99 protein-coding genes and 3 tRNA genes are annotated in these 87,687 nt (G+C 39.6%); 52 read left to right on the top strand and 50 right to left on the bottom strand.

What is annotated here, in order from left to right; genetic code table 11:
- Positions 1 to 72 precede the first annotated feature (72 nt).
- The 4 genes from xerA to DPC56_RS03390 are packed head-to-tail and all read right to left on the bottom strand — an operon-like array spanning position 73 to position 4,143.
- The gene (gene xerA, locus DPC56_RS03375) at positions 73 to 969 is read right to left on the bottom strand and encodes a site-specific tyrosine recombinase/integron integrase (protein ID WP_112093652.1); all 897 of its coding nucleotides are present in this window, start codon (positions 967 to 969) and stop codon (positions 73 to 75) included.
- Positions 970 to 1,009: 40 nt separating this feature from the next.
- A complete protein-coding gene (locus DPC56_RS03380) occupies positions 1,010 to 2,515 on the bottom strand; it encodes an ATP-binding protein (RefSeq protein WP_112093653.1) in 1,506 nt (501 codons plus the stop codon).
- A gap of 10 nt (positions 2,516 to 2,525) precedes the next feature.
- Positions 2,526 to 3,668, bottom strand: a complete 1,143-nt coding sequence (dnaG, locus tag DPC56_RS03385; RefSeq protein WP_112093654.1) for a DNA primase DnaG — start codon at positions 3,666 to 3,668, stop codon at positions 2,526 to 2,528.
- 28 nt (positions 3,669 to 3,696) lie between these two features.
- The gene (locus tag DPC56_RS03390) at positions 3,697 to 4,143 is read right to left on the bottom strand and encodes a toprim domain-containing protein (protein WP_245923859.1); all 447 of its coding nucleotides are present in this window, start codon (positions 4,141 to 4,143) and stop codon (positions 3,697 to 3,699) included.
- A gap of 158 nt (positions 4,144 to 4,301) precedes the next feature.
- Between DPC56_RS03390 and DPC56_RS03395 the strand changes: the two genes are divergently transcribed.
- From DPC56_RS03395 to DPC56_RS03415, 5 genes are all read left to right on the top strand, one after another.
- Complete coding sequence (locus DPC56_RS03395) at positions 4,302 to 4,592, top strand: DUF211 domain-containing protein (protein ID WP_112093656.1); 291 nt, start codon at positions 4,302 to 4,304, stop codon at positions 4,590 to 4,592.
- Between the two features lie 4 nt (positions 4,593 to 4,596).
- Positions 4,597 to 5,250, top strand: coding sequence for an RraA family protein (locus DPC56_RS03400; RefSeq protein WP_112093657.1), 654 nt, complete (start codon positions 4,597 to 4,599; stop codon positions 5,248 to 5,250).
- A 21-nt stretch (positions 5,251 to 5,271) separates the two neighbouring features.
- Entirely contained in the window at positions 5,272 to 6,336 is a 1,065-nt protein-coding gene (locus DPC56_RS03405) for a UPF0104 family protein (protein WP_112093658.1), read from the top strand.
- A gap of 99 nt (positions 6,337 to 6,435) precedes the next feature.
- Positions 6,436 to 6,705 (top strand): Gar1/Naf1 family protein, encoded by a 270-nt coding sequence (locus DPC56_RS03410; RefSeq protein WP_112093659.1) that lies wholly within the window; start codon positions 6,436 to 6,438, stop codon positions 6,703 to 6,705.
- Positions 6,702 to 7,640, top strand: a complete 939-nt coding sequence (locus tag DPC56_RS03415; protein ID WP_181454371.1) for a transcription initiation factor IIB — start codon at positions 6,702 to 6,704, stop codon at positions 7,638 to 7,640. Before DPC56_RS03410 ends, DPC56_RS03415 begins: the two co-directional genes overlap by 4 nt.
- Positions 7,641 to 7,647: 7 nt before the next feature.
- On the opposite strand, the gene DPC56_RS03420 is transcribed toward DPC56_RS03415, so the two are convergent.
- Both DPC56_RS03420 and DPC56_RS03425 read right to left on the bottom strand, forming a co-directional pair.
- Positions 7,648 to 9,402, bottom strand: coding sequence for an MJ1255/VC2487 family glycosyltransferase (locus DPC56_RS03420; protein ID WP_112093661.1), 1,755 nt, complete (start codon positions 9,400 to 9,402; stop codon positions 7,648 to 7,650).
- 5 nt (positions 9,403 to 9,407) lie between these two features.
- Entirely contained in the window at positions 9,408 to 10,364 is a 957-nt protein-coding gene (locus tag DPC56_RS03425) for a hypothetical protein (RefSeq protein ID WP_112093662.1), read from the bottom strand.
- A gap of 114 nt (positions 10,365 to 10,478) precedes the next feature.
- Here DPC56_RS03425 and DPC56_RS03430 point away from each other — a divergent pair, with 114 nt between their 5' ends.
- Positions 10,479 to 10,958, top strand: coding sequence for a DUF308 domain-containing protein (locus tag DPC56_RS03430; protein WP_181454372.1), 480 nt, complete (start codon positions 10,479 to 10,481; stop codon positions 10,956 to 10,958).
- On the opposite strand, the gene DPC56_RS03435 is transcribed toward DPC56_RS03430, so the two are convergent.
- Together DPC56_RS03435 and pyrH are read right to left on the bottom strand one after the other, a co-directional pair.
- The gene (locus DPC56_RS03435) at positions 10,947 to 11,138 is read right to left on the bottom strand and encodes a DUF2116 family Zn-ribbon domain-containing protein (RefSeq protein WP_245923861.1); all 192 of its coding nucleotides are present in this window, start codon (positions 11,136 to 11,138) and stop codon (positions 10,947 to 10,949) included. The two genes, DPC56_RS03430 and DPC56_RS03435, sit on opposite strands and share 12 nt — an antisense overlap.
- A gap of 18 nt (positions 11,139 to 11,156) precedes the next feature.
- Positions 11,157 to 11,831: a UMP kinase gene (gene pyrH / locus DPC56_RS03440; RefSeq protein ID WP_112093664.1), complete on the bottom strand. Its 675-nt coding sequence runs from the start codon at positions 11,829 to 11,831 to the stop codon at positions 11,157 to 11,159.
- Between the two features lie 104 nt (positions 11,832 to 11,935).
- Here pyrH and prf1 point away from each other — a divergent pair, with 104 nt between their 5' ends.
- Positions 11,936 to 13,156, top strand: coding sequence for a peptide chain release factor aRF-1 (gene prf1, locus DPC56_RS03445; RefSeq protein ID WP_112093665.1), 1,221 nt, complete (start codon positions 11,936 to 11,938; stop codon positions 13,154 to 13,156).
- A 94-nt stretch (positions 13,157 to 13,250) separates the two neighbouring features.
- Here the strand turns inward: prf1 and DPC56_RS03450 are convergent, their stop codons facing one another.
- From DPC56_RS03450 to DPC56_RS03475, 7 genes are read right to left on the bottom strand one after another with little or no spacing between them, the layout of a single operon-like run.
- Positions 13,251 to 13,856, bottom strand: coding sequence for an orotate phosphoribosyltransferase-like protein (locus DPC56_RS03450; RefSeq protein ID WP_112093666.1), 606 nt, complete (start codon positions 13,854 to 13,856; stop codon positions 13,251 to 13,253).
- A gap of 12 nt (positions 13,857 to 13,868) precedes the next feature.
- Positions 13,869 to 14,825 (bottom strand): Gfo/Idh/MocA family protein, encoded by a 957-nt coding sequence (locus tag DPC56_RS03455; RefSeq protein WP_112093667.1) that lies wholly within the window; start codon positions 14,823 to 14,825, stop codon positions 13,869 to 13,871.
- Positions 14,822 to 15,691, bottom strand: coding sequence for a hydroxymethylbilane synthase (gene hemC, locus DPC56_RS03460; protein ID WP_112093668.1), 870 nt, complete (start codon positions 15,689 to 15,691; stop codon positions 14,822 to 14,824). Before hemC ends, DPC56_RS03455 begins: the two co-directional genes overlap by 4 nt.
- 27 nt (positions 15,692 to 15,718) lie before the next feature.
- Positions 15,719 to 17,032, bottom strand: coding sequence for a coenzyme F430 synthase (cfbE, locus tag DPC56_RS03465; protein WP_112093669.1), 1,314 nt, complete (start codon positions 17,030 to 17,032; stop codon positions 15,719 to 15,721).
- A 12-nt stretch (positions 17,033 to 17,044) separates the two neighbouring features.
- Complete coding sequence (locus DPC56_RS08175; protein WP_181454373.1) at positions 17,045 to 17,893, bottom strand: NAD(+) kinase; 849 nt, start codon at positions 17,891 to 17,893, stop codon at positions 17,045 to 17,047.
- Entirely contained in the window at positions 17,893 to 18,753 is an 861-nt protein-coding gene (locus DPC56_RS08180) for a bifunctional fructose-bisphosphatase/inositol-phosphate phosphatase (protein ID WP_348638832.1), read from the bottom strand. Before DPC56_RS08180 ends, DPC56_RS08175 begins: the two co-directional genes overlap by 1 nt.
- A 12-nt stretch (positions 18,754 to 18,765) precedes the next feature.
- On the bottom strand, positions 18,766 to 19,206 hold the full coding sequence (locus DPC56_RS03475; RefSeq protein WP_112093670.1) for a pyruvoyl-dependent arginine decarboxylase: 441 nt from the start codon (positions 19,204 to 19,206) through the stop codon (positions 18,766 to 18,768).
- Positions 19,207 to 19,329: 123 nt separating this feature from the next.
- Between DPC56_RS03475 and DPC56_RS03480 the strand changes: the two genes are divergently transcribed.
- From DPC56_RS03480 to ade, 4 genes are all read left to right on the top strand, one after another.
- A complete protein-coding gene (locus DPC56_RS03480; protein WP_112093671.1) occupies positions 19,330 to 19,719 on the top strand; it encodes a translation initiation factor IF-5A in 390 nt (129 codons plus the stop codon).
- Positions 19,720 to 19,819: 100 nt separating this feature from the next.
- On the top strand, positions 19,820 to 20,602 hold the full coding sequence (speB, locus tag DPC56_RS03485; RefSeq protein ID WP_245923862.1) for an agmatinase: 783 nt from the start codon (positions 19,820 to 19,822) through the stop codon (positions 20,600 to 20,602).
- A 15-nt stretch (positions 20,603 to 20,617) separates the two neighbouring features.
- A complete protein-coding gene (locus DPC56_RS03490) occupies positions 20,618 to 21,841 on the top strand; it encodes an ornithine cyclodeaminase, nickel-pincer nucleotide-dependent (RefSeq protein WP_112093673.1) in 1,224 nt (407 codons plus the stop codon).
- Positions 21,838 to 23,466: an adenine deaminase gene (ade, locus tag DPC56_RS03495; RefSeq protein WP_348638833.1), complete on the top strand. Its 1,629-nt coding sequence runs from the start codon at positions 21,838 to 21,840 to the stop codon at positions 23,464 to 23,466. The genes DPC56_RS03490 and ade overlap by 4 nt, the downstream gene beginning before the upstream one ends.
- Here ade and DPC56_RS03500 read toward each other — a convergent pair.
- Both DPC56_RS03500 and DPC56_RS03505 read right to left on the bottom strand, forming a co-directional pair.
- On the bottom strand, positions 23,423 to 24,091 hold the full coding sequence (locus DPC56_RS03500; protein ID WP_245923869.1) for a DUF447 domain-containing protein: 669 nt from the start codon (positions 24,089 to 24,091) through the stop codon (positions 23,423 to 23,425). The two genes, ade and DPC56_RS03500, sit on opposite strands and share 44 nt — an antisense overlap.
- Positions 24,092 to 24,102: 11 nt before the next feature.
- Entirely contained in the window at positions 24,103 to 24,564 is a 462-nt protein-coding gene (locus tag DPC56_RS03505) for a DUF2124 domain-containing protein (RefSeq protein WP_245923863.1), read from the bottom strand.
- 79 nt (positions 24,565 to 24,643) lie between these two features.
- On the opposite strand from DPC56_RS03505, the gene DPC56_RS03510 reads away from it, so the two are divergent.
- Positions 24,644 to 25,192, top strand: a complete 549-nt coding sequence (locus DPC56_RS03510) for a thiamine-phosphate synthase family protein (protein WP_112093675.1) — start codon at positions 24,644 to 24,646, stop codon at positions 25,190 to 25,192.
- The gene (locus DPC56_RS03515) at positions 25,189 to 26,193 is read left to right on the top strand and encodes an SIS domain-containing protein (RefSeq protein ID WP_112093676.1); all 1,005 of its coding nucleotides are present in this window, start codon (positions 25,189 to 25,191) and stop codon (positions 26,191 to 26,193) included. Before DPC56_RS03510 ends, DPC56_RS03515 begins: the two co-directional genes overlap by 4 nt.
- A 28-nt stretch (positions 26,194 to 26,221) precedes the next feature.
- On the opposite strand, the gene DPC56_RS03520 is transcribed toward DPC56_RS03515, so the two are convergent.
- From DPC56_RS03520 to DPC56_RS03535, 4 genes are read right to left on the bottom strand one after another with little or no spacing between them, the layout of a single operon-like run.
- Positions 26,222 to 26,689: an Hsp20/alpha crystallin family protein gene (locus DPC56_RS03520; protein WP_245923864.1), complete on the bottom strand. Its 468-nt coding sequence runs from the start codon at positions 26,687 to 26,689 to the stop codon at positions 26,222 to 26,224.
- Entirely contained in the window at positions 26,631 to 27,662 is a 1,032-nt protein-coding gene (locus DPC56_RS03525; protein WP_112093677.1) for an NOG1 family protein, read from the bottom strand. The genes DPC56_RS03520 and DPC56_RS03525 overlap by 59 nt, the downstream gene beginning before the upstream one ends.
- 11 nt (positions 27,663 to 27,673) lie before the next feature.
- Positions 27,674 to 28,237, bottom strand: a complete 564-nt coding sequence (locus tag DPC56_RS03530; protein WP_112093678.1) for a TIGR00296 family protein — start codon at positions 28,235 to 28,237, stop codon at positions 27,674 to 27,676.
- A gap of 21 nt (positions 28,238 to 28,258) precedes the next feature.
- A complete protein-coding gene (locus DPC56_RS03535; RefSeq protein WP_112093758.1) occupies positions 28,259 to 29,626 on the bottom strand; it encodes a TldD/PmbA family protein in 1,368 nt (455 codons plus the stop codon).
- Positions 29,627 to 29,861: 235 nt separating this feature from the next.
- Here DPC56_RS03535 and DPC56_RS03540 point away from each other — a divergent pair, with 235 nt between their 5' ends.
- From DPC56_RS03540 to DPC56_RS03555, 4 genes are read left to right on the top strand one after another with little or no spacing between them, the layout of a single operon-like run.
- On the top strand, positions 29,862 to 31,412 hold the full coding sequence (locus tag DPC56_RS03540) for a homocysteine biosynthesis protein (protein WP_112093679.1): 1,551 nt from the start codon (positions 29,862 to 29,864) through the stop codon (positions 31,410 to 31,412).
- A complete protein-coding gene (locus DPC56_RS03545) occupies positions 31,409 to 31,795 on the top strand; it encodes a 4Fe-4S binding protein (RefSeq protein WP_112093680.1) in 387 nt (128 codons plus the stop codon). Before DPC56_RS03540 ends, DPC56_RS03545 begins: the two co-directional genes overlap by 4 nt.
- A 9-nt stretch (positions 31,796 to 31,804) precedes the next feature.
- On the top strand, positions 31,805 to 32,995 hold the full coding sequence (locus DPC56_RS03550) for an FAD-dependent oxidoreductase (protein ID WP_112093681.1): 1,191 nt from the start codon (positions 31,805 to 31,807) through the stop codon (positions 32,993 to 32,995).
- A gap of 6 nt (positions 32,996 to 33,001) precedes the next feature.
- Positions 33,002 to 34,210 (top strand): pseudomurein-binding repeat-containing protein, encoded by a 1,209-nt coding sequence (locus DPC56_RS03555; RefSeq protein WP_112093682.1) that lies wholly within the window; start codon positions 33,002 to 33,004, stop codon positions 34,208 to 34,210.
- On the opposite strand, the gene pyrI is transcribed toward DPC56_RS03555, so the two are convergent.
- From pyrI to DPC56_RS03600, 9 genes are all read right to left on the bottom strand, one after another.
- A complete protein-coding gene (pyrI, locus tag DPC56_RS03560) occupies positions 34,207 to 34,671 on the bottom strand; it encodes an aspartate carbamoyltransferase regulatory subunit (RefSeq protein WP_112093683.1) in 465 nt (154 codons plus the stop codon). The two genes, DPC56_RS03555 and pyrI, sit on opposite strands and share 4 nt — an antisense overlap.
- Before the next feature lie 10 nt (positions 34,672 to 34,681).
- Entirely contained in the window at positions 34,682 to 35,884 is a 1,203-nt protein-coding gene (locus DPC56_RS03565) for a SecDF P1 head subdomain-containing protein (protein ID WP_112093684.1), read from the bottom strand.
- Complete coding sequence (locus tag DPC56_RS03570) at positions 35,881 to 36,717, bottom strand: protein translocase subunit SecF (protein ID WP_394339521.1); 837 nt, start codon at positions 36,715 to 36,717, stop codon at positions 35,881 to 35,883. Before DPC56_RS03570 ends, DPC56_RS03565 begins: the two co-directional genes overlap by 4 nt.
- Before the next feature lie 11 nt (positions 36,718 to 36,728).
- The gene (locus tag DPC56_RS03575) at positions 36,729 to 37,229 is read right to left on the bottom strand and encodes a flavodoxin family protein (protein ID WP_112093686.1); all 501 of its coding nucleotides are present in this window, start codon (positions 37,227 to 37,229) and stop codon (positions 36,729 to 36,731) included.
- A 30-nt stretch (positions 37,230 to 37,259) separates the two neighbouring features.
- Positions 37,260 to 38,270 carry an N-acetyl-gamma-glutamyl-phosphate reductase gene (argC, locus tag DPC56_RS03580; protein ID WP_112093687.1) on the bottom strand — a complete coding sequence of 337 codons (1,011 nt, stop codon included), beginning with the start codon at positions 38,268 to 38,270 and terminating at the stop codon, positions 37,260 to 37,262.
- A gap of 12 nt (positions 38,271 to 38,282) precedes the next feature.
- A complete protein-coding gene (locus DPC56_RS03585; protein WP_181454374.1) occupies positions 38,283 to 38,738 on the bottom strand; it encodes an FAD synthase family protein in 456 nt (151 codons plus the stop codon).
- Positions 38,739 to 38,753: 15 nt separating this feature from the next.
- Complete coding sequence (gene hisA, locus DPC56_RS03590; RefSeq protein ID WP_112093688.1) at positions 38,754 to 39,470, bottom strand: 1-(5-phosphoribosyl)-5-[(5-phosphoribosylamino)methylideneamino]imidazole-4-carboxamide isomerase; 717 nt, start codon at positions 39,468 to 39,470, stop codon at positions 38,754 to 38,756.
- Positions 39,471 to 39,492: 22 nt separating this feature from the next.
- Positions 39,493 to 40,824: a PIG-L deacetylase family protein gene (locus DPC56_RS03595; protein ID WP_112093689.1), complete on the bottom strand. Its 1,332-nt coding sequence runs from the start codon at positions 40,822 to 40,824 to the stop codon at positions 39,493 to 39,495.
- 448 nt (positions 40,825 to 41,272) lie between these two features.
- On the bottom strand, positions 41,273 to 42,178 hold the full coding sequence (locus DPC56_RS03600) for a DMT family transporter (RefSeq protein WP_112093690.1): 906 nt from the start codon (positions 42,176 to 42,178) through the stop codon (positions 41,273 to 41,275).
- 89 nt (positions 42,179 to 42,267) lie between these two features.
- Between DPC56_RS03600 and truA the strand changes: the two genes are divergently transcribed.
- From truA to DPC56_RS03630, 6 genes are all read left to right on the top strand, one after another.
- Positions 42,268 to 43,077, top strand: a complete 810-nt coding sequence (gene truA, locus DPC56_RS03605; protein WP_112093691.1) for a tRNA pseudouridine(38-40) synthase TruA — start codon at positions 42,268 to 42,270, stop codon at positions 43,075 to 43,077.
- A 67-nt stretch (positions 43,078 to 43,144) separates the two neighbouring features.
- On the top strand, positions 43,145 to 44,473 hold the full coding sequence (locus DPC56_RS03610; RefSeq protein WP_112093692.1) for a DUF460 domain-containing protein: 1,329 nt from the start codon (positions 43,145 to 43,147) through the stop codon (positions 44,471 to 44,473).
- A gap of 15 nt (positions 44,474 to 44,488) precedes the next feature.
- Entirely contained in the window at positions 44,489 to 45,793 is a 1,305-nt protein-coding gene (gene wecB, locus DPC56_RS03615) for a non-hydrolyzing UDP-N-acetylglucosamine 2-epimerase (RefSeq protein ID WP_112093693.1), read from the top strand.
- Between the two features lie 12 nt (positions 45,794 to 45,805).
- The gene (locus DPC56_RS03620) at positions 45,806 to 47,095 is read left to right on the top strand and encodes a nucleotide sugar dehydrogenase (RefSeq protein WP_112093694.1); all 1,290 of its coding nucleotides are present in this window, start codon (positions 45,806 to 45,808) and stop codon (positions 47,093 to 47,095) included.
- Positions 47,092 to 48,060 (top strand): ATP-grasp domain-containing protein, encoded by a 969-nt coding sequence (locus tag DPC56_RS03625; protein WP_112093695.1) that lies wholly within the window; start codon positions 47,092 to 47,094, stop codon positions 48,058 to 48,060. The genes DPC56_RS03620 and DPC56_RS03625 overlap by 4 nt, the downstream gene beginning before the upstream one ends.
- A gap of 5 nt (positions 48,061 to 48,065) precedes the next feature.
- On the top strand, positions 48,066 to 49,091 hold the full coding sequence (locus DPC56_RS03630) for a hydantoinase/oxoprolinase family protein (RefSeq protein ID WP_112093696.1): 1,026 nt from the start codon (positions 48,066 to 48,068) through the stop codon (positions 49,089 to 49,091).
- Here the strand turns inward: DPC56_RS03630 and DPC56_RS03635 are convergent.
- Positions 49,088 to 49,603 (bottom strand): CDP-2,3-bis-(O-geranylgeranyl)-sn-glycerol synthase, encoded by a 516-nt coding sequence (locus tag DPC56_RS03635; RefSeq protein ID WP_112093697.1) that lies wholly within the window; start codon positions 49,601 to 49,603, stop codon positions 49,088 to 49,090. The genes DPC56_RS03630 and DPC56_RS03635 overlap by 4 nt on opposite strands.
- Positions 49,604 to 49,741: 138 nt before the next feature.
- Here DPC56_RS03635 and tes point away from each other — a divergent pair, with 138 nt between their 5' ends.
- From tes to DPC56_RS03665, 6 genes are read left to right on the top strand one after another with little or no spacing between them, the layout of a single operon-like run.
- Positions 49,742 to 51,226, top strand: coding sequence for a tetraether lipid synthase Tes (gene tes, locus DPC56_RS03640; RefSeq protein ID WP_112093698.1), 1,485 nt, complete (start codon positions 49,742 to 49,744; stop codon positions 51,224 to 51,226).
- A gap of 11 nt (positions 51,227 to 51,237) precedes the next feature.
- Positions 51,238 to 52,227: a beta-ribofuranosylaminobenzene 5'-phosphate synthase gene (locus DPC56_RS03645; protein ID WP_112093699.1), complete on the top strand. Its 990-nt coding sequence runs from the start codon at positions 51,238 to 51,240 to the stop codon at positions 52,225 to 52,227.
- Complete coding sequence (gene hacB, locus DPC56_RS03650) at positions 52,220 to 52,711, top strand: homoaconitase small subunit (RefSeq protein WP_112093760.1); 492 nt, start codon at positions 52,220 to 52,222, stop codon at positions 52,709 to 52,711. The genes DPC56_RS03645 and hacB overlap by 8 nt, the downstream gene beginning before the upstream one ends.
- Before the next feature lie 18 nt (positions 52,712 to 52,729).
- On the top strand, positions 52,730 to 53,350 hold the full coding sequence (locus DPC56_RS03655; protein ID WP_112093700.1) for an HVO_0476 family zinc finger protein: 621 nt from the start codon (positions 52,730 to 52,732) through the stop codon (positions 53,348 to 53,350).
- Positions 53,350 to 53,994: a protein-L-isoaspartate O-methyltransferase gene (locus DPC56_RS03660; protein WP_112093701.1), complete on the top strand. Its 645-nt coding sequence runs from the start codon at positions 53,350 to 53,352 to the stop codon at positions 53,992 to 53,994. Before DPC56_RS03655 ends, DPC56_RS03660 begins: the two co-directional genes overlap by 1 nt.
- Positions 53,995 to 54,054: 60 nt before the next feature.
- A complete protein-coding gene (locus DPC56_RS03665) occupies positions 54,055 to 55,332 on the top strand; it encodes a tRNA (N(6)-L-threonylcarbamoyladenosine(37)-C(2))-methylthiotransferase (protein WP_112093702.1) in 1,278 nt (425 codons plus the stop codon).
- Between the two features lie 8 nt (positions 55,333 to 55,340).
- On the opposite strand, the gene DPC56_RS03670 is transcribed toward DPC56_RS03665, so the two are convergent.
- Both DPC56_RS03670 and DPC56_RS03675 read right to left on the bottom strand, forming a co-directional pair.
- A tRNA-Phe gene (locus DPC56_RS03670) sits at positions 55,341 to 55,413 on the bottom strand.
- Between the two features lie 2 nt (positions 55,414 to 55,415).
- A tRNA-Val gene (locus DPC56_RS03675) sits at positions 55,416 to 55,490 on the bottom strand.
- Between the two features lie 388 nt (positions 55,491 to 55,878).
- Between DPC56_RS03675 and DPC56_RS03680 the strand changes: the two genes are divergently transcribed.
- The gene (locus DPC56_RS03680) at positions 55,879 to 56,193 is read left to right on the top strand and encodes a hypothetical protein (RefSeq protein ID WP_112093703.1); all 315 of its coding nucleotides are present in this window, start codon (positions 55,879 to 55,881) and stop codon (positions 56,191 to 56,193) included.
- The gene (locus DPC56_RS03685) at positions 56,194 to 56,784 is read left to right on the top strand and encodes a hypothetical protein (RefSeq protein ID WP_112093704.1); all 591 of its coding nucleotides are present in this window, start codon (positions 56,194 to 56,196) and stop codon (positions 56,782 to 56,784) included. It begins immediately after the preceding gene.
- Positions 56,785 to 56,787: 3 nt separating this feature from the next.
- On the opposite strand, the gene DPC56_RS03690 is transcribed toward DPC56_RS03685, so the two are convergent.
- Genes DPC56_RS03690 through hypE form a run of 3 tightly spaced genes read right to left on the bottom strand, consistent with a single transcriptional unit; the run spans position 56,788 to position 58,805 of the window.
- A complete protein-coding gene (locus DPC56_RS03690; RefSeq protein WP_112093705.1) occupies positions 56,788 to 57,387 on the bottom strand; it encodes a 5-formyltetrahydrofolate cyclo-ligase in 600 nt (199 codons plus the stop codon).
- Positions 57,384 to 57,776 carry an RDD family protein gene (locus tag DPC56_RS03695; RefSeq protein WP_112093706.1) on the bottom strand — a complete coding sequence of 131 codons (393 nt, stop codon included), beginning with the start codon at positions 57,774 to 57,776 and terminating at the stop codon, positions 57,384 to 57,386. Before DPC56_RS03695 ends, DPC56_RS03690 begins: the two co-directional genes overlap by 4 nt.
- Before the next feature lie 18 nt (positions 57,777 to 57,794).
- Entirely contained in the window at positions 57,795 to 58,805 is a 1,011-nt protein-coding gene (hypE, locus tag DPC56_RS03700; RefSeq protein WP_112093707.1) for a hydrogenase expression/formation protein HypE, read from the bottom strand.
- Between the two features lie 263 nt (positions 58,806 to 59,068).
- On the opposite strand from hypE, the gene DPC56_RS03705 reads away from it, so the two are divergent.
- From DPC56_RS03705 to DPC56_RS03730, 5 genes are all read left to right on the top strand, one after another.
- Positions 59,069 to 59,452, top strand: a complete 384-nt coding sequence (locus tag DPC56_RS03705; RefSeq protein ID WP_112093708.1) for a 30S ribosomal protein S8e — start codon at positions 59,069 to 59,071, stop codon at positions 59,450 to 59,452.
- A 12-nt stretch (positions 59,453 to 59,464) separates the two neighbouring features.
- Complete coding sequence (locus DPC56_RS03710; protein WP_112093709.1) at positions 59,465 to 60,127, top strand: DNA polymerase domain-containing protein; 663 nt, start codon at positions 59,465 to 59,467, stop codon at positions 60,125 to 60,127.
- A gap of 14 nt (positions 60,128 to 60,141) precedes the next feature.
- A complete protein-coding gene (locus tag DPC56_RS03715) occupies positions 60,142 to 60,822 on the top strand; it encodes a TIGR02253 family HAD-type hydrolase (RefSeq protein ID WP_112093710.1) in 681 nt (226 codons plus the stop codon).
- A 13-nt stretch (positions 60,823 to 60,835) separates the two neighbouring features.
- The gene (locus DPC56_RS03720) at positions 60,836 to 62,587 is read left to right on the top strand and encodes an ATP-binding protein (protein ID WP_112093711.1); all 1,752 of its coding nucleotides are present in this window, start codon (positions 60,836 to 60,838) and stop codon (positions 62,585 to 62,587) included.
- Positions 62,588 to 62,685: 98 nt separating this feature from the next.
- Positions 62,686 to 63,405: a hypothetical protein gene (locus tag DPC56_RS03730; protein ID WP_146737606.1), complete on the top strand. Its 720-nt coding sequence runs from the start codon at positions 62,686 to 62,688 to the stop codon at positions 63,403 to 63,405.
- On the opposite strand, the gene DPC56_RS03735 is transcribed toward DPC56_RS03730, so the two are convergent.
- Positions 63,391 to 64,128: a metal-dependent transcriptional regulator gene (locus DPC56_RS03735; RefSeq protein ID WP_245923865.1), complete on the bottom strand. Its 738-nt coding sequence runs from the start codon at positions 64,126 to 64,128 to the stop codon at positions 63,391 to 63,393. The two genes, DPC56_RS03730 and DPC56_RS03735, sit on opposite strands and share 15 nt — an antisense overlap.
- Before the next feature lie 224 nt (positions 64,129 to 64,352).
- On the opposite strand from DPC56_RS03735, the gene DPC56_RS03740 reads away from it, so the two are divergent.
- Both DPC56_RS03740 and DPC56_RS03745 read left to right on the top strand, forming a co-directional pair.
- Positions 64,353 to 64,426, top strand: a tRNA-Lys gene (locus DPC56_RS03740).
- Between the two features lie 13 nt (positions 64,427 to 64,439).
- Positions 64,440 to 65,858, top strand: a complete 1,419-nt coding sequence (locus tag DPC56_RS03745; RefSeq protein ID WP_146737607.1) for a sensor histidine kinase — start codon at positions 64,440 to 64,442, stop codon at positions 65,856 to 65,858.
- A 1-nt stretch (position 65,859) separates the two neighbouring features.
- Here the strand turns inward: DPC56_RS03745 and DPC56_RS03750 are convergent, their stop codons facing one another.
- On the bottom strand, positions 65,860 to 66,351 hold the full coding sequence (locus DPC56_RS03750; RefSeq protein ID WP_112093716.1) for a rubrerythrin family protein: 492 nt from the start codon (positions 66,349 to 66,351) through the stop codon (positions 65,860 to 65,862).
- A gap of 85 nt (positions 66,352 to 66,436) precedes the next feature.
- A complete protein-coding gene (locus tag DPC56_RS03755; RefSeq protein WP_112093717.1) occupies positions 66,437 to 66,646 on the bottom strand; it encodes a histone family protein in 210 nt (69 codons plus the stop codon).
- A gap of 290 nt (positions 66,647 to 66,936) precedes the next feature.
- On the opposite strand from DPC56_RS03755, the gene cofH reads away from it, so the two are divergent.
- Positions 66,937 to 68,067, top strand: a complete 1,131-nt coding sequence (cofH, locus tag DPC56_RS03760) for a 5-amino-6-(D-ribitylamino)uracil--L-tyrosine 4-hydroxyphenyl transferase CofH (protein ID WP_112093718.1) — start codon at positions 66,937 to 66,939, stop codon at positions 68,065 to 68,067.
- Here the strand turns inward: cofH and DPC56_RS03765 are convergent.
- From DPC56_RS03765 to DPC56_RS03780, 4 genes are all read right to left on the bottom strand, one after another.
- Positions 68,048 to 68,401 carry a cyclophilin-like fold protein gene (locus tag DPC56_RS03765; RefSeq protein ID WP_112093719.1) on the bottom strand — a complete coding sequence of 118 codons (354 nt, stop codon included), beginning with the start codon at positions 68,399 to 68,401 and terminating at the stop codon, positions 68,048 to 68,050. The genes cofH and DPC56_RS03765 overlap by 20 nt on opposite strands.
- A 174-nt stretch (positions 68,402 to 68,575) precedes the next feature.
- Positions 68,576 to 69,259 carry a deoxyribose-phosphate aldolase gene (deoC, locus tag DPC56_RS03770; protein ID WP_112093720.1) on the bottom strand — a complete coding sequence of 228 codons (684 nt, stop codon included), beginning with the start codon at positions 69,257 to 69,259 and terminating at the stop codon, positions 68,576 to 68,578.
- 9 nt (positions 69,260 to 69,268) lie between these two features.
- Positions 69,269 to 70,882 (bottom strand): tRNA uridine(34) 5-carboxymethylaminomethyl modification radical SAM/GNAT enzyme Elp3, encoded by a 1,614-nt coding sequence (locus DPC56_RS03775; protein ID WP_112093721.1) that lies wholly within the window; start codon positions 70,880 to 70,882, stop codon positions 69,269 to 69,271.
- Positions 70,883 to 70,899: 17 nt separating this feature from the next.
- The gene (locus tag DPC56_RS03780; protein WP_112093722.1) at positions 70,900 to 71,931 is read right to left on the bottom strand and encodes a CBS domain-containing protein; all 1,032 of its coding nucleotides are present in this window, start codon (positions 71,929 to 71,931) and stop codon (positions 70,900 to 70,902) included.
- Between the two features lie 78 nt (positions 71,932 to 72,009).
- Between DPC56_RS03780 and DPC56_RS03785 the strand changes: the two genes are divergently transcribed.
- The 3 genes from DPC56_RS03785 to DPC56_RS03795 all read left to right on the top strand — a co-directional run bounded on the left by DPC56_RS03785 (position 72,010) and on the right by DPC56_RS03795 (position 72,881).
- The gene (locus DPC56_RS03785; RefSeq protein ID WP_112093723.1) at positions 72,010 to 72,285 is read left to right on the top strand and encodes a PRC-barrel domain-containing protein; all 276 of its coding nucleotides are present in this window, start codon (positions 72,010 to 72,012) and stop codon (positions 72,283 to 72,285) included.
- 15 nt (positions 72,286 to 72,300) lie between these two features.
- Entirely contained in the window at positions 72,301 to 72,606 is a 306-nt protein-coding gene (locus DPC56_RS03790; protein ID WP_112093724.1) for a DUF2098 domain-containing protein, read from the top strand.
- An 89-nt stretch (positions 72,607 to 72,695) separates the two neighbouring features.
- Positions 72,696 to 72,881: a hypothetical protein gene (locus DPC56_RS03795; RefSeq protein ID WP_112093725.1), complete on the top strand. Its 186-nt coding sequence runs from the start codon at positions 72,696 to 72,698 to the stop codon at positions 72,879 to 72,881.
- On the opposite strand, the gene DPC56_RS03800 is transcribed toward DPC56_RS03795, so the two are convergent.
- The 6 genes from DPC56_RS03800 to DPC56_RS03830 form a co-directional block, all read right to left on the bottom strand.
- On the bottom strand, positions 72,874 to 73,404 hold the full coding sequence (locus DPC56_RS03800) for a DUF2115 domain-containing protein (RefSeq protein WP_112093726.1): 531 nt from the start codon (positions 73,402 to 73,404) through the stop codon (positions 72,874 to 72,876). The genes DPC56_RS03795 and DPC56_RS03800 overlap by 8 nt on opposite strands.
- A gap of 382 nt (positions 73,405 to 73,786) precedes the next feature.
- Positions 73,787 to 75,868, bottom strand: coding sequence for a DEAD/DEAH box helicase (locus DPC56_RS03810; protein ID WP_112093728.1), 2,082 nt, complete (start codon positions 75,866 to 75,868; stop codon positions 73,787 to 73,789).
- Positions 75,865 to 76,338 carry a cyclic pyranopterin monophosphate synthase MoaC gene (gene moaC / locus DPC56_RS03815; RefSeq protein ID WP_220084810.1) on the bottom strand — a complete coding sequence of 158 codons (474 nt, stop codon included), beginning with the start codon at positions 76,336 to 76,338 and terminating at the stop codon, positions 75,865 to 75,867. The genes DPC56_RS03810 and moaC overlap by 4 nt, the downstream gene beginning before the upstream one ends.
- Before the next feature lie 5 nt (positions 76,339 to 76,343).
- A complete protein-coding gene (locus tag DPC56_RS03820; protein ID WP_245923866.1) occupies positions 76,344 to 77,405 on the bottom strand; it encodes a glycosyltransferase in 1,062 nt (353 codons plus the stop codon).
- An 11-nt stretch (positions 77,406 to 77,416) separates the two neighbouring features.
- The gene (cbiD, locus tag DPC56_RS03825; protein WP_112093730.1) at positions 77,417 to 78,508 is read right to left on the bottom strand and encodes a cobalt-precorrin-5B (C(1))-methyltransferase CbiD; all 1,092 of its coding nucleotides are present in this window, start codon (positions 78,506 to 78,508) and stop codon (positions 77,417 to 77,419) included.
- A 7-nt stretch (positions 78,509 to 78,515) separates the two neighbouring features.
- Positions 78,516 to 78,785: an MJ0307 family thioredoxin gene (locus DPC56_RS03830; RefSeq protein ID WP_112093762.1), complete on the bottom strand. Its 270-nt coding sequence runs from the start codon at positions 78,783 to 78,785 to the stop codon at positions 78,516 to 78,518.
- A 462-nt stretch (positions 78,786 to 79,247) separates the two neighbouring features.
- Here DPC56_RS03830 and DPC56_RS03835 point away from each other — a divergent pair, with 462 nt between their 5' ends.
- Genes DPC56_RS03835 through DPC56_RS03875 form a run of 9 tightly spaced genes read left to right on the top strand, consistent with a single transcriptional unit; the run spans position 79,248 to position 85,726 of the window.
- Positions 79,248 to 80,105 carry a shikimate kinase gene (locus DPC56_RS03835; protein ID WP_112093731.1) on the top strand — a complete coding sequence of 286 codons (858 nt, stop codon included), beginning with the start codon at positions 79,248 to 79,250 and terminating at the stop codon, positions 80,103 to 80,105.
- A gap of 6 nt (positions 80,106 to 80,111) precedes the next feature.
- Positions 80,112 to 80,408 (top strand): chorismate mutase, encoded by a 297-nt coding sequence (locus DPC56_RS03840; RefSeq protein ID WP_181454376.1) that lies wholly within the window; start codon positions 80,112 to 80,114, stop codon positions 80,406 to 80,408.
- A gap of 2 nt (positions 80,409 to 80,410) precedes the next feature.
- Positions 80,411 to 80,602 (top strand): 30S ribosomal protein S17e, encoded by a 192-nt coding sequence (locus DPC56_RS03845; protein WP_112093732.1) that lies wholly within the window; start codon positions 80,411 to 80,413, stop codon positions 80,600 to 80,602.
- 14 nt (positions 80,603 to 80,616) lie between these two features.
- Complete coding sequence (locus tag DPC56_RS03850; protein ID WP_112093733.1) at positions 80,617 to 81,837, top strand: aspartate kinase; 1,221 nt, start codon at positions 80,617 to 80,619, stop codon at positions 81,835 to 81,837.
- Positions 81,834 to 82,727 (top strand): 4-hydroxy-tetrahydrodipicolinate synthase, encoded by an 894-nt coding sequence (gene dapA / locus DPC56_RS03855; protein ID WP_112093734.1) that lies wholly within the window; start codon positions 81,834 to 81,836, stop codon positions 82,725 to 82,727. The genes DPC56_RS03850 and dapA overlap by 4 nt, the downstream gene beginning before the upstream one ends.
- Before the next feature lie 13 nt (positions 82,728 to 82,740).
- The gene (dapB, locus tag DPC56_RS03860; protein ID WP_112093735.1) at positions 82,741 to 83,562 is read left to right on the top strand and encodes a 4-hydroxy-tetrahydrodipicolinate reductase; all 822 of its coding nucleotides are present in this window, start codon (positions 82,741 to 82,743) and stop codon (positions 83,560 to 83,562) included.
- A gap of 5 nt (positions 83,563 to 83,567) precedes the next feature.
- Positions 83,568 to 84,614 (top strand): aspartate-semialdehyde dehydrogenase, encoded by a 1,047-nt coding sequence (gene asd / locus DPC56_RS03865; RefSeq protein ID WP_112093736.1) that lies wholly within the window; start codon positions 83,568 to 83,570, stop codon positions 84,612 to 84,614.
- Positions 84,615 to 84,617: 3 nt separating this feature from the next.
- The gene (locus tag DPC56_RS03870) at positions 84,618 to 85,181 is read left to right on the top strand and encodes a phosphatase PAP2 family protein (protein ID WP_112093737.1); all 564 of its coding nucleotides are present in this window, start codon (positions 84,618 to 84,620) and stop codon (positions 85,179 to 85,181) included.
- A 26-nt stretch (positions 85,182 to 85,207) separates the two neighbouring features.
- Positions 85,208 to 85,726 (top strand): hypothetical protein, encoded by a 519-nt coding sequence (locus tag DPC56_RS03875; protein WP_112093738.1) that lies wholly within the window; start codon positions 85,208 to 85,210, stop codon positions 85,724 to 85,726.
- Position 85,727: 1 nt separating this feature from the next.
- On the opposite strand, the gene DPC56_RS03880 is transcribed toward DPC56_RS03875, so the two are convergent.
- Entirely contained in the window at positions 85,728 to 86,306 is a 579-nt protein-coding gene (locus DPC56_RS03880) for a flavodoxin family protein (RefSeq protein ID WP_112093739.1), read from the bottom strand.
- Between the two features lie 145 nt (positions 86,307 to 86,451).
- On the opposite strand from DPC56_RS03880, the gene thsA reads away from it, so the two are divergent.
- A partial coding sequence (gene thsA, locus DPC56_RS03885; protein WP_112093740.1) for a thermosome subunit alpha occupies positions 86,452 to 87,687 on the top strand: 1,236 nt, incomplete at its 3' end.

Raw genomic sequence — 87,687 nt, forward strand, 5'->3', positions numbered from 1 at the left:
TTACTATATTATAGTATATAAAACTTATCCCCTAACTGGAAGATTAATTTTTTTACAGTGGAAGTATGGTTTTTATAGGAGTTTGGCCTTGTCATAAAGGTTTTTTAGTGTTACCATGTCTACGCTTGTATAGATTTGTGTTGTTGACAGGTTGGAGTGTCCGAGGAGTTGTTGTATGGCTCTTATGTCAACACCGTTTTTTAGGAGGTGTGTTGCGAATGAATGTCTTAGTATGTGCGGTGTCACTTTTTTCTTGATCCCTGCCTTTTTCGCATAATTTTTTATGGTTATCTGGACATAGCGTGCTGTTAGTGGTTTGCCGAAGCGGTTTATGAATAGGTATTCGCTTTCATGGATTCTCTCATTGAGGTAGTCTTTGATTAGTTTTTTTGTTTTTTGGTCGAATAGTACTATGCGGTCTTTGTTACCTTTACCCCTTATGCGTATTGTCCTATCTTTAAGGTCTATGTCATTTACTTTGAGGGATACAAGTTCCGAGACTCTTAATCCTGAAGAATAAAGTAGTGAGAGTATGAGTTTGTCTCGTGTTTTTGTAAATTTTTGCTGTTTTGAGTCGCTTATGGCCTGCACAGCATCTATTAGTTTTTTCACTTCATCTTCGTTCAGTGATTTTGGGAGTGATTTTGCCCTTTTTGGGGTTTTAATATCTTTTAGGTGCTCCATTTTGTGGAATTCGAAGAATTTTTTAACAACTATAGTTACAAGGTATATGTAATTTTGGGATACTTTTTTCTCCCTTTTCAGATATCTTATATATTTCTTGAATGATCTTAGAATGTTTTTATCCGACCCTTCTTCAATTAAGAACCTGTAAAAATTGTCTATGATGGATTTATAAGTTTTTATGGTGTTTGGGGAATAATTTCTAATTTCTAGGTCGATTAGATAGTCTTCTATCATTTCAGGGAAGTCTTTGAGGATATTTTGTGGGCCACTTCTAGTTTCCATATTCAAGTTCCCCTTTATCTGTGTGGACCCAGTTTAGAAATTACATGTAGCTTCTGTCTATGTTTTCATGGTGTTCTGGGAATTTGCGTATGTGTTGGGAACTTGTGAGATCTTTTTGGAGTGCGTTCTCATAGCTTTTGTATTTTTTTATTATCTGTTCTTCTACTGGGATGGCTTTTTTTATGGCGGCTTGTACATGTTTGCTTGTTATGTATTCGCTTCCTTCCATTACTGCAAGGTCTCCTGCCATTCTCACAACTCCCCCAAGGTCTCTGAGTCTGAGTGTTAATGAATCTTCCATGTCGTCAATGACCCTTGCACGTTTCCTTGCTTCCTCTATTATGAGCTCTATTGCGTCTACTTTTGCAGGGGGTATTTTGCCATCTATTTCTATTTCTTGTGCTACGAATTGTGCTAGTTTTGCCCTGTTCTCTGGGGTGTCTGGCATTGTTGTGTTCATGAGTATCTCATAGCCTTCACCTTGTATCCTTGACCTGAGGGGTGGTAATATGTATTGTAAGTCTATGATGTTGCATGCACCTATAAATATGAAGTCGCATGGGACATTTTCAACTCTAACGGAGCTCCCGGCACTTTGGGGGTTTCTTCCGATGATTGGGAATGTCTTGTCTTGCATTGCACTTAATATGTATCTTTGTAGGCTTGCAATGTGGACTATTTCGTCTATGAATAGTACTCCTTCGTGTGCTTCATGTATTGCTCCTGGTACTACCCTCTCGTAGGGTTGTGATCCAAGGTCTGGGTGTCCCCCGTAGGGGTCGTGTCTCACATCTCCTAGGAGTTCTGTTTCACTGGCTCCTGTTGCTTGGATGAATGTTTTCCGCTCTAATGGGACTATTACGTTTCTTGGCTTTTCTTCCACCATCTGTCTTCTCTTTTCTAATGCTCTTTGGTCGAGCACCTTTATTTCGTCTCCGCCCACTCTTTCGTAGATGACTACTTCTTCTACACCATTTATTATCCTTGTTGTTGTAACTCTCTTTTGGGGGACTTTGAGGTTGTTGGAATTCATCTCGAACATTCCCAGCAAATCCCCGAGGTGTTTTCGTCTAGCGTTGATGTGGGCGAATTTTTCCCCTCCACACTTGGGGCATATGCTGGTATATGCGCTACTATATTCGCCACAGTGGACGCACTTGAACCCAAGCCTCTCAGCCACAGCATCTGGAGCGCTTTGAGGGTCTATTAACTCCCCTTCGGCCATTTCCATTTCTAATAGTTCGTTTTCTATCTCTTTCCGGGTTTTAATTTCTACGAATGGTCTTTCGGGTTGTTCTGGGTTGTGTACGACTATTATCTCCTCAGATGGTTTGGGTAGATGGTATGAGATTGCCTGTGCAAGGAGTGATTTACCTATGCCCGGGGGGCCGACGAGTAATAGGTTTCTTTTCTGTTTCGCGGCAATTTTAATCATTGGCATTATATTGTCGTGGCCTATAACTCTCTCTAGGGGATCTTCTGGTATTTTTATATCCTCTGTACTTTCAATATCATCTAGGGTTTCCTTCCGCATGTCAACATACATTTTAAATCCTTCAATTATTTGTTATTATCTTGATGTTTTGGGGTTTTTTCGCGACTTCGCCACTTCTTATGGCTACTAAATATTTTACTCCCTTCTCATATGATATGTCAACTAAACGTTGTGTTACCACACCATCAAATACTATTGCATATGGGTGGTTGTTGACATTCTTTAATTCGTCGTAAAGGTTTTCGACTCTAACTTCTTTTAGGATGTTAAGGGCGTCATCTAGGATTTCAGCGTTACCTGAGCCTTCTAGTTCTTCGAGGATGTTTTTTAATAATACCATTTTGTCTTCTGTTTTTTTGCTTTTCGCTGGCATGCCTAGTTCGTGGTAGATTTGTTCTACTGGGACCTTGTTTCTGAGGGCGACCATTATTTCGTCTTTTCCGAGTTCTTCTACTTCTTTTCCTTTGGGGGCTCTTGTAACATAGTCTATGTCTGCTACTTGTAGGAGTTCTTTTAGGATGAGTTCTCCGCCCCTGTCACCATCTACGAAGGCCGTTGCTGTTTTTTTGCGGGTGAGTTCTGCGACAGTCTTGGGTATGTTCACGCCTTCGACTGCGATTGCATTTTTTATACCATGTTTTAGGAGGTTTAGGACGTCTGATCTTCCTTCCACGACTAGGATTGCATCTGATGTGGCTACATTGGGGCCTGCGGGCAGTTTCTCCTCACCGTATTCTGTTATTTCATGGACTCTCATGGCCTCTTTGACTTCTTCTATCATCTTGATACTTTCTGGCGCCACTTCTTCCATCATACTGGCATATATTTCCTTTGCACGTTCAACTACTTTTTTTCTTTTCACTGCTCTTACATCTTCGACCTTTGTAACTTGTATGTAGGCTTCGCATGGTCCTACTCTGTTTATGGTTTCTAGTGATGCTGCTAGTATGGCTGTTTCGACTCTGTCTAGGCTTGATGGTATTATTATTTCTCCTTTTGATTTACCGCCTCTTGATGTTATGTTGACTTTGATTCTTCCTATTCTTCCTGTTTTTTGCAATTCTCTAAGGTCTAGGTCGTTGCTTAGTAATCCTTCTGTTTGTCCGAATATTGCGCCTACTACGTCTGGTTTTTCAACAATCCCGTTAGCGTTAATTTGAGCGTGAATAAGGTATTTAGTTGTGCTTATTTCCTCTTTTCCCATAATAATCCTCCCATGAGTTTGTTGGTTGTTAGTAGATGGAGGTTTGGAAATGGTATGGGGAGATCTCCATCTCTAGTCTTTGTATGTATTTGGGAAGACTTTGTATGTCTTTTATGTATTTTCTTGTCATCCCCATTATCCTTCTGCGTATCTGTAAATTCGGGTAACAGCCTAGGCTCTCTAATTCTCTCCGGAGTCTCTTTGCCAGTTGGTTACCCTTCCTATCAAAATCCGTGAGAATTATCACCATTGATGATGATCTGGCAACCGAATCTGCAATTTCGGATAAATTTGATGATGACCCTGAAACTTTTACGAATTTGCCATGAATTCCAAGTTCTTGAAGAGCTTCTTCGTCTCTTTTCCCTTCTATCAGAATTGGTATCCCTTGTTTACTGCAATATCTAAGTTCCTCTAGTTCTTCGTTCAAGCGCTGTAATCTTCCCAGTGTCATGTTAAAACCTTTAATAACCATTAGTATCTATATTATATGATATACTAATATATAAATCTAAATAAATCTAAAGAATAGGCGAGCGCCAATTCCATAGTGGGACTATAAACTTTAAATATCTCCTCAGTTAATAGAGAAAATTAAGGAAAAGGTAATAAAATTTTTTGGAGGAAAATAAGGTGGCGAAAGGGCTTATTAGGATCGTGTTGGACATACTAAAACCCCATGATCCTATAATCCCATATTATGCAATATATTTGAGCAAGCTTAAGGGTGTTGAGGGCGTTAATATAACCCTTATGGAAATTGACAAGGAAACAGAGAACATTAAGGTAACCATACAAGGAAACGACCTAGATTTTGAGGAGATAACAGAGGCCATTGAAAAGTATGGTGGATCAATACACAGTGTAGATGAGGTCGTGGCTGGTAAAGTCATGGTGGAAGAGGTTACAACACCACAGGATTGATCTTATGAAGATAGAGGGTAAAATATCACCTAGGAAACTTCTTGAAAATTTTACTGGTGAAAAAGCTCCCTTTTTTAGATTTTCAACACCCCAAATTTCTGATGCTCTCCATAAGATTTCTGGTTATAATGGTGCTATACATTCCTTGAGACCATTGAATAAGAGGAAAATCTTCGGACCTATAGTAACGGCGAAGACGAAAGATTATGATTGGGGGACGTCAGTTAAAGCCATTGATTGTGCAAGTGAATCAGATGTTATATTTATAATGGCCGAAGGGGATGATAATGCAGTGTGGGGTGAATTAACATCTAAAACCGCTAAGAAAAAAAAGATTGCTGGTACTATCATATATGGGGCTTGTAGGGACCTTGATGCTATTGGCAAATTGGATTTTCCTGTTTTTTCGAAGAAGGTTGTACCAAATGCGGGAAAACCTCTGGCCTTGGGTGAAGTGAATATTGAATTGGAATGTGAAGGTGTGAAGGTCAGGCCTGGGGATTATGTTTTTGGTGATGATTCTGGTATAGTGATAGTCCCCCGAGAACTCCTAGATATTGTAATGGAAGAGGCTTTAAGGATAAAGGATAAGGAATCTGATATAAGAAGGCAAATAGAGGATGGTATCCCACTTTCAAGGATTCTTGGTTTAAAATAACCCTCATGGGAAGTTTAGAGGATGGAAGAGGGTCAAGGCATTTTTGATTATATAAGAGAGCATAAAAAGACTATTATATTATCATTCTTGGTTGTTGCAATTTTAATATTCATTCTAGGTTTATTCGCTGGTTTTAATAAGATACTTTTAGCACTGGAGGGGGTTGATCCGTCTTTTTTGGTTTTGAATTTTGTGTTTGAGGGTATGATACTTGTTTTGTGGACTTTTCGTTGGCGGTTGATACTTAACCTTGTAGATGAGTCTCCTAAGTTTTCTTCTTTATTTTTCATGTTACTTGCAAGCATTTTTGGGAATAATATAACCCCAGGGGCTGCTGGGGGGGAACCTTTGAGGGCTTATCTTCTCTTTGAACTTAGGGGAACGCCCTTTGAGATAGGTTTCGCATCCTCAACCGCGGATAGAGTGTTTGAATTCATACCCTTTGCTATAATATCTTTACTTTCAGCTATTCTCATCATGACATGGGAAGTTTCTATTTGGACTCGTTTCATAGTGAGTTTCCTTATAATATTTACCATAATAGTTTTTTCAGTGGCGATCTATGCTGGAACTAGGCGGGATGTAGCCCAGAGGATAGTTTTGAGTATAATGAAGTCTGTTTTACCTTTCATTAGGAATATAACTCGTAGAAGATTTGAATTTGGAAATTTGAAGGATAGAATAATCTTTTATGTTAATAGGTTTAGTAGTGGATTTTCAATGGCATTAACTGACAGAAGGGTGTTAGTAATAGGTTTTTTACTTTCCTTGATTATGTGGTTTCTTGATTTAACTCGTATTTATATTTGTTTTCAGGCTATCGGCGTGGAGCCTCCGATAGCTCCATTGATTATAATCTATACTGTGGGGATTTTAATATCACTTTTACCATTACTTCCAGGTTCTCTTGGATTGAGGGAGGGTATACTTGTCGCCCTTTTTGCGGTTACTGGTATATCGGCGGATTATGTGATGGCAGCGAGTGTTATTGATAGGTTAGCCAGTTACATAACCCCGACTTTTTTCGGTTTTATCGCTGCAGTATATTATGGGAGAATTATCATAAGAAATCATCAAAGAATTTGAATAGGAGTTTTTTTAGGCGTGGCCACTATTCAAAAATTACCGAAAAATTTATATATAACCACTTTAAGATTATAATATATAAAATTTTCGGTTATAATTATGAGAGTGCTTGGGAAAATTTCACACGTTTCTAAACGAGGTAATATCATAGCACGTTCAAGGAGCACACCACCCTTCAGAGCCAAGGTCTTCACATCAGAAGGCCAACTGCTTGGTAAAGTCCACGATGTCTTCGGCCCGACAAAAATGCCATATATTCTAATAAAACCAGTTCGTGCAATAAATTCGAAAAAAATTGAGAAACGAGTTGGAGAAAATTTATATATAGAAAGAGAATGGGGGCGAAAAAAACGAAAAAGGAAAAAATGAAAACGAAAAGGGAGATTTCAAGGATTGAAAAGGAAACAAGATGCCCAGAATGCGGATCCGAAGACCTTAGAGGAGACTATGAAAGAGCCGAGATAGTATGCGGAAAATGTGGATTAGTCATAGACGATAACCTCCTAGACATGGGCCCAGAATGGAGAGCATTCGACCATGAACAACGCGACAAACGCACGAGAGTAGGAGCACCTCTAACCTATACAATACACGATAAGGGCCTGTCAACAATGATAGATTGGAGAAACAAGGACATTTATGGTAGAGACATACCAGCAAGGAACAGGGCTCAATGGTACAGGCTAAGAAAATGGCAGAGAAAAATCAGAATCTCTGGCGCTACAGAGAGAAACTTAGCATATGCTCTGAGCGAATTGGATCGTGATTCTTCAAATCTTGGACTTCCAAGGAGCGTGAGGGAAGCTGCATCAATGATATATAGGAAGGCGGTTGAAAACAAACTTATAAGGGGTAGAAGTATCGAAGGAGTGGTTGCAGCATCACTTTATGCCGCATGTAGAAGATGCAATGTTCCAAGGACGCTCGACGAGATCGCGGAGATTTCAAGAGTGAGTAAAAAGGAAGTCGGCCGCACTTACAGGTTCCTAACACGTGAATTAAACATTAAATTGCCTCCAACATCACCTGTAGATTATGTGCCAAGATTCGCAACAGAATTAGGATTATCAGGGGAAGTCCAATCAAAGGCCATTGAAATAATCGAAAAGGCCATGGAAAAGGGTCTGACATCTGGTAGAGGCCCAACTGGGGTTGCTGCAGCAGCACTTTACATAGCATCAGTACTCCTTGGTGAAAGGAAAACACAGAGGGATGTTGCAGAAGTTGCAGGTGTAACCGAGGTAACAATAAGAAACAGGTATAAAGAATTGACAGAACAATTGGATATGGGTGTGACCTTGTAAAATATTTTTATGAGAGTTCTTCAATAGTCCTTTTAAGTTCTTTTATGAGGGCCATGTTATCCCCGCCTTCATATTTTTCTAAATTTTTTCTATACATTGGGAGTTTTTTTAGGAATGTTTCAATTGATTTTTTATCTGCTTCCTCGTGGAATTCGCCATAGCCTAGTTTTTCAAGGTAGAGTGCGTTAAGGATTTGTTCAAACTGTCCTTTAACAGGGACGCTATAAATTGGTTTTTTAAGGTAGAGGGCTTCGCTTATAAGTGTGAATCCTCCATTGGTGATCACTGCAGCGGCTGATTTAAGGTCGTTGAAGAACTCATTCTCATTGAATTTTCTGAAATATAAATTATCTTCGGTTTTATCCTTGTCGAAACCATATATGATAAATTTCTTATTGATTTTTTTGAGAGTTTTTAATAATCTAATATTGGATTTGCTTGTCTGGTAGACGAATATATGGTCTCCATAGTATGGTTTCAGATTCATTATCTCTTTTCTTAGGATTGGGGGGAACATAACGACCTTTTCAGGGTTTTTGATCTTGGGGAAGAAATAGCTCGTTATAATATAACGTTTTGGTCTTATTATAAACGATCTTATAACGGCTTCGGCTTTCAGCTTGTCCTTTTTGTATTTTTTTGGATATTCTATGTTGCATTGGGTTATTACATGCATGTTATCCACGCTTATGAGGGGTATCCTTAATATGTTGCTTATGAGACTTGCATAGAATTCAAAATCTGATATTACAACATCTGGTTTGAAATCCCGGGCCGTTTTGTATAATAGGCTTAGGTTTTCTTTAAGGTCTCTTGGGAATGTTTTCATAGCTTTTAGAAAAGTTTTAAGGTCTTTAACTTCATTATTTTCATATACTGTGTTGAAACCGTATATTTCGTGGACATTTTCGAATTTTTCTTTGAGGTATTTGTATGCTCGGTCACTTGCGAATATTAACACGTCATAGTCTTTGACAAGTTCTTCTAGTATCACACCACTTCTGATGGCATGGCCCATCCCTTCTCCACATACTGAGTATAGGATCCTTTTTCGTTTTTTTGTGGAATGTCCGAAGGTATAGTTTAATTCCGAAGCGCTTAACCTTTTACCTAAAAAATCGCAGATCGTACTCTTGGTGTATTTGAATGCTAGGTTTTTTAATCCTTCTTTTTCAAGTCTTCTTATGGATACTAGTAAGCGGGGTTTTCTCAGGACTTTGAATTTGCTTATCCTTCCTATTCTTTCTATGTAATCCGTGTCCTCACCGAAGTCTAGTGATTCATCGAAACCTCCAACTTTATCGTGAAGTTTTTTACGTGTTAGTATACCACAGCAGCCGGCTCCATGGGGTTTTATAGACTCTGTGAGTATCATGAACCTATTCGCGAACTCGTGGAGTATTTTATCCCTTTTTCTGGTTGATAGTGGTATCATTTGGGTTATGGCTATGCCAAGGTTTTCGTTTTCAAATTCTCTGATGGCCTCCTTAAGATAATCTTCAGTTAGGACAACATCAGCATCGAGGAATAATAGGAGCTCCCCTTGGGCTTCTTTAGCACCGTTATTCCTACCCTCCGCGGGCAAACCTCCCTCAACGATCTTACAACCGTACATTTTGGCTATTTCCCTGGTCTTGTCCGTTGAATTGGCATCAGCGACTATGATCTCATAATCCTTGAAGTCTTGATTTTTTATGCTTTCAAGAAGCTTTGGAAGGTATTCTTCTTCATTATATGTGGGTATGATTATAGTGAGTTTCATCCCCATCACCTGAAGAAGGAGTAGAAGTTCCATGTGATGAAGAAACCTTGGCACTTACCATTAAGGGCGATTATAAGCCTGTTTATTAGGTTAATTTCATTGTAGTCTGCTGATAATCTTATTATCATCTTATCATCCACTTTTTCACTTGAAAGTACTTTGAAGTTTTCCAAGTCTATATTTTCCCTTGGTTGGAGTAGGGTTACTTCATAGTATTCTGGTGTTGATAACATTAGACCTATTATTATCCTTAGGATTATAAGTGAGGCTATGATTATAGAAGGGTTTATAAGGTTCCTTGGGGAGAATGGGACCTTCAAAGCTCTCATACCTAGCATGCCTGAAAGGCCTACCATTGCGGGTGTGGAGAAAAGACCACCATCTATTATACCTATTATAGTTGTGGTTATCGCGAATATGAGTATAATCTTATGGAAGTCTCGGCGGTCTCCCAGGGAGAGAAGGCCGAGAACGTAAATGAGGGGTAGATTTATAAGCAGCCATGGGAGGAGAAATGGTGGAGTATATTCTGTGAGGGATGATGCGGTGTGTATGTGGGTGGGGGCTATTAGTTTTGTGAGGGGGCTTAGGGCTGCTTTGGGGAGGTGACTGTGTGTTATGCTTGTTGTAGTTGCCGGGTTAAATGTTACGAATGTTGTGTATGGGTTTATGCCTATTTTGGCCCTTATTAGGAATTCCATCATGATTATTAGGAGGTAGGTTGAAATGGTTAATATTATAGTAATGGATAGGTAAAAATTTTTATTCTTTCCGTGGTTGATATAGGGGCTTAGAATTAACATGCTCCCCATTATGAAGAATAGTATGATGTCTTTTCCCTCTGAGGATCCCATGAGGAATATATGGGTAAAAGGGGTTATGATAGGGTCTATGATGTCACTTATAAGTAATGTTATCCCTATTATCATGAATATTATGCCTGTGATCCTTAAACGGTTCATATTAACATGCTCATATAAGTTGCGGATGATAATACTACCTCCTCATATGAATCTGTATGGGGGGGGATAAGATTTATGAATCATTGGGGAAATATAAATAATGTGGTGTATCAGATGGTATCCAAGAAATGGGCAGGTTTGATATCCCTTATTTTAGGTATTATTTTCCTCATATCCCCAGTGGGGGGTGTGAAGGCTATTAGCATGTTTTCAGGTATAATCTTGGCTTTGATCGGGGTTTGGATGATTCTAAACGCGTTAAAGGAAAGATATTATAGGAGACTTTCTCTTTTCTGGTTCATCTTCGCGATTTTATTAATCCTTGTAGGAGCCTTGTTAGCGTTCCAGATAATCCTCATAAGCACCTTTGCAGGTTTCTGGTTATATGTCACAGGTTTGCTTTTCATCATAGCCGGTTTTATAGTTGTTTTATCCGCATGGGATGCGCATGTTACAAGAACCCTTGGGGTTATGGGTATACTCGTGGGATTAATATATTTTGTCGTGGGCATACTAGCCTTCAACCCAGTATTCCTAGGGGTGATTATAGGTATAATCCTGATTATTTATGGTCTTGTCATCCTATTTTCTTAATACTACAAAGAGCCAGACTACAATGAATATTACTAGTACAATATAGAATATGAGTCTTGTTCTCATGATCCTTTGCTGGTTTTTTAAAAGAACCTCTGCACATTTTTTGGAACAGGCCCTCTCATCTAATGGTATGGGGTTTCCACAGACTGGACAATGTTTATGTGGTTCTACCATCATCTAATCCTCCATTTTTCCCTATTCTGGGATTATCTTTGTGCCGACCTCACCCTTCAATGCTCTTATAAGGTTCATAGGATCCTTCCCATTTGTTATTATACTTTTGATATTTGATCTTCTTATAATATGGATTGCTGTTAAGTCAAGGAACTCATAAGTTCCTGCTTTCCAATCTTTATCCTTGAAAAGATTAAGCATCTTGGTAGCTGTTATCTCCTTATAGAAGCGGGCATCAGGATACTTGTGAGGATCCTTATCATAAAATCCATCCACCGAGGTTAAGTTGATGAGTATATCAGCGTCCACAAGTTCGGCGAGTATGGCACCAACTGCATCTGTACTATGGGCGGGTTCTGTCCCACCCATAACGATAATTTTACCTGTTGCAGAATATTCAAGTGCTTCATTAAAATTGTGAGGTACCATAGGATAGGCTTTCTCACCAAGGGCCGTTATAAGCATCTTTGCATTGAGTCGTGTGACCTCTATCCCAATATTGTCGCATTGAGCTTCGTTGGCTCCAAGCTCCCTTGCTAATCTTATATAATCTCTTGCAGGTTGGCCCCCACCTATAACTATGAATATCTTGTTATCATCTTGTAGTGATGTTAAGATCCTAGCATATTCCTTGAAGATTTTTGGATTGAAATTTTCCATTATAATAGATCCGCCTATTGTAATCACTATCTTCATGGTGTCCACCGTAAATTTTTATAAAAAATTTTCTACTAGATTATATTATTTGTTGTGGATAATCTATTATAGGATTAAAATTTTTTTAGAAAGGAGTGATCTGTTTGGGTAAAGTATCATCAAAGAAACTTTATGAATTTCGAAGGACTTTAGAGGAGCTTGCGAAAAAGAAGGGTAGGGGCACTGAACTCGTATCAGTATATATACCCCCTGATAGGCAGATAAGCGACGTGGCTAAGCATATGAGAGAAGAATTAAGTCAAAGTGCTAATATTAAGAGTAAACAGACGAGAAAGAATGTTCAATCAGCTATAGAGGTTATAATGCAACGTTTAAAATTGTTCCCACGCCCGCCAAAGAATGGTCTTGTAATGTTCGTTGGTATGATACCCCGTGGAGGGCCGGGCACAGAAAAGATGGAAACATATGTTTTCGAACCACCAGAACCTATAAAAACTTATATATATCATTGTAATTCCGAATTTTACCTCGAACCCTTGAAGGAGATGTTAGAAGAGAAAGAAATCTATGGTTTAGCTGTTCTCGACCGTAAAGAGGCTACGATAGCGCTTTTAAAGGGTAAGCGGATTGAAATTTTGAAAACCCTTACAAGTGGTGTTCCAGGAAAGCACAAGGCTGGAGGTCAGTCACAGCGAAGGTTCGATCGTCTGATAGAACTGGCAGCACATGAATTCCTCAAAAGGATAGGAGAGCATATGAACGAGGCTTTCTTATCAATCCCTGACCTTAAAGGGATTATCATAGGGGGTCCGGGTCATACAAAGGAGGATTTTGTAAAAGGGGATTACTTACACCATGAGGTTAAGAAGAAGATTATAACAACAGTTGACACGTCCTATACTGGTGAATTTGGTATAAGGGAAGTTATAGACAAATCAATGGATGTTTTAACAGAGATTGATGTGATGAGGGAGAAAAAATTAGTTCAGAGGTTTCTCAGCGAACTCATAAGTGAAGATGGACTGGCAGCCTATGGTGAAGATGAAGTGAGGAATTATCTCCAAATGGGGGCTGTGGAAGTGCTTTTATTATCAGAGGATCTCAGAGCAAAGAGAGCCACTTACCAGTGTCCATCCTGCAATTATAAAATGGATTTAACAATAAAAAGGGAGGAAACTATTGACTGTCCCAAGTGTAATGATCAAATGAAAATAGTTGATTCCAAGGATCTTATTGATGATCTTGTGGAAATTGCCGAGACAGTAGGCTCTGAAGTGGAAATAATATCGACCGAGACAGAGGAAGGAGTCCAACTTTTAAAGGCCTTTGGTGGTATGGGGGCGATTTTAAGGTACAGACCATGATTTGAGGGAAACCCTACCCAACATTACAATAAAAAGGATATAAAGTTGGCTTTTTAGAATCTGCTGATGCTTGTTGTGTGATCTCTCGTAGTGTTTATCCAAGTCTTTTAACTTTTATAAGTGATGTGACAGGGACTCCATCGACCTTTGAAATACCCTTTTTATCTATAAGTACTGTCACTACAACTGGGGTTGCCTTTTGCCCTTTTAATACTTTCACAGCTTCTTTTATGGTCTTGCCACTTGTTATTACATCATCTACTATTAGCACTCTCTTATTTTTAACCTTCGCGAAATTGCTGCTTATAGCCCCTTCAGCATTTTTACCTTTCCTATGTTTTATAGGGTGGAAAACAGCCAGTGATATGTCCTTTTTCAACTTTAATACCATTTCATCAGCCATGAGAGTGGCGAAGGGGATGCCACTGATCGCTATTCCAACCACTACATCTATTTCCCCATATTCTAGGGCCATGTCTGCCATGGCGGCTGAAACGTGTCTCATGCGCGTGGAACTTCCACCAAGGCTCTCCCAGTTTATGGCGAAATCTAACGGAGCTTCTTTTATAGATTTCACGCTCGTTTGGAGTGTTAACCATCTTGCAGTGTCTTTTGAAACGTTTAATTCATCTGCAATTTCCCCAGTGGTGAACCCCCTTTTTCGGAGTTCTTGGGCTTTTTTTATGAGTTTTTCTGTCATTTCACACACCTTTTATAGGTCCCCGTTTAATGTTATGGGTCGATGTTCCCTTGCGGACTTTATAGCTGCAAGGGCCGTTTTAAGGGCGTATATTCCATCTTCTCCTGTTATTTCAGGTTCTTCGTCATTTATGATTGACATGAGGAAGGATTTGATCTCGTTTTTTAATGGTTCTTCGTGTTCTATTTGAACGTCCTGGGCGAATTTACCATAAACGTCTATACTTTGATCTATGTAATCTATATTTATTATCCCATCAGTGCCTGTGATGGCTAATTTCCTTCTCTTATATGGGGTTAACCAGTTAACTTCTAACATGCCTGTTATCCCACTTTCGAATTTTGCCATTATCTCTGCATGATCCTCAAATTTGCATTTTTCGAGTATGCTCCCCATTGTTGCATATATTTCAGTTATTGGTTCGCTGAAGAGGTAGTGCATCACATCTAGATCATGGATTGCAAGGTCTATTGTCACGCCAACGTCTTTTATCCTCGGAGGGAATGGTCCAACCCTCTTCGCTGATGCTGATACTACTTCACCGATAACATCATTTTCTATGAGTTCCTTTGCTTTTTTCACAGCTGGGTTGAATCTTTCAACATGTCCTGTGGCGAGTTTCACTCCCTTTTTCCGCGCACTTTTAACCATATCTTCAGCTTCTTTTAAGGTGAATGCGATGGGTTTTTCGACAAGTACGTGTTTTCCATGCTCTATTGCGTCCATGGTTACTTGGTAGTGGTGGGTTGTTGGCACGCAGATGCTCACAGCTTCTATCTCAGGTATCTTGAGGAGGTTCTCATAATCTAGGTAACCGAGGGCATCATACTTTTTTGAAGCTTTTTGCAATGCTTGTTCCATTATATCAGCTACTGCTATGAGATTAGCTGTCTTAAGGCGGTGGTAAACTCTTGCATGGTTGTAACCCATTGCTCCTACACCGATTACTCCTACATTTACCTTTCTCAAAGATAATCCTCCATTTCATTTGCAGCTCTTTCACCCAACTCTTGGGCTTTGTTAATTGGACCTTCCAATGTTACCTGGGATAATATATCACCTTCTCTTGATAAAAGGATAGCATATAGGTATAGTTTTTTATTTCGTGCTTGGGCTATCACGCCAAGGGGCCATTGGCAACCGACTCCTAATCCTTTTAAAACGCTCTTTTCTGCTTTAACTTCCTGTAGGGACCTATAATGGTTTAGTTTTTTTATTAGGTCGAGTTTTGGGTTGTCTTTCCTTGTTATAACTGCTAGGGCTCCTTGTCCAGCGGCTGGGGTTATGTATTTGAGTGGGAATCTCCTCTTGATATTCTCTTCTAATCCTAGGCGTTTTAGCCCAGCTTCTGCCATTATTGTCGCGTCTATTTCTCCTTCCATGACTTTTCTTATCCTTGTGTCTATGTTCCCACGTAGAGGTTCTAGTTTGAATTCTTTTTTGTAATGTTTGCAGAAGGCTTCTCTTCGGAGGCTGCTGGTACCTATTCTTGAATTGGCTGGTAGTTCGTCCCAGTCTAACCTTGATACTAGTACTTCGTGGGGTGGTTCCCTTTCTGGTACTGCTGCTATTGTCAAGTCCTCGTCTATTTCCGTTGGGACGTCCTTTAGACTGTGGACTGCGAAATCCACTCTCTCCTCTAACACGGCATTATCCAGTTCCTTTGTAAATATGCCTTTTCTGTCTATTTTATATAATTGTGAATCTTTTATCTTGTCACCGCTTGTTTTCACTATGACTTTTTCTATCCTATCTGGGATTATTCTTGAAAGTTTGGCTATTATATCTTCTGTTTGTTTGAGTGCGAGGCGACTTCCTCTTGTCCCTACTTTCAAGGTGATGATCCCTCCCGTTGGGGGGGTTTATCTTTCTTGGAGTTTGGAATATTCCGAACGATAGATTAATATTATATGCTTATTAGTGGTTGAAAGTGCATATTTCAGCGCATTTTCTCTCTTTTCTATGTAGGGGATTTTCCTATGGAGTTTTTTTTGGATGTTTTTACCCATTTCTCCTGTTAGTATAATCTTTTCTGTGGAATCTTCGATTATATTGGCGGTTTTATCTTCATCTATTTCTTCACAGGCAATCCCATAATCTCCGCCTAATATTATGATGGGGGCCTTGAGATTTTGGGCCATCTTTAGGGTATATTTTATAGCTTCTGAATTTATACCAGGGTTTATCTCTTCTATTATTATCTTCTCACCAAACCTGCGCCTGGAACTCCTACCCTTAATGCCTTTAAATTTTCTGAGACCTTTCTGTATCTGCTTTATACTGATATCAAGGGTTAGTGCACCTGATACTGCTGCCAGTAGATTGAGGAGGTAGTGTGGGCCTGGGGCGAAAGTTTCAATTGGGAATCTGGTATTATATTCTTTACCTGTTATTGTTTTAAGGCCCTTTACATGTACTTCTAGTCGGGTTTTTTCAAGGCCATAATTTATATTTTTAGGGTAGATGTTGGCGTCATTTTCTGTTATGGAGAATGTGTTCACATTTTTAAATTGATTATAATATTTTTTGTAGGCTGTGTGTTCACAGCATGTTATTTTGCTCTTGAATATCTGGGCTTTGGCTTTGCTAGCTTTTTCTTTTCCTCCTTGGATGGGGTAGTCTTCTACTATGTTGGTTAGTATTCCCACATCTGCGAGGCCTGTTCCTCCTAGGGATGATTCGAATATGCATGCTTGGTAATCTAGTCCCTTGGCGAGTTCTACTGTTTCTATGATGCTTGCTGGTGTTATGCTGATGTTCTCTTTGAGTTTTTTTCCGGATAAGAAGGCTCCTATGCTGCTGAGTATGAGGGGGTTTTTTTCTCGTAGGATTTCCTTGAGCATCCATACGACGCTCGTTTTGCCTTTGACTCCTGTGACTTCTATTATTGGGGTCCTGGCGAGTTTTTCATCATTTGATAGGAGGAATTTCACTATTTCATGGTGTGTGTAGTCGACTTTTAGGTTGAGGGGGCAGTGTATGGGTGCTATTATTTTCAGATTATCTGATTTTGGGATTTTGTTGACGAGTTTTATCCCATTTTTTATGAGGATTTTTTTACTTTTTTGGTTTAGGGTATTGTAGATGTCCCATGCGAATACTTCCTTAAAGTGTTTTTTTAGTGCGAGTGCTATTGTGATGCCGCCGTGGGTGAGATCTACTACGAGTGCCTTCATTATTATACGACCCTATTCTTTGGTGGGTGTTATACCCCCTTCGATTAGTTTTTCTCTGACCTTTTTGTAGAAGTTTTTGCTTAACCTTACGAAGTAGGCTTTGTTTTTAGATTTTTGAAAGATTAGTTCTTCCATATAATTTACTTCTTCTTTGAATTGTCCATCGACCACTGCTATGGCCTTTTTACCTTTTTTTAATAATTTTATTCTGATTTTGCTTTCATCTGATACTACTAGGGGTCTTGCGCTTAATTTGAAGGGGCATATTGGGACTATTATGAATGCTTCTACTCTTGGGTCGACGATAGGACCCCCGGCTGACATGGAGTATGCTGTGGAACCGCTTGGAGTTGCTACTATTATCCCATCGGCCCTTAGCTCCTCAACAACTTCATCATCGACTAATATTTGGATGTGTAACATTTTTGCCGGTTCTCTTGTCATCATAACAACTTCGTTGAGGGCTGATGGTAATTTGCCGTGATGGTAGACGTCTAGTTGTGTTCGCTCTTCTATTATATAATGTCCCTTGAGGACTTCCTTGAGTTCTTGGAATACATTTTTAGGGTCGATTTCTGTTAAAAACCCTACTGTCCCCATGTTCACTCCAATTAATGGTATTTTCTTCCCTTCTATGAAGCTTTGGGTGCGTAGTATTGTTCCGTCACCTCCAACGGTTAGGATGATGTCAACATCCATTTCCTTTAGTTCTTTTGCCAATTTTTTGAATTCTGGGATTTTGTCCGCTAGTGAGGTGTCAATGGAGACTTCAACGTCATTTTCTATTAAAAATTCAATAATTTTTTTTGCTAATGTAATGGCCTTGGGAATGTCTAGGCGCGCCACAACACCCATACGCATTAGATAACCTCCAATGCTTTCATTATCTCTTGGTGTAATTGCCTGTTCCCAGCTGCTATAAGTGAAGTACGCTCTTTAACGTTTAATAAACCGTTTAAAGGCTCTCCTTTTTCTGTGGTGACTATACCCCCAGCTTCTTCGACTATTAACTTTGAAGCGGCTATGTCAACCACTCTCAGATTTCCTCGCAGGTCCATGAAAGCATCATATGCACCGTTGGCAACATATGAAAGTTCTAATGCTACTGAGCCTAATATTCTCATTCTACGGATAATACGACATATATTATCGATTTTGGGGAATTTGGTACCGTAGATGAAAGCACCCATTGAAGATTCTTCAAGGGATTCTTGTCTGGATGGTTTTATCCTTTCGCCATTTAAGTATGCTCCGTGTCCTCTTAGGGCCTCGTAAATGTCGTTAGTGGCGAAATTTTTAACAAAGCCCATCTTCACATCATTCAATGATGGTAGAACATCGGTGGAATCGTATTCTGCAATTGCGATGGATATGCCATAGAATGGTATGCTTTTGATGGCGTTTGTGGTTCCATCGAGGGGATCTACAACGAATATTATCTTGTGCTCTGAATCTTCCTTTTCGCCTATTTTAAGGTATCCTATCTCTTCGCTGATTAATGTAACTGGTCTCCCAGTATTTTCCAAGACATTTATGGTTTCATCTTCGGCTACAAGATCTATTAATTTTGTCGGCGTCCCGTCAGCGCCCATCTTTATTATTTCACCAGCTTCTTCTTTACCCACGAGGGGTGCTATGGCCTTTTGCACTTTTTCAGCCATTTCGATCGCTATACTCCTCCAATAATAAATTTCAGATTTTTCCATTCCAACAACACCCAATAGGATCCCTCATTATAAGTATACTAGGGCTGCTACTACAGCACCACATTCTTTGACTTTATGGTTTATTTCTTCTACTATTAAGTTCTTTATCTTTTCACCCCTCCTTTTCATCATATATTCAACCATAGAAATGGCATCCTCCCGTATAATCTCAGGATCCTTGTTTATCCCACTATTCTCAGCCACACAACCTATATTATCAGATAGTGCGACTGCTATAGCGGCTGATATAAGATCCCCCCTACTATCGGAGATGCTATGGGATAGTACGCAATTAACGGTCGAACCTATCTCGAGAGCTGGTAATCTAACTACTCGAGCATTGGCAGGGATTATACTTGAAACTTTTATAAGGTTCACATTACCTATCCCAGCATCTAAAAGAGCATTATCAAAGGCATTTAACTTCGTTGGCCCTTCACTCTTTCCTGATGTAATTGAAACCTTCATATTCATCACTAACCTAAAATGTTGGGATTAAGCGGTAGGTTTTATATAGAGGATTGGTAACACTAATATTATAAAATCCTTTATCAGTTTTCCATTATTATCAGTATTGGGAGGTATAATGCAATGTCAAAGAAGGTAGTGGAAGTCAAAAGTTTGAAAGTTGGAAAATATGTGATCATAGATGACGAACCATCAAAGATCATGAACATATCAACGTCATCACCAGGAAAACATGGCTCTGCAAAGGCCCGTATTGAAGCGATAGGCATATTTGACAATCAAAAGAGGAGCATAGTAAAACCTGTTGATGCTAAGATAGAAATACCAATAATCGATAAGAGAACAGCCCAAGTATTGGCTATTATGGGTGATGACGTCCAATTAATGGACCTTGAAACCTATGAAACATTTGAGACACCCATCCCCGAGGATTTAAAGGACAAAATTGCTGAGGGGAGCGAAGTAGAGTACATTACCACAATGGGTAAAAATAAACTTATGAGAGTTAAATGATATGTTCTTATACTTGGAGGATTCCTCAAAATTTGCTTTTTCAAGGAGAGAATCCTTTCTAGAATTTTTATCATCCCACAAAAATGGGGATGCTTTTGGCATGCTTGGCATCCCCTTCGATTCCACAGCAACTTATATGCCAGGGGCTAGATTTGGTCCATCAGCCATTAGAGAGGCATCATATAATTTTGAAAAGTATAATCTAACCTTTAACAGGGAGCTTAATGTGCCCGTTTTTGATTTGGGTGACGTTATAGTTGCAGCAGGGGATTTCAAAGAAACATCGAAGAGGATAATGGACACACTAACTAGACTATTATCCCATGATCTTAAACCCTTAATACTCGGAGGGGAGCATACAATAACCTACCCCATTGTAAAAGTCCTACAATCCAAGCAAAATCCTATTATTATCCATTTTGATGCGCACATGGACATGAAAGATCATTATAATGGAAAATTTTCACATGCAACAGTAATGAGGAGAATATATGAACTCGAACCTCCAAGTATAATCATGATAGGTGTCAGATCCGCGTCCAAAGAGGAAATAGAATTTGTCCAAGAACATGAAATTGAATATTACACTTCACAGATGATTCGAAATGACATGGAAGAAGTGACACGTAAACTCAAAGCTATTAGCGGCCCAGTATATGTAACGGTTGACCTCGATGTCTTGGACCCATCTTATGCCCCCATGGTAGGTAATCCAACCCCTTGTGGACTTACACCATTCCACATGGAAAAGTTCATCGAAATTATAAGCAGAAAAGATATAATGGGCTTCGATATAGTGGAGGTCACATCCCATGTGAAGGGTGATCAGACCGGACTCAATGCTGCTAAGATTCTACACGATTTACTCTCCCTAAAGTCATGAGAGGTGCACTCAAATATGAACGCTAGAGAAGTTGAACTTTCAGGTCATATAATTGACAGTTTAATCCTCCCAAAGGTCTTGGATGTTATAATGGATATGGGTGGAGATTTCAAGATACTCGAATTTGAGATCGGTAAAAGGAAGACTGATCCAAGCTATGCTAGAATACTCGTATCAGCCGAGACACCATCACATTTAAACGAAATACTCGATGAATTAAGCGAGATAGGCGCGTCAATAGCAGAGATAAAAGAAGTGGAGCTCCGAGCAGCTGAAAAAGATAAAGTGTTACCTGATGGTTTTTATTCCACGACAAATCATCCAACTTTCATCTTCTATGAAGGAGAATGGAGGCAAGTCCAGGATATTGAAATGGACTGTATGATAGTAGTAGACCCCAAGACAAAAACCGCAAAATGTAAACCAATAGGGGAAATAAAAAAAGGGGACCTAGTAGTTGTTGGAAGAGAGGGTATAAGAGTATCCCCACCAGAGAGACCACGTGGAAAAAAGGGAATCTTCGAATTCATGGGGAGCGCCGTATCATCTGAGAAACCTCTCATCACAACCATCAAGAGGATAGCATCCGAGATCATAACAGTGAAGAATAATGGTGGTAAAATCGCCCTCGTAGCGGGTCCAGCTGTTGTGCACACAGGATCAGCTCCCATTGTTGCCAAGATGATACGTGAAGGTTTCATTGACGTACTATTCGCGGGTAATGCCCTTGCAACCCATGATATCGAAAACGCCCTTTATGGCACATCTTTAGGTATTTGCGTCAAAACCGGCGAATCAGTAAGCAGAGGCCACCATCATCATATTTATGCCATAAATGAGATTAACAAGGCTGGTTCCATAAAAGCAGCAGTTGAAAAAGGTATATTAAATGAGGGTATAATGTATGAATGTGTGAAGAATAACATCCCATTTGTACTTGCGGGTTCCATAAGGGATGATGGACCGCTTCCAGATGTTATAACGGATGTTGTGAAAGCTCAGAATGAAATGCGACGCTATATTAGGGAAGTTGATATGGTACTGATGATAGCTACTATGCTCCATTCAATAGCCGTGGGAAATCTCTTACCATCCCATGTTAAGAGCATATGTGTGGATATAAACCCCGCAGCAGTTACTAAACTTGCTGATCGTGGCAGCTCCCAGGTTGTGGGTGTTGTAACAGATGTGGGGGCGTTCTTACCCATCCTCTGGGATGAAATCAAAAAGAACAAGTGATAATATTGCTAAAGGGGAACATATTAAATGTCTTCACAGGTGACATATACCCTGCTGAGATAATCATAGAAGATGGTATGATAAAAATTGTGAGAAAAATAGAAGGAGATTTTGATGGAATCCTACTCCCAGGTTTCATAGATTCACATACACACATTGAAAGCTCACTGATGACACCATCATCCTTTGCAGAAGCCACCATACCACATGGGACCACAGCAGTGATAAGCGACCCCCATGAGATAGCAAATGTAATGGGTCTTGAGGGAATCGATTTCATGATAGAAGATTCAAAGAGAGTCCCCTTAAAATTCTTTTTCACAGCACCATCATGTGTACCCCCAACAGAATTCGAGACAGCAGGTGCTAATATAGGAGTCAATGAAATAAGAGCCCTTCTTGAAAGGGATGAAATAGTAGCCTTGGGGGAGATGATGGATTTCCCAGGTGTCATATCAGAAGACCCCCAAGTCATCGATAAGATAAAAGCCGCGAAAAAGGCGCGCAAGCCTATAGATGGACATGCACCACTCCTATCAGGGGATGATCTTTGCAAATATGTGGAGAAGGGGATATCAACCGATCACGAGTCAGTATACGCGGAAGAAGCCCAGGAAAAAATAGAATTAGGAATGAAGATTATGATAAGGGAGGGTTCATCAGCAAAGAACCTCCAAGAGCTTGCAAAAGTCGGTGGAGACTTCCTAGTATCTGATGATGTGGAACCAGGAGACCTCATCGAAGGCCATATGGACATGATCCTTAGAAAAGCCGTGGAATATGGCATTGATGAAGTAGAAGCTGTTCGAATGGTCACGATAAACCCTGCGGATCACTACTCACTAGATTCTGGTGCAATAGCCCCTGGGAGACCTGCTGATATCGTATTAGTTGACAATTTGAAAAATTTCACAGTCAAAAAAGTATTTATTAACGGTGAACTCGTTGCAAAGGACGGTGAAAAACTATTTAAAGTCAAAGGAAATGGGAAAACACCACCCCAGGGGAAAATTAGGATAAAAGACCTTAAATCATCTAGGTTGGAGATTCGGGCTTCTGGTAGCAAGGCACGAGTAAGAGTTATTAAAGTGTTTGAAGAGCAAATTATAACCTCAGAATCTACACATGAACTTCCAATCAAAGATGGGATAGTACAACCACTCCCAGAGGACGACATACTGAAAGTATCAGTAATAGACAGGTACGGCCATGGGAACATAGGTAATGGTTTTGTTGAAGGTTTCGGCATACGAGAGGGCGCCCTCGCATCCACAGTAGCCCATGATTCACATAATCTAATAGTTGTAGGCACTTCCACTGATTATATGATGAGGGCAGTTGAGATTCTTAGAAGGAGTGGTGGTGGACTTGTCGCGGTAGCCCCTAATGAATCCGTGCATCTTAGATTACCAGTTGCAGGTCTAATGTCACATGAGAGTGTGAACATTCTCGCATGTAAAGCTAGACAACTTAACGATTTTGTAGCGGATATGGGATCAAGCTTATCCAATCCTTTCATGACAATGTCATTCTTGTCACTCCTTGTAATCCCACAGTTGCGCTTGAGTGATAGAGGATTGTTTAATGTTGAAGAACGTCGCTTTGTTGATCCAATTTTATCTTAACGGAATCTATTATCCGTTTCATAGCCATTTTTTCCCTGGGCCCTCCTACCTTATCAACCACCCTTTTCATTTCTAATATCCGATTTATAATATCTTCCTTATTTTCCGCACGATTTATACGAGTATAATTTATCAGGGATTCTATAATCGCGTATATGCTCCTGTTTAATGGTTCTTTGAAACTTTTACCCTTCCATATCCTTTTAACAGCCGCTGTTATAATGAATAATTCAGATTCCCCGTACCGGTCCCTTTTTTTGATGCTCTTCACTTTTTTTGTAGTTGCTGTGAAGAATGATGAAGCACCCTTCAAAATCAAATAATCAGAATATGGGGTGAAATAGTCATCTTCAAGATCCCCTAGTGTGGCTTCTGTGAACAATATGGGATCATCTGTGATATTAACTGTGAAATTACCAGTAGCCAGTATATTGGAGAGGGTATGGCTCCCTTCATAGAGGTATAATATGATCTCCCTTGGACTTTTACATATTACACCAATGGGTGCTGCGTTACCTTCACCATCAGGATTTAATGTTGTTACTATGGTCTCGTATAATAGGCCCTTTTCCATTTTGAGTGATTTGAGGCTTTCCACTTCTTTGTAATCTTTTATAGGTTTCACCTCCAAACTTGTTATTTTAAAACGAATCCTTCGATGTCAGCGTTTATGACACAGTCAAAGTCTATTTTTTCATACCAACCCGCTTTTTTGAACATGTCCATGAAACAGGCGCCGATAACCTTTCCACCTTCCTTTAGGGCCTCGTCTATCAATTTTTTAACATCTTCGATCTTGGCGCCTATCTTTGGCATTGAAAGGCCTCCTAAAAGTATTAGTGCATCCACCTTATATGGGTTTACGTCCCCTAGTTCGACACCATACTCAGTTAATATGAGCTCCCTAGCCTTCTTAAAGTCTGTGTTCGGTATGAATATGCTACTTTTGTCTCTTGCAGCGTATGCGAAAAGTTCTGCGAATGGTGTGCACACTCCAGGGACGCCAGCATATCCAATTGTCTCAACATCTGCAACTTCTTCCCTGAAAGCTGTTAAATTGCCTTTTATACCCTTAAACTCCTTAACCTTCTCCATCATAACCAACCTCCATTGCAATTTTATATCATCACAATTATATAAGGATATTATAGATAACGTTTTAGGGAGTAAATTGTTTATGTTAGAGATTGAAAATTTAAAAAAAGCCCTTGAAATGATAACCTCCTCAAGGGGTTTTTATAGGCTCATCCCAGAAGTGAGAACGAATATAGTGATGGCGAAAGAAAATGCTAGGACAATTAATGACGTGGCCGGGATCCCAGGGAGGATCACAGTCCATAAAAAGGAGGTCTTCGCGTGCAGAGAACCTGAATATGGAGCTTCTTCACATTTAGCACGTCTCATATTAGAGATAAGAAAACATGACCCCACCCGAAGGAGTGCTATTAATATAAGATATGATAAGGCCATCATAGAATTTTGTGAAATGATAGGCCTTAAAGTTTCATATTATGATAGGAGAAAAGAGCCAAGGGAGATCAAAGGGAAAGAAGGCGCAACTATACCATGGGGTGTTAAAGTCGCCATTAGAAGGATAGGTGAAGTACCCGATGTAATATATCATAAGGGAGATTGGGGAAAAGAGCCCATGATAGTATTATTGGCATCTGATGCTATTGAAGCTGCTAGAATGGCCATAAAAATAGGGGAGGAAGTTAGGATATGAAGTATGATATGTATGATGAAATCCTTCAACAACCACGGTCGCTGATGGAAACATTAAAAAAAGAAAAATCTCATATGGATGAAATCTCCAATGAACTGTGTGAATATGATAAAATATACCTTATAGGATGTGGAAGCTCCCTTTCAACATGCTATTCAGTGCGTGATGCCATTAATATCTGTTATGACATGGATATAGGTATATTCACAGGCTACGAATTTCTTTACCATAAAAAAATCCAAGATAAGAATTCTATCATCATATTAACTTCACAGTCTGGTGAAACAGCTGATACCCTCGCAGCATTGCGGAAAGCAAAGAAATATAATCTGAAAACCATAACAATAACCAATGAGGCTGCCAGTACCATGGCTAGGGAATCAGATGATGTAATATTGACACATTGCCAGCGGGAGAATGCAATAGTAGCGACAAAAACATATATAAACCAGTTACTCTGCCTATATTACACCCTCTTCGGAGTCTATGATGATGAATTTTCAAAAAATATACTCAAAGACCTTGAGAAGTTACCAAAGGTCACTGATGAGCTTGTAAATGAGACAGAAGAGGAGAGCAAGCTCCTTGCATTTGAATTCAAGGATGATGACATGTTTTATTGTATGGGGAGCGGTCCAAATTATGGTCTCGCCTATAAACTTGCAATGACCATGTTCATGGAAGGAGCGCTTAAACATGCTTGTCCACTTTATTCAGGAGAATTTAGACACGGATTGATCGAAAAAGTTGAAGAGGGCGTCCCAATAGTATTCTTAGAAGCCGATCTTCCGGGTGATGTTCTAACGAGGAAATCCATCGAATTCTGTGAAAAAATTAATGCAAAGAGTATAATTTTTTCAATGAAGGACTACAGTAACCTTAACAGGCTTTTATCACCTTTTATATTGGTCATACCACTTGAATGGTTCATATATTATCTCGCATCTTATAATAACAAGGATCCTGGGAGCACAAGACATATTGGGAAGGTGAGATACTAAAAGGCATAAAAATAGGAAAAATTGGGTTTTATTCTACTTTAAGAGTGTGTTTCTTTTTAACTTCCACTTTTGGAAGTTCTACTGTTAGAACACCATCCTCAAATGTTGCCTTAGCCTCATCCACTTTTATCTTAGCTGGTAATTTCAATTCTCTCCTTGCTTCACCATATCGGCGCTCTTTTTTCACGTAATTGGCTTCCTCCACTTCTATTTCTTCCTTGAAATCTGCTGTTATGGTAATACTGTCCTCTGTTAACTCTATATTTATATCCTCCTTTTTAACCCCTGGAAGATCTGTTTTTATGATCAGTTTCTCATCGGTTTCTATAAGGTCAAGGGTTGGTTTTTCTGGGAGAGCTTCTGTATACTCTGATATTTTCTTTTCAAATTCCTTTTGCATTTCTCTCATATTCTTTATCATATCTTCTATCATCTTCTCAGCCATTAATCTTCTTTTTTCCAGCATGCTGAAAGGTTTTTCTAGCTTTTTTCTCATGCAGACCCTCCAATCTTTTTATTAATCTAGAGACCCCCTCATCTTCTAATGCAGAGATAAGTATAGGATCCTCAACCTTTATAGTATATTTTTTGATATACTTAATATTTTCTATGAGATCAATTTTGTTAAACACACAAATGAACGGTATCCTGAATATCCTTTTCAAGTCCTTAAAGAGGTTATATTGGCTTTCCATAGGATAACCGCAAGTTTCAGAGGCGTCAAAAATGAATAGTATGATGTCGGCCAAATTTTCCAATGCAACCATAGCCTTTAATTCTATGTTGTTCATTTCATCGATTGGACGATCTAGGAGTCCTGGAGTATCTATGACTTGGATTTTGTTCCATTTCATTTCAAGGTAGCCTATTTGGATCCCCTTTGTGGTGAAAGGATATTCTGCAACCTTTGGCTTGGCACCTGTCAATCTTCGCAATATTGTTGATTTTCCAACATTCGGAAATCCTGCGATAACAACAGTGAAGGCATCAAAATCTACTGTAGGCATGTTTTTTAACTTGTTCCTTGTAAAATCCAAGAAATCTAGGTCATCCCCAATTTTTTTTATAACAGATGATATCCTACCATATGCTTCTTTCCTGATAGATGATGCTAATGAGGGTCTTGATTTAGTTATACGCCTCCTGTATTCCCTTTCAAGTTGGCTGATTATGCCAGCGGCCCAGTTAATAGCCCCTAATGATTTTTTCAATGGGTCTATCCCTACTGTTACATCGATGTAATCTTGGTAGAATTCTGGCAAGCTTTCAATGTCTGGTGTGCGTTCTATTATCAATTTTAATTTGTCCTTGATGATGTTACAAGCTGTTTGGATCCTTATAATCTCTATTGTTTTAGCCTTTTTTTGACTTGGGATTCTTGACGTGCGAGCGGCTGAAGCGGCTTTCCGCGCCCTACTAAATGCCTTGTTTAAGAGTTCTTCACTCGTTGGGATTGGTGGTAATCTCATGGTTTTTCACTCTAGTTTTTTTCTTGGAATATTTGGGCTTGGAATTTGTAGACTTTTGTATCCTGTTCATACCAACAGTCTGGTGGCAAACCCGCCTTTAGGCATGTATTGCAGAGGAATTCTTCTTCGTCAAAACCCCACTCGACAGCAACTTGTGGTAATAATAGGCCTTTATAGGGTCCTTTTTCGATGATGAGTCCGTCCACTCCTACTTTTATCCTCTTGGGGTATTCTCTTGGATCCTCTACTTTTATGAGTTCTGGTTTTGTGAGTACGCTCACTTCTATTTGAATTTTCTCGAGTTCTTCCACTGTTACTGGGGGGAATCTTGGATCTGACGTTGCTGATGCCACCGCAGCTTCTATAACACCCTCTATTAGGGGTTTTATAGGCTCTGGGAACCCTATACATCCTCTGAGATCTCCATTTTTATTTAATGTTACGAACACTCCCATCTTCTCTTTTAAATGGGATGGGATCCTTGGAGGATCTATTATTCTACCCTTTTCTAGGTATGTTTTTATGGCTTTTCTGGCAACTTTTATAAGGAGCTTGCCATCTTCCTTTGAAAGCATTTATTATCACCTAAGATTTTTTTATCCGCTCCCACCCACCATGACTTCCCTAACTCTTAGATGGGGTCCGCCATCACCTACAGGTACTGTTTGTCCTGCTTTCCCACAGAATCCAATATTCATTTTGAAATCTGATCCTATGGCATCGACTCTCTTAAGGGTTTCTGTGATATTCCCTGATAATGAAACGTCCCTGAGGGGTTCTTTTATTTCACCATCTTCTATTAGGAAGGATTCAGCTGCATTGAACTGAAATATGCCCTTGCCTGTGTCCACTTGCCCACCTCTCGAACCTTTAAGGTATATTCCATATTCAATGTCTTCGATCATCTCCTCAAAGTTCCAGTCACCAGGTTCTAGGTAAGTGTTGCTCATTCTTACAATAGGGTTTTCGCTTACTATTGAACGTGCGTTACCTGTTGGTTCAAGGCCTAGTCTTTGGGCTGTTTCCCTTGATGTTAAATAAGATTTTAGGATACCATCCTCCACGAGGGTTGTGGGTGATGCTTTCACGCCTTCTGCATCATAATGGTAGTGGCCAAATGCGTCCATGGTTGGATCATCTACTATTTTAACATTCTTTGATCCTATCCTTTCACCGATACGATCTTTAAGTATTGAATCGTCTTGGAGTACAAGGTCTGCCTCTGTCGCATGCCCCAATGCTTCATGTATAAAAACTCCTGTAAGCTTAGGATCTGCTAAGATGGTGAATTTGCCTGAGGGTGGACTGTGGGCTGATAATAGCCTAACAGCTTTTTCGCTGGTTTCTCTACTTATCATTTCAAGGTCTTCTCTTTCAAGTATCTCGAAACCGTGGCAACCCCCAATATTATCATGTCCCATTTGGATTTGTAAGCCATCAGAAGCTACTGTATTTAAGAATAGGGCTACTCTCACTTCCTCTGATTCTATAAATGATCCCTCAGAATTGAAGAAAATAGTTTTTGTTTCACTGTCCACATAATTTATAGTGGTACTTATAATTTTGTCTATGGAGGCTGCGTCATGTACTTCTAGAAGTGTTCTCTTCTTATCCTCGACTGGCACAGTAGAGGGTGGTATTCTAGCCTCAGAGCCTGTTCTGTCAACTATCGAAGGATATGGTGCCATCTCAACATCCCCACCCACTCTCTCAGATAATTTAAAGGCTTTTTCGGCTATTTCATCAATCTTTGATGGGTTAGAAGTATAAGTTAAGCCCCATGAACCATTATTAAGGACCCTGACACGTATACCAGTGTCATGGCCTGTTTTAATCTCTTGTATCTTACCATCCTTCATGAGAAGGGAATTGCTCAGTGATTCTCCCATCCTTATATCGGCATAATCGGCTTTCTCTGCAAGCCAATGAATTGTCTTTTCAAAGGCGCCAACGTCCAACTTTATCAACCTCTCAAATATTCTTTTATTCTCCCAGGGGTGACTGGGACAGTGAGACAATCTTGGGGGGCTGTCAAATCCTACAATCCTGAAACAAAACATCTACCGGATTCTTGGAAGTTTTGTTATTTGTATGGGGAGCTCCCCAGTTGCTTATTAGAGTAGATAGGTGGATAATTTTTATAGGACTAATTATATAATTACACAGACATAAACCCTAGCTTTTGGGGGATGTGATATTTTGAAGACTATCAACGAGATAAATCAGAAGATCAAGGATGGAGATGCTGTTGTAGTCACAGCATCTGAAATGACAGAGATAGTGGCTGAAAGCGGGCCTAAGGAGGCTGCCCGTGAAGTAGATGTCGTAACAACCGGTACATTCGGTGCTATGTGTTCATCGGGGGCTTTTTTAAATTTTGGCCATTCTGATCCTCCTATTAAGATGGCTAGAACTTATCTCAATGGCGTTGAACTTTATTCAGGTCTTGCGGCAGTGGACGCATATATAGGCGCGGCACAGCCTAACAAGGACCCAGAACTTGGACTGGATTATGGTGGAGCCCATGTCATAGAAGATCTCATAAAAGGTAAGGAAATAGAATTGGTCGCTGAGGCATATGGGACAGACTGTTACCCCCTAAAGCATGTTGAAACCTTAATAACCTTGGATAAGCTCAACCAGGCTATAATGGTTAATCCACGTAATTGTTATCAAAATTATGCTGTTGCAGTTAATTCTACTGATGAAACACTATACACTTATATGGGCACACTTTTACCCAATTATGGCAATGTAACCTATTCAAGTGCGGGGGAGCTCAGCCCACTTATAAACGATCCCTACTTCCAGACCATCGGCTTCGGTACAAGGGTTTTCTTATGCGGAACAGAAGGTTATATTGTCGGTGAAGGCACACAACATTCAACTGATGTCGAAAGAAAGCATGGTGTACCCACAACCTCTGCAGGTACATTAATGTTAAAAGGTGACATGAAAAAGATGAAACCAGAATTTTTAAAGGCGGCTACAATGCCAAAATATGGGCCAACCCTTTATGTAGGAGTTGGCATACCCATACCAATACTCAATGAGGATATAGCAGCATCTACAGGTATCAGTGACGAGGATATCACATGTAAGGTTGTTGATTATGGCGTGCCACGCAGAGAGAGGCCAGTAGTTAAGGAAACGAATTATAAGGAGCTTAAGAGTGGTAAAATTGAGATAAATGGTATGGAAGTTCCGACTTCACCATTATCATCATTGAAAAAGGCTATAATAATAGCAGAGGAACTTAAAAGGTTGATAGAAAAAGGCGAATTCTTACTCACCTCACCAATTTATAGACTACCATCAAAAGGTTATACCCTAAGACCCCTTGAAATCAGAAAACCATCAATACTGGTGCGGGAATTGGAAAGTAAACCAGTGATAGTCACACACCCTGATGAGAATATCAAGGATGTTGCAAGAAAACTTGTTGAAAACAATATTAACCACATCCCTGTCGTTGACGAAAAGGGAGTACTTCAAGGGATCGTGACATCATGGGATATAGCTGATGCAGTTGCAAAGGGTAAAACCAGCCTCAGAGATGTTATGACAAGGAAAGTTATAATCGCCAGAGAAGACGAACCCGTAGAAGTGGTTGCACGTAGAATAGATAAATATGATATTTCGGGACTGCCAATAGTTGATTCAAATAACAAGGTCAAAGGTATTATAACAGCAGAGGACATATCAAGGCTCGTGGGGAAAAAAATGGATAGAGGGGGAGAATCCATATGAAAGCATGGCTAAGATTCCTTCCAAGCATCATAGGCAAAGCCATAATATCAGAGGCGATAAAAAAATATGACATTGAATTCAACATACTAAGAGCGCATATAACACCCCGCGGGGGCAAAATGTTAGCTGAAATAAGCGGCCCCGAAGAAAGGGAGAGTATAAAGTTCATGGAGGAGCAAGGTATAGAAGTAAACCCCATAATAAAAGTTGTTAAAAAGGATAAAGATAAATGCATAGACTGCGGAGCATGCATATCACTTTGCCCAGTTAAAGCCATTACCATGGAAAAAGACTGGACAGTAGAAATAGATGACCAAATTTGTATAGGTTGTGGTTTTTGCACCAAATCTTGTCCCACAAAATCCATAATCTTATTCGAATAGAGTGGTTTTATGGTTATAGTCGTCGGTTCGGGGGCTGGTGGCGCCACCATCGCAAGGGAACTTGCAAAAAATGGCACTCAAGTCACCATCATAGAGAAAGGCCCTATCGTACCATCAAAGCATGCATTTAAATGCTATGACCCCCCACCTCATGGCGTGGACCTTCTTAAAACTTCATGCGTAGGCGGTTCCACCCTTGTAGCGGCCGGAAATGCTATCAGAGTCCTTGAGGATGATCTAAAGGATTATGGTATAAATATTACAAAGGAACTTGACGAGATAGAAAAGGAACTTAATGTGAAACCACTCCCAAAGACACATTTAGGTGATGGCACAAAACTTATAATGGAGGGTGCACATTCACTTGGCCTGCCCATAAGGAGGATGCCAAAATTCATAAACCCTGAAAAGTGTAAACCTTGTGGAAAGTGTGCCTTCGGGTGCCCAAGGGACGCTAAATGGTCTGCGAAGGAATTCATAGAGGATGCCACGAGATGGGGTGCTGAACTCATCCAAGAAACCGAGGTTAAAAATCTTATCATAGAAGATAATAGGATAAGGGGGGTTAAAACTTCAGACGGACCATTGTATGATGAAATCGTGATACTAGCAGCGGGGGCGGTTGGAACACCAAGACTGCTCCTAAGATCAGGTATAAATGCAGGGGAAACATTCTTCATGGACACTTTCATAACAGTAGGGGGTATACTAAAGGATATACGATTCAATGAGGAAGTGCAGATGAATGCCATAATTGAAATGGAAAATTTCATATTAGCACCACATTTTGCCACGCTCATCGCAAAAGAACTCAAAAAAGAAGGATACAAGGAAAAGGATATCATAGGATTAATGGTTAAAATCGCCGATGAGAATAAGGGGAAAGTTAAATTGGATGGGATCATAAAAGAGAACACCTTCAATGATATAAAGTTGCTTGCAAGGGGATCAGCCATTGCAGGTTCCATACTCTCAAACATTGGCGTAGACACATCCACCATAGTTTCAACACATCCGAGAGGCGCCCATCCAGGGGGCACCGCCCCCATAGGGAAAGTAGTGGATGAAAGCCTTGAAACAAGTATAAAAGGACTTTATATTGCAGATGCAAGTGTACTCCCAAAGGCCCCAGGCGCCCCACCAATCCTCACAATCATGGCCCTCGCACTCAAACTCGCTAAACACATATTAAAGGGGTAATTTTGCATGTTTAAAAAATTTTTAATACTTGTAGTGTTTCTCGGACTTTTTTCCGTGGCCCAAGTATCAGCGGCCAATATAGAGATTATAAATAATGAGACTGGAGGAAATGTTACAGTAAATTATTATATTAGACAATACGCACCTCAGCATCCAATAACCAAGGAGGTCATCACATTAGCTAAAAATGGCACTCCAATGGTGGTATTCGGTAATGGTTCTGGCAAGAATGTTATGATCGTTGCAGGTGTTCATGGTAATGAATTACCTCCACAACTAGCAGCTCTTAAACTCATAGATTATCTTGCAGATAAGAAAATTAATGGTACAGTCTATATAGTGCCATTCCTCATCCCATCATCAACAGCAACATCCTCCCGTTATTGGAAAGGCCAGAACCCTAATAGTATAGCCGATCATAAGGGGACACCAACCAATAGGATAGTTCAAATTGCCAAGGAACGTTTAATCCAGGCTTTGGGGGATTTCCATTCAACACAACCTGGAGGAACTCCAGGAACGGATGCAGTATTCTGTTCAAGAACACCAACATATGAAAGTTACAAGATAGCATATTATATAAGTAAGAACAGCCTCTCTAAGCTGATAGCATATGAGAAAGCTGGTTTAGAATATCAAGGGGCCTTGGAGGACGTTTGCAACCTTGAAGGCATACCTAGTGTTACATGTGAAGTTCTCTCCCCACATGGAACCGTGGCCGTGGGTAGTGTTGACAGATCATTTATGCAAATGATCCTATTCCTAAAATATAATAATATTATACTAGATGCTAGTTTATCAATTTCGCAGGTGGTTACAAGCGCGAATACCATAAAAAACTACTATGAATCCTATAAGAGATTACCTAGCAATGTCACCATAAACAATAATTACTATAATATGGGCCAAGTATTGTATTTGTCCTGTAAAGCTACATTAAATATAAATAGTGGCAGCACATCCATGATAAGTGTGGGCAATCTTAAGAGTGCCACAGCATCATATGAAAACTATAAAAGAGGGATAATCTATAAATCAGAATATTTAAAGGTTGCAAGGAATGTTATAGGCTTTATTGAAGTTTATAATCGCGCGCCCAATTATGCTAGTACAAGCCGTGGTAAAATACCATTCCATAAACTTGTTTATATGTACACTAGGATTCTATGCTTTTATAGTGTCAATGGTAGACTCCCGGGTTATGTGACGGTCTAGAATTGGGATTCAATTTCATCTTCGCTCATGAGCCTTTCACAGAAATGACACCTTAAAATAACAGGTTCTCTGTTGATAACATAGAATCGCGTTTTCACAGGCTCCCTTTTATTAGTTATACAATTTGGATTAGGACACTTTAATATCCCATGCACTTCATCGAGGAGGTGTACTTTCCACTTTTCCACTATCTCATAATCCCTTATTATATTTATGGTTGCCTTGGGTGCTATGAGGGCTATCTGATCCACTTCACTTGATTCTAATTCCCTATTCTCCACTTTAACAATATCCTTCGAACCATAACGTGAAGATTCCATGTTAATAGCTACTGTAACCCTACTTTTACCATCTGGAAGACCCAGTATTTTCAAGACGTGCAAGGCCTTATTTGAGGTAATATGGTCTATGACGGTCCCATTTTTTATCGGTTTAACTTTAAGTTCTTTGGGTTTTCTCAATCTAAACCCCCTACTTTATTATATACTCCATGAATTTAGCATATACTGGGCGGGTTATGAAAACTCCTATGAGAACGCCTAGGACTGTTGTAAATGCGAAACCGGCTAACATTCCTATACCAGTAGCGCCCCTCGCGAAACCTACATAGGCTAATGGTAACATAGCAGCAATTAAGGTACCTGCAGAGGCGAATATTATGAAGAAAGCTTCTCGGATCCTGAACCTTCTCCTGCGCCTTTTTACTTTTTCCTCGCCGAGTACTTCATCTGTTATGATTATCTGGTCATCCACCCCAGTCCCTATGGCCGCCAGGATACCTGCTATAGCGGCCAAGTCTATATTCCATCGTATGATGGCAGCAACACCTAGTATGAGTATGAGTTCTGCCAAGGTTGTGAAGAATATTGGGAGTACTAGGATGGGCGTCCTATAACGTGCGACTAAGATTATGATAATGGCGATGATAGCAAGTAGACCGGCTATTAGGGCTCCTTTGGCGAATTCTCCTCCAAGTTCTGCGGATACACTGCTCACACCAACAATTTTAACCTTGACGGGCAGTGAACCAGACTTTAGGAGGGTTTCAACTTCTTTCGCCTTTAATTCTGCGGATTCTCTTGTACTCTCGGCGCCTGTTATTGCAACGTCGGTCACGGGTTTACCAGCCGCCACGTCAGGTGATATTTCAGGAGAAGTTATAAGACGATCATCCAAGTACATGTCAACTGGTGCTCCAGCTTTTCCCTCTGCAGCTTCTGCAAAACGTTTCGCACTATCAGTTGATATGCGGAATGGAACCTCCCATTGGTTTCCTCTTATTATGGGGGATTGTACGCTTACAATATCGGCTCCTGTAAGCACAGTCTTATTGTCGATTTTCGCTTCAAATTTACCTGGTGAACCCACTATTTTAGCCACTTCTTCGGGTTTTACCCCGGCAATTTCAATGATAATGTTTTGGTTTCCACTGGCCCTTACTTTCACATCCTTTACGCCGAAGATGTTAAGCCTTTTGTCAAGTACGCTGGTTATGGTGTTCATGGTGGCGGAGTCCACAGGTTTTTCTAATTGTATTTGTATGATGGATCCTCCCTTTAGGTCGAGGCCTTGTGGGATTCCAAGGGTTGAAATAGCTGCTAAACTTATCACTACCAATATTATGAGGGTGATTGTCCTTGGTTCTCTTATGAATCCTGAAACTCCTCTTCTCATGATTTTGCCTCCAAGTACCATCTTAGTATACCAAGGTTCATGAGCCATGTTGTTAAGATGTCGGCTGATAATCCTATGATAAGGACCGCAGCTATATTACTTAAAACTTCGGCTTCTGGTATGAGGAATACTGTTACTAGGTAGAGTGCGCTCATGGATGCTATTGCTGATGCTGACATTGTTAGCCCGGTTTTAATGGCTCCTATCGCCCTCTCGGTTATTTTACCTTTTCTTTGTTTAAGGACTCTTGTCGTGAGTAGTATGTCAGTGTCTACGCTGTAGCCTATTAGCATGAGGATCGCGCCGATGGATGCGAGTGACAATGGGACCTTAAAGAGTGACATGCCACCGAGTGCTATTATGATATCGCAAGCTGCTGCTAGTATAACCGCAAGGGATGGTACCAAGTTTCTGAAGACTATGAGTACTGTTATGGACATGAAAAGGAAAGCGAACCCCACGGCCCAATAAATTTGGTTCATGGCTTCTTTGCCTAGTATTGGACCTACTGACCTGTAACTTTTAATCTTCGCCGTGCCTTCTAGGGCCCTTGCAAATTCATCAACTTGGATGTCGCTGCCCATTTGTACTGTTGCATCATTTCCCTTGATTGAAATGACATTAACGTCTTTGATTTTTAATTTTTCTTGGATGAAGGCTTTGAGTTCTGTTTGATCCATCTTTTTTTCTAGTGTTAATTCTGTGATGGATCCTCCTTTTAGGTCTACGCTTTCTTCTAGTCCGTGTGTTACGAGTATGCCAAGGGACAATAATGTTATGATTAGTGGTATGATTATAAGTAGTTTGTAGGATTCTAGAAGTTTTCTTTTCAATATTATTCACCTTATCCTATGGAGTATATTTTAAGGTCTTTTTCGGCTATGACCTTTAATGCGTCCTCTTTGATATCCTGAAATTGTTTACCACCTGTTTTTATCGTGAAGGAGTTTATTATGCGGCCTCCTCTCGCTTTTATCTTTTCTGCCATCCTATCTATTACATTGCTTCCTCCTTGGCGGGCCATTGTGGCGAATAGTATGACGTCTTTGCCCTTTAAGTTTAGGTTGTCTATTAGTGTTATTATAGCTGGCGCTGGTTTACCAGCCCATGTGGGAGACCCTATATATAGGAGGTCGTATCCGCTTAGGTCGATAGTTTCAGGTTCTATCCTAGTCTTGTTCTCCCTTATAGCATCTATGATCGATCCTATATTACTTAGGAGGCCGTATCGGTCCTTTAAATCTTTTATTTCTATGGTTTCGGCTGATAGTTCATTGGCGAGGGTTTTAGCTACAGTTTCTGTCTTTTTTGTTTTTGAATAGTAGATTATTAGTACCTTTTTCATAATGGCACCTACCCACAATATTATCGTTCATTAGGGGTGTACTGCGGGAATGTCTAGGGATGTTTTTTCATCAAAGCCGAACATGATATTCATGTTCTGGATTGCCTGGCCAGAAGCTCCTTTTACTAGGTTGTCTATTGTCGATATTATAACGGCCCTCCTGTTATCATCTATTTCAAAGCAGCCTATATGGCACTCGTTAGAGCCTCTGACAGCGCTTAAACGTAGCATTTCACCCTCTTCTATTATTTTTATGAATGGTTCGCCTTGGTAGAATCCAGCATATATGCTTTCAAGTTCTTTGGGGGTGAGATCTTCTTTTAGAAACGTGTGTACTGTTGTTAGTATTCCCCGGATGACTGGTACAAGGTGTGGTGTGAAGCTTACATTTACTGGGTGTTCACGTGATAATTCTTGACGTATCTCTGGTGTATGCCTGTGATCTGTCACGTTATATGGTATGACGTTATCGCTACAATTTGGATAATGGGTCACGCTGGTGGGTTTTATCCCGGCGCCGCTTACACCAGTCTTGGAATCTATTATGAAAGTTTCGGCTAATTTTTCATAGACTAGTGGCATGCAGGCTAGTATTGCCCCTGTTGGGAAGCATCCTGGGTTCGCTACGAGTTTGGCATTTTTTATCTTGTCCCTGTAAATTTCTGGGAGTCCGTAGACTGCATCCAAGGGGCCTTCGTGTTTTATACCATACCATTTTTCATATGTTTCTATATCATCGAATCTGTAATCACCGCTCAAGTCAACGACTTTTATATCCTGTTCTAGGATCATTGGAACGATCTTCATAGAAGCTCCATGTGGTGTTGCTGTGAATATGAGATCCGCGTCAATATTATCAATGTCAACATCTGAAAATTCAAGTTCAAGGTCTTGGAGGTGTGGGTGCACCCTATTTATGGGTTTGCCAGCATATTTTCTAGATGTGGCGGCCACGATTTCCACTTTGGGGTGTTTGCTTAGAAATCTTAAAAGTTCGCCACCAGTATATCCACTAGCTCCTATAATACCTACATCGATCATTAAACCACCAATTTAACAGTTTTTGAATGTTTTATCATCGAATTTCATGTTTTTTATTTTTTTGATTATTTTGCAGGTGCTGTCTAGTGGGGCTTTTTTATACTTTTTTATTCTTTTAACTTCACATTTAAGACCCCTTTTTCTAAGTTCCTTTTCAAGTTCTTTAATATTAAAGTCTTGGTCTGGGCCTATGGCTATAATATCGGGGTCTATTTTGTGGACTATCTCGAACATGTCTGTTTCACTCCCGAGGTGGGCTTCATCAACTGGTTTTAACATTTTAACAACTTCTAATCTCTGTTTTTCGCTTATGATGGGGATTCTTTTCTTTGCCCTTACGGTGGAGTCTCTTGCAAGGACTACAACTAACTTTGCATTCTTTCCACCGAGTTTTTTAGCCTCTTCTAGAAAGAAAATATGTCCTGGGTGTATGATGTCGAAGGTGCCAGTGGCCATCACAGTCTTCATGATACTTTTCACCTACTAGGGGTCCTCATATTTTAGGGCTTCTTTGAAGTCTATTTTACCCTTGTATAGGGCTGATCCGATCACAACACCTCTTACACCTGTTTTTTTCAATATTTTAATGTCTTTGATGGATGTTACACCACCAGAGTATACTATTGGTATTTTAACTGCCATGATAAGATCTTTGAGGGGTTTGATGTCCACACCCTTTAGTAGTCCTTCCACATTCACATTCGTGAATAGTATGCTCCCTGCACCTTTTTTTTCGAATAATCTAGCTAGTGAGGGTGCTTCCATTGTTGTTTTCTTGGTCCAACCTTTTATGAGGACCTTGGAATCTTTGCTATCGACTGCTACCATTATGTGATCTGATCCATATTCTCTTGAAAGTTTTTGCACGATCTCAGGGTTTTTGATTGCCATAGTACCTATGATTATCCTTTCAACTCCAATGTCAAGAAGTTTCTGGGCGTATTCTCGCGTCCTTATACCACCACCTAATTGTACGGGGATGGAAAGGGATCTAATAATCTCTTTTATGATATGGAAGTTGGTGCCTGTTCCAAGGGCGCCGTCAAGGTCGATTAGGTGTAGTGTGCTTGCCCCCATCTCCTCCCATTTCATGGCCGCCCCTATGGGGTCATCTATTATGACTTGTTCAGTGCCTGGCATGCCCTGTACTAATTGGACGCATTTACCATCTTTTATATCAACTGCTGGTATTATTAACATTTTATCACTAGAATATTGTGTGTTATGTTATTTTTATTATTTGCCAGGGACTCCTATCTGTACTCTTTCCTTTTGAGTCTATTGCCTCTGCGCTTAGGATAACATTGTCACCTTTTTTAAATATTATGGGGATTTTTATTATTATAGCATTTCTTGTGTTGATAAAGGTAAGATTTGATAATGTAGTCCCATATTGGTTGATATGGTATTTTCCGTTTTTGATTTGTATGTCCATTACTGCTGTTGTGTTATTTCCATATATGATTAAAAGGTGAAATTTATATATGTTATTAGCTGATATTTTGTCTTTTGTTTGTAAAGAAATCCAAGTGCCATTGTTATTGGTTTCAAAGCTTATATTTGTAAGATCTACAGAACTTTCAGACGTTTTTATGCCGGTTTCTATGGAAGTGGTAAGCTTTTTCACATCATTTTCCGGGTCCTTAAATATGAGATTAGGGTAACCTGTGCTTGAATTTTTAGATATGGTTATGGGGTGCTGGATTGAGAATAGTTCATTTTTCCTTACAAAGGAGAGGAGGAAGTATGAGCCTTTTTTTAATTGGGACTTATAAGATTTTATTGCTGAAGCTTTAAACTCTTCATCTTTTTCTGTTAATGGAAATTCAACCCAATTTTCTTGCGCTGAAAGATAAGATGGTGGAGTCAGGTAGGAGCTTGGAGAATAGGAACGTGGTGATGGCCATGGGTTTGATGGGGTATGGATCATATAACCTAGGGTTGTGCAGTTGTAATTGAGTTTTGTGATGGCATATTCTACAAATGCACTTGTTGCCCAATGATCCTGGTGCAAATCATTTGAATCGGGATATATTATTACTGTAGGCTTGAAATCGTATATAACATCTTCTAGTTCCATGGCTAAAGATTCACCTGTATATGGGGCGCCGGGATTGTGCGAGAATTTATTCATGGAATGGGAGATACCTTTAGGGTCCATGTATGGTTTATTCCAGTTTTGAGTCAGAAGATGGGTAAGTCCTACTTGGGGATAGTCAAGAAATGTGATATTATCATTCAAACCTAATTTTTTCATCGCCTCTAAACTTTCAGCGTGCCTTTGCCATGCTAGATCAGAGCCTCCGTTGGTTACAATAACCACTTTAACTGGTATGTTGTGATTGACACAATATCTTATAATCCCAGCGGCTGCAAGGGCTTCATCATCTGGGTGGGGTGCTATTATCATCACCCTATCAGACTTTTTAAAGGAAAGTAGAGGATAAACTGTTTTTCCGCTTTGAATGGCGGAAGGAATGTGCACGAAAGCTGATATAAATAAAATTCCACCTAATAATATCAGTGTCAATATTAGTGTCTTTTTGAGGTTCATTATCTTTCACCCTACCCTTATCTATCATTTTCTGATATTCAACTCTTCCAGGTATTGGATGTTCCAGAAAACCTTGGCTTTTATAGTTTATTAATTTTTTCCTGGGGTTGGTAAGTCAAGACTATGAACTAATGAAGTTCTGCCCTTTCCACAAAAAAATACATTGACATTTAAAAGATATTTTTTTAGACTTTAACTTACCCTTGCTGCTAGGTTCCCCTCTGCGAGAAAGAAAAGTACAACAGTGAAAGGATTGGACTGGGGGTATAACTTTATAGTAATCTGGTACAAAGGTCGGGTTAATGGTCTTGCTGTGGATGAGAATAGGTTTATATTGTAGTATCCATTATAACAATGGAGAATTTTTGCCCTTATAAGTCCCCTTTTATGCAAGGATGTGAGGTGGTAAGTCTTCTGTGGGAGTCACACTCTTTAAGGATGAGATAGTTCACTTGTGGTATAATATAAAAATTCCAAGGATCATGATAAAAGCGGAGATGATTTGAAGACCACTGAACGGTTCCCTGAGGATTAAAAATGCGAAGAACGCCCCAAATAAGGAGGATAGTGGGAATAATGATCCTACTCTTGTTGATCCTATTTCTCGAAGGGCGAAATAGATTAATATAAAAGCACAACCTATACTAAATATCGAAACAGAAAATAGAAATGGTAACATTTCAAATGGGAAACTTAGGCTCATATTAAGGGCTAATAGGATTAACATTAATATCAGGCCGCCAATAAAACTTTTTATAGTTGATAACCATATAAGATCCCTCTTTTTGCTGAGGAATTTACTTAATACTGTGTCGAGACTCCAAAAGAATGCCGCTCCGATAACAAGGAGATTACCTTTAATATTCTGGGTTAAGATTATATGATAGAATTCTCCATTAGTTGCTATTGAAGCCGCCCCCAAGATTAATAAGAGAATACCTAAAAGATCCTTAAAATTTAAAGATTCCTTGAATATAATTAAACCCATCAATATTATGAAGAAAACTTCAACATTTAAAAGGAGCGCTGAATTCACGGCGCTGGTTTCTCTAAGACCTCTAAGGAAGAGCAATGGGGCTATAGCAGAACTTGAAACGGCTGTCACAGCTAGGATGAGATAGTCGGAGGGTTTTATGAACACTTCACCATCCTCTTCACGATTAAGCACATTTAATATAAGATTCTTTAAAGGTGATTGCCTTATCGAGAATAGGAAAATTCCTGCTATAAGATAAGTTAAAGCTCCAATTAGAATAGGGTTCATTTCAGTGACCATAATCTTATTGAGGGGTGCTGATAAGCCGAAGAAGATAGTGGCTAAGATTACGCTCACATAACCCCACAGACGTTTCATTAAATAGCCTCCAAAACTTTGAACATCAGCATCCCAATTATAATGTGTATACCAAATTTATAAAATAGTGATGGGGGGTTGATACGAGTATGAGGAAAATAGCATTGAAAATAGCATACATAGGCACGCGTTTTTATGGATTCCAAAGGCAGCCAGACCTCCCCACAGTCGAGGGAGAGCTTATAAGCGCATTACAAGAAGCTGGTCTTATTGAGGATCCAAAAGATGCTAGATTCCAAGCTGCTGGCAGAACAGATAAAGGTGTGCATTCACTTGGTAATGTTGTTACATTTTTCACACCATATGATGTCCATGTGAATCAAATTAATGATATTCTGCCACGTGACATTAAAGTACTGGCTAGTGCCTCCGTATATTATGGATTCAAGGTAAGATATCCCCTTAAGAGATATTATCGCTATATATTATTTGATGATGACCTTGACTTGGAATTTATGAATTTAGCAGCTTCTAAGTTCGAAGGAACGCATGATTTCACGAATTTTTCCAAGAGAATCGAAAGAAACCCTATAAGGAAGATAGAATCTGTTAAAATCCGGGAAGATGATGATTATTATATTATCGACGTGGTTGGTGAAAGTTTCCTATGGCAGATGGTTAGGAAAATGGTGAAAGTCATCGCTGATGTTGGAAAAGGGGAAATCGAAGCAGAAAAGGTTGATGAGTTACTCAATCCAAAGGAGAGAATCTATATAGAACCAATGCCGCCAGAAAACCTTATCTTAATAGGACTCGAATATGGGGTTAAGATCAAATTCAAGGAAGATGATTATGCAATATCCTCATTTAAATCAATGTTAGAAGAAGAATTCCTAGAATATAAGAGAGCATCTATTGTCAGAAAAGTGATGAGAGATACCCTTATAACCTTCAAATAATATTATAAACAAAAACATCTAATGTGAACAACCCTACTGGTACTTGCCGGCCACTTAAAAAGAGTAATTGGAGGATGATAAATTAAAAACTAATGGTGTTAAATCTCCCATTATAGTGGGCCTAGACCCTGGTTTAACGGTGGGTATTGCAATTTTAAACCTTAGAGGAGACCTTGTATATATTAATAGTATAAAAGAGGCCTCACATGCAGAGGTTATCATGGAAATTATGGATAAGGGCAAGGCCATTGTAATCGGCTCTGACGTCCACCCACCACCCAAGATGGTTAAAAAGATTGCAACAGCATTAAATTCTAGATTGTATACTCCAGAGAGGATATTTTCCGTGGCTTCAAAGAATGAACTTGTTAACGCATTCTTAATGGAGAAAAAGTTGGACATTTCATTAGATGCCCATGAAAGGGACGCTCTCGCAGCCGCGATCAAGACATATAGACACTATGAGAACAAACTAAGACAAGTAGAATCTCGTCTTACAAGTTCAGATATTAACGAAAGGGAAGTTGATGAAATAAAAGGACTAGTGATCAAGGGCACACCAATAACTAACGCCATAAAGAAAATCAGAAAACCAAAAGGTGCCGAGAAAATAACAGAAAAACAAGATACCAAAGAAAGGCCAAAAGAGGCCCTGAAAGAGTTATTAGAATTAAAAAAACGGGTTAAAGTACAAGAAAAGAAGATAGAACACCAAAAGCTTTTAATAAACAGGATTAAAAGACAAAACCGGATATTAAGGAATAAGCTGCGAAGACAAAAAAGAGAAAATCTCAACTTAAAAAAGAAAATTGAAAGATTACATTACGAATATTCAAAAGACATACTTTTAAACAAAGAATTATCATCGAAAATAAAGCTGATAAAAAAATTACAAGAAAAATATAACAAAGAAAAAAATTTAAGGGAGAATCTAGAGAGAAACATAAATTCATTATTGGAAATGAAGGAGTTCGAAGATAAAGGTGAAAAACTCCCTGTAAAGATTGTGAAATCATTCACCAGGGAAGGTATAAAAGAAGCCTGCCATCAATGGAAGATAAAAAAGGATGACGTGATCCTCTTATGCAACGCCAAGGGTGGAGGGTCCCAAACTGCCAAAATACTCACCAAATTAGCCCCAAAGGCCATAATAACAAGGGAGAACATGTCGCACCAAGCCCTTGGGATATTTGAGGATAAAGAAATCCCAGTAGTTTCAGAGGAGAACATATCACTTGAAATGCGTGAGAATTTTGCACTAGTCAAAGCTAAAGACCTTGAAAATGAAATAAGGGCATGGAAGAAAAAGATAACGGAAAAGAGAAGAAAGAAAGAAAAACAGAAACTTTGGAAGATAATAGATGAATACCGGGCTAAGAGACGGAGAAAACATTAGATAGAGTGGATTGCAATGAAGATCGCTATAGTCATCGGCACCCGCCCAGAAATAATTAAAATGGCACCAGTAATAGATGAAATCAAAAAAAGAGACATAGAATTCTCCCTAATACATACTGGCCAACACTATGACCATGAAATGTCACAACAATTCTTTCAAGACCTTGAACTCCCCAAACCAGACCATAACATAGGAGTGGGCTCTAAAAGCCACGCTAAAATGACAGCAGCCGTGATGGAGGGTCTTGAAGATATCCTAAAGGAGGAAAAACCAGACATCGTCATGGTACAAGGGGACACAAATGCTGTACTAGCAGGCGCCCTAGTAGCCTCGAAAATGCATATACCCGTAGGCCACGTAGAAGCGGGTCTAAGGTCATTTGACAAGACAATGCCAGAGGAAATAAACAGAATAGTCGCAGACACTTGCACACACCTCTATTACACTCCAACGGAAAAAGCAGCTTTAAACTTATTATTTGAAGGCGCCGATCCTGAAAATATTATCATAACAGGAAACACCATAGTCGATGCTTGTCTCAGAAACCTTGAAATCGCCAAGCGAAAATCCACTATAAGGTTTCCATCTGATAAAATCATCACCCTCACAATGCACAGAGCCGAAAACGTTGATAACAAGTCTAGACTTAAATCCATAACCAGGGCACTATTAGAATTAGACAATTTCACGATAATATTCCCAGTACATCCACGTACACGTAAAAATCTCGAAAAATTCCACCTCTACAAGCTTCTAGCCGAAGCCGAACATATAAAATTAGTAAAGCCTCTAGGTTACCTTGATTTTCTTCTTTTATTATCAAAGTCATATGTGGTTCTCACAGATTCTGGAGGTTTACAAGAAGAAGCCATAACACTCAACATACCATGTTTAACCCTAAGGTACAATACAGAACGTCCAGAGACGGTTGAAGTTGGTGGGAACATACTTGTAGGCGCGGACAGAAAAAGGATAGTTAACACTCTCCGATTAATCCAAGAAAATCCAAACTTTAGGATGAAAATGATAAACGCTCCCAACCCTTATGGTGATGGTAAAGCCTCCAAGAGAATAATCAATGCAACAGTTGATTTCCATAATAAAGGAAAATTAAACATAAGACCACCAGAAAACATACTCTCAGATATCCAAAGAGAACTGCATTTCATAGAAGAAGACATAACTGTAGAATCCTTGGAGAAAAGGGACAACTGCAAGGTTAGAATAGTCTATGATGAGAATAAACCAAGATTTCCCCACCAGACAATGAACCTTAAAGGAAAACAGATAATATGCGACATATATAAAATTTTGTGAGGAGACTACAACATGGATTTAATAGCTGTTTTTGGACTGGGCCATATAGGACTTCCAACCGCCGCACTTTTCGCCAAGGCAGGTTTTGAAGTTATTGGTGTTGATATAAACCCTGATATTGTTAATTTAATCAATCAGGGCATTTCACCCATAATAGAACCTGGATTAGATGAACTTCTCCTTGAAGTTGTTAAAAAAGGAAAACTAAAGGCAACAGGCGATGGTGAATATGCTGCTAGAAAAGCCAATATAATGATAATGGTGGTTCCAACACCATTAAGTGCTGATAGGTCATCAGACCTTTCAGCGGTCATCTCAGCATCAAAGACAATATCAAAAGGCCTTAAAAAGGGCGATCTTGTAATAGTGGAGAGTACTGTTCCACCCACCACATGCGAAAGGATCATTTTACCAATACTCGAGGAGAGCGGTTTAAAGGTTTCAAAAGATTTTGGACTTGTATACACGCCTGAAAGGGCCCTGCCAAATAATACATTATATGAGATGACTCACAATGCTAGGGTTATAGGCGGCATTGACGAGAAGAGCACAGAAAGGGCCATCACACTCTATGATAAGATAACAAAAGGCGAAATAGTGAAAGTTAAGGATATAGTAACCGCAGAGATGGTTAAATTGATGGAAAACACCTACCGAGATACTAATATCGCATTAGCGAATGAATTGGCCATTATATGCGAATCACTCGGCATAGATGCCATAGACGCTATAGAGGCTGCGAATTACCATCCAAGGGTAAACCTACACATACCAGGTCCAGGAGTTGGAGGACACTGTCTTTCCATAGACCCCTATTTTATAGTTGAAATGGCAGAAGCCAGAGGAGTCCATGCAAGACTGATTAGAACAGCACGCCAGATAAACGAAGAAATGCCCTACCATGTACTCCAACTTATAAAAGACGCCCTTAATGATACAGGGGCAAGTATCCAGGATTCTAATATAGGGATTCTAGGAGTAGCCTACAAGGGTAATGTAGCTGATACGAGAGAAACACCCTCAAAGCCGCTAATAGACGCACTAATACAAGAAGGAGCCCAGGTGGTAGTACATGACCCCTATGTAAAAAATGAAATTATAAAAGCCATGGGAGCGGAACCTGTCACATTAAAAGAGGCCTTAAAATGCGACTGTATAGTTTTAATGACAGACCATGATGAATATCGTGAGATAGAACCTAATATGATCCATGGGAGAGTTTTCATCTGCGCAAGGCCCATATTACAACCTGAAAAATTCAAGGAGAAGGGTATAATATTCAAGGGAGTGGGTCGTCCTTGAACCTCCTAGTATTTGAGTATGCAACTGCCACGGGCATCCAAGACCCTAGTATTTTAATAGAGGGCAAATCCATGCTCGAAGCCTTACTCCAAGACCTATGGGAGTTTAAACCATCCTATCTCATATTTGAAAATTTTACTGATTTGCTTGATTATCCCAATCCTATCATATTACGAGAAGATCTTTATTCATGGGTTGAAGAAAATGCGAGTGAATTTGATGCGGCTCTTTTCATAGCACCGGAAGAAAATATGGAATTATATAAGTTAACTCGTTTATTGGAATCAGAGGGTGTTCAGATTATGGGTTCAGCATCTGAAGCCGTTCTCATATGCTCAGATAAACGTGAAACCTATAATGCACTTAAAGGCAGAGTACCCCTCATAGAAACATACGAATTAGATGATGTCAATTTTACAGGGAAAATGGTGGTCAAACCTATCGATGGGGTCGCATGCCAGGGTATAAAAATTATAGAGTCAAGTGAAGAGCTTGAAAAGGTAATAGTATCATCAGATCCTAGGATGATAGTACAAAACTTTGTAGAGGGCGAACCTGTAAGTGTTAGCATATTATCCAATGGAGAAACATCACTCCCATTATCATTAAATAAACAAAATATTGAATACAATGATAGTACATTAGAATATAATGGAGGTATCACCCCATTTGAACATGAAATGGCCGCTGATGCATTATCAGTAGCTAAAAGGGCTGTTGAGTCTATAGAAGGGCTCAGAGGGTATGTTGGTGTTGATCTAATACTGTCAGATAAAATTTATGTAGTTGAATTAAATTCTAGAATAACCACACCATACATCGCCCTCCGAAAACTCATTGATATAAACCTTGGAAAGGCCATTATAGGAGCTGTAGATGGTAAAATGCCCAAAGAATGGAATATAAATGGAGTTGCTGAATTTAAAAAGGGGAAAGATTCTATGATAATAGATATCATAGGTTGATTCGTATGAAAGTTGTGGGAATTGATATAGGTGGCGCGAACACAGACATAGCCATAATAGAAGTAGAAAATGGTGAGTTAAAGGACATGAAAGTCGAGTCCAGATACCTCCCCATGTGGCTTAAGAAAAACGAACTCCAAAAGACGTTAAAGGAACTCCTAGGCAAAGAAATAGAGGCAATAGATGGTGTTGGGGTTACAATGACAGCAGAACTTGCAGACGCGTACAAGGACAAAGAAGAAGGAGTGAAGGATATAATAGGGAAGGTTGAGGAGGTTTTCAACGTTCCGGTAGCATATGTTAGCCTATCAGGAATGTTAGATGCAGCTACCGCCCTAAAAAACCCATTAGAAGTGGCGGCTGCTAATTGGATTGCAACATCCCAGCTAGCCGCAGCCATAAACAAAAATTGTATAATGGTAGATGTCGGAAGCACAACCACAGATATAATCCCAATAAAAGATGGCAGGGAATGTGCAAAAGGAAGATCAGATCTAGAAAGATTATCAACAGGAGAACTCGTATACACTGGCGTGCTAAGAAATAACGTTGCGACAATCGTAGATAAAGTCCCATTACATGGCAGATGGTATAGGGTCTCATCCGAATTATTCGCCATAACCGCCGACATACATCTAGTACTTGGCAACATAGACTACAAAGAGTACACTTGTGACACACCAGATGGAGCCGATAAGACCATAAGAGATTCCATGAGACGGATAGCAAGATTACTCTGCGCCGACCTTAAACTTCTAAACCAGCAGGACATAAGAGAGATAGCAGCATACATCTACCATCAACAAATATTGAAGATAGCCGAGGCCATTAAAGAGGTTTCAGATAGGGAAAAATTAAATAGTATAGTTACAACAGGACTTGGTATGAACATCCTCGGAAGAAAAGCAGCCGAAATTCTAGAAATGGAATGTAGGAGTATGGATGAATTTTTACATCCCCGCGCATGTATAGTTGCACCTGCAATAGGATCCGCCGTCATGATGGGGGACCACCTCACAAGAGAATATTAATACCATACATCTTTCACACCGATCAGATAGGCTATAATATTAGCCGAAAGGTGTAATATTACAGTTATTATCAGTATCATGATTATCATTTCCCAGCTAAAATTGACAATAATGGATGCGAAGAGCATGGCGCCAACAGCAAAATCTAATTGATCCAAGATTGGGGCAGGCCGTCCCCTTTCTATATTAAAGCGCCTCTTCACGAAACTCCCACATGCATCACCAATAACCGCTCCGAGAGCCAATAGAAAACCTAATAGGATACCATATAGCATGTTATCCACTAGGGTGCCTTGTATCATCCCGGTTAGTGTTCCTAGGAGCGTTCCTATTATACTCCCCCGCCATGTAACCCCATCACCTATCAACCGCCTTTTATCAATGAAATGATATCCGAAATCAAGGGGCGGGCCCCCTCCAAAAACAAGGGCACTTACATTTGCTATATAAGCTGGTAGCATAAAGTATATTACATAGACGATACTTAAGATATTGATAGCATCAATTTCCATTGTAGGTCACCAACATCCACTATTAGAAGTTGATTTCAATAAATCAAGGGATTGATGTATATAAACTTTAATGCCCCTATTAAAATTTTACTGGAATAAAATTAGTTTCAGAAAAAAAAATCATATCTAGGTGGGATTGTGGTTATCAAAAAAACCAACAGCCTCTGTCCAGTATGTCTTAAGAAGATCAAGGCAGAGGTGCTAGAAGGAAGCGAAAAGGTTATCATAAAAAAAGAATGCCCAGATCATGGTATTTTCGAAAATGTTTACTGGAGCGATAAAAGAGCCTATGAGAGATTCTCTAATTACGATTACAAGGGTGAAGGTATCTTAAATCCTCACACAGAAACGGATAAAGGATGCCCCCTTGATTGTGGGATTTGTCCACAGCATGAAAGTCACACCATCCTCGGTCTTATTGATGTTACCAATCGTTGCAATTTAAATTGTCCCATCTGTTTTGCAAATGCTGCTGTTTCAAAATATCTCTATGAACCATCCTATGAGGAAATAAGGCAAATGTTGCGCAATCTCAGAGATAATAGGCCAGTTCCAACCCCGGCAATCCAATATGCTGGGGGCGAACCCACAGTTAGAAAGGATATAGTGGATCTTGTCAAACTCGCCAAGGACGAAGGCTTCACACACATTCAAATAGCTACAAATGGTGTTAAATTAGCCACGAAACCAGAACTTGCAAAGGAACTGAGAGAAGCCGGATTAAACACAGTCTACCTACAATTTGATGGTGTTACAGAGGAACCATATTTCAAATCTAGGGGTAGAAACCTTTTACCCCTTAAATTAAAGGCTATAGAAAATTGTAGAAAGGCCGACTTGGGCATAGTACTTGTACCAACACTCGTAAAGGGCATAAATGATCATCAGGTAGGGGATATCATAAAATTCGCGATAAAAAACATTGACATAATAAGAGGTGTTAATTTCCAACCAGTATCATTCACCGGTAGGACACCAGCAGATAAAGTTGAAGAACAGAGAATAACGATACCAGATTTCCAAAGGCTAGTTGAGGAACAAACAAATGGCCAGATAAAAATGGGAGATTTCTATCCAGCATCTTCTGTCTGTCCTATATCAGATTTCGTGGCCGCATTAGAAGGCGAACCACAAGTCACATTCACCTGCCATCCACATTGTGGAACCGCAACATATATTTTTGTAGAGAACGCTCACATAATACCTATAACACGTTTCATTGACGTGGATAGATTCTTCAAGATACTTGAGAAGGACGCCCAAGATATTGAAGAGGGTGGTATAACCGGGAAGGCAAAAGCAATCGCAAGATCTGCAATAGAGCTTCCCAAGCTCCTCGACTCTTCAAAGGCCCCCAAGTCAGTGGATATAAAAAGTATACTAATTTCAATATTCAAAGAGAGATCCTATAAAGCTCTTGGAGAATTCCATAAAAAGACGCTACTAATATCTTGTATGCATTTCATGGACCCTTGGAACTTTGATATCGACAGGGTTAAAAGGTGCGTAATCCATTATGCAATACCTGATGGGCGTATAATACCATTCTGTACCATGAATTCCATTTACAGGGAAGCTGTTGAAAGAAAATTTGCCAGGCCATATAAGGAAAAATCCGATTAAAGTGAGACGTGATGAATGGTAGGATTATAACATCCTCGAGGTTGCATTTAACCCTAATAGATCTTAACGGTGAAAGGGGCCGTCTTGATGGTGGGGTTGGCATCACACTCAAGAATCCCAACCTTATTATAAAAGCCAAACCCAACGGGGAATTTAAAACAGAATTTGAAGAGAAGAACCTTGAAGAGAATCTAATAAGAGAATATTCAGCCAAGATAGAAGAAGCAGCTAAAAGGACACTAAGTTACCTTAAAAGCATTGAAAGATTCGATTTCATCATAGAAAAGACTTTCCCGGCCCATTCAGGCCTTGGATCCGGGACTCAGGTTTCCCTCGCCATTGCAAAGCTTATAACTGGTTTTCATGGGACTGAAATGGATTCATGGGAGCTTGCGAGGATAGTTGGCAGAGGGGGGACGTCTGGGATAGGAGTGGCCTCATTTGAATATGGTGGTTTCATAGTCGACGGGGGACATAGTAAAAAAGAAAAGACTGATTTTCTACCATCATCAGCATCCAGGGCATCACCGCCACCTGTAATAGCCAGATACGATTTCCCAGAGGATTGGAATATTATAGTGGCCGTTCCAAGGATTGACAGGCAAGTATCTGGAAGGAAGGAAGTCAACATATTCCAGGAATATTGCCCAATACCCCTAGAAGAAGTTGAAAGATTATCCCATATAATCTTGATGAAGATGATGCCATCAGTCCTAGAAGAGGACATCGAATCATTCGGGGAAGCCATAAACGAAATCCAGAGGATAGGATTCAAGAGAGTTGAAAGAAAACTCCAACATCCAATCATAGACAAGATAATAGATAACATGTTATCAACTGGCGCTGTAGGGGCTGGGATGAGCTCATTCGGACCAGCGGTCTATGGAATCACTGACACAAATCCAAAAGATGTTCTAAAAGCGGCTAAAGAGGCCATGGGTGACGTGGGGGGCTTGGCCCTCATAACGAATGCTCGAAATAGTGGGGCTAAATATGAATAAGATAATACAAGGAAGAGCTTGGAAGTTCCCAGATAATATAGACACCGATGTTATAATCCCTGGAAGATACCTTAGAACATTCAATCTAGATGAGCTTGCAAGCCACATCATGGAGGGTATAAGACCAGATTTCCCAACTAAAGTAAAAAAAGGGGACATAATCCTAGCAGGTAATAATTTTGGATGTGGCTCATCAAGAGAACAAGCACCACGCGCCCTTAAACATGCAGGTATATCAGCGATAATAGCAAAATCATTCGCAAGAATATTCTACCGAAACTCTATTAACATAGGCTTGCCAGTTATAGTAGCTGATATAAAAGCCGATGAAGGTGACATCCTCAAAATAGACCTAGAAAAGGGGATTATAGAAAATAAGACCACCATGGAAACATTCAAGATAAAACCATTCAATGATTTTATCCTAGAAATACTAGAAGATGGCGGGCTCGTGGAACATTACCTAAAAAAGGGTAGGCTATAATCAATGAGGTAATCTGAGATGAAATGTCCCATATGTGGCTCGGAATCCCTCAAAGTATTAAAAAGTAGAACAGAATCCGATTCAAAATATAAGAAGATTAAAAGACTAGTTCTAGAATGTGAAGATTGTGGGACAATATTCAAAGAAAACCTAGTCATTTCCAAGCCACTCGAGTACCCAGTGATCATAAGCCAATATGAAAAATCATGGAAAGACAAGGTCAAATTATACTCTGATGAAGAAATCGCAGTAGGGGACACGCTAAGCATAAACGGAAGACTCGTGGAGATAACATCCTTGGAACTAAAAAATGGTAAAAGAGTTGACAAGTGCAAGGCATTAGACTTGGCCACAATATGGGCCATACCATTAGATGCCCCGGCAAGACTAGGAGTCTCCATAGACTTACATGGGAAAGTATTTTCAAAGAAACTCGAAATAGACAGGAACTTCACATTTAGGGTTGGTGACATATTCAAACTCAAAAATCACATCTTCAAAGTGAAATCTATAAAAACAATTGATAGACACATCAAAAGGGGTGCTGCGCCAGCCCATAAGATCAAGAGAGTCTACGGGTCACCCACCAGGGGAAAATACAAGCTTGACCTTTCTGAAAATATCATATCGGGATCTTAATGTTAGAAGAACGCAAAAAAATGGTTGAAGACCTCGTGGCCAGAAATTATATAAAAACCGAGAAAGTGAAAAAGGCCATGGAAAAGGTTCCAAGGGAAAATTTCGTACCCCCAGAGCATAGGATGAGCGCTTACCTTGACCAGCCACTACCAATAGGGGAAGGACAGACGATATCAGCCCCCCACATGGTTGCGATGATGTGTGAAGTCCTAGACCTTGAAAGGGGGATGAAAGTATTGGAGGTTGGTACAGGATGCGGGTATCATGCAGCGGTCGTGGCAGAGATAATTGGGGAAGAAGGAAAACTCTACACCATAGAACGTATAGAATCATTGTATAAAAGGGCTAAAGAGAAATTGAAAGATTACAAGCAAGTTAAAGTTATCCATGCTGATGGTACGGAAGGCTGGGAAGAGGCAGCGCCATATGATAGGATCTATGTAACCGCAGCAGCCCCAGATGTGCCAGAGCCCCTCAAAAGGCAATTAAAGGTTGGGGGCAAACTCCTAATACCAGTTGGACGTGACAGATTCTACCAAGATCTTCTACTAGTGGAAAAATTATCAGAGGACAATTTCAAGACCAAAAACCTTGGCGGAGTGGCATTCGTACCCTTAATAGGTAAATATGGATGGCGATTCTAAAAATTTTTTTATAAAGAAAAAAGATATTAAATAATGTAACTATTTCTATTGGAGATCATTATGAGAGCATACATTGAAACATTCGGATGCACTTTTAACAAAGGCGACTCAGAGATAATGGCAGGAATACTCTCAAAAGAAGGCATAAGGTTAGTGGAAACTATTAAAGATGCTGATCTCATCATAATAAACACATGCTATGTTAAACATCCAACCGAACATAAGGTCATAAACAGGATAAAAAGAGTCCAAGAACTTTATCCTTCCAAGCCATTAATAGTAGCCGGGTGCATGGTAGAGATAGACCCTGAAAAACTCGAAAAGATAGCACCAAGAGCAAGTTGGATAGGGCCGCATAAAATCCACAAAATATATAAAGTGGTCAAAGGAGCGATAAAGGGTGAAAGAATAAAAGAGACCGGATCATATCCTATAAAGAAAGTTGAAATGCCTAGGATAAGATTCAATCCCCACATACACATAATACAGTTATGTGAGGGATGTCTTGGAGAATGCACTTATTGTTGCACCCGTTTCGCCAGGGGGAAACTCCAAAGCTACCCCATAAGCGCGGTTAAAAGGGAAGCGGAAAAAGCGATAATAGAAGGCTGTAAAGAACTACAATTAACAGCCCAGGATACGGCAGCCTATGGTAGGGATATCGGTGAAAGTTTACCAGAACTCCTCAATGAGATAAGTTCAATAGACGATGATTTCAGGATAAGAGTAGGTATGATGCACCCCAGAAACGTACTCGACATATTAGAGGATCTCATAGACGCATTCAAATCCGAGAAAGTCTACAAGTTTCTACATTTACCAGTTCAAAGCGGAAACAACAGAGTACTAGAGGATATGGGGAGAGGATACAAAGTAGAAGATTTCAAGTATATAGTGGAAAGTTTCAGAGAAGAAATACCTGAAATGTCCATTGCAACCGATATAATAGTAGGATATCCAACAGAGGATGAAGAAGCATTCCAAGACACTTGCAAACTTCTAAAGGAAATAAAACCAAACTTCATCCACCTATCAAAGTATAAACATAGACCAAGAGCACTATCATCCTCACTCAAAGAACTAGACTTCAAAGTTGTTAAAAGGCGCTCAAAAATAATAGAAGAGATAAAATCAGAGATAACAATAAAAGATAACATGAAACTAGTTGGAACATCCCAGAAAATACTAATAGTCGAAAAAGGCAAGAAGGGAGGTTTCATAGGAAGAACCAATTCTTATATACCTGTTATAACAGAAAATGCAGATCCAGGATCTTTCCTAAAAGTTAAGATTAATGGGGCGACCAACACTTATCTTACAGCAACCCCAATAGTATAATTCTTTGATGCCGTGGGCCGGACTTGAACCGGCGACATCCAGATCTTCAGTCTGGCGTTCTCCCAACTGAACTACCACGGCAATGGTGGGCCGGACGAGATTCGAACTCGCGACCACCTCCGTGTCAGGGAGGTATCCTACCCCTAGACCACCGGCCCCCATTATTTCATTCATCATATGTCTTATATAAAAGTTTCCGTTTTAGTTGCCACATTCAAACGTTTAAGATTCTTTTTTGTAACAACCCCAATTTTCAATTTCTCATCAAATGGCCTCCAACGGAAAACAAGGGGGTCTCTCCACACAACTTTAGGATTCTAGGATATTCCAAGGGTCCATGACAACTTTATCAGTTTCTGAAACCGCAGTTTAGGACATTTCATGATCTTGTGTCACATAGTGTCAATAACAGGGGTCTAATAATGTGAATCTGATATAAATATGATTTTAGTAAAGTATATTAAGGAGTATTTCATAGGTTGGGTAACAACCCTTAAAATTCAAGTTTTATATTATGTGACAATCTCCATAAATTTGGGTGTTTAAATGGAATATGAGATTTTACTTGTATCATCGCCATTTATAGTATTTTATATAATTACTTATGGTCTTTACAGGATGGGTTTAGTTAAGAAGAGATGGCATGTGAATCTTTGGAACCTTATAATATTCATAGCATTTGTAGTTTCGGGGATCGGAGGCTTCATCCTACTATTAATGCTTGAAAATGGTGTTAAAACCCCATTTAATCACCAGTTGCTCTATTGGCATGTTGAGGCCGGTATAGGCCTCGTGATAGTGACAATATTCCATTTTCACTATTATAAAGGTAGTGTGCGCAGGATTTTGGGGGTGCGTTGATTGGATTGGGAAAAAATCGCCAAGAAACTCATATTGGTACTTCCAGCCATGGCTAGCCTGTTATCAGCAGAAGGGTCCTGTGCTACTTCTTGTCCATATGGGCTTGTGAATGATCCATATCCTGGCCAGTGCCCACGATACACAGACTTAAATGGTGATGGTTTCTGTGACTTTTCACAGACATTAGATTCGGTTGCAGCGAATGATAGTGTAGCACAAACAGATAATGTACGAGATGAGAATGTCCATACTATCGAAGATAAGGGCGGTTTTGATCACGATTATCATATTATACCATTGAGTTTAATCATCTTTGGGTTATACCTTTTCACTTATTATCTCTTTAAAAAGGGGTATATTAAAAGGTCGAAGCATAGGAGATTATGGAATTTGCTTTTAACATTTGGTTATGCCGGGACGGGTTTCACAGGTTTCCTATTGATCTTCTTCATAAAATTAGGTATCAAAACGGCTTTAAACCCAACAGTGACATATTGGCATGCTGAAATGGCGATTCTTATGGTAGTGGCAACATTTTTACATATACACATTTACTGGAAACCCTTCAAGTCAATCTTCTCAATAAAATAAATGTTATATTCTTATAACACGGTGTGGGGTTACTATCATGTTTATTTTCTCGTCATGTGCTTCTACCGGCACTCTTTCAATGATCTGCGCTTCATCTACTGTAGTTACAATCGGCGTATAATGGGATATTGCACCATGAACTTTAAGTTCTTTTATTTCACGATCACCATAACCCCCACCTTTACCAAGCCTATTACCATCCATGTCAACGGCCACAGACCCTTCAACTACAATATCTACCTTGGGGAAATCCTTTAGGGGTGATCCGAACTTGTATGCTCCTCTTATAGTGGAGGCTAACCTTTCATATCCTCTTGTATTGTCTGATCTTATAAGGAGGTATCCTTTTTTGAGTCGTGGTGTGGGCATTATAAGGTCTTTTCCATGAATTAAGGCCAGTTCTCTTACTGGACGTTGAGCAGAATCTGGACTTGAAAATACTATCCTGGACTTTTTCCATTCTCTTGTTCTTGAAAGACGTAGTGCAGCAGCCCTTGAACCCTTAAAATCGGGTATTCTACCATAATCCCCCCTGGGTCTTTTTGAGATGCCAAGTTTGTGCAAGCGATCCCATATCAACTTTCTAATTTTCCTCTTTTTCATCTGTCTTCCATTACAACCTTTGTACCAGCTAGCCTATCAAATAATCTTAATTCTCTGTTATATGAGAGTATCAGATCGAATATCAGTGGAAGCCAGCAAATCTTGGGAAGATTCCTTATTATAACCTGCTTGTATTCCAACTCTCCCTTTTTCGAGACTACTTTTAACTTCTGGTTTAATTTGCCAATAGTTCCACCATGATATTCAAAGTAACTGAAATATAAAATCGTTATAATGGCCACTAAGACCAGCCAATAATTGTAAATGAAAAAAGAACCAGTGAAGACTATTATAGGATAGGATAATAATGTTAGGGCCCAGATTATCAAATTGACCATTAAAAAGTCTATGATAAAGGCGAAAAGCCTCCTTTTTGTGATTTCTTCCATTTTAATCAAGCCCTTTTTTTAACATACCCTTGGCACGGGATCTGCTATTGGCGCTTCAATTATCCTTTTACCGCCAAGGGATGTTTCAAGTATTACATGCTTCTCTTCTGTGACTTCACCGATTATCTCTGCCTCAGCCCCATATTTTGTTCTTCTTATAACCTTAAGGATGTCATCTGCAAGTTCTGATTCCACGCCCATCACTATTTTGCCTTCATTTGCAACCTCATAGGGGTCTATGCCAAGCATCTCAGAGACGGCCCTTACTTCCTCTTTGATTGGTATTTTATCCTCTTCTATTATCATGCCCACACTAGATTTTTCTGCCAGTTCATTGAGGGCGTTTGCAAGACCTCCGCGGGTGGGGTCCTTCATGGCCTTCACGCCCCCTATCTCCAAGGCGGCTTCCACTATCTCCCAGATTGGTGCTACATCAGATTTGAGGCTTGTTTCGAAGCCGAATCCTTCCCTGTAGGCCATTAATGCTATCCCATGGTCTCCTATGCTCCCTGTTAGGATGATCTTGTCCCCAACCTCGAGTCCGTTATCCCTTATTATCTTGCCCTTCTCTGCTATTCCAATGCCTGTTGTTGTGATTACCATCTTGTCAAGTTTTCCTTGTTCCATTACCTTGGTGTCACCTGTTATTATTGAAGTTCCGGTTTCCTGGGATATTTGGTCCATGGATTTTATGATGCGCTCTAATTCCTCTGAATTGAAGCCTTCACTTATTATCATAGCATTTGCGATGGCGAGGGGTTTCGCGCCCATGACTGATATGTCATTTATTGTACCTGAAATTGCGAGTTTCCCAATATCTCCCCCTGGGAAGAACAATGGGTCGATGGTGTGACCATCAGTACTTATAACTATTTCATACCCATCTAGTGGTATGCTAGCAGCATCATCCAAGTCATCTAATCCAACACCACCATTAACACTCTTTTTCTGGATGTTGGAGAGGATTATCTCTGATATAAGATTTTGCATCATTTCTCCGCCTGCACCATGTGACATGCTGATCTTCATAACTTCACCTTTTTATTACCCTATCATTATAGTATTATAGGAGAGTATAAAATTGTTTCCCCGGAAGGAACATTTCCCAAACTTGGAGTTCATCACCCATAGATCCTCTTTTGAGGGAATCCGAAAAATTTATATAATCAAGGGCTAATTAATAGATGATATAATTCTTTCTCTGGGGACCCCCAGAGGGGTGATAATTGTATATCATCTAACTTAAATTATATCATCTAATTCTAATATATAGTATTTTGAGGTGATGTTAAATGGCGATATGGCAAGGTAGATCCAAGAGAAAACCAACTGGTGGAAGGTTGAAAAAGAGCAGAGGCAAAAGAAAATATGAACTTGGAAGAGAAGCCGCGGAGACAAGAATCGGTGAAAGGAAGATGAGGATAATAAGGACAATGGGGGGTAACAAGAAGTTTAGACTTGTAACAGACACACACATAAATGTGGTAGACCCTGACACCAATAAAGTAGAAGTTGCGGAAATACTAAATGTTGTAGAGAATAGGGCCAACCCTCACTTCGTAAGGAGGAATATCATAACAAAGGGTGCTATTGTAGAGACAAGCAAAGGCCTTGCCAGGGTAACTTCAAGACCTGGCCAACATGGCATACTCAATGGAATATTAATCAAAAAATAATGGTGTATAAATTTGGTTGATAACCTGAAAAGGGAGATACTTTCCCAGGTTGAGAAATTTTTAAATTATATCAATAATAGGCTTCCAGAGGGGATGGAACTCGAATATGAGGGATTCTACCAGAGGGGCTTTTTCGTAACCAAGAAGAGATATGCCCTAATCGAAGATAATACCATCATCGTCAAGGGCCTTGAACTAGTAAGGAGGGACTGGGCGCCAATAGCCAAGAAGACACAACAGATGGTACTCCGGGCAATACTAGAGGAAGGATCCCCCAAGAAGGCTAAAGATATTGTAAGGAAGGTTATAAAAGATATTAAAGAAGGTAACGTGCGAGTCGAGGATCTTATCATCCATACACAGATTACCAAGAACCTTGACGAATACAAGCAAGTGGGCCCCCACATAGTAGCAGCTAGAAGATCACTCAAAAAGGGTAGACGGGTTGAAAGAGGATCCATAATCCGTTACATTATAGTGAAGGGGAAAGAACCCATTAGTCAAAGGGCGGTCCCAGCCGAAGATTTCAAGGGGGAGTATGACCCTGATTATTATATAGAGAATCAAGTTCTAGCTGCCGTATCCCGTATAATAACTTCACTTGGATATTCGACAGAGGATCTTCTCATGTTGGCGAAGGGTGAAAGACAGAGTAGCCTAGACGCATTCCTATAGGGGGGGTGGAGTTCATGATAAAAGCCGTGTACTTTGATATTGATGATACGCTCTATGACACGTCAAGTTTTGCAATGTTAGCTAGAAAAGCTGCTTTAAGTGTCATGATAGAGGCTGGGCTACCCCTCACACAAGAAGAGGCTTACCCCCTCCTTAAAGAGATTATAGATGAAAAGGGATCAAATTATGGTAAACATTTTAACGTGCTTACGGAGAGGGTTTTCGGTGAGGAAAACCCCCTACTGATAGCTTTGGGCGTGATAACATACCATAATGTTAAGTTCGCCCTTCTGAGACCGTTCCCACAGACCATACCCACCTTGATATACCTCAAAAGTAAAGGTTATCATCTTGGAGTGATATCTAACGGCCTTACCATAAAACAATGGGAGAAACTGATAAGACTTGGCATACACCATTTCTTTGATGAGGTTGTCACTTCAGAAGAGGTGGGAGTTGAAAAACCAGATCAGGGAATATTTAGGGAAGCCCTCAATAGGATGGGTTGTAAGCCTGAAAATTCTGTCATGGTTGGGGATAAGTTTAAGGAGGATATAATCGGCGCAGTGAATGCTGGCATGTCAGCAATACTTGTCAACTCCAAGTTAAAAGATGATGAGAAAGATTATATAAAAAGAGAAAAACTCGACATAGAGATAATATCCAACATTGGGGAGCTTAAAAATATCCTATAGGTGGTGCCTAAAAGTGGATTATTATCATGATGAAAAAATGCAAATACTCTTCGAGGTTTTAAAACAGCCAAAGAGTCTTGATGAGATAGACTTATCAAGCGAGTTTATAAAAAACCTTATCCTCAAAATCATAGCCACCTATGGGACAATAAAAGTTGAAAGGATCCATGAAATCACAGGGTTACATGTGAACATACTCGAAGAATGTATAAGAGAGATGGAAGATGAGGAATTATGTGCTTCCATTGGTGGGGGCTTCCTATTCCCAACAGTAACATATACTATAAAAAGGGAGGGAAGAAACCTCGCAGAAAAACTCCTTAAAGAAAACCCATACACTGGCATGGCACCAGTAACATATGAACTTTATTATAAGATAATGGAAAAACAACTCGAGGGAAGATTCCCCATCAAAATACCTGATGAGATCATTGAGGAAGCATTCAAGGACATTGTTGGCAGCGAAGAGGCTAAAAAGACCATGATTGAAGCTGCTACAGTTGGAAAAGGCTTTTTTATATATGGTCCTCCTGGGACGGGTAAAACATTCATCACAAGTAAAATGTCGGATCTGCTTCCCCCAATTTTAATCCCACGCTATATCGAATTTAATGAACAAGTAATCCAATTATACGACCCAGATTTTCACAAACTCTGTGATGAACAACCAGAGGACCCAAGGTGGGTTAAAATATATGCACCATTCGTCTTCACAGGATCTGAACTTACAATTGAAAAAATGGAGACAAATTTCAACCAAAATAAGGGAGTATATGAGACCTCCCCTATCGTAAAAGCAAATGGTGGCGTCCTACTCCTTGATGATCTTGGAAGACAAAAGGAAGACCATAACATGATACTTAACCGTTTAATAATACCCCTAGAAAACAGAAAGGAAATAGTATATGTTAGAGGGGTTCCTGTCACTGTACATTCACATTTTATCCCTGTATTCTCCACAAACCTTGATATAAGTATAATGGATGAGGCCCATCTTAGAAGGGCGCCCTTACATATATTCCTCCAGGAACCCCCAGTGGATGAGATAATTGAAGTATTCAAAAGAAATTTAGATCTTCTAGGTGAAAAATATGATGAAGAGATTTTCGAAAGACTCAGACTAGTTTACACGCCCAAAGAGGATGGTGGTGAAGGATTAACCCCAACTTTCGCCCATGCCAGGGATCTTGCCCAAATAGCCCAGGCAGTGAGAATAAATCGTGAAATGGAAAAAATAGATGTGGAAATACTAGAAGAAGCCCTAGAAAGGCATGTTCTCATAGACCTTCAAAGGATGGATATTGATATTGCAGAGGCGCAGCAACGCCTACGCACCTTCAGGGTGGAGACCCCACAAGTTGAAGAAGCTAAAGAATTATTATTAAGGTATGGGGCGATTGAGATAGGTATTGAAGACGTTTCAATACTCTTAGAACTTAAAAAGACAATAAACCCTACCCTATTACTTGAATACCTTAATGAAAACAACATAGATCTTAAGAATGTTGAAATTATAACAGAGAATAATATTAGATTGCAAACTTCACAAGTTGAAGAAGTTGAGAGACTATTATCAGAGTGTGGATCAGTTGAATTAAGCATTGAAAGCGGTTCAATACTTGTAGATTTTGAAGAGACAGTCACCCCCACGCAATTACTTGAATATTTCAATGAAAATAACATAAATGTTAGAGATATTAAGATTATAACAGAAACCAAAAGGGAATTTCGGAAAATTATCCTCAGTAAAGGGGCGTCTTCATGAATATCCAGGGGATAATTCTACCAGCCTTAGTTTCCTTCTCTGTGTCAGTTATTTTCTGGCTTTTAGTAATGATAATTCCGAGCTTTTTTCCAAGGGAAATGGCTAGGATACTATCATATTTTAAGAGGGAGCCAGAGAATCCGTTTGAAATAGCGAATATCTTATCCCATTTGGGGGATGATGGTTGGCGGAAGTTTTTTGCCATGGAACTTTTAAAAGGAAGATTCCATGAAAAGTTAAAAGAGCTTGAATCGAGAAAGTGTGAAGAGTGGGCGAGGGAAGTTGAATCCCAAAAGGAACTTTTAGAGAAGAGAAAACTTACAGACGATGAAATACTCCACATAGAAGCGGGTAAAGAACTGAAAAGAAGGTATGGTAACCTATTAAGGTCTGTGGAGGCTGATAAGTCGAAATTCCAACTTAGTAAGTATGAGGAGGAGTTTATAGGGATACGGGACGAGAAAAAGGGTCAGATCAGCAAGTTAAGGGATAAATATGATGATTTCACCTTCTGGGCCTTGAAAAATAGGAACTTGTTAAAATATATCAAGGAGAGGATCTTCTCTAATAAGGAATTCCAACTTTCGAAGATTAAGAATTCATCAAAGGAATGGGCTCTCATACACTTATGGGGATTAAAAGCGCCTGAAAGATATCAAACTAGTAAATTGTATGAGAATCTCCTACTTTATATGGCGATTGTAGGGGATAAAAGGGCCATCATGGAATTGGCAATATCTCTTAGTTCACACGAAAAGTCATTAGATTTCCTCGATAATATCATGAAAAAGGTTGAAAATTGGTTAGCTAGATCCTAAACTGGGATTTTCTTCAGTTATTATGAAAATGTTATCTGCAATGTCTTTTCTGAGCACGATCTTTGACCCTTTCACTTCTATTTCAATAGATTCTATTGGAGGACTCTTTTTCAGGACTCTTATAAAACTTCCGATGGTTATCCCCATGTTCATAATTTTTTCCATGAACTTGTAGTCGCCTCTTATAAATGATACTCTTCCTTCTTCCATCTCTTCTAGTTGGGGTAGTGATAGCAGTTTTTCGTCCCTTGAACCTATTTCTTTAAGGTCTTCATCTTTTCTTTTCACACATTCGCTACATGTTTTGAATTTGAAGTCGCATGGGGGTATGAGGTTTTTATCAGGACAGTAACTTGGCTGCTTGAGCAGTTGACAGAGAGCTCTTTCAGCATCATCAGAAAGCGCATGTTCCATTTCACAAGCCTGTTGATGTATTTTATCCCGTTTCAAATTTAGAATGTCATATAGGAACCTTTCAAGCAGCCTATGTTTCCTTATGACCTTCTCGGCCATCCTATAACCTTTCGTTGTGAGTTTAACGCCCCTATATGGTGAATAGTCCACAAGGCCCATCTTGGCCAATCTCTGAAGCATCTGAGTGACGCTTGGAGGGGCTATCCTTAATTCTCTGGATATGCTGGATGTACTTACGAATTCTTGCTCTTGTGAAAGTTTATAAAGAGTTTCTAGGTACTCTTCTATGTTTTCGCTTAAAATTTCCATTAGGTTCACCTAAATTATTATCATATCTCATTAAATATCCATATAAAAATTTTCCTAGACAAGAATCATAAATCTAAAAAAACTTTCTTTTAAGTTTAGGAACTCATTCACATTTTTAATCTGATAATCTGGGATAATATCAATGTTGGCACTTTTCATAACCAAAAAGTTTATGTAATCAATATATAGATAATATAAAAATATAAAGATTTTCTAGTTTAAGAGGGCCCGTAGCTCAGTCTGGCAGGGCATCTGGCTCTTAACCAGAAGATCGCGGGTTCAAATCCCGTCGGGCCCATCCAAAGTTTTCTTTGGCAGTATTATACAAGAGTCAAAAGAGTAAAAAAGGTAGAATATGGTTCACAGTTTTTTTATACAAGGTGATGCCTTTGGTGTTTGATTTCTATGACAAAAAAGTGGGGATCATTCTCTTGGCATTCTTTACAGGAGTTTCTATAGGTTTGATTTACTATTTCCATTTTATCTTACATGTTCATGTTATATTCACCCATTTCTTTTATATTCCGATTATTTTAGCGACTATTTGGTTTAAAAGAAGATCTCTGATTTTAACTGGGATATTATCATTTCTACTTTTAGCCTCTTCTTACCTTGTATCATCTTTTTATCTTATTGAGGATTTATTCCGCGTTTTAATGTTATTTTTTGTAAATATAGTGGTTATATTTTTAGTTGAGGAGATAGACAAGAGGAGAAGACAGATAGCAGAAAGCGAGGAAAGATATCGTTTACTATTTGAATTGTCACCCCAGTATATATTAATTTCTAACTTTGATGGGAAGATTTATGATGTAAATGAGCATGTAAGTGAATTTATTGGACTAGAAAAGGATGAATTGAAGGGTAAGTCCGTTTTTGATTTGAACCTCATCCTACCCGAGAAAATAGATGAAGCTAAGGATTTGCTGAAGACCATAAAAAGGGGTGGGAAAGTTCCACCTTATGAAACGAAGATTCTAGACCCCCTGGGGAATGAACGTCATGTTAGGATCCTCAGTGAGCCTATTAATGTCAATGGGAAGGATTTGGTTATATTTGTGGTCCAAGATTTAACTGATATAAAAGAAGCCCAAAAAGAATTGGAGAAGGCCATTGAGGAGAAGGATCTGCTCCTTAAAGAAATCCATCATAGGGTTAAGAACAATCTTATGATAATTTCAAGTCTTTTAAGCCTCCAAGCAAGATATTTAAAGGGTAAAGAGGCGTTTGAAATCTTTAAAGAGAGTGAAAATAGGGCGAGATCCATGGCACTAATCCATGAGAAGCTCTATCGTTCTTCTAACTTTAAAGAAATTGACATGATGGAGTATCTTCAGACACTTGCCAGAGGTATATTTACTAGTTACGCCCCTACAGGGGTCGAACTTAACCTTGACATTGACAGGATAAAAATGGATGTAGAATTGGCCATACCAGTTGGTTTGATAGTGAATGAGCTTATAACAAATTCGTGTAAGCATGCCTTCCCAGAGGGTGGGAAAGGAGAAGTTAATTTAAAGTTGAAGTCTTTGGATGATAAGATCCTTCTTGAAGTGAGTGATAATGGGGTGGGCTTCCCTGAGGATCTTGATTGGCAGAATACAGAATCTTTAGGTCTTCAATTAGTTAAAAGTTTAGCTGACCAGATCAACGCTGAGGTCCAGATGATATCAGATAATGGAACAACCTTCAGGTTAACAATACCTGAAGTTTCTATGGGGAAAGGATAAATTATTCTATTTTTTTGAATTCTTCTTTTGGCGCTCCACAAATTGGACATTTTTCTGGTGGCTCATCTTCGACTGTGTTACCACACCAATTACACACATAATAGTCTACTTCCTCGTTTTCTCCAAGGTTTTCAAGGGCTTTTTTGTAAAGTTGTTCATGTATCATCTCAACTTTATTAGCAACGGTGAAGCTCCATGTAGCCTGTTCTTCCCCTTCATTTTCGGATTCTTCAATGAATTGGGGGTACATCTCCTCGAATTCATGGGCTTCGCCATCTATGGCTTCTCTAAGGTTTTCCTCTGTACTTTTAACAGCTCCCATAGCATCTAGATGATTAAAAGCGTGCACCGCCTCTGCAGCTGCAGCTGCACGGAATAGCTTCGCGATCTGAGGATATCCTTCCTCATCAGCTTTTTTCGCAAATGCAAGGTATTTTCTGTTTGCTTGGGATTCCCCGGCAAATGCTTCTTTCAAATTTTCTAATGTTGACATTATCATCCCCCAAAAAAAAGGGAAAAATATGTAGGGGGGTGCTTATCATACTGTGGATGTATTCTAGCACCCCCCCAATAGCATATCATTTCATTGTTTTAACGGCCAATTCCACATCTTCTGCTTTAACTGTCTTTCTACCAGCGTGTTTTGCGAATTTAACAGCTGATACTGCTATCTCTTCACCCATTTTTTCCAGGGCCTTTGCTAGTGCTTCTCTTGCATCATTGCTTATTCTCTCAGCACCGGCATTTTTTATGATTCTTCCAACTGGTGCTATTGGTAATTCAACCATATTTTCACCTCCAAAATAACCTAATAGTTACTCATATTTAAATCTATTGATTATACTTGGATTTATGGGATTAATTCAACCATAAAATTACAATGGTAATCGATATGATAGATCACAAAATTGTAACTTTTCCCAAAGCCAGATCCCCATGAAAAAAAATTGAAACCTCAAAAAAAATGTATTGACCATAACTTGGAACAAGTTATTAAGGAAACTTGGGATGATAAAAAATTTATAATATAAACCTATCATAGAATAAAAGGGAAATAATCTTAACAGAAGATGATATTATGTTTGACACCCTAAAAGTCAGCCCACACACGAAAAAAATATTAGAAAAGGCCCTGAATGAGCCAATATCCTCCGAGGATGCGCTTTATCTAATGAAACTCCAAGGAAGCGAATTGCATGGGCTTTTCATAATAGCAGATGCTGTGCGGCGAGAAATTGTCGGGGAAGAAGTCACATTCATAAAAAATTGGAATATAAACTTCACAAACATTTGCACAGGCAACTGCGGCTTCTGCGCCTTCAGAAAGAGCCCGAATGAGAATGGATCATATTTCATGCAAATACCTGGGATACTCAAGAGGGCTAAAATGGCCGCGGCAAATGGGGCAATAGAACTATGCATACAAGGAGGATTACACCCCAACGTGGACACATACTTCTATGAGGATATTTTAAGGGCTATAAAATCTGAGCTCCCAAAGATACACATCCATGCATTCTCACCAATGGAAATATATTATGGATCAAAAAGTGCGGAACTTTCGATAGAGGAAACTCTAAGGATACTTAAGAAGGCAGGGTTAGATTCGATGCCAGGAACGGCAGCTGAGATCCTAGATGATAATATTCGACGTATTATCTGTCCAAAAAAGCTCAATACAAGAGAATGGATTGAAGTGATAGAAACCGCCCATAAAACAGGCATCCCCACAACCTCAACCATCATGTATGGTCATATAGATGAAGCTGAAGAAAGGATAAAACACCTTGAAATTTTGAAATCTATCCAAGAGCGTACAGGTGGCTTCACAGAATTCGTACCATTACCATTCATGCACAAAAATACGAGAATATACCAGGATGGGCTTGCCAAGGCCGGGAGTACTGGGACGGAAGACTTGAAACTTTATGCTGTTGCAAGATTAATGTTCAGAGACCTTATAAAGAATATACAAGCATCATGGGTTAAACTAGGATTTAAATTCGCACAAATGTGCCTACTGGCAGGTGCAAATGATCTTGGCGGGACACTCGGCGAAGAGAACATTTCAAGATCGGCTGGAGCATCATATGGTGTTAACGCGGAAGTCGAGGAAATGAGGAGGGTTATAATGGATATTGGTAGAACCCCTGCTATGAGGGATACGCTCTATAGGAAAATACAACCAGTCACTCAACCCTATCTATGATTATCCTGTCACCTTCCTCCACTTCCTGGAAGATTTCAAGGTTTTCTATGATCTTACCTATATGGTTAACTTCAGAATAGGGTTGACTTGACCCGAAAAAGATACAGAAGGCATAACCTGGAGGCCAATAGGATATATCACCTATAGTAGCCTTTTTGGATGGATTCTCATATTCTATGGTTAATGGTATGTCAAAATAGACCTCTTCAAGCCATATGAGGGCTCTGCCCTCTAATGGCAGATTATCATAGATGATCTGAGCCGTTTTAGGGTTTCTATCATCCAATTTTCCAATCGCATGGCCTTTCCCTTCAACTTCTATCTTGATCATCATCTTTCATACCCTCCCAGGGGACTCTCCCTTCGCAAGTTTGGAAAGGGGGGCTTCTTATCTCAGAAAAACTTCCTTTTAATTTTTTTGTGAACTGTTTCCTGGAAATTAGGGGGTTGCCGTCGACAGGCCTAGATTAATGGGGACATTTGAAAACTCGCCTACGGAATCCTTTTATCAAAGGGGGTGGTTGAAATTAAACTTTTCCCATTCTCTAATTATTTGAACACCACTTGAGGTTCCTATTCGATCAGCTCCCGCTTCTATCATGGCAAGCGCGGTTTTAAGATCTCTTATACCACCGGAGGCTTTAACACCCATATTTTTCCCTACCACGGATCTCATCAGTTTCACATCCTCTAAGGTGGCTCCTTTAAGCTTGCAATAAGCGGTTGATGTTTTAACATAATCTGCACCGGCTTTTTTACTTATTTTGCAGGCTAGTATCTTTTCTTTTTCTGTTAAATATGCTGTTTCTATTATGACTTTAACTATATTGCCATTGGCAGCTTCGACCACCCCTTTTATATCCTCAGTGACAAAGTCTAGTTCTCTAGATTTTAGCGCCCCTATATTTATAACCATGTCTAATTCACTGGCACCGTTTTTTATAGCCTCTTTAGCTTCAAAAACTTTTACCCTTGGGGTGGTGCTGCCTGTTGGGAATCCTATAACGGAACCTACTTTTATTGGCGTGCCATTGAGTATTTTGGATGCTAATCTGACATTAGTTGGGGTTACCATTACACAGCCAAACCCGTAATGGACAGCCTCTTTACATAATCTTATTATGTCATCTTTTTTTGCATCAGCTTTTACATTTGTATGATCTATGAGACGTGCAAAACTCTCTTTTTCCATTTTATCCACTCATTTTAACACTTTTGCCATGTATGGGCCTTCTTTCTCATATCCAAGCCTCTTATAATAGTTTCTTACCCCTATTCCGCTCGTGATTAATATTTTTTCCTTGTTGTTTTTGATGGCTAGTTCTTCTGCCCAGGATAATAGTTTCTCCCCATACCCTGAATGTTGTCCAATACCCTTTCCTGGTTCGCCGAGGGGGAGCATAGGCCCGTAGACATGTAATTCTCTTACTAGCGCCGTTTTTTCGTTAATTTCCCTTCGGTGGGCTTTCTTGGATGGTAGTCTTAATCTGAGGAATCCGATGAGAATATTATTTTCAGTGTCTTCATAGGATAGGAAGAATTCTTTCCCACCTGTTGCTTTGTAGGATTCTTTCAAGGGTTTTATGTTGTCTGGGTTTATACTGGCGCCTTTTGATAGTCTGTGTCCTATTTCTCTGCATCTTATGCATTGGCATTGTATGCCTTCTTCTTCGAGTTTCTTGTAAACTATTTCTCCAAGGTTTGATTTTTTAACTCCATCAACGATTAAGTGTGAGGGTATATCACGTTGTATCCTCATTGTACGAACCCATTTTGGTAGCATCTTCTTTATTTGGACGATTAATTCAGCCGCTTCTTCTGTATTATATGGTTTGTATTCTCCTTTTTCCCATAGGTGGTATAATTGGCTGTTCCTTGTAACTAGGCATGGGTATATTTTTATCATGTCGGGTTTGAAGGATGGGTCTGAAAATAGTCTTTTGAAAATTCTAAGATCCTTTTCGAAGTCTGCGAATAAGCCTGGCATGAGGTGCATTGCGACTTTGATACCTGAATCTCTTAGGATTCTGTTGGATTCTATAACATCTTGGATGTTATGGCCTCTTTTTATTCTCTGGTATATGTGGTTGTATATTGTTTGAACTCCAAGTTCTACTCTTGTGACCCCAAAGGATAGCATCCTATCCACGTCTTCTTCTTTGCAGTAGTCGGGTCTTGTTTCGAATGTTAGGCCCACGCACCTTATAGGTGCCTTTTCATTGGCTGATTGGACATCCTTTAGGTGTATGTAATCGTTATTATATTTTGGTAGTTTTATTTTGAGGTTTTTGATATTGGCTCCGAAGTCTATCATTGCTTTTAGGCATTGTGTTATGAACCATTCTTGGTAGCATAGTGTCTGGGATGGGAATGTGCCCCCCATTATGATTAGTTCTACTTTATCTGTGGGGTGTCCTATGCTGTGGAGTTGCTTTAGTCTGTTGTATACTTGGTGGTATGGGTGGAATTTGTACATTCTTGCTCTGAGTGCTGCTGGTTCTTCTCCTGTGTAACTTGGGGGTGCTTTTTCGCTTTCTGGACAGTATAAGCATCTCCCATGGGGGCATGGGTGGGGTTGGCACATTACTGCTACTATTGCAACTCCAGAGATTGTCCTTGTAGGTTTTTTTCTTAAGAGTTCTTCTATGATCTTTCTTTCTTTTTTTGTGGCATATTTTAGTATTGTGGAGTTGCCTATGAACTTTTTGAGTTTAAGGTCCTTGCAAACTCTACGTTTCAGATTTTCGAGCTCTTCTCTTGTCTTTATTTTTCCTTTGACTATTTCTTCTATTATTAAGCGACAGGCGCTTTCCATCCTCTGGAACTCCTCCTTTAAGTCTTTGTTCTTCTCATGATGTCAAGGGTTCTTATGAGGTCTGTTTTTGATATTATCCCGACGAGTTTGTTGTCCTTGAGGACTGGTAATCTTCCAAGGTCGTGTTTGGTTAATTTTTCCAATGCTGTCATAGCATCATCATTGATATTTACTGTGATAACATCCTTTGTCATCACCTCCTCGATGGGGGTATCTTTTTCTGCGCTTGATAGGTCATGAAATGTTACTATACCCTTGAGTTCGCCATTTTCTGTTACAGGGTATCCCATGTGCTTGTATTTGAACACTGTTTTAAGGGCTTCTTCAACTGTTGAAGAAGGTTTGAGCGTGATAGGCTCTGGTGTCATCACATCACTTACTTTAACCCCTTCAAGTAAGGATGATATGAATACTAGCCTGTATTCTTGTTCGGCGCCGATATAAATGAAAAGGGCTATTAATATAAGGAATAGGTTGAAGAATATTCCAGCCATTGCCATGAGTATAGCGAGAAATTTCCCAAGGTTCGCGGCAACTTCTGTTGAACGTAGATAACTCATCTTCTCTGCTAATAACGCTCTTAATATTCTACCACCGTCCATTGGAAATGCAGGTATCAAGTTAAAGAACGCTAGCACCACATTTACTAGTATGAAATTGGCCACGAATTCTATTATTGCCTGTGGGAATATTCTTGTGGATGCTATGCCATAGAGGGTGAATGCTATTATCAGGTTCGTGAGGGGTCCTGCGATAGATATTAACAGTTCTTGACGGGGCACCCTGGGTATTTCCTCCATCTTAGCAATACCGCCTATGGGGAGTAGGAGTATTTTCTCTATTTTCACTCCGAAATGGCGTGCTACATATGAATGTGCCAATTCATGGATGACAACTGTCACAAAGATTAATGTTATAAGCACGGCAAGTTCTAATGAAATTAGCTTTAAAAATGCCAAAAAGTATATGGAGATTATCAATATTAGGAATGAAAAATCTAATTCTATGGGTATGCCAAAAATCTTGAATATCTTTATGGATGTTTTCATGATTAAATTTTTATCCTATAGGAAAATATATATTCCCATTAGATAAACATAATATTAGCATAGAGAGTTGGTGTTTTGATGTTGGTCTCCGAATTTTTAGGTAAGAAGGTTCTTGATAAAAACGCTATAGAGGTAGGTAAGGTATCTGATATGGACATAGACCTTGAGAATGGGATGATAAATTCCGTGATCATATCAAAGGGAGAGTTAGCCCTCAGGCCACAGACATTCATAGTAAATATCGACGAAATACAGAAAGTAGGCGATTATGTCATAATTGATATAGCTGTTGAGGGGGTTTCAGAGACTCCTGGGGAGGAAACGACCAAATTATCACTTGGAAAAGAAGAATAATTGGGGGGTATTATATTGGAGATAGTTGATGGAAGAGGAAAAACGATAACTGTAGGTTCTATTGTGAGATATACTGGTACCGGTACTACTGGGGAGGTTTCAGGGCTTAAAGTAGAGGATGACCAAGGATGGGCTAGGCTTGCCGACTCAGACCTATGGTATAATACTGAGTATCTTGAAGTACTGGACAAGGCAGAGTTTGAAAGAAGAGAATCCGAAAAGAAGGAAGAAATAGAGAAGCGCCTTAAAAAACTTAAGAAGATGCGAGAGGACCTTGAAGAGGTTGACATGGGCTCAGAAGTCTGTGACGGTGGAGGTTAACCTTCCGAGTCCTCTTTCAATTCTTTTTTTTAGATCAGCTTCTCTATTACCCAGAGAATTTTAAGTTCATAAACAATACTGGTATAATCTTGATAATAGCGGGTATAGCAAGTTTATTCGCTAGGGCGGAGAAGTCATCTAGAATAGCCAGCTTGGCAGTGTGTATAATAGGGGTCTTATATTTGGTAGTGGGGACATTCGCAAAGGATCCTATATTCCTCGCTTGGTTAATCGGATTAGCACTTGTCATTGATGGGATAGGGCTCCTCATATAACGTCAGGGTCTTGTACGCTGACGCAGAACCTGCAAAGAGCACCTGGAGTGTCCATTTGCTTCTCTTTAACAGGGCAATAATAAACATTTTTTCTTTTTTTCACCATTAATCCGCCTGGAAACCGAGTCCCAACAGGGTGTATCGGCTCTTCTCTTATGAATGTCGCATATACACTTATTATCCGCGCAATTTCCTGGAAACACTTTTCAGGCTTATTCTTGGCATTCTTAAGCTGCTCATCAAGAAATTCTATAAATTCACCCAATTTTTTAGTATTTACTAGTCTATTATATTCTTTCCTATCCTTTTCATTTTTCACATCCCTCATCCTATTGAAAAAAGCCTTTGTAAATCTTTTAATAAACTCTTCCCGCTCCTTGACCGGCATATACTTGGTTTCTTCCCTTAAGTAGATTGTTGCATCCATTATATCCTTTATTGAAATCTTTGAAGCTTCCTTTTTAAGAATTTTTAAAAGATCTCTTTTAGTCAACTTTTCGGGGATGCTAGTCTTTTCAAACATTTAAAGCCACCTTAAGGTCTTGAAGTGCTATACACATGTTGCATTTTTTTCTTTGAATGGACAATAAAAGGTGCCCCTTCTCTTTTCTTACAATAAAACCTCCAAGAAATGGCATCCTTATAGGATAAAAAGGGCTCCTCTTTCATGAAAATAAGGTAAAATATAGGAATTGATGAGTGCATTTCAAATAAACGACGAATGCAATATAGAATTTTCCCGTCACTATGGAAACTTCCATTTTTAGGATTCAGAGGGGCTTCCATGAACCTTCGCGTATACTTTATATGACTTTCTCCTATGCTCGTTAACATACCAACATTCCCTTATGAGGCTGCAAAATTCTATCATTTTTCATCTATCTTTGCTATTGTTTTGAGTGAGTTTAAAAAGTTGATTTTGTGTACCTTTTTGTATATTCTTTAATTGCAGCTGCCATTCGGGGGCCGATTCCATCAATTCTCCGCAGTTCATCTTCACTCACATTCTCTAGGTCGTATCCGAATGTTTTCACGAGTCTGCGGGCTCTTATACGGCCTAGTCTTTTCACGCCCACAACGAGTGGTATTATATCCGCTTTAACGCCATAATATAACCGTGCCATTAGTATGTCAAGTTTCTGTGAATGGCCATATACTCCTGTGACTTCACATATTTCCTTGAAGAATTTTATGAGTTGGGATGCCTCATAGGCTGCTCTACGGGTTGAAGCAGCATATACATTAAAGAGGTTTTCAATCTCATACTCGCTTCTTTCGTTTATCCATTCTATTAGGGATGCTGCGGTGGCTTCAATGTTGCCCACATCCATGACGAATATACCATGTTCTTGGAGTTTTTCACGGACACTATCCTTGCCTTTACGAGTTTTGAATGATATGATTGGCATGTCAGGGGTTTTGCATATTTCATAGATTAATTTGTAAGTGTCGATTTCATCCATTTCAGTTGCGAGGTGTCGGAGTTTTATACTTGTTTCGACACTATAATTGGAACTGGCTATGAGGAGTCCGAATGGTGTGGCCCTTAAACCTGCGGGGGTTGGTTTTATTATCTCGTTTTTGATGAGGAATTCTATTGAGGAGTTTATCTCATATTCAAGATTATCATCGAAGATGCTCATGTTAGGATTTTTGGTAAGCTGGTGGCCGTAGAATGTTTGTTTAAAGAATTCGATCAAATCTTCTGGGTTGTCTGATAATCCTGCTGCTACTTGTCCTATTATCTGGTGATAGACTGCGTCCTTGTTTTCTATGAGTTTTGAGTTGGTGGGTTCTATTTCACCATGTATGTAATATTCTTCTAATTGGTATGCTTCTTCTGGGTTTTTTGCTATAAGATATGAGTATCCTACGTTGTCGTATTGTGGTCTCCCGGCTCTTCCTGACATTTGTTCATAATCAAATACTGGTATCCATTTGGGTCCTTGTCGGGTCCACCTTATGTAGTCCCTTATGATGACGGTCTGGGATGGTAGGTTAACACCGTACATTAGACTGGGTGTGGCTGTGATCATGTATAGGTTGCCTTTTCTGAATTCATCTTCTATGATCTCTCTTTGTCTGGTGAATAAGCCTGCGTGATGGAATGCGACACCCTCCTTTATGCAGTTTGCGAGTTTGAGGCAGGTGAATGTTGGTGGTGATCCACTTTTTTTTGGGATTTCAAGTATTTTATCAGCGACTTCGTTAAATATTTCTCTGGTCTCTTTGGGGATGTTTTTGTGTATTTTTTGGGAGACAAATGTTGCTAGGGTTTCTGTGAATCTTCTTGTCGATACGAATACGAGGATTTGGTTTTCGTCTTTGATTGCCTCTTGTAGTATTTTGACTATGGCTTCGTTTTTTTCTCGGGCATTTAACATTTCGAGGGTTAGGATTTCCTTGTAGAGTGGGACTGGACGATAATCATGTTGTATCACTTTAGCATTTAGCCATGTTGCTATCTCTTCAAGGTTTCTGAGGGTTGCTGAGAGTGCTATTATCCGTATCCTGGGATTTAGGGACATTAGGCGGGTGATTGCACATTCTATTGTGGGTCCTCTTGTATATTCTCCTATCATATGGAATTCATCTACTATTAGGAGGTCTATCTCGTTTAGCGTGTTCCATGAGAAGCGTGTTAGTATGTCAAATGATTCAAATACCATGATTGCAAGGTCTGAGGATCTTGGATCTTTACCCACTGTGATGCCATGACTTTCAAGTTTTTTGAATTCTTTAATTTTCTCGTTTTGGATGGATATGAGTGGGACTGTGTAGATGACTTTTCCACCTTCTAGTATTGTTTTTATAGCGGCCATGAGGCCTAGTAGTGTTTTTCCGCTTGCTGTTGGTATTGCTAGTATATAATTGTGTTGGTCTTCGAGGTAGCCTTGTTTGATTGCTGCTTTTTGTGCAGGGTTTAGTTTTTCTATGAAGGGGTAGCAGTCTTTTATTATTTTCATCATGGCCTTTTCTGTGTTCATTTTTGTTCACTTTTCTTTTTTTCCACTACTTTTATATTTGATATCCTCGTATGTGGGTATTGGCCTTTTTCGTCTTTTTCGAGGCTTTTTACCATGTCCCATATTGTTAGGAGTGCTACGCTCACTCCTGTGAGGGCTTCCATTTCCACTCCGGTTTTGCCGTTGCATTTTACTGTTACTTTTACGGTTATTTTGTCGTTTAGGATTTTGAATTTCAATTTTGTGCTTGTTATTGGTAGCGGATGACATAATGGTATTATGTTCCATGTGTTTTTGATGGCGTTTATAGCGGCTATCTGGGCTGTTGCGAGGACGTTACCCTTTTCTATCCTTTTTTCTTTGATTAGTTTTATCGTGTCTTCTTTGAGGTGTATTTCACCTTCTGCGGTGGCTGTTCTCTTGGTTATGGGTTTTGAGGTCACGTCAACCATGTGGATGGATTCTTCATGTGTATGGGTTAACTTCATCATGATCACTAATATGGGGTTTTTATGGTTGAAAATTTAGCAGCTTTTTTTAATCCATTTTCTCCAAGTTTTTTTCTACATTTTTCATCTGAAAGTAGTTTGTCTATTGCATTTGCTAGTTTTTTGGGGTTTTTTGGTTCTATGAGGATCCCCACACTTTCGTCAACTATTTCAGGTATGCCCCCAACTTTTGTGGCTATTATTGGTTTGGCCATTGCCATGGCTTCTAATAATACGATGGGGATTCCTTCGGAGACTGATGGTAGGACTATTATGTCTGCGGCGGCCATTATATTGTTTATGTCTGTTCTGGGTCCTGTGAATATAACATCTTCGATGTTCTCTTCTTTGACCATATTTTTTAGTTTTTTTAGGAGCGGTCCTCCACCTACTATCACTAACTTTGAGTCTCTTTTTAGGAGTTTTTTTGCTTTTAGTAAATATTCAACACCTTTTTGTGGCACTAGATTACCTACGAATAATATGATTGGTTTTTTTGTCCCTATTTCTTCTCTGAATGTGGTTTTAATCTGTGGGTTGAATATTTTTGTATCTACCATGTTATAGGTTATCATTATCTTCTCTTGTGGTATTCCAAGTTCTGTGACTTTTTCAGCTAATTTTTTACTTACAACAAGGACTTTTGAAGCTTTTCTAAGTATTAATTTGATGATTGGTCTTAGAATGCTCTTGGAGGATAATATGAGGGCGTCTGATCCGTGCACGGTTACATAATATGGTTTTCCTGTTATAATAGATCCTATGAGTGCTATGAGGCCTGGGGGGATTATATAATGTGCGTGTATAATGTCGATGTCTTCTTTCCTGATTATTTTAATTAGTTTATGTGTTGCTGTGAGTGTGAATATTAGCCCCCTTAGACCTTTTATGTTTATTGTTGGGGCGGATGAGACTTTTATATCATTTTTGTCCTCTATTTTTTCATGTGGGTATGTTAGGATGCTTATATGGTATCCTTTTTCTTTTAGTTGTTTTGCTAGGTTGTAGGTGTGGGATGCGACTCCTCCAAGGTGTGGTGGGAATTTACCTATCATGATGACTTTTTTCAATGGGCTTCACCCTATTTAAAGGCGTGATCTGGTCTTGTTTTAAAATTGGTGTTGAGTATTCTCCCTTTTAGGTTGAAGATTAGCACATCAAAATCCATGGGGTAGTTTTCTTGGCATCTTTTTCGTACTGATGATGCTATACTGTTGAATACTGGTTGTGTTAATCCTGCATGGTCTAGTTCTGTGATCATTTCTTCTACTGTCCTTTTATTGAAAATTTTGACTAGAAGCGGCTTTGGGGCGCCGTTTAGTGCTGCGTGGGTTGTTATTATTTCATGTCTTCCATCTGCCACACTATTTTTTGTGTTGAATATCCCAGCGCTTATTTTTATGAGTTTACCTGCATGGCCTAGGAGTATGATCTTTTTAAAGTGTTTTTTAGCGGCTATTTTTAGCATGTATCCTGGGAAGTTGCCCATTTGTACTATCCTGTCTTCTTCGATGTTTTTGAAATATTTTTTAGCTATTTTTTCTCCTATGTTACCTGGTACCAATACTAGTTCTTCCCATCCTCTAGAGGCTGCTATGTCTATTTGGCATGCTAATGACATTTTATATGCTTTTGATGACATTGGACGCGCGATACCTGTTGTTCCAAGTATTGATATGCCACCTTTTATCCCTAATCTGGGGTTCATTGTCTTTTTAGCGATTTTACCCCCCTCTGGTACTGATATTTTTACAGTGGCCCCTTCTCCTGGGGATAAGTATTTTTTTATATTCTTTTTTATCATCTTTTTTGGGGTGGGGTTAATTGCAGGTTCTCCAGGGGGGACTGGGAGTCCTGGTTTTGTCACTTTACCTACGCCTTCACCCCCTTTGATGGTAATTTTTGAGGAGTTATCTAATTGTAGTGTTGCGATTATATCTATGTTTACTGTTACATCGGGGTCATTGTATGGTTTTTTTATGACTGATGCTCTTGCTTTGTTCTCTGAAAGTTTTTCCACGCTTTTAATGTCTACTTCTAATTTGCCGTAGGGGGCGTCTACAGTAACCTTTCTGATATTTTTTTTGCCTTTTAAATGTAAAATAGAAGCAACTGCCGCCGCTGTTGCGGCAGTGCCTGTTGTTATACCGAAATTTTGACTTTTTTTATTCATTAAAATCTTAAAAAGAAGATTCTTCCAATTCTTCTTTTATAGCCTCTATAAGCTCCTCTTTACTAGGAGCTCCTATAAATTTTAGAATACCATTCATTGCAATCGCTGGCACGGCCATTAAACCATATTCAATTGCTTTTTCCCTGTCAACCATCACATCTATTTGTTCAACTTCTATGGCATCGCCAAATTCTTTTTTCGCCTCTTCAACCACTTCTAGTGCCATTGGACAATATGGACATGTGGGTGATGTGAACACTTCAATCTTGACTACCATAAATATTAACCTCCATTTATCCTTTTTAAATTCTTGTTTCAATAAATACTTATCCATCCCAATAATGAGGATGCGACTATCAATCCTCATCAAAAAAAGTAAAAGGATCATCATCCCAAATACCACAAGCAAATCTCATACACTAAAAAGACAAATTATCATCATCCTCATAACCTGATCATCCAACAAGGAAGCCTATTGATCGGAAAATGGGATTCTAGAAGTCTAAAAATTTATAATAGTGATAATATGGTCTATCCTCCCACAAGAATGAAAGAACTTGAGGGAGTTTTCGGATGCTCATCAGAACTTTCTGGTAAAAATCCCATTTCAGATAGTTTTTGTGCATTCAAAGTTTAGAAAAAGCCTCCAAGTTACGGAAGTTGAAGAAGATTTTATTCTTCTTAAAAAATATTATATAATATGAATAATAATGATAAATTTAGGGGGTGGAATGGTATAGTGAAAATAAAAGTTCGTTCACCCGGTTCGGCCACTATAATCAACGCTATCGCAACTGGTAAGGGTTCGGCTTTCGCCATCCAACGACATGTAACAGCAGAAGTTGAACTCATACCAGAAGGAATAAAATGTGTCTGTGAAGAGGACATTGACACAACCCTAATGAGAACATGCGCAAAATTAGTCCTTGAAAAATATAATATAAACACCGGATTAAAGGTTAAAACCACATCTAACCTTCCAGTAGCATCAGGACTTTCAAGTAGCAGCGCAACCTCAAACGCCATAGTAATGGCAGCGTCCGAGCTCATAGCGGAAGAATTCGACCTAGAACCGCTTAAAAAGTGGGAGATCCTCAATTTGGGCATTGAAGCCTCCCTAAAAGCAGGGGTTACAATCACGGGCGCATTTGATGATGCTAGCGCCTCATTCTATGGCGGATTCACAATAACAGATAACCTTGAAAGGAAGATAATCAAAAGGGGGCCCATGGAAAATCAAAAGATATTAATATATATGCCAGAGAGAAAATCTTTAACTGCAGAATCCAATGTCAAAAGAATGAAGATACTCGCACCCCTAGTAGAAATAGCCTTTAAAAAGGCCCTAGAAGGCGACCTCTACAAGGCATTAACCCTAAATGGTATAATATACTGTGCAACACTAGGATTTAATCCAGAAGTTGCAGTGGACGCCCTAGAAGCGGGTGCGATCGCAGCAGGCCTATCAGGGACAGGACCAGCATTTGTCAGCATAACAAAAGAAGAAAAACAAGATGATATCATAGACGCATGGAGCTCCTACCCCGGGGATATAATCATAACAAGCGTTGACAACCAGGGCACACAGTTTAGGTGATCCCCAATGAGAAAATCAGATGCCATGAAACTTCTAAAGAAATCCAGGGAAAAAATAGATCTTATAGATGAGAAAATATTAGAACTCATTTCTGAGAGAACCTCCTTGGCGAGGAATATAATAAAAGCAAAGATGGTTTTGGACATGGACATTTGGGATCCTGAAAGAGAAAAACAAATCGAAGAAAAGACTAGGCAAATTGCTAGGGAAAACAGAATCGATGAAGACAAACTTATAAAAATCATGAGAATACTCACAGAATTAAACAAGATGGAACAAGAACAAATACTCAGGAGGAAATAGACATGGGGAATATTAGAACAGCATTCGTTAAAAGGATAGCTAAAGAATTAGTAGAAAAAAATCCTGGGAAATTCACAATGGACTTTGAAGAGAACAAGAAATTAGTCGAGGAACTCTCAACAGTAAACACAAAACACCTCAGAAACAAGATAGCCGGTTACATAACACGACTCATGAGGCAACAATCACAATAAGAGGTTGTAGGCTAATGTCACTTATAATCGCGAAATTTGGGGGCACATCAATAGGGAATGGTAAAAGGATAAGAAAAGCAGCTCAATCAGTAGTGAAAGAATACATGAAAGGAAATAAGATAGTAGTAGTGGTATCAGCCATTAACCGGACAACAGACGAACTCTTAGAAATCGTGGAAGAAGCCACAAACAATACCATAACAGAAAAACAACTAGCTGAAGTAGTTTCGATGGGTGAAATGACCAGTGCAAGGATATTTTCCTCGGCCTTGGAATCCCTCGGCGTGAAATCAGAATACATAGACCCATACAAAAGCGAATGGCCAATAATAACAGACAGCAACCTACTAGATGCTAAGGTAGATCTTAAAACAACAATAAAAAAATCCAAAATACTCTTAAAGCTCCTAGACCAGGGTATTATACCAGTCGTTTGCGGATTCCTTGGAAGAGATAAACACGGTTATATCACCACATTAGGCAGAGGCGGGAGCGACATCACAGCATTTTTACTTGGACGTTGCCTAAATGCAGATGAAGTTATAATAGTCACAGATGTTGGAGGGGTCATGTCAACCGACCCAAACAAACTCCAAGAAGCTAAAAAATTAGATAAAATATCTGTAGAGGAGATGAGGGACCTGGCCACCCACGGAGCTCAGGTACTCCACCCACACGCCCTAAAATATAAAGTGCCTGAGATAAAGGCTAAAATAATAGGATTTGAGCATGGAGATCTTTCAGCGCCTGGGACAGAGATCATAGGCCCGTCAAAGGAGGAGCAACTGAAGACTGTAACATTTAATTCAGAACCATTAGCCGTGCTTGCGGTAGTAGGAGAGGAAATCCTCAACAAGCCAGGAATACTCGCCAAGTTAACATCCACATTATCTAAAAAGAATATCAATATCATAGGCGTGTCCACCGGGAAAAATTCCATCACATTATTCATCAGAAAAGAAGATGCGCAGGAAGCCCACAAACTCTTACATGATGTTGTAGTTGAAGATGAAAACTTAAGTTCCCTATCCCTTGGGAGAGATATTGCAATGATCACAATTTCAAGCCCAGAATTTATAGACACACCAGGGATAATCTCCGAGATCACAGAACCATTAAGGGAACATAATTTGAATATTGTTGAAATTTCATCATCACAAACTTCTGTGGTGATATTCGTTGACTGGGATGATGGTAAAAAAGCTTATGAACTCGTAAGGGGTGTTTTAAAATGAAAATAGAAGGAACGATCGTGGCCATGATAACCCCGTTCACTCCAGATGATGAAGTGGACGAGGATGGGCTGCGAGAAAACATAAACTATTTGATAGAGAATGGGGTTGATGGTCTCCTAATCGCGGGGACCACAGGCGAATCAGCCACCATAACCCATGAAGAACAAAGGAGGATGATAGACCTCCTAGTTGAAGAAGTCGATGGTAGGGTGACCACCATCGCGGGAGCCGGCAGCAATTCCACAAAGGAGGCCCTTGGACTCGTAAAACACGCCGATGCAGCGGGTGCTGATGCTGCGCTCGTCATAACACCATACTATAACAGGCCGCAACCACACGGCCTATTAGAGCATTACAAGATACTCAGCGACGCGGCAGAGATACCCTTAATAATCTATAATGTACCCTCAAGGACAGGGACAGATATCGACGTTGACACCGTTCTAAAATTGGCAGAGGAAGATAATATAATAGGCCTCAAAGAGGCCAGCCCAGACCTTGACAAGGTATCCCAGTTGATGAAAAAACTCATGGAAAGGGGTCTCGACGATGAATTCGTCATACTATCTGGTAACGATAATCTCACACTCCCAATGATACCATTAGGGGCTAAAGGTGTTATATCAGTTGTTGCAAATGTTGATCCTGCCAGGATGTCAAGGATGGTTAATGAGGCTCTTTCAGGAGACTTTGAATCTGCGATGAAAACCCACTATGAATTATATGATCTTATGAAAGGCTTGTTCATTGAAACCAACCCTGTACCTGCTAAGGAAGCATTAAATATGATGGGCAAACCCGCTGGTCATGTGCGACCACCACTAGGACAACTCAAAAAAGAAAACAGAGAAAAACTCAGGAGGATACTAGAGGATCTCTCATTACTCTAAGGGTTGAGATAATATGATTAGGGTAGCGGTAAGCGGTGCTTGTGGCCGGATGGGTTCAAGGATCGTGAAGAGGATAACAAAAGAAAATGACATGGAAGTGGTGGCAGCAATAGAAGCACCCAACACACCATTTAAAGGGAAGGATGTTGGAGAGGTTATAGGTATAGGCTCAATCGGAGTTAAGGTAACCCCTGCAGATGAATTAGAGGATATCCTCAAGACTTCAAAACCTGATGTAGTTGTCGATTTCACAATAGCGGATGCAGCGGTAAATACTGTAGAGAAGGCTTCAAAACTTGGCATCAATCTTGTAGTGGGGACAACAGGTTTTTCAACTGAACAGTTAGAGAAGATCGGGAAGGACGTCAAAGAAGGGAATGTTAAGGCTATAATCGCCCCTAACATGGCCGTGGGCGTTAACGTCTTCTTCAAGGTGCTTGAAGAGCTTGCAAAATTCTTACCGGATTATAATGTTGAAATCATGGAAGCACACCACAAACATAAGAAGGATGCACCATCAGGAACTGCTTTAAAGGCATTAGAAATAATATCAGCCGCTACTGGGAGAGATCCTGATGAAGTGAGCGTATATGGTAGGAAGGGTCTTATAGGTGAACGATCAGATGATGAAATAGGAGTACATGCCATAAGGGCTGGTGATATAGTAGGAGACCATATAGTGCTTTTCGCGGGTGAGGGTGAAAGACTTGAGGTGATCCACAGGGCACATAGCAGAGAAGCCTTTGTTAGTGGTGTTATCCGAGCCCTTAGATTTATAGAAAAGGCAGAACCAGGCAGGATATCGGATATGAAGGACGTTTTAGGGATCAGGTGATTATAATGGTTGATGTGGGAGTACTAGGCGCGACTGGGATGGTCGGCCAACGCTTCATAGAACTTTTGGATAAACACCCTGAATTTGAGATTAAGGTGCTTACAGCTTCCCCACGTTCTGAAGGAAAGCGATACGAAGAAGCTGCTAAATGGTATCTTCAAAGTAAAATGCCAGAGTCAGTTAAGGATATAAAAGTCGTGGGGACAGACCCTTCTAAAGTGGGGGATGTTGACATATTATTCTCGGCTCTACCAGCTGATATAGCTGCGAAGGTGGAGCCAAAGTTCGCAGAAAAGTACGTGGTGGCTTCAAATGCTAGTGCGATGAGGATGGAACCTGACGTGCCATTGGTCATACCAGAGGTTAACCCCGACTTCCTAGACCTTATAGAAGTTCAGCAAAAGAAGCGTGGATGGGATGGTTTCATAGTCACGAACCCAAATTGTACTACGATAGCCCTTACATTAACTTTGAAGCCCATACATGACCAGTATACTATAAATAGAGTTTATGTAGCTACTATGCAGGCTGTTTCAGGCGCTGGATATAATGGAGTCCCATCAATGGCTATCATAGATAATATAATCCCTTATATTGGGGGTGAGGAGGAGAAGATAGAGACAGAGACGCTCCACCTCCTTGGCGAATTAGAGGAGGATAAGGTCATCCCTGCCCAGTTTGGCATAAGTGCATCTTGTCATAGGGTTCCTGTACTTGATGGGCACACAGAGGCTGTCTTCATAGAACTCGAGGAAGATTTTGAAATCAATGATATAAAACGGATCATGGATGAATTCCAGGGGATACCACAGAAATTGGAGTTGCCTTCCGCGCCTGAAAAACCAATAATCGTAAGGGAAGATGAGGACAGGCCACAGCCACGCATGGATAGGGACGAATCCAATGGGATGGCTGTTACGGTTGGTAGGCTTCGAAGGGATGCTGCATTTGAGAATAGTCTAAGGTATGTGTTGGTTGGCCATAATACGATACGTGGAGCTGCAGGTGCATCAATATTAAATGCAGAGTTAATAAATGAGATAATATTCTAGGAAATGTTCGAAGATCTACTGGAATTTTTGCATCATCTGGATATTTCATTACTTTATTTTTTTAATATTCAAATGCGCAATCCTTTTTTTGATTTTTTAATGCCGATTATAACATTTGCAGGGACCCAGATATTCTGGATAATCATATCCATAATACTTTTCGCTTTTCTGGGTGATAAGGGTAAAAGGGCGGCTTTCACATGCCTTTTAGCCCTTTTTTTAGGCTATTTTTTGAGCGAGTCTTTAAAGGCCATTTTTCAGGTTCCCCGCCCATTTGAGGTTATAGAGTGGGTGAGGCCTTCTACCATTGTTGGAGGTTATTCTTTACCTTCTGGTCATAGTATAGCTGCTTTTAGCGGATTTTTAATCCTTGGAGTGAAATATGGTAAGCTTCCTATTTTTCTTTTGTTGGCGGTTTTGGTGGGGATTTCCAGAATTTATATGGGTTTACATTATCCATCGGATGTTATTATGGGAGCCCTACTTGGGATATTGTGCGCTTTAGTTTCTTTTAGGATTGAAGAAAAATTTTTTAAGTTTTTGAAGGATAAATATCAGAGAGGATGATCAGTGATTCTTTTCAAGTGATTGACATGTTTCTTAAAGACTCGGAGAAGGAAGAATTAAGGCGTCTTGTCAAGGCATGCATGCTTGAGATAAGCAAATTAGAACTCGAACTTGAAAGATGCAAGAAAAGAAAGGATGAAAGTGAAAAGTTGGAAAAATTAGAGGAAGAATTGGCAACAAAAGAAGAGCATATAAAGGAGCTGGAAAAACTTTTAAAGGAAAAGGACAAGGTCATAGAGAATCTGAATAAGATTTTAAGCGAAAAGGAATCTCAGATCGAAGAATTAGAGAAGATAAAAGGATATTTTGATAAGTTGACAGCAAAGCCTAAAAAGAATCTTACATCATTCCAGTCACAAATTTACAGGCTATTACCAGAAGGGAAAGCCACTACTGAAAAATTGCATTCTTTCATAAAAAATATAGGATTCAAGGATTTGAAGTATGAGAATATGTTACAAATTCTTCGAAATCTTGAAAGAAAAGGCTATTTCAGATCCTATAATAGGGATGATGATATAATCTGGGAAAAAATTGAAAAATAGATTAGCTGATTTTTGCAACAAGCTCGGCGACCTTCTTTCCAAGGTTTCTAGATGTTTCTATGCCGAATTCGTCTTCTTCGCAGTCTTTTTCCCCGCGTCCAACTCCTGTTCCACCATAGTGTGCTGTGGGTGAAGCGTCCCCCACGACTATCATTTCATGTATTAATAGGAAATTGTGGATTGCACTACATGTTGTTTCTTGTCCACCGTTTCTTGAACCCCCTACTGCTATCGCCCCTCCTACTTTGTCTTTTAATTTGAAATCTATTCTTAGAGGTCTTGTCCTGTCCATGAAAATCTTTGTTTGTCCTGTTACATTGCCGAAGTAGACTGGGCTACCTATTATTATACCATCAGCTGCCTCTAGTTTCTCTAATAATAGTGGGGTGTCGTCTTCTATTGGACATTCACCCTCTAGGCAAGTGTCACATGCCCTACAAGGGTTTATGTTATATTCTGCGAGCTTTATAAGTTCTGTTTCAATTCCTTTTTTTCCTGCTGCGCTTAATGCTTCCTTGACTAGGAAGGTCGTGTTACCATCAATTCTTGGACTTCCAACTATCCCTATTATCTTTGGCATAAATATCGCATCCTTTATTTTTTTCCTATTTTGCAAAGTTTTAGATGGTTATTGTTATATTATTTTTTATAACAAAAAATACCGTAAAATATTTATAGAACCTCTAACCCATGGATAATTGCAAATATTATATTGAGGTGATCACATGGCACAGTTAACTGGAGGACAACAACCAGTTCTTATTCTACCTGAAGGTACAAGCAGATACCTTGGAAAAGACGCCCAGAGAATGAACATACTAGCAGGTAAAGTATTAGCAGAAACCGTTAGAACAACCCTAGGCCCTAAGGGAATGGACAAAATGCTCGTAGACTCCCTAGGGGATATCGTAGTAACAAATGACGGTGTTACAATTCTAAAGGAGATGGACATAGAACACCCAGCCGCTAAAATGTTGGTAGAGGTTGCAAAAACTCAAGAAGATGAGGTAGGAGACGGGACAACAACAGCAGTCATAATAGCAGGCGACCTTTTAAAGAAAGCAGAAGAATTACTTGACATGGACATACACCCCACCATAATAGCAATGGGTTACAGGCAAGCAGCCAAAAAAGCCCAGGAAATACTAGATTCCATAGCGATAAGCGCAAGCGACCGTGACACGCTAATAAAAGTTGCAATGACAGCAATGACAGGAAAGGGAACAGAAAAAGCCAGAAAACCACTAGCAGAACTTGTTGTAGACGCTGTTAAACAAGTAGAAGAAAACGGCGAAGTAGACAAAGACCATATAAAAATAGAAAAGAAAGAAGGCGGCAGCGTAGACGATTCAATGCTAGTACAAGGAGTGATAATTGACAAAGAAAGAGTACACCCAGGCATGCCAAAAAAAGTTGAAAACGCAAAAATAGCATTACTCAATTGTCCAATAGAAGTTAAAGAGACAGAAGTCGATGCTGAAATAAGAATCACAGATCCATCACAGATGCAAGCATTCATAGAACAAGAAGAGAAAATGATAAAAGACATGGTCGACAAGATAGTGAGCACAGGAGCTAACGTATTATTCTGCCAAAAAGGCATCGACGACCTGGCACAACACTACTTAGCAAAAGCTGGCGTACTCGCCGTTAGAAGAGTTAAAAAATCAGACATCGAAAAGTTATCAAAGGCAACCGGCGGAAAAATAGTCACAAACATCGAAGATCTCAGCGAAGAAGATCTTGGAAACGCAGGAAAAGTTGTGGAGAAGAAAATTTCAGGAGAAGAGATGATATTCGTAGAAGAATGCAAAGAACCCAAAGCAGTCACCATACTAGTAAGAGGATCCACAGAACACGTTGTAAGTGAAGTGGAAAGAGCCATTGAAGATGCTATTGGTGTTGTTTCGGCGACTGTTGAGGATGAGAAGGTTGTTGCTGGTGGAGGGGCTCCTGAGGTC

This window comes from Methanothermobacter tenebrarum (assembly GCF_003264935.1).
Classification (GTDB): Archaea; Methanobacteriota; Methanobacteria; order Methanobacteriales; family DSM-23052; genus Methanothermobacter_A; species Methanothermobacter_A tenebrarum_A.

What these genes read in the sequence shown, in the direction of transcription:
- DPC56_RS08175 (WP_181454373.1), bottom strand. Translation starts at nt 17,893, where the DNA reads ATGCGTATGGGTGTTGTGGCGCGCCTAGACATTCCCAAGGCCATTACA.
- moaC (WP_220084810.1), bottom strand. Translation starts at nt 76,338, where the DNA reads ATGATGAAGTTAACCCATACACATGAAGAATCCATCCACATGGTTGAC.
- pyrH (WP_112093664.1), bottom strand. Translation starts at nt 11,831, where the DNA reads ATGAAGATAGTGATTACAATAGGCGGATCTATTATAATGGAAAATTTC.
- DPC56_RS03430 (WP_181454372.1), top strand. Translation starts at nt 10,479, where the DNA reads ATGGTATCCAAGAAATGGGCAGGTTTGATATCCCTTATTTTAGGTATT.
- DPC56_RS03425 (WP_112093662.1), bottom strand. Translation starts at nt 10,364, where the DNA reads ATGAACCGTTTAAGGATCACAGGCATAATATTCATGATAATAGGGATA.
- DPC56_RS03845 (WP_112093732.1), top strand. Translation starts at nt 80,411, where the DNA reads ATGGGGAATATTAGAACAGCATTCGTTAAAAGGATAGCTAAAGAATTA.
- DPC56_RS03750 (WP_112093716.1), bottom strand. Translation starts at nt 66,351, where the DNA reads ATGTCAACATTAGAAAATTTGAAAGAAGCATTTGCCGGGGAATCCCAA.
- cfbE (WP_112093669.1), bottom strand. Translation starts at nt 17,032, where the DNA reads ATGAAGGCACTCGTAGTAGATCTCACCCACGGCGGCATCACAATAGCA.
- DPC56_RS03490 (WP_112093673.1), top strand. Translation starts at nt 20,618, where the DNA reads ATGAACGCTAGAGAAGTTGAACTTTCAGGTCATATAATTGACAGTTTA.
- DPC56_RS03875 (WP_112093738.1), top strand. Translation starts at nt 85,208, where the DNA reads ATGTTTCTTAAAGACTCGGAGAAGGAAGAATTAAGGCGTCTTGTCAAG.
- deoC (WP_112093720.1), bottom strand. Translation starts at nt 69,259, where the DNA reads ATGGAAAAAGAGAGTTTTGCACGTCTCATAGATCATACAAATGTAAAA.
- DPC56_RS03660 (WP_112093701.1), top strand. Translation starts at nt 53,350, where the DNA reads ATGTTAGAAGAACGCAAAAAAATGGTTGAAGACCTCGTGGCCAGAAAT.
- DPC56_RS03870 (WP_112093737.1), top strand. Translation starts at nt 84,618, where the DNA reads ATGTTCGAAGATCTACTGGAATTTTTGCATCATCTGGATATTTCATTA.
- DPC56_RS03410 (WP_112093659.1), top strand. Translation starts at nt 6,436, where the DNA reads ATGAGAGTGCTTGGGAAAATTTCACACGTTTCTAAACGAGGTAATATC.
- DPC56_RS03680 (WP_112093703.1), top strand. Translation starts at nt 55,879, where the DNA reads ATGGAATATGAGATTTTACTTGTATCATCGCCATTTATAGTATTTTAT.
- DPC56_RS03565 (WP_112093684.1), bottom strand. Translation starts at nt 35,884, where the DNA reads ATGAGAAGAGGAGTTTCAGGATTCATAAGAGAACCAAGGACAATCACC.
- DPC56_RS03780 (WP_112093722.1), bottom strand. Translation starts at nt 71,931, where the DNA reads ATGAAAACATCCATAAAGATATTCAAGATTTTTGGCATACCCATAGAA.
- asd (WP_112093736.1), top strand. Translation starts at nt 83,568, where the DNA reads ATGGTTGATGTGGGAGTACTAGGCGCGACTGGGATGGTCGGCCAACGC.
- DPC56_RS03420 (WP_112093661.1), bottom strand. Translation starts at nt 9,402, where the DNA reads ATGAAACTCACTATAATCATACCCACATATAATGAAGAAGAATACCTT.
- cbiD (WP_112093730.1), bottom strand. Translation starts at nt 78,508, where the DNA reads ATGAATAAAAAAAGTCAAAATTTCGGTATAACAACAGGCACTGCCGCA.
- DPC56_RS03645 (WP_112093699.1), top strand. Translation starts at nt 51,238, where the DNA reads ATGAATGGTAGGATTATAACATCCTCGAGGTTGCATTTAACCCTAATA.
- DPC56_RS03690 (WP_112093705.1), bottom strand. Translation starts at nt 57,387, where the DNA reads ATGAAAAAGAGGAAAATTAGAAAGTTGATATGGGATCGCTTGCACAAA.
- DPC56_RS03665 (WP_112093702.1), top strand. Translation starts at nt 54,055, where the DNA reads ATGAGAGCATACATTGAAACATTCGGATGCACTTTTAACAAAGGCGAC.
- DPC56_RS03655 (WP_112093700.1), top strand. Translation starts at nt 52,730, where the DNA reads ATGAAATGTCCCATATGTGGCTCGGAATCCCTCAAAGTATTAAAAAGT.
- DPC56_RS03620 (WP_112093694.1), top strand. Translation starts at nt 45,806, where the DNA reads ATGGATTTAATAGCTGTTTTTGGACTGGGCCATATAGGACTTCCAACC.
- DPC56_RS03400 (WP_112093657.1), top strand. Translation starts at nt 4,597, where the DNA reads ATGAAGATAGAGGGTAAAATATCACCTAGGAAACTTCTTGAAAATTTT.
- DPC56_RS03840 (WP_181454376.1), top strand. Translation starts at nt 80,112, where the DNA reads ATGAGAAAATCAGATGCCATGAAACTTCTAAAGAAATCCAGGGAAAAA.
- DPC56_RS03600 (WP_112093690.1), bottom strand. Translation starts at nt 42,178, where the DNA reads ATGAAACGTCTGTGGGGTTATGTGAGCGTAATCTTAGCCACTATCTTC.
- DPC56_RS03480 (WP_112093671.1), top strand. Translation starts at nt 19,330, where the DNA reads ATGTCAAAGAAGGTAGTGGAAGTCAAAAGTTTGAAAGTTGGAAAATAT.
- argC (WP_112093687.1), bottom strand. Translation starts at nt 38,270, where the DNA reads ATGATCGATGTAGGTATTATAGGAGCTAGTGGATATACTGGTGGCGAA.
- DPC56_RS03630 (WP_112093696.1), top strand. Translation starts at nt 48,066, where the DNA reads ATGAAAGTTGTGGGAATTGATATAGGTGGCGCGAACACAGACATAGCC.
- dnaG (WP_112093654.1), bottom strand. Translation starts at nt 3,668, where the DNA reads ATGGGAAAAGAGGAAATAAGCACAACTAAATACCTTATTCACGCTCAA.
- DPC56_RS03575 (WP_112093686.1), bottom strand. Translation starts at nt 37,229, where the DNA reads ATGAAAAAGGTACTAATAATCTACTATTCAAAAACAAAAAAGACAGAA.
- DPC56_RS03545 (WP_112093680.1), top strand. Translation starts at nt 31,409, where the DNA reads ATGAAAGCATGGCTAAGATTCCTTCCAAGCATCATAGGCAAAGCCATA.
- DPC56_RS03475 (WP_112093670.1), bottom strand. Translation starts at nt 19,206, where the DNA reads ATGAAGGTTTCAATTACATCAGGAAAGAGTGAAGGGCCAACGAAGTTA.
- wecB (WP_112093693.1), top strand. Translation starts at nt 44,489, where the DNA reads ATGAAGATCGCTATAGTCATCGGCACCCGCCCAGAAATAATTAAAATG.
- hisA (WP_112093688.1), bottom strand. Translation starts at nt 39,470, where the DNA reads ATGTTAATAATACCAGCAGTTGATATAAAAGATGGTAAATGCGTCCAA.
- DPC56_RS03515 (WP_112093676.1), top strand. Translation starts at nt 25,189, where the DNA reads ATGAAGTATGATATGTATGATGAAATCCTTCAACAACCACGGTCGCTG.
- DPC56_RS03505 (WP_245923863.1), bottom strand. Translation starts at nt 24,564, where the DNA reads ATGATGGAGAAGGTTAAGGAGTTTAAGGGTATAAAAGGCAATTTAACA.
- DPC56_RS03550 (WP_112093681.1), top strand. Translation starts at nt 31,805, where the DNA reads ATGGTTATAGTCGTCGGTTCGGGGGCTGGTGGCGCCACCATCGCAAGG.
- cofH (WP_112093718.1), top strand. Translation starts at nt 66,937, where the DNA reads ATGTTTGACACCCTAAAAGTCAGCCCACACACGAAAAAAATATTAGAA.
- DPC56_RS03405 (WP_112093658.1), top strand. Translation starts at nt 5,272, where the DNA reads ATGGAAGAGGGTCAAGGCATTTTTGATTATATAAGAGAGCATAAAAAG.
- hypE (WP_112093707.1), bottom strand. Translation starts at nt 58,805, where the DNA reads ATGAAGATCAGCATGTCACATGGTGCAGGCGGAGAAATGATGCAAAAT.
- hacB (WP_112093760.1), top strand. Translation starts at nt 52,220, where the DNA reads ATGAATAAGATAATACAAGGAAGAGCTTGGAAGTTCCCAGATAATATA.
- xerA (WP_112093652.1), bottom strand. Translation starts at nt 969, where the DNA reads ATGGAAACTAGAAGTGGCCCACAAAATATCCTCAAAGACTTCCCTGAA.
- DPC56_RS03415 (WP_181454371.1), top strand. Translation starts at nt 6,702, where the DNA reads ATGAAAACGAAAAGGGAGATTTCAAGGATTGAAAAGGAAACAAGATGC.
- DPC56_RS03585 (WP_181454374.1), bottom strand. Translation starts at nt 38,738, where the DNA reads ATGAAGACTGTGATGGCCACTGGCACCTTCGACATCATACACCCAGGA.
- DPC56_RS03775 (WP_112093721.1), bottom strand. Translation starts at nt 70,882, where the DNA reads ATGGAAAGCGCCTGTCGCTTAATAATAGAAGAAATAGTCAAAGGAAAA.
- DPC56_RS03705 (WP_112093708.1), top strand. Translation starts at nt 59,069, where the DNA reads ATGGCGATATGGCAAGGTAGATCCAAGAGAAAACCAACTGGTGGAAGG.
- dapA (WP_112093734.1), top strand. Translation starts at nt 81,834, where the DNA reads ATGAAAATAGAAGGAACGATCGTGGCCATGATAACCCCGTTCACTCCA.
- DPC56_RS03850 (WP_112093733.1), top strand. Translation starts at nt 80,617, where the DNA reads ATGTCACTTATAATCGCGAAATTTGGGGGCACATCAATAGGGAATGGT.
- DPC56_RS03520 (WP_245923864.1), bottom strand. Translation starts at nt 26,689, where the DNA reads ATGAGAAAAAAGCTAGAAAAACCTTTCAGCATGCTGGAAAAAAGAAGA.
- DPC56_RS03730 (WP_146737606.1), top strand. Translation starts at nt 62,686, where the DNA reads ATGGCTAGGATACTATCATATTTTAAGAGGGAGCCAGAGAATCCGTTT.
- DPC56_RS03380 (WP_112093653.1), bottom strand. Translation starts at nt 2,515, where the DNA reads ATGTATGTTGACATGCGGAAGGAAACCCTAGATGATATTGAAAGTACA.
- DPC56_RS03735 (WP_245923865.1), bottom strand. Translation starts at nt 64,128, where the DNA reads ATGGAAATTTTAAGCGAAAACATAGAAGAGTACCTAGAAACTCTTTAT.
- truA (WP_112093691.1), top strand. Translation starts at nt 42,268, where the DNA reads ATGAGGAAAATAGCATTGAAAATAGCATACATAGGCACGCGTTTTTAT.
- DPC56_RS03785 (WP_112093723.1), top strand. Translation starts at nt 72,010, where the DNA reads ATGTTGGTCTCCGAATTTTTAGGTAAGAAGGTTCTTGATAAAAACGCT.
- DPC56_RS03450 (WP_112093666.1), bottom strand. Translation starts at nt 13,856, where the DNA reads ATGACAGAAAAACTCATAAAAAAAGCCCAAGAACTCCGAAAAAGGGGG.
- DPC56_RS03755 (WP_112093717.1), bottom strand. Translation starts at nt 66,646, where the DNA reads ATGGTTGAATTACCAATAGCACCAGTTGGAAGAATCATAAAAAATGCC.
- DPC56_RS03695 (WP_112093706.1), bottom strand. Translation starts at nt 57,776, where the DNA reads ATGGAAGAAATCACAAAAAGGAGGCTTTTCGCCTTTATCATAGACTTT.
- DPC56_RS03880 (WP_112093739.1), bottom strand. Translation starts at nt 86,306, where the DNA reads ATGCCAAAGATAATAGGGATAGTTGGAAGTCCAAGAATTGATGGTAAC.
- speB (WP_245923862.1), top strand. Translation starts at nt 19,820, where the DNA reads ATGCTTGGCATCCCCTTCGATTCCACAGCAACTTATATGCCAGGGGCT.
- DPC56_RS03635 (WP_112093697.1), bottom strand. Translation starts at nt 49,603, where the DNA reads ATGGAAATTGATGCTATCAATATCTTAAGTATCGTCTATGTAATATAC.
- DPC56_RS03390 (WP_245923859.1), bottom strand. Translation starts at nt 4,143, where the DNA reads ATGGTTATTAAAGGTTTTAACATGACACTGGGAAGATTACAGCGCTTG.
- DPC56_RS03435 (WP_245923861.1), bottom strand. Translation starts at nt 11,138, where the DNA reads ATGATGGTAGAACCACATAAACATTGTCCAGTCTGTGGAAACCCCATA.
- DPC56_RS03830 (WP_112093762.1), bottom strand. Translation starts at nt 78,785, where the DNA reads ATGGTAGTCAAGATTGAAGTGTTCACATCACCCACATGTCCATATTGT.
- DPC56_RS03800 (WP_112093726.1), bottom strand. Translation starts at nt 73,404, where the DNA reads ATGTTTGAAAAGACTAGCATCCCCGAAAAGTTGACTAAAAGAGATCTT.
- DPC56_RS03595 (WP_112093689.1), bottom strand. Translation starts at nt 40,824, where the DNA reads ATGAACCTCAAAAAGACACTAATATTGACACTGATATTATTAGGTGGA.
- DPC56_RS03810 (WP_112093728.1), bottom strand. Translation starts at nt 75,868, where the DNA reads ATGAACACAGAAAAGGCCATGATGAAAATAATAAAAGACTGCTACCCC.
- DPC56_RS03555 (WP_112093682.1), top strand. Translation starts at nt 33,002, where the DNA reads ATGTTTAAAAAATTTTTAATACTTGTAGTGTTTCTCGGACTTTTTTCC.
- DPC56_RS03715 (WP_112093710.1), top strand. Translation starts at nt 60,142, where the DNA reads ATGATAAAAGCCGTGTACTTTGATATTGATGATACGCTCTATGACACG.
- DPC56_RS03530 (WP_112093678.1), bottom strand. Translation starts at nt 28,237, where the DNA reads ATGCTTTCAAAGGAAGATGGCAAGCTCCTTATAAAAGTTGCCAGAAAA.
- DPC56_RS03510 (WP_112093675.1), top strand. Translation starts at nt 24,644, where the DNA reads ATGTTAGAGATTGAAAATTTAAAAAAAGCCCTTGAAATGATAACCTCC.
- DPC56_RS03525 (WP_112093677.1), bottom strand. Translation starts at nt 27,662, where the DNA reads ATGAGATTACCACCAATCCCAACGAGTGAAGAACTCTTAAACAAGGCA.
- dapB (WP_112093735.1), top strand. Translation starts at nt 82,741, where the DNA reads ATGATTAGGGTAGCGGTAAGCGGTGCTTGTGGCCGGATGGGTTCAAGG.
- DPC56_RS03765 (WP_112093719.1), bottom strand. Translation starts at nt 68,401, where the DNA reads ATGATGATCAAGATAGAAGTTGAAGGGAAAGGCCATGCGATTGGAAAA.